Genomic DNA, 113208 nt, shown 5'->3' with positions numbered 1-113208 from the left:
AGCCAATCGACCTGCATCTTCAGCCGCCCAATCTCGCCATACAGCTTGTCTTCCGGGCTGCTTTCATCGACTGGCTTGGGACCACGCTTGGCATCAAACAAGGCTGCCGCGTTGTCCAGGATTTCCTTCTTCCATTGGCCAACCAGGACTGGATGTACGCCGTACTCCTGCGCGATCTCCGTCACCGTCTTCACCCCGCGCACCGCCTCAAGGCCCACCTTGCCCTTGAACTCCGCCGTGTGCACTCGCCGCTTTTTACCTTCACTCATTTGCTGTCATCCTTTCACGGACCACAGCTTAAACCATCGTCTCAAATTCGGGATCCACTATAGAACTCATGCGTGAGTTCATGCGTGACTTCGTCAAACGACAGCAGCAAGAAGCGGTCGAATATGATGTCCAATTTCGCCAAGCGGTACAAGCCGGCATCGATGAGGCAAATGCCGGCGATGTACTACTGGCGGAAGAAGTGGAAGCGGAAGCCGCCGTTTGGCGTGCGGACGTGCAGCGAAAATTTAGCGCCGGCTAGCTGTGAACCGGCATCACCGAGGAAGAGCGGCATTTACTCGTCAGTTGGATTAGTTCCGGCGCGCCCGTGACGGAAGCGGTGACATAATGCGGACTCTGCCCCCCCCCTTCGCAGCCGAGCTTTGGCTCCCATCCCGGCCGGGGCCGACGGTTGACACACGCACGGCAGAGGATAAACTAACGTAAGTCAATCTAGTCGAGGCACTTCATGCAGACCTTCAACATCCACGAAGCCAAGATACATCTTTCTCGCCTTGTTGAAGAAGCGGCCAAGGGCGAGTCATTCATCATCTCCAAGGCTGGAAAACCATTGGTGAAGGTAAGCGCATTGGACGCACCTGTCGTCGTGCAACCGCGCCGCCGCCTCGGCTTCCTCAATGGAGAAATCTCCGTCCCAGACGATTTCGATCGTATGGGAGACCAGGAAATCGAACGGCTATTCGGCGGGTGACAAGTGAAGTTGCTACTGGATACACATGTTCTACTGTGGACGGCAGGGCCAGCCAACAAGTTATCCGCTGTCGCCCGCGCTCTGCTGGATGATCCTCAAAACGAGCTACTATTCAGTCCGGCAAGCCTGTGGGAAATCGCCATCAAACATGGACTCGGCCGCAGCGACTTCCGCATAGACCCTCGCATCCTGCGTCGAGGACTGCTTGACAATGGGTATGATGAATTGCCGATTACTAGCGAGCATGCCGTTGCCATCGATGGCCTTCCGCCGATTCACAAAGACCCTTTTGATCGCATCCTCGTCGCGCAAGCAATTGTTGAGGGCATTACATTGATTACCGCTGACCCATTGCTAGCGCGGTATCCAGGCCCGATAAAAAGGGTCTAAGCTAAAATGAACAAGGAGCTACGCTGACGCCTCCATCAGCGCAATCCCGCATCCAGCAGCGGCGCCAAGCGCTCCATCGACAGATCGATCTGCCCGTGCAGCGCCTGCACCGCGGCCGTCCCCAGCGCCTGCTCCAGCGCGGCCTGCGCCTTGCGCCAGGCGGCGCGCGCGGCACGCAGCTTGTCGCCGCCGGCCGCGCTGATGGTGACGATGCGCTGGCGCGGATCGGCGCCCGGCTGCAACGTCACCCAGCCCGCCTCCAGCAAGGGCTTGAGGTTGCGGCTCAGCGTGGTCCGCTCGACGCCCAGCAGCGCCGCCAGGCGCGTCACCGGAAGCGCCTCGTGCTTCACGTGCATCAATAGCGAATACTGCGTGGTCTTCAAGCCAGCCACGGCCAGATGCTGGTCGTACAGCCGCGTCACCATGCGCGTCAACTTGCGCAGTTCGAAACAGGTGCAGCCGCGCCATGCGACCAAGGGGGAAGTGTCTAGTTTGCTCATCAAAATAGGTGTAGATACACGTTAATCACGAAATGCATTATAGTGTACCCACACCCATTTCCACACTATTTGAAGGACACGACCATCATGGACGCAACAAAGGACGCATCGAAGGAAGCAAGCACACTGGACACCTGGCACGCCGAGGCGGCTGCGATGCAGGCGCGCATGGGCGAGCCGGGCGTGGCCTCTCGAGAGCAATTGCGCGAACGCAGCGGCTTGGAATTCCTCGGCGGCATAGGCAGCGGCGAGCTGCCGCCGGCGCCCATCGCCAAGCTGCTGGGCTTTCTGCCGATCAGCGTCGAGCACGGCCGCGCCGTGTTCCAGGGCACTCCAGGGCAGGAACACTACAACCCCAGCGGCTCGGTGCATGGCGGCTACGCCGCCACGCTGCTCGACACGGCGGTCGGCTGCGCGATCCACACCACCCTGCCCGCCGGCAAGGGCTACACCACGCTGGAATTGAAGGTCAACTACATCCGTGGCATGAGCGACCAGACCGGGCCGGTGCGCGCCGAGGGCAAGGTGGTCAGCGTCGGCGGCCAGGTCGCCGTCGCCGAGGGCCGCATCACCGACGCCAACGGCAAGCTGTACGCCTTCGCCACCACCACCTGCCTGATCTTCCCGATCTAGCGCTCCAGCCTAGCTTTCCAGCTTCACCGAGGGCCGCGTGTTGATGAAGATTTACGCTCTGGCAATTCATCTGCAAGTCTCCACCCGCTTTGCTCAATTCGAGTCGCAAGGCTACAGAGATTTGGCAAGATGTGAATGCATACCAGATCGCTTGATCCCCCCGGCTCTCCCACCTACAATGAACTCGATAAAATTCACTTGGAGTGAGGCGAAACGAAAGCGCAATCTAAGCGACCATGGTCTCGATTTTGCGGACGTCGAACGGGTATTCGCTGGCTCTACATTTACTTTCCGAGATGATCGTTTCCCTTAAGCCGAGCAACGCATTATCACGCTCGGATTTTTGGCGGGCATTGTGGTTTCAATTGCACATACGGAGACAGAAGATGAAATCCACCCCATTTCATTCAGAAAAGCCACCCGACGGGAAGTTGACATCCTCGTCAAGTACATCCAAAACTGACTTCGTGCGACTGAAAAAAATGGTCGACGAAGAGATCAAGCTCACCGCCGAACATCCAGAAGCGGACCCTGGCCACATCGTCGGTGGCGTCGTTCGGCGCGGCGTATCCAAGCGCTGACCGGCTCGGCATGCCCCCCCTTATCAAACAGGTGCTGGGCGCAACCGCCGCAGTAACCGCCGCCCGACTTAATAGCGAGGCAATGTTGCGCTAGAATAGGATTTCGCCGCCGGCCCTGTGCGCCGCCGGCCTTTCCTGGTACTGGCACCCTATGCAAAAAATCGACTTCCCCGCCCTGTCGCAACTGGCCGCCGCTTCGGCCAAGGTGACGGCCAAATGCAGCTGCAGCACGGTCGCGCTGGCCGCCTGGCAGAAGCTGCCGACCTCGCTGGAGCTGGACCGCTTCGAGGAAGTCGGCACGCTGGTCGACGATCCCTACGACGAGCCGACCTTCGTCGAATACCACCCGCAGGGCACGCGCTACGACAGCGACAACGCGCCCATCGCGCCGCGCTACTATCCGTGCAACCGCAGCCAGGTGGCGCGCTGCCTCAACTGCGGCCGCCACTTCCTGCGCTACAACGAGGCCGGCGGCTACTTCACCGAATTGCGCATCCGCGCCCTGCGGCCCGAACTGCTGGTCGACGCCGCCCTGTAGCGCCGGACCCATGCGACCACCACGAGTGTCCACGTCCAAGCGAAGTGCCTTAGCTGCCCGGCATATCGGTTTCTTATTGCTGATGCCAGCGATATCAATATTCTTGTCCGGCTGCGCCTCGTCCAATCGGATCGATTTAAGATCAAGTAATCTGCATGAAACATTAAAAATTCTTGCAGAGCGACACCATGTTTGCGGTGTGGCGGTCGCAGTCATCAAGAACCGAAAGCTTGATTCCATTGAATCCGCGACCGGTTGTTCACCTGCCCCGACGCTGAATTCAGACAGCATTTTCCAAGCGGCTTCGCTTAGCAAGCCGGTCTTTGCCTATGCGGTTCTGCAGCTGGTAGCGCAAGGAAAATTGGAGCTTGACGTGCCGCTAGTGAAGTATTTACCGCAAGGCTACCGGCACCGATTCTATCCTTTGAAAGCGGAGCCTTCCGATCTGGTGACCGACCCTCGACTTCAGGCAATTACCGTCCGCATGGTTCTGAACCATACGTCAGGATTACCGAATTGGGCCTCCGGACCACTGAATTTCGACTCGACTCCGGGTACAAAATGGGAGTATTCAGGGGAAGGCTACGTACTGCTGCAACGGGCGGTGGAGGCCGTCACCAATCAGCCGCTGGACCAGTTCATGAGCTCGCAGGTATTCAAGCCCTTGACCATGAACCACAGTGGCTACGTGTGGAACGAAGGAATCGCGCAACACCTTCTGCCTGGGGCCAAAGCGAACGGAACGCCGAGGGCGGCAATGGATTTGAGAAGCCCGATTGCCGCTTTTTCCCTCTACACCAGCGCGGCGGATTATGGAAGATTTCTCGTCGAGGTGCTCAACGACGACGCGGTGATCAAGCAGATAAGCGGCTCACCCGTCACTGTTGATCCAAGCCTGGGCCTCAGTTGGGGATTGGGCTGGGGAATCGAGCGCGATCAAGATACTCGCTATATTTGGCAATGGGGCAATAACACTGGTTATCGTGCGTTCGTCATTGCCTCCATTCAAACGGGCGACGGCTTTGTGATGCTGACCAACAGTGAAAATGGATTGGAACTGGCGGAACCGATGACACAAAAAATCCTACCGGGCGAACACAAGCTTTTTCAGTCTTCCATACTGGGTACGGACATTGTGAATTTGCTATGCAACACATTGCACCTGTGCCTTTAGCTTACTCCCTGTTGCACAGCAAGCCCCTTGACATCCTCCCCGCCCTAAAGGACGGGGCTTGCCGCGCGCTTGGTCAACCCTTGCCAACGAAACACCCGCCCTATGCAGCCCATTGTCGTCACCAGCAAGCTCAACGTGCGTGCCGAAACACTCTGGGGCGAGCAGTCCATCGCCACCGTCAACTACGAGCTCGGCCCGTGGCTACGGATGACCGCGCCGCCCGCCTGGCGCCACCTGAAACTGCGCGACTTCGGCGGCGCCGGCCCCTACTTCAAGAGTTGGATATTGCTGCTCGGCCTGTTCCCCGTCGACCGCCACGCCTTCGGCACGCTGACGCTGGGCGGCGAGCGGCGCTTCGTCGAGGCCTCCTCGTCCTGGGTCAACCGGGCCTGGCGCCACGAACGCGCCGTCCGGGCCGTCGATGGCGGTTGCGAAGTGGTCGACACGGTCTGCATGCTGCCGCGCCTGCCCCTCGTCGGCGCCCTGCTGCGGCCGCTCTACCTGTTCGTCTTCCGCCACCGCCACGCCAGGCTGAAGCGGCGCCACGGCGCGCTGGACGACTAGCCGGCCAGCGCAGCGGCAGCGGCAGCGGCAGCGGCAGCGGCAGCGGCAGGCCAAGTGTTGCGCCCGGCCGCATATTCCGCGCAAAAATGATCTGCCGCACAAACGCGCGGTGACGTCGGCGCGGCGCACTCCTAGACTGGAACAAACAGCCCAGCCCGCCCATCGTGGCGGCGCCGGCCGTCCAGCCAAGCCGTCCACACCACCGGCGCCCAACAGGAGAAAGCCATGTCACTCGCACGGATCACGACCACCTTGCTGCTGAGCGCGCCGCTGTTGGCCTCTGCCACCAGCACCTTCGGTTCGCTGGCCAACTTCGATGTCGTCAACGACACGGGGCAAACCGCGCGCGGCTTCCAGATCGACCTCGAAGGAATAGACAAGAGCCAGATCATCGACGTGTTCGGCCTGAACCGCAACTTCGGCACCCCGTCGCCGGGCGACGTCGAACGCTACGGCATTCCGACCGTCACCGACCTGCTCAGCGGCGGCGCCGTGGTCGGCGCCAGAATCACCTACCAGGCCAGCTACGTCGGCGGCGCCTGGAGCACCGGCACCTCCTCGGGCACCTTCGCCACGCCGGGCGAGAGTTGCTGGAGCTTCGGCAACGTCAACTATCCGAACGTGCCCTGCGACCATTTCGGCGTGAGCACGCTGGGTTCGCCCACCCGCACCACCTACAGTTGGCTGGTGGAGGGTGGCGCGCCGGGCGAGTTGACGCCGACCAACGTGGCCATCCCGCCCGTGGTGTTCACGCCGCCGCCGGGCCAGGCGCAGGCGCCGGTGGTGGCGGTGATCGCCGCCCAACAGGTCAACCCCGTGGTCAAGCAGGACAACGCCTTCTGGGTCAAGATCGTCCAGACCAGCCTGCCCGACAACGTCGACCTGAACGAGTTGATGGGCGGCCACCATGCCTTCGAAAACCCCGCAGTGGCGGCCCTGCACGACAAGGCCGAGACGGAAATCGAATGGCAGGTGTTGCAGCCGGGCTTTGTCGACGAGGTCAGCAAGTCGATCGACCTGGCCGGCAATCCCGCGCTGGCGGTGCGTTTTGAATTCTACAAGTACAAGGGCCGTTTCGACGACGAGGGTTTGGTCGATCCGCTGTCTTCTCAAACGCCACACGGCAACACGCTCAACGAATGGGTCGGCGACTACGTGGGCGAACAGATCGGTGGCTTCAACGCGCTGCAGCCGGTACCCGAGCCGTCCAGCTACGCCATGCTGCTGGCCGGTGTGGCGCTGCTGAGCGGCTGGCGCCGGCGCCAACCGCGCTAACCCCTTGCGGCAAAACGAGCTTGGCGGTTCCGACAATCCGGCGCACAATCAGCTTACGGATTAATCGGGAGACAAGCATGACGAATATGCCACTGGCGGTCTGGACCGGCGCCGCGCTGCTGCTGTGCGCCAGCACACTAGTGCACGCCACGCCGCCGCCGCCGGGCGCCGTCGGCGAGCAGTTGCAGGTGGACAGCGGCGACGGCAAGGTGTTGGTGCGCATTACGCTGCATAACCACAGCGCCCGTCCGGTGTACGTGCAAAAGTCGCTGGCCAGCGCCACCGAGCTGACCGGCCGCCTGTTCGACATCGTCGACACCGCCAGTGGCAAGTCGGTCGACTACATCGGCATGATGATCAAGCGCGGCCCGCTGACGGCCAGGGACTACCTGGCACTGGCGCCGCACAGCGGCCTGAGCCACAGCATCGACATCAGCCACAGCTACGCCTTCGCCGCCGGCCCCCACCGCTACCGCCTGAGCCACGCCGGGGAATACCTGGCCGACCTGGCGGCGCTCGAGGCCGCCAGTCCCATCGCCCCCGCCAGCACCGAGTTCAACTACACCGCGCCGGCCGCGCGGGAATAGGAAAAGCCGGCTGGGCGAACCGAGCCGGCTTTTCCTTGCCACGCTAAGCGCCTACGGCAGCGACGGCGTGTTCTCGCCGAAGTACTCGTGCGAGTCGGCGTTGTCGACCGCCTTGCTCGGATTGCTGGTCGCCAGGCTGGCGGCGGCCGACTGGCCGTAGGCCCAGTCGTCGGTGCCGGCGACGACGGTGAAGTGGCTCATCTCATGCACCAGCGTGCCGCCCTTCGAGTCGGTGCCGCTGGTCGGCGCCGGCCAGAAGGCGTTGCAGACGTAGATCTTGTACGGCTGGCTCGGGTAGACGTAGGCGTAGGCGCTGTCGGTGCAACCGCAGTCGACCACCAGCGGCTTGTTGGCGAAGGCGTCCTTGATGGCCGTGAAGTGCGACTTGACGGTGGCGTAGCGGCTGGCGTTGTTGGCGCCGAACCACTTGGTGTAGCGCGTGCCGACGGTGCCGGCGTTCAGATAGCTGCTGCCGTTGGCGGCCATGCTCTTGGCGGCGGTCAGCGCCGAGGTGATCTGGCTCTGCCGCGAGGCGCTGCAATTGGCGAAGCTCAGGCTGCCGGCCAGTTGCTCGCGCATGGACTCCAGCAAGCGCGACGCCTGCGGCTCGGCGCCGCGCGGCAGCACACCCTCCACCCACAGGCTGGCCGTATCGGAATCGATCTCGCCGATCTCGCTGGCCGGGGCCACCTCGGCGTCGAGCGCGACACGGCCCCCGCTGCCGCCGGCCTCGTTGAACAGGTTGAGCGAGGCGGTGTGGTAGCGCACCGCGTAGTCGCCGGTGACGCTGAAGTCGTACAGCGCGCTCAGCTCGACGCGCTGGCTCAACGAGGCGCCGGCCGGCAGCATGTCGTATTCGCCCGGGCGCGGATTGCGGCGTTTGAAGTGCTTGCCCAGGTAGGCCACCTTGACGCCGTCGCGGGTCACGTCGAACAGCGGCTCGCTGATGTCGGCCGACGGCAAATGGTATTTCAGAATGTACTGCGGCTTGGACGAGGTGTTGGTGATGGTGACGTTGACGACCACGTCGTCGCTGGAACCAAGAGCACTCTTTTCCGGCGTAATGGTCGCCGTCACGCCATTCGACCCGGCCTGCGCGCCGAAACAGGCCGCGATGGCCACGACCGAAACGCCAAGCTTCAACATCTGCTGCACATTCATACTCGCCTCCGTGAAAGTGGTGGATGCCGCACCGTCACCGCGCACGTCCTGCAACTGTCCCGCCGCGCCGCGCGATACGACTTTTGGATTGATGGGTCGGGCGTGCGAACAATGCCATTTGCACAAGCGAACCCATTGAGCAATGGTTATCCAATCATGCAACCATGTAAAGAAAATACCTTGGCGAGTAAAAACTATTTATATTAATTGTTAACATTTCCCTACAAAATAATTTCCATTTACACCACGAAACTAGCAGGAAATAAGTGGCGAAATGCACGGAAAAGCCTAGCCACGCGGGGACGGCGGCGCCACCGCCCGGCCGGCAACGGCGTTTTACTGCACCACGACAACGCCACTGTCCTATCGGCAATACCGTTCTGCGCTCCGCCAGACAAGCCGGCTTCTTACCGGCCCTGGCCTTGACTTCGCCGACGGCCGCCGCTGTCATCAGCGTTTCACAATTGCCCTGTAACTTGCTACCCGCATGCAAGCCGCCGCCCGCGCGACGTCCGCGCCCGGCCAGACCGCCCACCAAGGCGCGCTCCGGCCCCGGCGGCCCTCCCCTCGATGCAAAAAAAATCCGCCGGCGGCATGGCGGATCGCCGCCGCTCGCTCGTCTAGATCGGTAGGCGGCATGGTCGGCCGGGCTGAAACGGCTGGGAGCGATTGCACACGACCAGCGAAAGAGTGAGAAACCTGTGCCAAAATATGACCTGGATGAGTGGTTCGTCAGCGCGGTGCTGCCGCTCGAACCGGCCCTGATGCGCTACCTGCGCCGCAACTGTCGCATCGCCAGCGAGGCGGCCGACCTGCGACAAGACATCTACGTGCGCGTCTACGAGGCCGCCGCGCGCGAGTTGCCGCGCTCTGCCAGCGCCTTCGTCTTCGCCACCGCGCGCCACCTGCTGATCGACCGGGCACGGCGCGAAAAGGTGGTGTCGATCGAGGCGGTGGCCGACATGGCGACGCTCGATTTCGCCGTCGACGAGCTCAGTCCCGAGCGCCATGTCAGCGCCCGCAGCGAGCTGCGCCAGCTAGAAGGGGCGCTGCAGGAGCTGCCGCCACGCTGCCGCGAGGTGGTGCAGCTAAGAAGAATCAACGGCCTGTCGCAGCGCGAGGTGGCGCAGGCGATGGGTATTACCGAGGACACCGTGGAGAAACAGCTATCGAAGGGGCTACGCGCCATCGCCACCGCGCTGCTGGGCGACGGCCTGGGCGCGCTCGCCGCCACACTGGGGAACAAATGCCGCAAGCGCCTGAAGTCCGCTTGAGCTCCCACGCCGAGATCGAGGCGCGCGCCGCCGACTGGATCGCGGCGCGCGACGGCGCGCGCTGGGACGCCGCCCAACAGGACGCGCTCGACACCTGGCTGGGCGCCGCCACCGCGCACCGCGTCGCCTACCTGCGCCTGGACGCCGTCTGGCGCGACACCGCGCGCCTGCGCGCCATGGCGCCACAGCCGCAAGCGCAAGCGCAACAGCAGCAGCTAGTGCCGCCGCCGGCCGTGCGGCCGCTGCGCCCGCCGAGCCAAGCCTGGCGCCTGGCCGCCGGCCTGCTGCTGGCGCTCGGCCTGGCCGGCGGCGCCGCCGTCTGGCGCGGCGCCGCGCCCGAGGTCAGCTACACGGTGGCGCACGGCGCGCGGCAGAACGTGCGCCTGGCCGACGGCTCGCAGCTGGTGCTCAACACCGACACGCGGCTGCGCAGCCGCGTCGACGCGCGCCAGCGCACCGTCTGGCTCGACCGTGGCGAAGCCTACTTCGACATCGCCCACGACCCGGCCCATCCCTTCGTGATCGAGGCCGGCACGCAGCGCATCACCGTGCTGGGCACCCGCTTCTCGGTGCGGCGCGACAAGGACCTGGTGCGCGTCGAGGTGGTCGGCGGCCGCGTCAAGGTCGAGACGGTGGGCGCGGCGCGGCCGCGCGACGGTGCCGCCACCGTGCTGGGACAAAACGAGCTGGTGGTGGCCGACGCCGAGCACGTGCTGGTCGGCCGCAAGAGCGCCGAGCAGATCGCCCGCGACCTGAGCTGGCGCCAGGGCCGCCTGGTGCTCGACCAGATGACGCTGGGCCAGGCCGCCGAGGCCTTCAACCGCTACAACCACAAGCGCCTGCGCATCGTCGACCAGGCCACGGCCGAGCTGCGCATCGGCGGCAGCTTCGAGGTCGGCAACGTCGAGGCCTTCGCCCGCCTGCTGCAGCAGGGCTTCGGCCTGACCGTGCGCGACGGGCACGACGAGATCCTGGTCTCGCGCTGAACTATTTTCCGCGCCGGCATGGCGGATCGGCTTGCGCCGCACGTCTTCATCCATAAGCAGCAATCAAGCTGCGGACGGAGTGGACATGAAATCATCAGGATGGGGTAGCAACACGGCACTGGCGCTGCTGTGCGGAATGAGCGTCAGCGTCGCGGCCCAGGCCCAGACGCAGGCCTACGACATCGCCGCCGGCGATCTGAAAACGGCGCTCGACAGCTTCGTCGCCCGCTCGGGCGTGCAGCTAATCTACAAACTCGACGACGTCGCCGGCCGGCGCAGCCACGGCGTCAAGGCGCAGCTGCCGGCCGAGGCGGCGCTCGCCGCGCTGCTCGGCGGCAGCGGCCTGCAACTGCGCCGCGAGGCCGGCAACGCCTTCGTCATTTTTCCCGTCGCCGCCCCGGCAGCAGCAGCAACAGCAGCAACGGCGGCCGACGACACCGCCCTGGCGACGGTGATGGTGACCGCGCAGAAGCGCCCGCAAACCCTGCTCGAGGTGCCCTCGGCGGTGCTCAGCATGAGCGGTGAACGGCTGCGCGAGCTGGGCGTCAACGACTTCGTCGCGCTGTCGCAGTACACCCCCGGCCTGGTGGCGTCGAACCAGCTGGTCGGCGGCCGCACCGTGCAGACCTTCACCATCCGTGGCATCGGCAACGACGACTTCCGCCCCAACGGCAGCCCGTCGGCGGCGGTGCACTTCGACGGCGTCTATATGGGCTCCTCGGCGCTGATCGGCGGCCAGATGTTCGACGTCGCCCGGGTCGAGGTGCTCAAAGGGCCGCAGGGCACCCTGTACGGCCGCAACACCACGGCCGGCGCCATCAACGTCATCTCGCGCAAGCCGGGCCGGGCCACCGAGGGCCAGGCCAGCCTGACCGTCGGCGACTACGGCAACGTGCGCAGCGAGGCGGCCGTCGGCACCCCGCTCGACGAGCACTGGTCGGTGCGCCTGGCCGGCGTCTACGACCGCAGCGACGGCTACCAGACCAACCTCGGCCCGGGCGCCTACGGCGGCGTCAGCGCCGCGCCGGCCATCGCCAAGAACGCCGCGCCGGCGGCCGACGCCAAGTCGGCCGCCAGCGCCTTCTCGGCGGCGCGCGCGCTGATCGCCTTCAAGCCGGTGGACGGCAGCAGCCTGCTGCTCAACCTGCACGGCTTCCACGAGTCGGGCGGCGCCCAGCTGCCGGAACGCACCCTGGCCTCGGGCAAGTTCGCCCCCAACGCGCCCTACACGGTCGACTCCAACATCACGCCGGCGCTGCGCAAGGACAGCCACGGCGCCTCGCTGACGCTGGACCAGGAGCTGCCCGGCGAGCTGCTGCTGTCGCTGCTGACCGGCTACGAGCACCTGCAGCAGAGCTACCGCTGGAACGACGGCCAGCCGATCCGCTACTTCGACATCGACTACGCCGACCGGGTCGACCAGCGCCTGCTCGAGGCGCGCCTGCGCAACCTCGACGGCGCCGAACGTGGCCTCGACTGGGTGCTCGGCGCGATGCTCTTCCACGACAGCGTCGACATGCGCAGCGCGCTCGACTCGTCGGACTACCTGCGCACCGTCTACGCCACCGACTACCGGCAAAGCCGCGACAGCCAGGCCCTGTTCGGCGACCTGAGCAAAACCATCGGCCAGTACTGGAGCGTCGGCCTGGGCCTGCGCTACACCACCGAGCGCAGCGGCTTCGCCGGCAGCTCGCTCGACCTGAACCCCTACGCCACCTCGCTCAACCGGCTGGCCTTCCCCAAGGTGCCGGTCCACTTCGACGAGCACTTCCGCGACGGCCGCTGGTCCGGCAAGGGCACGCTGAGCTACCGGGCCACCCCGGCCACCATGCTGTACGCCTCCTTCGGCCAGGGCTTCAAGGCCGGCGGCTTCGACGGCTCCACCATCACCTCGCGCGAGGAGGCGCTGCCGTTCCAATCGGAGACGGTGCGCGCCTACGAGGGCGGCGTCAAATACCTGCCCAACGGCCCGCTGCAGGTCGACGCCTCGCTGTTCTACTACGACTACCGCGACATGCAGGCCAGCAGCGTGCGCAACATCGCCAACGTGCCCACCGGCGTGCGCACCAACGTCGCCAAGGCCAGCATCGTCGGCGCCGAACTGAACGTGGTGGCCCGCCCCATGCGCGGCCTCGACCTGGTGCTCGGCCTGTCGACGCTGCGCAGCAGCATCGCCGACGTCGCCTCCGACGACCCGCTGGAACGCGCCCGCCGGCTGCGCAGCAAGCTGCCCAACACGCCCGCCTACACCGCCTCGGCGACCGTGCGCTACCAGCGTCCGGTCGGCGCCGGCACCGTGCTGGTGTCGAGCCTGAGCGGGCGCTGGATCGACAAGTACTACGGCGAGCTGGACAACTTCCAGGCGATCGGCGGCGACTTCGTCGGCGACGCCCGCCTCGAACTGCGCTTCGGCAGCCGCTGGTCGCTGGCCGGCTGGGTCAAGAACCTCACCGACAGCCGCCGCTACAGCGGCGTCGGCACCGTCACCGCCACCACCGCCCCGCTGCTGCGCGCCGCCCCGCGCACCGTCGGCCTGACCACCACTGCGAGCTTCTGACCATGCGCCACGATCGACGTCAATTCCTCGGTGCCGGCCTCGCGCTGGGCATCGCCACACCGGGCCGCGCCGCCGCGCCCGGCGCCACCCCGTTCCGCCACGGCGTCGCCAGCGGCGACCCGCACGCCGACGGCCTGCTGCTGTGGACCCGCGTCTCCGACGCGCCGCCCGGCCAGCCCGTCAACGGCCGCTGGCAGCTGGCCGCCAGCGCCGACTTCGCCAGTCCGCTGGCCGAGGGCGGCTTCAGCACCGACGCCGCGCGCGACTACACCGTCAAGGTCGAAGTCGACGGGCTGCGCCCCGGCACCGACTACTTCTACCGCTTCACGGCGCTGGGCCGGCATTCGCCGGTGGGCCGCGCGCGCACGCTGCCGCAGGGCGCGCTGGCCGAACTCAACATCGCGCTGTGCTGCTGCGCCGTCTACTTCCGCGGCTACTTCCACGCCTACGCCGAAATGGCCGCCATGGCCCGGCTCGACGTCGTGCTGTTCCTCGGCGACTACATCTACGAATACGGCCTGAAGAACCTGACGCGCGAACAGCTGGTGCACCTGCCCGACCCGGCGCACGACACCGTCACGCTGGACGACTACCGGCGCCGCTACGCGCAGACCCGCTCCGATCCGTCGCTGCAGGCGGCGCACGCGCGCGCGCCGTGGATCTGCATGTGGGACGACCACGAGCTGGCCAACGACGACTGGAGCGGCGGCGCGCAGAACCACGTGAGCGAGCGCGACGGCCCGTGGGAGGCGCGCAAGGCGGTCGCCGTGCAGGCCTACCTGGAGTGGATGCCGATCCGCGACCCGGCGCCGCAGCTGCGCCGCTACGACGTCGAACGCAGCTTCGCCTTCGGCCAGCTGGCCACCCTGATCCTGCCGGAGACCCGCCTCAAGGCGCGCGACCGGCAACTGAGCCTGACGCGCGACATCGAGTGGCGCCTGCTCGACGTCAGCGACCCGGCGCACCCCGTGCCGGTCAGCGATCCGGCCCTGCTGGCGCTGGCGCCGGCGGCGCTGCCGGCGCACATCAAGCGCGTGCCCGACGCCGCCGCGCTGCGCCGCAAGCTCGACGCGCCGCAGCGCCGCATGCTCGGCGAGGAGCAGATGCGCTGGGTCGAGGGCGAGATGCGCGGCTCGGTCAAGGCCGGCCGCCCCTGGGTGCTGTTCGCCAGCGAGACGGTGATGGCCAGCACCGTCTGTCCCGACCTGACGCCGTGGGTGCGCGCGCCCGGCCGCAAGACGCGGCCCAGCACCCTGCCCGGCCTGGCGGCGATGCTCAACGCCCTGTACGAACTGAGCCGCTTCAAGATGCCGATGGTCGGCCTCGATTCATGGGACGGCTACGGCGCCGAGCGCAAACGGCTCTACGAGATGATCGAACGCACCGGCGCGCGCACGGTGGTGCTGTCGGGCGACAGCCACATGGCCTGGGCCAACGAGCTGCACCACCAGCAGCGCCGCGTCGCCGTCGAGGTGTCGTCGAGCACCCTGACCGGCCCCACCTTCGCCGAGCTGATCCAGGTGGAGGACGTGCCCTTCGGCCGCCTGCTCGCCGAGCAGAGCCCCGACGTGCACTGGTGCGACGCACAGGCGATCGGCTTCATCCACGTCAGGATCACGCCGGCCGCCGTGCAGGCCAACTTCATCAACGTCGACGCGCCGGCCGCGCCACGGCCGGGCTGCAGCGTGGTCAAGCGCATCGAGGCGAAGGCCGAGAGCGGCGGCGTCGGCCCCTGGCGCGAATTGGGCGAGCCGGGCGAACCGGGCGAGCCAGTCCAGCCGGTCGCGCCGGCGCGCGGCTAGGCGCCGCAGCAACTGCCGCACGCCGGCCGGCGGCAGCGCCTCCGGCCGGGCGCCACCCGGGCGCCGGCCGCGCGAGCGGCACGGCGCCAGATCACCGCCGCCCCGTCCGCGCATGTCGCGGCCGGGGCGGCGCTATTCCTTCCTAAGCGCGCAGCAGCAGCGCCACCGCCTCGGCGGCGATCCCCTCTTCCCGCCCCAGATACCCCAGCTTCTCGTTGGTCTTGGCCTTGATGTTGACTTGGCCGGCGGCCACGCCCAGATCCTCGGCGACGTTGGCGCACATGGCGGCGATGTGCGGCGCCATCTTCGGCCGCTGCGCGATGATGGTGGCGTCGATGTTGCCGACCACGTAGCCGGTGGCCTGCACGCGGCGCGCCGCCTCGCGCAACAGGGTGCGCGAATCAGCGCCCTTGAACTGCGCGTCGGTGTCCGGGAAGTGCTTGCCGATGTCGCCCAGCGCGGCGGCGCCGAGGATGGCGTCGGTGATGGCGTGCAGCAGCACGTCGGCGTCGGAGTGGCCCAGCAGGCCGAGGTGGTGTGGAATGGTCACGCCGCCGATGATCAGCTTGCGGCCCTCCACCAGCGCGTGGCAGTCGTAGCCCTGGCCGATGCGGAACGGTAGTGCGGGAAGTGTGGCAGTCGTCATGGGGTCGTCTCGTACTCGGTTGTGTGGGTCATTGCGGCGCGGCCAGGTACATCTCGGCGATGCGGATGTCGGCCGGCAGCGTCACCTTCAGGTTGCGCGGATGGCCTTCCACCAGGCGCGGCGACAGGCCCAGCGCCTCGACGGCGCTGGCGTCGTCGGTGATGGCCTTGGCGTCGGTGGCGGCGCCCAGCGCGCGCGCCAGCAGCGCGTAGCTGAACATCTGCGGCGTCTGCGCCAGCCACAGGCCGTCGCGCGGCACGGTCGCCACGTTCGCCGCGCCCTCCCCGCCCGCGCCGGCCGCTGTGTAGCGCTTGACCGTGTCGACCACCGGCAGCGCCAGCAGGCCGCCGGCCGGATCGTCGGCCACGCCGGCGATCAGCTTGGCGATCAGCGCCGGCGTCAGGCCGGGCCGCGCCGCGTCGTGTACCAGCACCATGTCGTTCTCGCCGACCTGGCCTTGCAGCGCGCGCAGCGCGTTCAGCACCGAGTCCATGCGGGTGGCGCCGCCGCAGCGCAGCGCCGTCACGCCGGCCGGCGGCAGCACGGCGGCGATCTGGCCGTCCTCCGGGCTGACCACCACGTAGGTGTGGGCGATCAAGGGGCTGGCCAGGAAGGCGTCGAGGGCGTGCCGCAGCATCGGCTTGCCGCCCACCGTCAGATATTGTTTGGGGCCGTCGGCCGCCATGCGCGCACCGACGCCGGCCGCCGGAATCAGGGCGAAATAGCGTGGTGGCTGGCTAGTTTGTGTCATGTGCTTCTCGCTTCGGGTGTGAATTATTTGATGCGCCGTCCGCGCAGCACCATGTCCTGGACTTCGCCGTTGCATACCTTGCTCAGGCGCGCGTATTCCTCCGGCGTGTCGATCAACGCCTGGTCCGCCTCGACCTTCTGCATCTCGGCCTTGATGAAGGGCAGCCAGCCGCTGTCGATCTCGTGCTCCAGCGCCGACATCGCCGTGCCCGCCGGCGCGTACAGCGGCTTGGCCTCGAAGCGCTTGGCCAGCGCCTCGCGCACCACCAGCTCCACCTTGGGCAGATGGCCCATGTAGGCCTGCAGGTGGCGCAGCTCGTGGTTCAACACCTCCTGGTACATGCAGGTGCCCGGCTCGAACTCGCGGCCGACGTAGATCACCACCGGCACGTAGTACAGGCTGACCTTGATCTGCGGCGCGACGCACTCGTAGCCGCTGACCGGGTCCTGCAGGATCGGCCCGCTCAGGCCGATCTTCACCTTCGACTCGGTGCGGGTGATGCCCAGCACCACGCTGTTGCCGCGCGCCGAGCCCTTCATCACCGTCAGCGAGCGGTAGGACAGGTGGTTGTCGATGGTGTAGCCGTTCTGCTGCGCCGACAGGACCGAAACGGTCTTGCTGATCGAATCCTCGCAGCGGATCTGGAACGGCGTGCGCGCGCCGACTCCCGGCACGGCGGCGTTGGCTTGCGCCGCAGCGGCGGCCGGCGCGGCCATGGCATCGGCGCCGATGGCCAAGGCCAAGGTCCAGCCCAAGGCCAGGCTGCGCGCCAAGGCCAAAGCCAGGGCCGGCGCGCGCCGCCCGGCAGGCGTGACTGCGCCCGTCCGCGCCTGGGCGGAGTACGGCGCAGCCTGTGCCGGCCGGACGGACATGGATTATTCCAGTTTCCAGGCTCCCGACCGGAGCTTGTCCAGCCAGAAAATGCCGATGACGGTTTTGACGTCGGTGATTTTTCCCTCGCGCACCCACTGCAGCAGCTCGTCGATGGTCGCGGTGAAGGTTTCCAGGAACTCGCCCTCGTCCAGCCTGGCCTTGCCGGCCGATAGGCCGCGCGCCAGGTACAGCTCGAGGTGCTCGTCGGAATAGGCGATGGCGTTGTGGATGGTGCTGACGAACTGCCAGTCGGTGGCCGAGTAGCCGGTCTCCTCCTCCAGCTCGCGCTTGGCGCAGGCCAGCGGGTCCTCGCCCTGGTCGATTTTACCGGCCGGGAATTCGATGAAGACTTGATGCAGGGGATAGCGGTATTGGCGTTCCATCAGCACCGTGCCGTCGTCGAGCAGTGGCAGGATGACGACGGCGCCCGGGTGCAGGACGTACTCGCGGGCGGTGTGTTTGCCGTCTGGCAGCGCGATGGTGTCGCGCTGCACTTTGAGGAAATGGCCGTTGTAGACCAGTTCACCGTCGATACGGGTTTCTTTCAGATGCTTGTCCATGCACACTCCGTTGGGGAAGAACGATAGTGTATCAGCCGTGATGCTTGCGCAGGTAGCGGACAACAAATCCGGGGAAAGCCAAGACGATGAACAGGCAGCCGGTGATGGCGTAGAACTCCCAGGTCTGCGGGAAGGCGTTGCCGATGCGCGCCTCGAGGGCGAAGCCGGCCGCGCCGACGACCAGATACAGCACGAACATCTCCAACAGGCGGACGAACAGCGGCTTGCGCCGCCCCGCCACGCGCCGGTCGCCGGCGGCCGATTTGAACGGCAGCATGGCGAACAGGCGGTCGTTGACGAACGGCAGGTTGGCGGCCGCCATGGCAAGCGCGATCACCAACCAGCTAGACGAAGAAGCGTCCATCTCAGGAGTTCAAGGTCTTGCGCATCGCGTCCAGGCAGACGTTCAGCAGCGAGCCCGGCAGCATGCCCATCACCACCACGCCGATGGCGTTCAGGCTCAGGACGATGCTCATGTCGGTGTTGACGACGATCGGCGAGTTGTCGGTCGGCTCGTCGAACCACATCATCTTGACCACGCGCAGGTAGTAGAACGCGCCGATCAGCGAGAACATCACCGCGACCAGGGTCAGCCAGATCTGGCCGGTGCCCAGCACCGCGTTCAGCACGGAGAACTTGGCGGCGAAGCCCATCATCGGCGGCACGCCGGCCAGCGAGAACATCAGGATCGACATGACCACGGCGAACCATGGCGAACGCTTGCTCAGGCCCTTGAAGTCGGCCAGTTCTTCCGCCTCGAAACCGGCGCGGGCCAGCAGCATGATCACGCCGAAGCTGCCCAGCGTGGTCATGACGTAGGTGATGGCGTAGTACATCGCGGCGCTGTAGGCGCCGGCGGCACCGCTCGAATTGGTGCCGACCACGCCGGCCAGCAGGCCGAGCAGGACGAAGCCCATTTGTGCGATGGTCGAGTAGGCCAGCATGCGCTTGATGTTGGTCTGTGCGATCGCCGTCAGGTTGCCCACGGCCAGCGACATCACGGCCAGCACCATCAGCATCTGTTGCCAGTCGATTGCCAGCGGCAGCAGACCTTCCACCAGCAGGCGGATGCAGATGGCGAAGGTGGCCAGCTTGGGCGCGCCGCCCAGCAGCAGGGTCACCGCCGTTGGCGAACCTTGGTAGACGTCCGGCACCCACATGTGGAACGGCACGGCGCCCAGTTTGAAGGCCAGGCCGGCGACCAGGAAGACGATGCCGAACACCAGGATGGTCGGTTTGACGGTGCCGCTGGCGGCGGCCTTGGCGACCAGGGTCAGGTCCAGCGTGCCGGTGGCGCCGTACAGCATCGAGATGCCGTACAACAGGAAGCCGGAAGCCATCGCGCCCAGGATGAAGTACTTCATCGCCGCCTCGGTGGCCTTGACGTTGTCGCGGCGCAGGGCGACCAGCGCGTACAGCGCCAGCGACATCAGTTCCACGCCCAGGTAGATGGTGAGGAAGTTGTTAGCCGAGATCATCACCATCTGGCCCAGCATGGAGAACAGGGCCAGCACGTAGAACTCGCCGCCCAGGTTGTCCGACAACATGCCACGGTCGGTGGCGTAGGTGCGCGAGTAGACCAGGGTGATGGCCACGGCCAGGTAGGTGAACAACTTGAGCAGGTTCGACATCGGGTCCGAGACGAACATGTTCGAGAAGGTGTACACGGTGGTGCCGGCGTTGAAGTCGGCCAGGCTGAACCAGGCGCACACGCCCAAGGTCAGCAGCGACATTACGTACGTGATCGAACGCTTGCCCTCGGACAGGAACATATCGATCAGCAGGATCGCCGAGGCGGCGACCAGCAGAAAGACTTCTGCGTAGAGCGGGATCATGTTGGTGGTATTCATGTATGCGTTTCCGTTTTCTTCTTAAGGCAGCTTGGTCTGGGCGACGTGCGCGAGCAGGTCGGCGACCGAGGTTTGCATCGTGTCGGTGAACGGCGCCGGGTACAGACCCATGGCCAGCACCGCCAGCGCCAGAACGCCCAGCATCAGGAATTCGCGTGCGTTGATGTCCTTCAGTTCCGCCACATGGTGGTTGGCGACCTTGCCGAAGATGACGCGCTTGGCCATCCACAGCGAATAGGCGGCGCCGAAGATCAGCGCGGTGGCGGCCAGCATGCCGATCCAGAAGTTGAACTGGACGGCGCCGAGGATCACCATGAACTCGCCGACGAAGCCGGAGGTCGCTGGCAGGCCGCAGTTGGCCATCGAGAAGAAGATGAACAGGGCGGCGAACTTCGGCATGCGGTTGACCACGCCGCCGTAGTCGGCGATTTGACGCGAGTGGGCCTGGTCGTACAGCACGCCGATGCACAGGAACATGGCGGCGGAGATGAAGCCGTGCGAGATCATTTGCACGATGCCGCCCTGCACTGCCATCTCGTTGAAGACGAAGAAGCCCAGCGTGACGAAGCCCATGTGGGCGATCGACGAGTAGGCCACCAGTTTTTTCATGTCCTTCTGGACCAGCGCGACCAGACCGATGTAGATCACGGCGATCAGCGACAGGGCGATGATGAAGTTGGCCAGGTAGTGCGCCGCGTCAGGGGTGATCGGCAGCGAGAAACGCAGGAAGCCGTAGGCGCCCAGCTTCAGCATGATGGCGGCCAGCACGGCCGAGCCGCCGGTAGGCGCCTCGACGTGGACGTCGGGCAGCCAGGTGTGCACCGGGAACATCGGCACCTTGACGGCGAAGGCCATCAGGAAGGCCAGGAAGATGAAGATCTGCTCTTTCATCGTCAGCTTGAAGGCGTGCCATGCCAGGATGTCGAAGGTGCCCGAGACGTTGTACAGGTAGACCAGCGCAACCAGCGTCAGCAGCGAGCCGAAGAAGGTGTAGAGGAAGAACTTGAACGAGGCGTACACGCGGTTCTCGCCGCCCCACACGCCGATGATGATGAACATCGGGATCAGGGTCGCTTCGAAGAAGAAGTAGAACAGCAGGCCGTCCATGGCGGCGAACACGCCGATCATCAGACCGGACAGCACCAGGAAGGCGCCCATGTACTGCGCCACGCGCTTCTGGATCACCTGCCAGGCCGAGATCACCACGATGATGGTGATGAAGGCGGTCAGCGGAATGAACCACAGCGACAGGCCGTCGATGCCCAGCGAGTAGAGGATGTTGAAGCGGCCGATCCACGGCGTCTTCTCGACGAACTGCATGCCGTGGGCGGCGTTGTCGAAGTTGGTGATCAGCGGGATGGTGGTCAGGAAGCTGACCACCGCGCCGACCAGCGAGCCGACGCGCACCAGGCCGGCGTTGCTGTCCCGGCCCAGCACCAGCACCAGGAGCCCGAACAGGACCGGAACCCAGATCGCCAGGCTCAGGTAGGGAGGGAGTGTAGAAATTGACTGCATCATGGTTATCGTTATCTCTTTGCGTGTCAGCTAATTAGGCGTGCCAAAACGGCAGGAAGTAGACCAGGAACCCCAGAATGCCGAGGATCATGACGAACGCGTAGTGGTAGATATAGCCGGTCTGCGCGAGACGCGTCAGTGCCGAGAACCACGCCACTACCTTGGCGCTGCCGTTGACCACCAGACCGTCGATCAGGGTCTTGTCGCCGACATTCCACAGGCCGTTGCCGAGGGCGCGCGCGCCGCCGGCGAACACCAGCTCGTTGAACTTGTCGAGGTAGTACTTGTTGTCGAGCAGCGTGTGGACCGCGCGGAACTTGGCGTAGAACCAGGCCGGCACGCGTTGGTTGACCATGTAGCAGTAGTAGGCCGAAGCGACGCCGGCGAAGGCCAGGGCCAGCGGCAGCGAGGTCAGCGAGTGCAGCGCCATCGCCAGCGGACCGTGGTATTCCTCGGCCAGCTTTTCCACCGCCTGGTGGTGTTCGCTGACGAAGATCACGCCCTTGAAGAACTTGCCGAACAGCATAGGACCGATGGTCAGGTAGCCGATGACGACCGAAGGAATCGCCAGCATCACCAGCGGGAACCAGACGACGAACGGCGACTCGTGCGGCTTCTGGCCCGGGGCCAGGCCGTGGTGCTCTTCCTCGTGCTCGTCGTCGTGGCCATGGTCGTCGTGACCGTGGGCGTCGTGGCCGTGCGCATCCTTGGCGGCATGGGCGTCCTTGGCCGGCGCGTGGTGCGCGGCGTGGGCATCGTGGCCGTGGGCCTTGCCGAAGCGCTCTTCACCGTGGAACACCAGGAAGTACATGCGGAACGAGTAGAAGGCGGTGACGAACACACCGGCCAGCACGGCGAAGTTGGCGAAGCCGGCACCCCAGATGTGGGTTTCGGCGACCGCTTCGATGATGCTGTCCTTCGAGTAGAAGCCGGAGAAGAACGGCGTACCGATCAAAGCCAGCGAACCCAGCAGCGAGGTGATCCAGGTGATCGGCATGTATTTGCGCAGGCCGCCCATGTTGCGGATGTCCTGGTCGTGGTGCATGCCGATGATGACCGAACCGGCGCCAAGGAACAGCAGCGCTTTGAAGAAGGCGTGGGTCATCAGGTGGAACACGGCGATCGAGTAGGCCGACGAGCCCAGCGCGACGGTCATGTAGCCCAGTTGCGACAGGGTCGAGTAGGCGACCACGCGCTTGATGTCGTTTTGGATGATGCCGAGGAAGCCCATGAACAGCGCGGTGATCGAACCGATCACCAGCACGAAGGACAGCGCGGTGTCGGACAGTTCGAACAGCGGCGACATGCGGGTGACCATGAAGATACCGGCGGTAACCATCGTCGCGGCGTGGATCAGCGCGGAGATCGGGGTCGGACCTTCCATCGAGTCGGGCAGCCAGACGTGCAGCGGGAACTGGGCCGACTTACCCATCGCGCCGATGAACAGGCAGATACAGGCGACGGTCAGCAGCATCCAGTCGGTGCCCGGCAGGGTCAAGGTGGCCAGTTGCTCGCGCTTGGCGAACACTTCCTGGTAGTCCATCGAACCGGCGTAGGCCAGCAGCAGACCGATGCCCAGGATGAAGCCGAAGTCGCCGACGCGGTTGACCAGGAAGGCCTTCATGTTGGCGACGATCGCCGTCGGCCGGGTGTACCAGAAGCCGATCAGCAGATACGAGACCAGACCCACCGCTTCCCAGCCGAAGAACAGCTGCAGGAAGTTGTTGGCCATGACCAGCATCAGCATCGAGAAGGTGAACAGCGAGATGTAGGCGAAGAAGCGGTTGTAGCCTTCGTCGTCCTTCATGTAGCCGATGGTGTAGATGTGCACCATCAGCGAGACGAAGGTCACCACGCACATCATCATCGCCGACAAGGCGTCGATCTGGAAGCCGACCGACATCTTGAGGGTGCCGACCGTCATCCAGTTGTACAGGGTGCCGTTGAAGCTGGCGCCGTCGAGCACGTCCATCAGCGTCATCGCCGACAGAACGAAGGCGACCAGCACGCCGAGGATCGTCGCGGTGTGCGACGTCTTGCGACCGACCAGGTTGCCGAAGAACTTAGTGCCTAGCAAGCCCGCGATCGCAGCGCCGAGCAGCGGCGCCAGAGGGACGGCAAGTAGGAGGTTAGGGTTGAGAGTTTGCCCCGCCATGATGAACCTTAATCGTTATTATTCGAGGTTGAAACTTAGCCTTTGAGGCTGTCCAGGTCTTCCACATTGATGGTGTCCAGATTACGGAACATCACCACCAAGATCGCGAGGCCGATCGCCGATTCGGCGGCGGCCACGGTCAGGATAAAGAAGACGAAGATCTGCCCGGCCGCGTCGCCCAGGTAATGCGAGAACGCGATGAAATTCATGTTCACCGCCAACAGCATCAACTCGATGGCCATCAGCAGAACGATGATGTTCTTGCGGTTCAGGAAAATACCGACGATGGCGATGGCGAACAAAATGGCGCCAAGAACCAGGTAGTGAGCGAGCGATAAAGTCATGGTGCCTCCTTGTTTGCCGCGTCCGCGGCGGCCGCGGCGGCCAGGCCGGCGGCGTTGCGGGTCGATACCGCGTCGATCTTGACGATGCGCAGGCGGTCGTTGCGCTTGACCCGGACCGCGTCGGCCGGATCGAAATGCTTGGTGTCCTTGCGCTTGCGCAGCGTCAGCGCGACGGCGGCGATGATCGCCACCAGCAGCACGGCGGCGGCGATTTCAAACGCGTAGACGTATTGGGTGTAGATCAGCATGCCCAGTTCCTTGGTGCCGCCGATGTTGCCGGCGGCCGGGGCCTGCTGGTCGTAGGACAGGAAACCGCGCCACAGCACGGCGGCCATCTCGAGCACGATGACCACGCCGACGAAGCTGGCGACCGGCAAATAGCCCCAGAAGCCTTCGCGCATCTTGTCGGTGTTGATGTCCAACATCATGACGACGAACAGGAACAGCACCATGACGGCGCCGACATACACCAGGACCAGCACGATGGCGAGGAACTCGGCCATCAGCAGCATCCAGATTCCGGCCGCCGAGAAGAACGCCAGCACCAGGAACAGTGCGGCGTGGATCGGATTGCGGGCCGTGATAACGCGGGTCGCGGCCAACAGCATGACGGCGGCGAATGCGTAGAACAAAGCAGTTTTAAATTCCATAACAAACCCAAGAGACGTACAGATTAACGATCGTCGCCGCCGCAAACTTCGCGGCGGCGCCAGAGTGGCGATCAGCGGTAGGGAGCGTCCGCCGCGCGGTTGGCGGCGATGTCGTTTTCGTAACGGTCGCCCACTGCCAGCAGCATCTCTTTCGTGTAATACAGATCGCCGCGTTTCTCGCCGTGGTATTCCAGCACGTGGGTTTCGACGATCGAGTCGACCGGGCAGGATTCTTCGCAGAAGCCGCAGAAGATGCACTTGGTCAGATCGATGTCATAGCGGGTGGTACGGCGCGAACCGTCGTCGCGCTGTTCCGATTCGATCGTGATGGCCATCGCCGGGCACACCGCCTCGCACAGTTTGCAGGCGATGCAGCGCTCTTCCCCGTTGGGGTAGCGGCGCAGCGCGTGCAGACCGCGGAAGCGCGGCGATTGCGGCGTTTTCTCTTCCGGGTATTGCACCGTGATTTTGCGCGAGAACATGTACTTGCCCGTCAGCGCCATCCCTTTGATCAATTCGGTCAGCATGAAGCTGCCGAAGAAGTCTTTAATTCGTTCCATTGTCTTCTCTTCCTTACTTCCAGATATTCCAGGATGTCTGCATCCAACCGGCGACGATGACCAGGTACACCAGGGTCAAGGGAATGAACACTTTCCAGCCCAGACGCATGATCTGGTCGTAGCGGTAGCGTGGGAAGGTGCCGCGCACCCACACGAACAGCGAGACGATCAGGAAGGTCTTGGCGAACAGCCAGAAGAAGCCGCCGAAACCACCCCAGAATTCGAGGAACTTGAACGGTGCCGCCCAGCCGCCGAGGAACATGATCGAACCGAGCGCGCCGATCAGGATCATGTTGGCGTATTCGGCCAGCATGAACATGGCGTAGGCCATGCCCGAGTACTCGACCATGTGGCCGGCGACGATCTCGGACTCGCCCTCGACCACGTCGAAGGGATGGCGGTTGGCCTCGGCCAGGCCGGAGGTCAGGTAGACGACGAACAGCGGCAGCAGCGGCAGCCAGTTCCACGACAGGAAGTTGGCGCCGTGCTCGACGAAGAAGCCCTTCTCTTGGCCGGCGACGATGTCGATGAAGTTCAGCGAGCCGGACACCATCAGCACCACGACCAGCACGAAGCCCATCGGGATCTCGTAGGAGATCATCTGCGCCGAGGCGCGCATGGCGCCCATGAAGGAGTACTTCGAGTTGGAGGCCCAGCCGGCGATGATGATGCCGTAGACTTCCATCGAGGTGATCGCCAGCAACAGCAGCAGGCCGGCGTTGACGTTGGCCAACACCGCCTCGGGGCCGAAGGGCACCACCACCCAGGCGGCCAGCGCCGGCATGATGGTCATCACCGGACCGAGCACGAACAGGCCCGGGCTGGCCTTGGCCGGCATGATGATCTCTTTGAACAAGAGCTTGAGCGCGTCGGCGATCGGTTGCAGCAGACCCATCGGGCCGACCCGGTTGGGGCCGATACGGATCTGGATCGCGCCGATCAGCTTGCGCTCCCACAGGGTGGCGTAGGCGACCAGGCCCATCAGCGGCAGCAGCACGCAGACGATCTTGATCAAGGTCCAGATCAGCGGCCAGACCGGCGCCAGGAAACTGGTGGCGCCGAGGTTATTGATAACGGTGACGAATTCAGGCAGAGCCATTATTTACCCTCTCCTGCTTTTTCAACGTTGATGGAACCGAACATCGCGCCCAGCGCGGCGGTCGAGGCGTGGGCGGCGGCCACGCGCACGGCGTTGGCCGGCAGCTTGGCGTCGATCGCGGCGACCAGCACGGCGCTGCCGCCGCCCTGGCTCACTTTGACCTTGTCGCCGGCGACCACGCCGAGTTGCTGCGCCAGTTGGCTCGACAGCTGCGCTTGCGGCGCGGCCGCGTCGGCGGTCTTTTGCAGCGATTCGGCGCGGCGCACCAGGGCGTCGGCGAAGTAGATGGGCACGTCGGTGACGCGCTCCAGGCCGGCTGCGGCGACGTGCGCGGCGGCCACCGGGGCGGCCTTGGCGGCGTTGTTCAGGCGGGCCGACAGGTCGACCACGCCGGCGCCCAGCACTTCGTCACGCACCGCTTCCGAGGTCTCGTAGTCGAAGCCGTCGAGGCCGAGGATGTTGCCCAGCACGCGCAGCACTTTCCAGGCCGGGCGGGTTTCCAGCAGCGGACGCACGGTGCCGTTGAAGCTTTGTGCGCGGCCTTCGCAGTTGACGAAGGTGCCCGAGGTTTCGCTGAACGGCGACACCGGCAGCAGCACGTCGGCGTAGGCCATGCCGTGCTTGTAGGCCGACAGGACGACGACCATCTCGGCCTTGTCCAGCGCGGTCTTGGCTTGCTGCGGGTTGGCGGCGTCCAGTTCGGCTTCCACGTTGAGCAGCACGTAGGCTTGCTTAGGCGTGCTGAAGGCCGGCGCGGTGGCGCTGTTGGCCTTGGCCAGGTAGGCGCCGACGGTGTTGGCGGCCTCGGTCAGGTAGCCCAGCTTGGCGCCGGTTTGTTCGGCGATCCATTGCGCGGCGGCGTGCAGCGCGGCGGCCTGCGGGTGTTGCGTCGCCGCGTTGCCCAGCAGAACAGCTTTGTTTTCACCGGACAGCAGGCTGGCGGCGATCGCGTTGGCGGCGTCCGAAGCGCTGATCGCTTCAAAGCCGGCCGGCGCGGCAATCTCTTTCGCCTTGGCGACGGCCACCACCACTTCGGACAATGCGGCCAGCCAGTCGGACGGCGCGGCGATCATCTTGTTGGCGACGTTCATCAGCAGGTCGTCGTCGGCGGCGTGCAGGATCGACAGCTTGGCGCCGGCCTTGATGGCGGTGCGCAGGCGGGTCGCCAGCAATGGATGGTCCTTACGCAGGAAGGAGCCGATGACGAAGGCGCGGTTCAAGCGACCGAAGTCGTTGATCGACATGCCCAGCCACGGCGTCACGCCGGCGTCCAGCGACAGGTCGCTCTGGCGCAGACGCGTGTCGACGCTGTTCGAACCGAGGCCGCGCACCAGCTTTTGCAGCAGGTGCAGCTCTTCCAGGGTCGAATGCGGCGTCGCCAGCGCGGCGATGCCTTCGGCACCGTGTTCGTGCTTGATGTTCTTCAGGCCGTGCGCGACGTATTCCAGCGCGGTCTGCCAATCGACTTCCTTCCACTCGCCGCCCTGCTTCAGCATCGGCTGGGTCAGGCGGTCGGCGGCTTCCAGGCCTTCGTAGGAGAAACGGTCCTTGTCCGAGATCCAGCACTCGTTGACGTCGTCGTTTTCCAGCGGCAGTACGCGCTTGACCTTGCCGCCCTTGACCTGAACGATCAGGTTGGCGCCCAGGCCGTCGTGCGGGCTGACCGATTTGCGGCGCGACAGTTCCCACGAACGGGCGCTGTAGCGGAACGGCTTGGAGGTCAGCGCGCCGACCGGGCACAGGTCGATCATGTTGCCGGACATTTCAGAGTTGACCGTCTGGCCAACGAAGGAAACGATCTCGGAGTGTTCGCCGCGGCCGATCATGCCCAGCTCCATCACGCCGGCCACTTCCTGGCCGAAACGCACGCAGCGGGTGCACTGGATGCAGCGCGCCATCTCTTGCATCGAGACCAGCGGACCGGCTTCCTTCGGTTTGACAACGCGTTTTTCTTCCTCGTAACGGGAAGCGCTGTTGCCGTAACCGACGGCCAGATCCTGCAACTGGCATTCGCCGCCCTGATCGCAGATCGGGCAGTCGAGCGGGTGGTTAATGAGGAGGAATTCCATCACGCCACGTTGCGCCTGCACCGCCTTGTCGGAGGCGGAGCGCACGATCATGCCGGCGCTGACCGGGGTCGCGCAAGCGGGCAAAGGCTTGGGCGCCTTCTCCACTTCGACCAGGCACATGCGGCAGTTCGCTGCGATCGACAATTTCTTGTGATAGCAGAAGTGAGGGATGTAGGTTCCCAATTTGTTGGCGGCGTCCATCACCATGCTACCAGCAGGGACTTCGACTTTTTTGCCGTCTATTTCGATTTCAACCATGGTGATCGTTACCTGACGCAGCTTAGATGTAAGCGGGCACTAAGCAGTGCTTGTGCTCGACATGATATTCAAATTCTTCACGGAACTGCTTGATGAAGGCCCGGACCGGCATCGCCGCCGCATCGCCCAGCGCGCAGATGGTGCGGCCCTGGATGTTGTCGGCGATCGAGTTCAACATGTCCAGATCCGACGCGCGGCCCTGGCCGTTTTCAATACGGTGCACCATGCGGTACATCCAACCCGTGCCTTCGCGGCAAGGGGTGCACTGGCCGCACGACTCTTCGAAGTAGAAGTAGGACAGGCGCTCGAGCGCCTTGACCATGCAGCGCGTTTCGTCCATCACGATGACGGCGCCCGAACCGAGCATCGAACCGGCCTTGGCGATCGAGTCGTAGTCCAGGTCGGTGTTCATCATGATTTCGCCGCGGATCACCGGGGCGGACGAGCCGCCGGGGATGACCGCCTTGATCTTTTTGCCGCCGCGCATGCCGCCTGCCAGTTCCAGCAGTTTGGCGAACGGGGTGCCCAGCGGCACCTCGTAGTTGCCCGGCAGTTCGACGTCGCCGGAGATCGAGAAGATCTTCGAGCCGCCGTTGTTCGGCTTGCCCATCGCCAGGTATTTCTCCGGACCGATGTTCAAGACGAAAGGCACTGCCGCGAAGGTTTCCGTGTTGTTGATGGTGGTCGGTTTGCCGTACAGGCCGAACGAGGCGGGGAAAGGCGGCTTGAAGCGCGGCTGACCTTTTTTGCCTTCGAGCGACTCCAACAGCGCGGTCTCTTCGCCGCAGATGTAGGCGCCGTAGCCGTGGTGGGCGTGCAACTGGAAGCTGAACTCGCTGCCCATGATCTTGTCGCCCAGGAAGCCGGCGGCGCGCGCCTCTTCCAGCGCTTCCTCGAAGCGCAGGTATTCCTGGAAGATCTCGCCGTGGATGTAGTTGTAGCCCACGGTGATGCCCATCGCGTACGCGCCGATGGCCATGCCCTCGATCAGCGCATGCGGATTGTAACGAATGATGTCGCGGTCCTTGAAAGTACCCGGTTCGCCTTCATCTGTATTGCAGACGAGGTACTTCTGGCCGGGGAACTGGCGTGGCATGAAGCTCCACTTCAGGCCGGTCGGGAAGCCCGCGCCGCCACGGCCGCGCAAGGACGAGGCCTTGAGGTCGGCGATGATCTGTTCCGGCGTGATCTTTTCTTCGATGATGCGGCGCAGCGCGCTGTAGCCGCCACGGTTGACGTAGTCCTGCAGGTGCCAGTTCTTGCCGTCCAGACCCTTGAGGATCAGTGGATCGATGTGTCGATTGTGGAGTGACGTCATTTTACGGTTTTCCCACTAAGTTCCTCGACCAGGGTGTCGATCTTGTCGTTGGACATGAAGCTACACATGCGGTGGTTGTTCACCAACATCACCGGCGCGTCGCCGCAGGCGCCCATGCACTCGCCTTCCATCAGCGTGAACTCGCCGTCTTCCGTGGTGCCACGGTAGTCGATGCCCAGCTTGGCCTTCAGGTGCTGCGCGGCGCGCTCACCGCCGGACAGGGCGCAAGGCAGGTTGGTGCACACGGTGATCTTGTGCTTGCCGACCGGCTTGGTGTTGTACATATTGTAGAAGGTCGCCACTTCCTGCACGGCGATGGCCGGCATGCGGATGTAGTCGGCCAGTTCCTGCATGGTCTCGGTGGAGACCCAGCCCAGTTCTTCCTGGGCGTGGGCCAGCGCGGCCATCACGGCCGACTGCCGCTGGTCGGCCGGATACTTGGCCAACTCGCGGTCGATTTTTTTGTAGCACTGCTCTGATAACAACATATTTATGCCTCTAGGACTTATCTGTCGATTTCGCCGAAGACGATATCTTGTGTACCAATAATCGTGACCGCGTCGGCAATCATGTGGCCGCGCGCCATTTCGTCGAGCGCCTGCAGGTGCGGATAGCCCGGCGCGCGGATCTTCATGCGGTAGGGCTTGTTGGCGCCGTCCGACAGCAGATAGATGCCGAACTCGCCTTTCGGGTGCTCGACCGCGCTGTAAGCCTCGCCCGGCGGCACGTGGAAGCCCTCGGTGAACAGCTTGAAGTGGTGGATCAACGATTCCATGTTGGTCTTCATGTCGACGCGGCCCGGAGGCGCCACCTTGCGGTTGTCGGTCATGACCGGACCCGGATTGTTGCGCAGCCACTCGACGCACTGCTTCATGATGCGGTTCGACTGGCGCATCTCTTCGATACGCACCAGGTAGCGGTCGTAGCAATCGCCGTTGGTGCCGACCGGGATGTCGAAGTCGAGCAGGTCGTAGACCTCGTAGGGCTGGTGCTTGCGCAGATCCCATTCGACGCCCGAACCGCGCAGCATGGCGCCGGTGAAGCCCATCGCCAGCGCGTCCTCCGGTGCGACCACGCCGATGCCGACGGTACGCTGCTTCCAGATACGGTTGTCGGTCAGCAGCGTCTCGTATTCGTCGACATAGGTCGGGAAGCGGCGCGTGAAGTCCTCGATGAAGTCGAGCAGCGAGCCCTGGCGGTTCTCGTTCAGGCCGGCGATGGCCTTGGCGCTGCGGATGATCGACGGCTTGTGCTGCGGCATCGCGTCCGGCAGGTCGCGGTAGACGCCGCCCGGGCGGTAGTAGGCCGCGTGCATGCGCGCGCCCGACACCGCCTCGTAGCAATCCATCAGGTCTTCACGGTCGCGGAAGGCGTACAGGAAGGGGCCCATGGCGCCGACGTCGAGCGCGTGCGCGCCCAGCCACAGCAAGTGGTTCAGCAGACGGGTGATCTCGTCGAACATGACGCGGATGTACTGCGCGCGCAGCGGCACTTCCAGGTTCAGCAGCTTCTCGATGGCCAGCACGTAGGCGTGCTCGTTGCACATCATCGAGACGTAGTCGAGCCGGTCCATATACGGAACCGACTGCAGGTAGGTCTTCTGCTCGGCCAGCTTCTCGGTGCCGCGGTGCAGCAGGCCGATGTGCGGGTCGGCACGCTGGATGACTTCGCCGTCGAGCTCCAGCACCAGGCGCAACACGCCGTGGGCGGCCGGGTGCTGCGGACCAAAGTTCAGGGTGTAGTTTTTAATTTCGGCCATTATTTCGTCCCGTAATTTTCTTCGCGGATCACACGCGGCACGTTTTCACGCGGTTCGATCGTCACAGGCTGGTAGATCACGCGCTTCTGCTCGGGGTCGTAACGCATTTCGACATAGCCCGAGACCGGGAAGTCCTTGCGGAACGGGTGGCCGATGAAACCGTAATCGGTGAGGATGCGGCGCAGGTCGTTGTGGCCATCGAACAGGATGCCCATCACGTCGAACGCTTCGCGCTCGTACCAGTTGGCGGTGCGCCACAGGCTGATGACGGACGGCAGCAGCGGCATGTCGTCGTCGGCGGCGAACACGCGCACGCGCACGCGCCAGTTGTGCTTGACCGACAGCAGGTGCACCACGACGGCGAAGCGCAGGCCGTCCCAGGCACCCTCGCCGCCGAATTCGGAGTAGTCGACGCCGGCCAGGTCGATCAGCTGATCGAAGCCGAGGGCCGCGTCGTCGCGCAGCGTCTGCATGACGCCGTAATAGTCGGCGGCCTTGACCACCAGCGTGATTTCGCCCAGCGCGACGGTGGTGCTGACGCGCTCGCCCAGGGCCGTGGCCAGGGCGTTTTGCAGGACTTCTAAGTGTGTTGTCATATTCTGAAGCGATCCGGTTAGCGGGCGATCGTATTCGTACGCTTGATCTTGTTCTGCAACTGCATGATGCCGTACAGCAGCGCCTCAGCCGTCGGCGGGCAGCCCGGCACATAGACGTCGACCGGCACGATGCGGTCGCAACCGCGCACCACGGAATAGGAGTAGTGGTAGTAGCCGCCGCCGTTGGCGCAGGAACCCATGGAGATGACCCAACGTGGTTCCGGCATCTGGTCGTAGACCTTGCGCAGCGCGGGGGCCATTTTGTTGCACAGCGTGCCGGCCACGATCATCACGTCGGACTGACGCGGCGACGGGCGGAACACCACGCCAAAACGGTCCATATCATAGCGGGCAGCGCCCACATGCATCATTTCGACCGCACAGCAGGCCAGACCGAACGTCATCGGGAACATCGACCCGGTGCGCGCCCAGTTGATCAGCTTGTCGGCCGAGGTGGTGATGAAACCTTCGTTTAATACGCCTTCAATAGACATGGCTTATTCCCAATCAAGGGCACCTTTCTTCCAGATATACCAAAAACCGACCACGAATTCGGCGATAAACACCATCATCGTCACGAAGCCGGCCCAGCCCAGGTCGCGCATGGCGACGCCCCACGGGAAGAAGAATGCCGTTTCCAGATCGAACAAAATAAAGAGGATCGCGACCAGATAGTAGCGGACGTCGAACTTCATGCGCGCGTCTTCGAAAGCTTCGAAGCCACATTCATAGGGGGAGAGTTTGGCGGCATCTGGCTTGTTAGGTCCAAGCAGATGGCCCAGTACTTGGGGAAGGACACCGACGCCGATACCGACGAGGAGGAACAACAGGACGGGGAAGTAATTTTCGAGGTTCACGGTTGATGAGCTTAAGTTGAACGGTCGGTTAAAGGTCGCGCCACGGTGTTCTGCGGCGTACTTAACGCTTGACCCCAATCAATGAAAGCTTAGACCAGGATCAAACGACTATTATCCTCGTGAAAAAGCCAGCTTGGCATATGAGCCATGGCTCATGCGCCAATGCTGGCTTCTGATTTCTGGTGCCGACGACGAGACTCGAACTCGTACAGCTTGCGCCACTACCCCCTCAAGATAGCGTGTCTACCAATTTCACCACGTCGGCGGTAAGGCCGCTATTCTACTGTGTTTCTCCGCATTTGTTAATGCCATATTGCGTTAAAACAAGAAGAAAAGCGATAAATCTTTGATTCTTGTTATGCCCATTTGTTTTCGCAGGCTGAGGCGCCAAAACCATGGGCATTTCACTTCAACTACACGGCGGCGCCACCCTGCGACACCACCACTGCGGCCGCGTCAAACGCCTTGTGCGGGCGTCGCGCCGATCTGTTGGGGCGGTACCGACAACGCTGCCACGGACTGCTGGAAGCGTGCTTCATTCGCTGCATTTCTTACTGGCTGACCGGGTTAATTCGGCCAGCCGTTATTTTATTACATTTCTAAAGAGTCGGTACTACTTTACTAGCCGCAACAGCCGAATTATTTCGGAATCGATGCGGCGGCGCCACTCGCGGTCGGCGCGGCGGCGGCAGGAGCGGCCGCCGGGGCGGCGGCAGGCGCCGCAGCAGGCGTCGCGCTGGTCGGGATGGCGCCGGCGCCGGTGGCCGGCACAGGAGCGCTGACCTTGTCCATCACGCCGCCGGAAACACCGGTGTTGTGCTGGGTCGACAGGTAGGACAGCGCCAGCGTCGCGATGAAGAAGATCGCGGCGGCGATGCCGGTCGACTTCGACATGAAGTTCGACGAGCCGGTGGCGCCGAACAGGCTGCCGGAGGCGCCGGAACCGAAGGCGGCACCCATGTCGGCACCCTTACCGTGTTGCAGCAGCACCAGGCCGATGATGGCCAGGGCCGACAAGACTTGTACTACGATGACCAGATTGAACCAGGTACTCATGTTATTCCATTCTCAGTTTAAATTAGTTTTACGCGGCAGCGGAGATGATCGCGAGGAAATCCGCCGCTTTCAGCGCCGCCCCACCGATCAAGCCGCCATCGATATCGGCTTGCGCCATCAATTCTTTCGCATTGTCCGGCTTCATGCTGCCGCCGTACAGGATCTGCACACCGGCCGCCGCCAGCGGATTGACGCCGGCCAACTGGGCGCGCAGCACCTGGTGCACGTCCTGCGCCATTTGCGGCGTGGCCGTCTTGCCGGTGCCGATCGCCCAGACCGGCTCGTAGGCCAGCACCAGGCGCGCCACGTCGGCGGCGGGAATAGCCGCCAGCACGGCGCCGAGTTGTTCGCCAACAACAGCGTTGGTGCGCCCTGCTTCGCGCTCCTCCAGCGTTTCGCCGATGCAGACCACCGGCGTCAGGCCGGCGGCCAGCGCGGCCACGGTCTTCTGCGCCACCAACTCACTGCTTTCGCGGTGGTAGGCGCGGCGCTCGGAGTGGCCGACGATCACATAGCGGCAGCCGAAATCGACCAGCATGCCGGCCGCCACCTCGCCGGTGTAGGCGCCGCCGGCGTGGGCCGACAGGTCCTGCGCGCCCCAAGCGACGGCCGTGCCGGCCAGCTCCGCCTGGCACTGGGCCAGGTAGGGTGCCGGCGCACAAACGGCGCAATCGGCGCCGGTCGAGGTCAAACCTGCGGCGATACCCGACAATAAAGCCGAGTTGGCGGCGCGGTTGCCGTTCATTTTCCAATTGCCGATGACGAGTTTGCGTCGCATAGTAGCCTAAAATTCAATAACCCGCTATTTTAACGCGAGGCTGGAAGGCCGGTCAAACAAAGGCCGCGCCGATTGCGGCGCAAACGCCGCAATTCGATACATTTCCCACAAGTTTTCGCGGAAATCGTATCGAATTTTCCTTCAGGCCACGCCGTCAAATCACCTGCAGCATGATCTTGCCGACGTGGGTGCTGGCCTCCATCAGCGCGTGCGCCTGGGCCGCCTGCTCCAGCGGGAAGGTGCGGTAGATCACCGGCTTGATGCGGCCGGCCTCGAGCATCGGCCAGACGCGCTGGCGCAGCTGGGCGGCGATGGCGGCCTTGAAGGCCACCGGACGCGGTCGCAGGGTCGAGCCGGAGATGCTCAGGCGGCGGCGCAGCACCTGGCCCAGGTCGATGGTGGACTTGGCGCCGCCCAGCAGCGCGATGAGGCCGATGCGGCCGTCGTCGGCCAGGCAGGAGATTTCGCGCGGCAGATAGTCGCCGCCCACCATGTCGAGGATGACGTCGACGCCGCGCTCGCTGGTCAGCGCCTTGGCGACGGCGGCGAAGTCTTCGGTCTTGTAGTTGATGCCGCGTTCGGCGCCCAGCGCCTCGCAGGCGCGCGCCTTGTCGTCGCTGCCGGCGGTGGCGAAGACGCGGTGGCCCATGGCGGCGGCCAGCTGGATCGCCGTCACGCCGATGCCCGAGGTGCCGCCCTGCACCAGCAGGGTTTCGCCGGCGCTCAGGTGGGCGCGGTCGAACACATTGCTCCAGACGGTGAAATAGTTTTCCGGCAGCGAGGCCGCCTCCAGCACCGACCAGCCCTTGGGCACCGGCAGGCATTGCGGCACCGGCGCCACGCAGTATTCGGCATAGCCGCCGCCCTGCACCAGGGCGCAGACCAGGTCGCCTTTTTTGAAGGGGGAGCCGGCCAGGTCGCCGTCGACGATCTCGCCGGCCACCTCCAGGCCGGGCAGATCGGAGGCGCCCGGCGGCGGCGCGTAGCTGCCCTGGCGCTGGAACACGTCGGGACGGTTGATGCCGGCAGCGTGCACCTTGATCAGCAGCTCGCCGACCTTGACCACCGGCATGGGACGCTCGCACAGTTTGAGTACGTCGGCCGGGCCGGGCTGGGTGATTTCGATGGCGCGCATGGCTTGCCCTTGTCAGTTGAACGAAGGGCGATTGTACGATAGCTGGGCGGCGGCTGCAGCACCCCGCAACAGCCTGCCGCGCGGACACGCGGCGGCCGCGTGATAGGGGTCAGACCCCATGCGGGGTCTGCCCCCGGTGTGGCCTCGGGGTGGCCTCGGGGTGGCGGCCTGACAAGGCGCGGTAGTCCCCCCTACCCTCCCCCGCTGCGCGACTTGCCCGGCAGCGGCACGCCCGGCTTCCACGCGGCGGACAGCGACTGGCCCTCCTCGATCTGCTCCTGCGTCATGCTTTTGATCAGCATGGCGCGCTGCTCGGCGGCGTTGGACGAGCCGTTGGCCGCCGCCAAATTCCACAGCATGTAGGCGATCACGTTGTCCTGCGGCATGCCGCCGATGTGGTAGCGGTACATCAGCCCCAGCACCTGCTGGGCGTCCGCATGCCCCTGCTCGGCGGCCTTGCGGAACCACACCACGGCCTGCTTGTGGTCCTGGATCACCGCGTTGCCGGTGTAGTACATGGCGCCGACGACGTACTGCGCGTCGGCCTTGCCCTTCAGCGCGGCCTTGCGGTGCCAGGCCAGCGCCTGCTTGTAGTCCTGCGCCACGCCTCGGCCCATGTAGTACATCAGGCCCAGCAGGTGTTCCGCGTCGGCGTTGCCGGCCTTGGCCAGCGGCGCGATCTCGCGATAGGCCGCGCTGTAGTTCTTGTTGTTGTAGGCGGTCGCGCCTTCGGCGAAGCCGGCCATCGCGGCGGGCGCGGCGCCCAGGGCGAGACTGATCGCTAATATGAGTTTTTTCATGTCGCGTAAGAAATGGGTATTGGTATGACTGCGTTTTCATCCCGACTGCGGGACGCCATTTTTACTTCCAACTTACTTTGCCGAGGCCGTCGATGCTGACGCTGCGGTTGAGCGGCCTGCCGTAGACGGTGACGGAACCGAGCCCGGACAGGCTCAAGGTCGCGTTGGTCTTGGCGTTGACGATCGCATTGCCCAGGCCACTCAGGTCGAGGCTCACCGAGTCGACCTGGAACTGGTGCGCGTTCAAGCCGCCCAGACCGCCCAGGCTGGCCTTCAACAAGCGACTGCGCCCGCCGAGCGTGATATGACCGGCGCCGTGCAGGTCGAGTTCCACGCTGTCGTTCTCGCTGACCCACAAATTCATGCTGCCCACACCGCCCAGGCTGGCCTTCAGGTTCTTGTAGTCGACCGCCACCTTCATGCTGCCGGCGCCGTCCATCGTCAACTCCAACTCGTCGCCGCTGAAGCCGGCGATATCGGTCATGCCGACGCCCTCGGAGACCACCTCGCGCAGCGCCGGCAACACCAGCACGGCGCGCACGGCCGTGTTGTTGAACTTGAAGCCACGCATCTCCGACTCCAGGTGCAGCGTGTCGCCGGCCTGCGAGGTGGCCAGCTTGCCCATGTAGCGCCGCTCGGCGGTGATGGTCAGCGTCGGCACGGCGCCCTGGCGCAGTTTCAAATCGACCATGCCATCCAGTTTAATCCGCGTCACGCGGGCGTCAATGGGGCGGGTTTCGGTGACCGTGTCGTCGGCCTGGGCGCGGCCCAGCAGCGTACACAGGGCGGCGAACAGCAAGCCAAATGGGAGAAGTTTGTTCATGTCGGGTTCCTTCGGACGTCGTTCTTTTTAGCCAGCGGCAAGAAAGCCCGGCGCGTGCGCCGGGCTCTGCAAACAGCGAATGGTGCAGCACAGCGCGGCGCGGGACAAGGTTTCGTCCCGCGCCGTGCCGCGCGCCAGCGGTCGGTCGGCTTAGCCGAGCGACTTGGCTTGCCGCACGACGGCCAGGCGCGGTGCCGACACCACTTGCATCTTGGCGGGCGCAGTGGCGCCCGCGCCGACGAACTGGGCCGCCGGCATGGCGGCGCGCACCGGAACGTCGGTGGTGGTGTAGCTGGCCAGGCCCAGAACGACGGCGACGGCGACGAAGACCGATTCCATGTTTTTAGCGATGTTCATTTTTTTCTCCCCTTGGCGTTGACGGCGTGCCTGCTGGTGGGCGGCTGCCGCGTTGATGTGTTGCTTGATGTGTTGGTGTATGTGATCACTATAGCCAGGGCGGCGGCCGGGCCGGGGCGGATTGCGACGAACTGCACAATTTGCGGCCCAGACGACAAAATACGGCGCCAGAGGCGCGCGGCGGCGGCCCATCGCAACAATTGAATAGATTGGGCGGGACGATATGTTTATATAATCGACAGCCCGTTGCCATCCCATCGCCCGGCCCGTCCGGGGCATCCACCACCAGAGGAAATTACCGCACATGAAAAAAACGCTCGCGCTGATCTGCACCACGACAACCCTACTCAGCGGCTGCGGCGGCGGGGGCGGCGGCACGACGGCGGCGCCGCTGCCACCGCCGGTGGCGCTGCCGCTGGCGGCCTATGTGGGCGAATGGGCCGGCGAGTGCGCCGACCACCAGCGCGACGGCGTCCTCATCAAGGCGGTCGGCAACAGCGCGCTGAGTCTGACGGCGCGCACCGACTACTACGACAAGGCCGATTGCAGCGGCGCCATCATCGCCACGGAACGCTCCAGCGCCGACATCGCGATGACCTACGTGAGCAGTGTCGACAGCAGCGTCGCCCTCGGTCCCGGCGTGGCCGCCAAGACCATCAAGGTCGACCAGGTCAACGTGGTGGTGCCGACCTCCACCACCACGCTGAGCGGCAGCGCCGTCAGCACGGTGACGCAAAACGGCGTGCAGTTGCAGTGCGTGTCGTATAGCAACGGCGAGCGGGCCTGCGCCAACACCCAGGGCAGCCAGGTCGGCGGCAGCGGCCCCGGCGGCCTGTACGCCACCGACATGTACACGCTGATCTCCAGCGGCAGCGGCTACACCTTCGAGCAGCGCTTCAGCAAAAAGTAACCGGAAAGCTGGCGGCCAGCGGTTCTTCCGCCCCGACTAGGCCGAGGCGCCCGCCGCCAGCGGCGTGAAGGCGGCGCCGGGCAGCACGATGATGGCGCGGAAGCCGCCGTCCGGGTGGTTGTCGAGCAGCAGCTCGCCGCCGTGGGCCTGGACGATGCCGCGCGCGATGCCCAGCCCCAGCCCCATGCCGCTGCTGTTCTGCCGGCGGCCGTGTTCGAGCCGCACATACGGCTCGAACAAATTCTTGAACGCGCTCTCCGGCACGCCCGGGCCGTGGTCGCGGATTTCGATCTCGATGTTGCTGCCCTGCGGACGCACGGCGATCTCCACCTGCTTGCCGTAGTGCAGCGCGTTGTTGAGCAGGTTGCCGATGGCGCGCTTGAGCGCCAGCGGCTTGGCCGCCACGCTCAGGCCGGAGTCGGCGAAGGACACCTCGTGGCCGGCCAGCTGGGCGTCGCGCACCATGCGGCCGAGCAAGGCGTCGAGGCGGATCTCGGTCGGGTTCTCGTGGATGTCGCTGTCCTTCACCGTCTGCAGGGCGCCCTTGACCATCATGTCGAGCTCGTCCAGATCCTCGTGGAACTCGTTGCGCAGCTGGTCGTCGTCGAGCAGCTCGGCGCGCAGCTTGAGGCGCATGATCGGCGTGCGCAGGTCGTGCGAGATGGAGACGAACAGGCGCTCGCGGTCCTCGATGTAGCGCTGGATGCGTTCGCGCATGGCGCCGAAGGCGCGCGCCGTCTTGACGAACTCGCGGCTGCCGGTTTCCGGCAGGGCCGGCATGTGCTCGCCGTTGCCGAAGGCGGTGGCCGCCTCGGACAGCGCCGCCAGCGGCCGCGTGGTCCAGCGCACCACCAGGATCGACAGCACCAGCACGGCCGCCAGCGACAGCGCCTGCAGCAGCAGGCGGTCGCGCGTCAGCGGGTTGCCGCTGTCGAGGAAGTAGGGGTTGGGCATCAGCGTGGCCAGGTAGAGCCAGTGGCCGGGGTCCATCTCGGCCTGGATCAGCAGGATGGGCGCGGCGGTCGGCTTGGTCAGCACGATGTGCTGCACCCAGCTGTCGGGCAGGTCGTTGATGGTGGCGCCGTCGTCGCCGACGGCCAGCTTGTCCGGCCAGGCGAAGGCGATGCGCACGTTCGACACGTTGGGCAGGTCCTCCTTCAAGGTGGCGCGCACCTGCTTGAGGGCGATGTCGGCCAGCGCCTGCCGGCCGATCGGCACCACGTCGACCGGGGCGCGGTTGATGTTGACCAGGAAGCGGGTGCCGCCCATCTCGCGGAACTGCTGGATGATCAGCGGCCGGTAGTTGGGCGGCAGGCTGAGGAAGAAGCGCACCGCGCTGGCGGCGCTGTGGGCCAGGTGCTGCGAGGCGGTGCTGGCCTCGACCTCGGCCTCGGCGCGGCGCTGGGTGGCCCAGATGAAGTTGCCGGCCAGCTGGGTCAGCATGACGCCGGCCACCATCACCACCGACAGCCGCCCCAGCAGCGAGGACGGCAGCACCCGCGCCAGCCAGCGCCCCGGCCGCAGGCTAGACATTGCTGACGCTGACGTCGGCCGAGAACACGTAGCCGGCGCCGCGCACGGTCTTGATCAGCAGCGGCTTCTTGCCGGCGTCGTTCAGGCGCAGGCGCAGGCGCGAGATCTGCACGTCGAGGAAGCGGTCCATCGGGCCGGCGTCGCGGCCGCGGGTTTCCTCGCACAGCACGCTGCGGTCGAGGATGTCGCCGGCGTGCTCGACGAAGTAGCGCAGCAGCTGGAAGTCGAGCCCGGTGAGCGGCACCAGCTCGCCGGTCGGCCCGGTGACGGTGCGCTCGACCGTGTCGAGCGTGAAGCCGACGAAGCGGTAGAAGCGCGGCGCGGCGACGGCGACGTTGTCCATGCCGGTGCGGCGGTGGATCGCCTTGATGCGCGCCAGCAGCTCGCGCGGGCTGTAGGGCTTGGAGATGTAGTCGTCGGCGCCCAGCTCGAGGCCGACGATGCGGTCGGTCTCGTCGGAGCTGGCGGTGAGCATGATGATGGGCACGTTGGAACGGCGCCGCACCGTCTTGCAGAGGGCGAAGCCGTCGGTGTCGGGCAGCATGACGTCGAGGATCACCAGCGACAACTCGTCGGCGTAGCGGTTGAACTCGGCCAGGAAGGCCTCGCCGTTGTGCGCCAGGCCGACGTCGTACTGGTTTTTCTCCAGATAGGTCTTGAGCAGGGTCCGGGTCTTTTGGTCGTCGTCAACGATCAGGATTTTACGCATGGTTCCGTTCTGTTCTGTGGGGTCTTGCCTATTGGGTCTTGCTGAAGGTGCGCGCGATGGTGCCCAGGCGGCGCTGGGTGTCGGCCACCTTGACGTTGTCGTCGAGGAAGAACCGGTGCACCTCGGCCACCATGGCGTCGCGCACCAGCTCGTCGGTGGCCATGCGGTGCACCAGGCTGGGGATCTGCGCCTGGGGCCCGCTGGAGAACAGTTTAAACGAAGCGCGCGCGCAGCTGTCCATTTTCGCCAGTTGCGGGTTGCGCAGCACCGGGATCGAGCCCTTGATCTGGTTGTAGTCGTTCTGGATCGCCGGCGCCATGATGATGGCGGCCAGCCGCTCCTGCGCCGAGCGGTGCGACTCGCGCGTGGCCAGCATGCTCAGCGTGTCGATGTTGTACAGGTGGTAGGCGGCGGTGCCGGGCACGTAGGCGCAGCCGAAGCCCTCGTCGGTGGCCAGGCCGCGCGCGTTGAGCTCGCCCTTGGCCCAGTCGCCCATCACCAGCATGCCGGCCTCGCCGTCGGCCAGCTGGCGCGTGGTGTCGTCCCAGGTGCGCTCGGGCACCGGCTGGTTCATCCATTTCTTCAGGTAGCGCAGGCGGCCCAGCGCGGCCGTCAGGCGGGCGTCCTGGTAGGCGCCGGCGTCGCGCCGCTGGAACAGGGCGCGGTAGAAGTCGGCGCCCTCGGCCAGCACCAGCGTCTCGAACAGGGTGGCCACCTGCCACGGCTCGCTGCTCTGCGCCAGCGGCACCACGCCGGCCTGTTGCAGCACGCCGGCGGCGTGCTCGAACTCGGCCCAGGTGGACGGCGGCGCCAGCTTGTACTGGGTGAACAGCTTGCGGTTGTAGAACAGGGTGTTGATGCGGTGCACGCCGAGCGGCGCGGCGTAGACATGGCCGTCGGATTGGATCGCCGCCGCCACGGTGGGCAGCAGCAGCTTGTCCCACTTGCCGGCGGCGGCCACCACGTCGAGGTCGAGCAGCAGGTCGAGCCGGGCCCAGTCGCGGATGACGATGCCGTTGACCTGGGCCACCTCGGGGGCGTCCTTGGCCAGCATGCGGCTGCGCAGCACGATGCCGGCACCGACGCCCGACCCGTTGGGGATCATGCTGTCGCGCCAGCCGATGTTCTCCTCGTTGAGCTTGGCGGCGATCAGGTCGACCGCCTTGCGCTCGCTGGCCGACTTCCACCAGTGCAGCACTTGCAGCCCCTCGGCTTGGCCGGCGCCGCACGCGGCCAGGCAAGCCAGCGCCAGCAAGCGGCGCAGGAAATATCCCATGTCTCCTCACTCCTACGACGGCCGCCTCGTTGGGCTGGCCTGTTGTTGTTGTCGATGTCGGCGCCCGCTGTTGCTGCCACACGCGGCCGCGCCATACCGCCGAGACTATACATTATGTCATTCGCGGAACGTTGGTAAGCATGTAAACCATTTTGCAAGGAAGCGTGTGCTTTTGTTGCGAAATGTTGCAGGCTAGTAGCTCGCAAGCGACTCGGCGACCGGCCCCGCCACAGAGTGGGGACGGGGAAAAACGCGGCCGGTGGATTGTAAAGTTATGTAAGCGGTCCGCTCGTGTTGAAAGTGTCATTTCACAACAAAATCAAGCACTTAATGCTTTTAGCCACACTTTGCCGGCCCTCACTGGTATCACATTTGGTGCAATGTTACTGTCTGCTGGCCGTAGCAAATTACTACAAGAAACACCACCAGCAAGTGTGGCTAGCACGTCGGCAAGGACTTGAGACTACACGGGATCTTTAGCGTCGTGTCCGGGGCCGCACTCTTAAAACCAGAAGGAGACAATCGTAATGAATCGTACCGTCCTCAAAACCCTGCCCGCCGCACTGGCTCTGGCGCTCGCTTGCGGCGCCGCCTACGCCGGCGACCACGAAACCGAAGGCTTCCACGGCTATGTCCGCGCCGGCGCCGGTTCCAGCTCGGAAAAAGGCCCGCAAAGCTGCTTCGGCCTGGGCGGCATCACGATGTCCTACCGTTTGGGCAACGAGTGCGACAGCTTCACCGAATTCGGCTACACCAAGGAGTTCGCCAAGTCGGCCAACGGCGCCAGCTTCGTCGGCACCGTCTGGGTCGACGCCTACAAGAACAGCTCGGACTTCGGCGACGCCAAGACCAGCATCGCCAAGGCCTACGTCGAAGCGAAAAACCTGCCGTTCATGAACGGCGGCATCGTCTGGGCCGGTAAGCGCCACTACTACCGTCCCGACATCCACATGCTCGATCTGCAGTACATCAACATGAACGGCACCGGCGCCGGTGTCGACGGCCTGCCGCTGGGCGCCGGCAAGTTCAGCTACGCTATCTTCAAGGATAACGACCTGAACAACGTCAACACCGTCACCGGCAAGATCACCTCCGCTTCGGCGGTGCGCCAGAACCTGGTCTACGAAGGCCTGCCGGTCAACGAGAACGGCACCCTGGACGGCGCCTTGTCGATCATCACCGCCAGCAGCAAGGACGACGGCGACAAGACCCACAACGGCTGGCAGGTCTCGCTGTTCCACCGCCAGGCCAAGGTGTTCGGCGGCTCCAACACCGTCGGCGTGCAATACGGCGTCGGCCCCGGCACCGGCATCAACGGTCCTTGCTGCGCGCGTATCGGCCCTTCGGGCAGCACCCTGCTCGGCTCCGACTACACCCGCGTGCGCGTGTTCGACGACCTGGTGATCCAGCCTACCCGCCAGTTCAGCATGGAGTTCGTCGGCCTGTACCAGCGCGACAAGAACGACCGGGACGGCGCCCAGACCTGGACCACCGTCGGCGCCCGCCCGGTGTACGCCTTCGCGCAGAACTTCAAGCTGCAGGCCGAACTGGGCGTGACCCGTCTGAAAAAGGACACCAGCCCGGACACCATGCGCCTGACCAAGCTGACCATCGCCCCGACCATCACCGTCGGCGAGGACTACTGGTCGCGTCCCGAGCTGCGCCTGTTCGTCAGCTACGGCAAATGGAACGACGCCGCCACCAAGGCTGTGAACGCGTTCAACAACCAGGGTCCTGTGTACGGCAGCAACACCAGCGGCGCCTCGGCCGGCATCCAACTGGAAGCCTGGTGGTAATCCGCGGCTAAGACCCAATAGCTAGTCCCGCCGCCCGCCCCGCCGTATCCGCGCGGGGCGGCTGCCGGGTTCGCAGCATCCCCTTGTGCCACGCGCAAGGGGACATAGCAGCGCCGTACCACGGCGCTACAATCATCCAATCTAGGAAGACCGATACCATGAAATTGAAACCTTTCGTCCAAGCCGCCTTGGCGCTCGCCACCGTTGTCGCCGCCACCCCGGCCGTGCACGCCGCAGCCCAAGTTGAAGTGCTGCACTACTGGACCTCGGGCGGCGAAGCCAAGTCGATCGCCGAGCTGAAGAAAATGATGGAAGCCAAGGGCGTGGCGTGGAAGGACTTCGCCGTCGCCGGCGGCGCTGGCGAGAACGCCACCACCGCGCTGAAAGCCCGCGTCATCGCCGGCAGCGCGCCGACCGCCGCGCAGATCAAGGGCCCATCGATCCAGGAATGGGGTCAGGAAGGCGTGCTGGCCAACATCGACGCCGCCGCCACCGAAGGCAAGTGGGACAGCCTGCTGCCGTCCGTGGTATCGAACGTGATGAAGTACAAGGGCCACTACGTCGCCGTGCCGGTCAACGTGCACCGCGTCAACTGGCTGTGGGTCAACCCCGAGGTGCTGGCCAAGGCCGGCGCCAAGGCGCCGACCAATATGGACGAGTTCTTCGTCGCCGCCGAAAAAATCAAGAAGGCCGGCCTGATCGCCGTCGCCCACGGCGGCCAGCCATGGCAGGACACCACCGTGTTCGAGTCCGTCGTGCTGGGCACCGGCGGCGCCGCGTTCTACGACAAGGCCCTGGTCAAACTGGACCAGGCCGCGCTGACCGGCCCGCAAATGCTCAAGTCCTTCGAGACGTTGGCCAAGATCAAGACCTACATCGACAAGGACGCCGCCGGCCGCGACTGGAACCTGGCCACCGCCATGGTCATCAACGGCAAGGCCGGCATGCAGTTCATGGGCGACTGGGCCAAGGGCGAGTTCACCGCCGCCGGCAAGGTCGCCGGCAAGGACTTCCTGTGCCTGCCAGCACCTGGCACCGAGAAGGCCTTCACCTTCAACATCGACTCGCTGGCCATGTTCAAGGTCAAGAACGCCGACGAGCAAAAGGCCCAGCTGAGCCTGGCCAGCGCCGTCATGAGCCCCGAGTTCCAGGAAGTGTTCAACCTGAACAAGGGTTCGATCCCGGTCCGCGCCGGCGTTTCGCGCGCCAAGTTCGACGCCTGCGCCACCCGTTCGATGGACGACATGGCCGCCGCCAGCAAGGCCGGCGGTCTGGAGCCGAGCATGGCCCACGGCATGGCGATCGACTCGGCCAAGGCCGGCGCGATCCAGGACGTGGTCGCCAAGTTCATGAACTCGGCCATGACGCCGCAGGCCGCCGTGCAAGCGCTGGCCAAGGCCGCCAAAACCAAGTAAGCGAACAAATAGGTCAACAAGTAAGTCAACAAGTAAGCTGGTGATTGCGCAAACGCGCGACGCCAGCAAGTAGTAAAGCTGTCAAGGCGCGCCGACCCACCCGGGCCGGCGCGCGGCAGGAAAGGGCGCGCGTCGGCGATTTCGCGCGCGCCTTGTCCTTCTGCCCTAGTTCTGGAGAATCTGCATGTCCGCCACACCCGTTTCCACGGCCCGCCCGCTGCCTTCCGCAGCGGCGCGCGCCCCGGCCTCCGGCAGCCGCCTCGCTGCCCTGGCCGACACCTGGCTGCCGCGCCTGGTGCTCTCGCCCACCATCATCGCCTCGCTGGTCTTCGTCTACGGCTTCATCGGCCTGACCGCCTGGCTGTCGCTGACCGAATCGCGCATGATGCCGAACTTCGAGTTCGCCGGCTTCGGCCAGTACACCACCCTGTTCGAGATCGACCGCTGGTGGACCTCGGCCAGCAACCTGGGCATCTTCGGCGGCCTGTTCATCCTGGTCTGCCTGGTGATCGGCCTTTCCATGGCGATCCTGCTCGACCAGCGCATCCGCCACGAGGGCGCGCTGCGCGCCATCTACCTGTACCCGATGGCGCTGTCGTTCATCGTCACCGGCGCCGCCTGGAAGTGGATCCTCAACCCCGGCCTCGGGCTGGAGAAGATGGTGCACGACTGGGGCTTCCCCAACTTCAGCTTCGACTGGCTGGTCAACTCCGACATGGCGATCTACACCGTCGTCATCGCCGGCGTGTGGCAGTCCTCCGGCTTCGTCATGGCCCTGTTCCTGGCCGGCTTGCGCGGCGTCGACGACGCCATCATCAAGGCCGCCATGGTCGATGGCGCCAGCCTGCCGACGATTTACCGCCGCATCGTGATCCCCTCCCTGCGTCCGGTCTTTTTTAGCGTGTTACTCGTACTGGCCCACATCGCCATCAAGAGCTTCGACCTGGTGATGGCGCTGACCGCCGGCGGCCCCGGCAACTCGTCGGACGTGCCGGCCATCTTCATGTACCAGTTCTCCTTCACCCGTGGCCAGCTCGGCCTGGGCGCCGCCTCGGCGATGATGATGCTGGCCACCGTTCTGGCCGTCCTCGTGCCGCTGATGTATATGGAAACCAAAGGAGCCCGCAATGGACGCTAATATCAACGCCGAGGGCAGCCGCCTGACGCCGGGCCGCTTCGCCATCTACACCCTGCTGGTGCTGGTGGCCCTGTACTACCTGGCGCCGCTGTACGTGATGGTGACCACCTCGCTGAAGACGCTCGACCAGATCCGCGAGGGCAACCTGCTCGACTTCCCGCTGCAACCGACCACCGCCGCCTGGGGCAAGGCCTGGGCCACCGCCTGCACCGGCGTGCGCTGCGAGGGCCTGCAGCCCTACTTCTGGAACTCGGTGAAGATGGTGATCCCGGCGGTGCTGCTGTCGAGCCTGATCGGCTCGCTCAACGGCTATGTGCTGGCGCACTGGCGCTTCCGTGGTTCCAACGTGGTGTTCACCGCGCTGATGGTCGGTTGCTTCATCCCCTTCCAGGTGGTGATCCTGCCGATGGCGCGCCTGCTCGGCATGGCCGAGCTGGCCAACACCACCAGCGGCCTGGTGGTGGTCCACATCATCTACGGCGTGGCCTTCACCACCCTGTTCTTCCGCAACTACTACGTCTCGGTGCCGGAGGAGTTGGTCAACGCCGCCCGCATCGACGGCGCCGGCTTCTTCACCATCTACCGCCGCATCATCTTCCCGCTGTCGCTGCCCATCTTCATGGTCTGCTTCATCTGGCAGTTCACCCAGATCTGGAACGACTTCCTGTTCGGCGTGGTGTTCGGCGGCTCGGACGCGCAGCCGGTGACGGTGGCGCTCAACAACCTGGTCAACACCTCGACCGGGGTGACCGAGTACAACGTCAACATGGCCGCCGCGATCATCGCCGCGCTGCCGACCCTGGTGTTGTACATGGTGGCGGGCAAATACTTCGTGCGCGGCCTGACCGCCGGCGCCGTCAAGGGCTGATTCATAGGCCGGCCCGCCCAGGGTCAGACCCTAGGGTCTGACCCTCCCGCGCGCCGGCCGATCCATACCAAATTCATATCCAGTCCGGCCAGATGGCCGGCACTGTCAGGAGACATAGCATGGCAAGTTTAACTATTCGTAATGTGCGCAAGGTGTACCCGAACGGCGCGGAAATTCTGAAGGGCATCAACCTGGACATCGAGGACGGCCAGTTCATCATCCTGGTGGGCGGCTCGGGCTGCGGCAAGTCGACCCTGCTCAACATGATCGCCGGCCTGGAGACCATCTCCGAGGGCGAGATCATGATCGGCGACCGGGTCGTCAACAACATCCCGCCCAAGTCGCGCGACATCGCCATGGTGTTCCAGTCCTACGCCCTGTACCCGACCATGACGGTGCGCGAGAACATCTCCTTCGGCCTGGGCATCCGCAAGGTGCCCAAGGACGAGCAGGACAAGATCGTCAACCGGGTCGCCGAGACGCTGCAAATGACCCACCTGCTCGACCGCAAGCCGGCCATGCTGTCGGGCGGCCAGCGCCAGCGCGTCGCCATGGGCCGCGCCATCGCCCGCGACCCCTCGCTGTTCCTGTTCGACGAGCCGCTGTCGAACCTGGACGCCAAGCTGCGCGTCGAGATGCGCGCCGAAATCAAGCTGCTGCACCAGCGCCTCGGCGCCACCATCGTCTACGTCACCCACGACCAGATCGAGGCGATGACCCTGGGCGACCGCATCGCCGTGATGCGCGACGGCGTGGTGCAGCAGTACGGCAGCCCGCAGGACATCTACGACAAGCCGGACAACCTGTACGTGGCCGGATTCATCGGCTCGCCGTCGATGAACTTCCTTCGCGGCAAGCTCGTGCCGCAGGGCGACGGCGCCGCCTTCGCCCTGGAGCACGGCGGCGTGACCACCCTGCTGCCGGTGCCGGGCGACAACAGCGTGCTCAAGCAGCACCAGAACCGTGACATCATCCTCGGCATCCGCCCCGAGCACGTCACCGACGCCGAGAGCGCCCGCCGCGCCTCGGCCGAGGGCCGCTACCACCCGACCGAGGTCGACTGCGTGGTCGAGATGACCGAGCCGACCGGCCCGGACACCCTGGTGTTCGCCTGGTTCAACGGCATCCGCGCCACCTGCCGCACCCACCCGCGCGCCGGCGCCCTGCCCGGCCACGACGTCAAACTGGCCTTCGACCTGTCGAAGGCGGTGTTCTTCGATCCGGCCACGGAACAGCGCGTCGACCTGAGCGTGTAAGCCAATCCTTTTCCCCGCTCGCTTTCGGCCAGCCCGGCCACAGGCCGAGAGCGAGGGTCAGACCCTGAGGGTCTGACCCTGGATAGGCGCCGCTGCCCCAGTGGAGCGCCCCCCCCCCCCCCCCCCCCCCCCCCCCGATCCAGCCGCATTGCGGGTTGCCACATCCTCGCTTCCGCGCGCCTTCCGCCACACCCGCACATCATTTCACAACAAGAAGCCGGCGACAGTCCGGCACTATGGAGACAGAAAATGAAGCTCAACAACATCAAGATCGGCTATCGCCTGATGCTCGGCTTCGGCCTGATGCTGGTGCTGATGGCCGGCATCACCGCCGTCGGCACCCTGGCCACGCGGCAGACCCGCGACAACCTGACCCGCTCGGTCGAGCGCAGCAACGCCAAGTCGGCCCAGGTGGCGGCGATGCGACAAAACCTGTTCCGCCAGGGCCTGGCTGCGCGCAACATCGGCGCCACCACCGACCTCAACCAGATGCAAAAGGAGATGGCCAACATAGTCGCCGAGCAGAAGCGCTACCGCGACAACCTGGCCAAGCTGGAGGCGGTGCGCCTGAACCCCGAGGAGCAGGCCATCGTCGCCGAGATGCAGGGCTACGACAAGGCCAGCCTGCCCTTCATGAAGCAGGCCGAGGAGTACGTGGCCGGCTTCAACGCCGGCCAGGCGCTCAAGGTGCTGACCGGCCAGGTGGCGCCGCTGCAGGACAAGTGGCTGGCCGCCATCGACCGCATCGCCGGCCTGCAGAACCGCGAGATCCAGCACAGCCTGGACGAGTTCGACAGCGAGAGCCGGCGCGCCAACGGCGCGATGATGCTGATCTGCGCGCTGGCCATGTCGCTGGCGCTGCTGGTGGCCTGGCGCCTGAGCCGCAGCATCACCGCGCCGCTGCACGAGGCGCTGGGGCTGGCGCGCCGCGTCGCCGCCGGCGACCTGACGCTGAACATCGACTCGCCGTCCAACGACGAAACGGGCCAGCTGCTGGCCGCCCTGCACGAGATGAACGACAGCCTCGTCAAGACCGTCGGCGCGGTGCGCAACGGCACCGAGAGCATCACCGTCGCCTCGCGCGAGATCGCCAGCGGCAACGCCGACCTGTCCTCGCGCACCGAGGCGCAGGCCAGCGCGCTGGAGCAGACCGCCAGCTCGATGGAGGAGCTGACCGGCACCGTCAAGCAGAACGCCGAGCACGCCCAGCAGGCCACCCAGCTGGCCGCCACGGCGTCCAGCGTGGCCGCCGAGGGCGGCCAGATCGTCGCCGAGGTGGTCGGCACCATGGGTTCGATCAAGCAAAGCTCGTACAAGATCGTCGACATCATCGGCGTCATCGACGGCATCGCCTTCCAGACGAATATTCTGGCGCTCAACGCGGCGGTGGAGGCGGCGCGCGCCGGCGAGCAGGGCCGTGGCTTCGCTGTCGTCGCCGGCGAGGTGCGCAACCTGGCCCAGCGCAGCGCCAGCGCGGCCAAGGAGATCAAGGAGTTGATCGGCCACTCGGTCGAGCGGATCGACGCCGGCAGCCGGCTGGTCGACTCGGCCGGGCAGACCATGACGGCGATCGTCACGTCGGTGCGGCAGGTGGCCGACTTCATGCAGGACATCACCGCCGCCAGCCGCGAGCAAAGCGTCGGCATCGAGGAGGTCAACCGCGCCATCGGCCAGATGGACGAGATGACGCAGCAGAACGCGGCGCTGGTGGAACAGGCGGCGGCGGCAGCGGCAGCGGAGAGCATGCAGGAGCAGTCCCTGCTGCTGGCCCAAGCGGTCAGCATCTTCAAACTGGGCGACGGCCAGCCGGGCGCCGGCTTGGCGGCCGGACTGCCGCCGGGATTACCGATGGCGTCACCGGCGGCGCGCCGGGTGCCGCTGGCGCGCGCCAAGGCGCCGGCCAAGCCGGCGCGGCCGCGCCCTCCGCTGGCCTATGTCGACTAGGCGAGACCACAAGCGTCGAGTTCAGACCCGCCCCGGAGCGCCAAGCCAGGGTCAGACCCTAGGGTCTGACCCTCGGGTTACGTTGCGGCGGCCCACCGATGAATCAGCCGGCCCGCCCTCACTGCCTGCCGCCCTCCTCCGCCAGACGCTTCTGCAAAGCCGTCCGGCTCAGCTCGGCATACGCCTTGCAGGCGCCGCTCGACAGCAGCGGATTCTTGCCCGCCTCGCGCGCCGCCATCTTCTCCCACAGCTGGGCGGCGTTGGGGTGCACAGTGACCAGGATGTCGCAGGGCAGCGTCTCCATGGTCTTGAAGCTGCGCTCGAAGTCGCGCAACACCGCCGGATAGCTGCTGCTGGCGGAAAACTTGAACGGCGCGGCGGCGATCGGGTTGATGCTGTCGGCATAGACGATGTTGGCGCAACCCTGGCGGTCGCAGGCGCGCCAGCTCCAGCTCAGGCCGCCCGGCGTGTGGCCCGGCGTGAAGTGGGCGGTCAGCTTGTTGCCGCCCAGCGTGACCGTCTGGCCGTCGCGCACCGTGCGCACGCGGGCCAGCGGCGCCCACGGCGTGCTGTCGCTGGCCTGCGGGTCGGCGCGCTCGACTTTGCCGCGCCGCAGCGCCAGCGCCGCCAGCGGGCTGGCCAGCACCGTCGCCCCGCTCATGCGTTGCAGCTCGGCCAGGCCGCCGGCATGGTCGACGTGGGCGTGCGAGGTCAGGATCAGCTTGACGTCCTCGATGCGGAAGCCGAGCTGGCGCACGCTGGCGGCGATGCGCTGGGCCGACTCGGGCAGGCCGCCGTCGATCAGGATGTGGCCGGCCGGCGAGGTCACCAGCGCCGCGCTCAGCCCCTCCACGCCGACGTAGTAGCTGTTGCCGTACAGCGGGAACGGCTCCACCGCGTCGTTCCAGTCGCCCCAGCCGGCGGCGCGGGCCGGCGTGGTCGACAGGGCGGCGCAGCAAACGAGGGCGGCGGCGAGCAGTGCGCGTGTTGGGTTCGGCATGACAAATTGAGTGAGAAAACAAGTGAGGAAAGAAAACATCCCGCCTCTGCGGGCGGGATGGCGGCAGCACAGCCTACGCAAGCGGCGCACGCGTGTCAATTCTGTCTCAACCTCAGCGCCAGCGCAGCCCGAGGCGCAGGCGCTGGCGCCCCCACCCCAGGCGCAGCGACACTCAGAAGCTGCGGCTGACGTAGATGGCGGCGGTCGGCGCGGTCTTCTTGCGCGTCAGCGGGCTCTTGCTGGCGTCGCCGTTCAGCGAGCTGACGCCGGCCATGCCGGTCAGCGACCACTTGGCCTGGAAGGTGTGGGTCCAGCTGAGGCCGGCGTCGACGCCGTACAGACCGGACTTCGGCGTGAACTCGCGGTAGCCCGAGTTTTTCGACTGGGTGGCGTTGACGCCGTAGTAGGTCTTGGCGTACTTGCTGTCGGCGAAGTTGGCGCCCAGGCTCAGGCTGACGCTGTCGCTCGGCGTCTGGTACAGCTGGCCGGTGATGCCGATGCCGAAGCTGGCGCCGTTGTCGCGCTGCGAAACCGGCAACTCGGCGCGGGCGCTCACCTCGACGCGCTCGAAGATGGCGTAGCTCAAGCCGAAGTTTGCGGTGGCGCTGGTCTTGATGTCACCCATGCCCTTCAGATACTTGCTGCCGGTTTTGCCGGCGACGCCGCGCTCGTCGCTTTCGCTGCGGCTGCCGCGCACGCCCAGCGCCACGCTGTACTTGAGCGGACCGGCGCTGCCGCCGTAGCCCAGGCCGCGCATGGTGCTGGCGAACAGGCCGTTGGCCATGGCGTAGTCGAGCTGCAGCACCGGCGCGACCATGCGCTCGTCCGAGCCGGAGTAGCGCGATCCGACGGCCACGCCGCCGCCGACGGTGAAGACGTTCTCTTCGGCGGCAACGGTGCGGCTGGCCAACAAGGACAACAACAAGACGGGGACGGCTTTGATAACACTGCTATTCATGATGGTTTTCCATTCCAGGTTGAGAGGCGAGTGGCTAAGGATCGACTGCCCGCAGTATTCCCCAGTGGCATGAAGCCAATCTGATCGCTTGATGAAGAAAGCATGAAGACGCCGCGCCCCGCCTTCTTTAGCTGTTCTTCAGGAATTGGTGGTTAAATACCGGCCATGAAGATACTGCTGATAGAAGACGACCTGGACCTGGGCAACGGCGTGCGCATCGCCCTCAGCGACCAGGGCATGGACGTGGTCTGGGTGCGCCAGCTCGACGACGCCGAGCGCCACCTGGCGGCCGACACCTGCGACCTGATCCTGCTCGACCTGGGCCTGCCCGACGGCGACGGCCTGAGCCTGCTGACCCGCTTGCGGCGCGACAAGCACGACCTGCCGGTGCTGATCCTGAGCGCGCGCGACGCGCTGCAGGAGCGCCTGCGCGGCCTCGACTCCGGCGCCGACGACTACCTGGTCAAGCCCTTCGAGCTGGCCGAGCTGCTGTCGCGGGTGCGCGCGCTGGCGCGGCGCAGCTACGGCTTCGACGGCGAAACGCTGGAGCTGCGCGGCCTACAGTTGCACGCGCCGACCCGCCGCGTGCAGGTGCACGGCAAGCCGGTCGAGCTGACCGCCAGCGAATACCTGCTGCTGAAGATACTGCTGATGCGCGCCAACCGCGTGATCACCCGGCGCAGCCTGGAGGAACAGGCCCTGCCCGGCGCCCAGGCCAACGCCAGCAACACCCTCGACGTCCACATGGCCAACCTGCGGCGCAAGATCGGCGAGGGCTATGTGCGCACCGTGCGCGGCGTCGGCTACGTGATCGACCAGCACGGCCCGGCCACGGACGGCGCCCGATGATGCGCCACTGGTGGCGCAACATCGCCGCGCCGACGCTGGTGCGGCGCCTGATGGTGGCACAGATGCTGCTGCTGACGGCGCTGTGGACCTTGGCCACCGGCTTCGTCATCAACGAGAGCGGCAAGGACTTGAACCTGCTGTCGACCGAGCGCATCTTCGACGCCGTGCTGGCCGCCGCCGACGCCCTGGCCGACGCGCCGGAGCAGCGCCAGCACGTCATCAACATGATGGACCTGGCGGTGCGCGAGAACTACGGCACCGCCGACGACCCCATGCTCAGCCCCAGCATCGTGGTGCGGCAGCGCGGCCGCGAGATCTACCGCTCGCACGGCACGCCGAGCGAGCTGGGCACGCGCAAGCTGAACGTGGTCGAGACCTTCTACGCCGGCGACAAGCGCTGGCGCGCGCGCAGCAAGCAGTCGGCCAGCGGCACTGTGCTGACCATGCTGGCGCCGGCCGACGGCGTGCACATCTTCATCACCATCAACTCGCACGGCTACTACCTGCTGCCGCTGCTGATCAGCCTGCCCTTCCTGCTGCTGCCTACCTGGCTGTCGATCCGCCTGGCGCTGCGGCCGTGGAGCCAGGTGGCGCGCGAGGTGGCCGCGCGCGGCCCGCACAACCTGCGTCCGCTCAGCTACACGGCCAAGCACCGCGAGCTGGTCGGCATGGTCGACAACATCAACACGCTGATGCGCCAGGTCGACGACAGCGCCGTGCGCGAGCGCAGCTTCATCGCCGACGCCGCCCACGAGCTGCGCACGCCGCTGGCGGCGATGCAGGTCAACGTCGAGGCGCTGCACAGCCAGGCCAGTGACGAGCGCCAGCGCCAGCTGCTCAAGGGCATCCTCAGCAGCGGCGGCCGCGCCACCCGCCTGGTCAGCCAGCTGCTGATGCTGATGCGCAGCGACGCCAGCGCCGCCGGCGAGGCCGGCGCGCCGGTCGGCCTGGCCCAGCTGCTGCAGGACCGCATGGCGGCGCTGTCCGGCCTGGCCAGCGCGCGCCGGGTGGAGCTGGAGCTGCACGCCGACACCGAGCTGTACCTGCACGGCCAGCGCGAAAGCCTGATCTCGCTGGTCGACAACCTGGTCGACAACGCCATCAAGTACAGCCCGGCGGACGGCCTGGTGCAGGTGAGCCTGCGGCGCGAGGCCGGCCAGGCCGTGCTGGCGGTGAGCGACCAGGGGCCGGGCGTGGCGCCGGCGCTGCGCGAGCGGGTGCTCGACCGCTTCTTCCGCGACCCCAACCAGACGCAGAGCGGCAGCGGCCTGGGCCTGTCGATCGCCCAGGCGGTGGCGCGCCAGCACGGCGGCAGCATCGCCCTGCGCGACGCCGGCCAAGGCCCGGGCCACGGCCTGCTGGTCGAGGTGCGCCTGCCGCTGGCGGTTGGCTGAGGCCGGAACGAGGGTCAGACCCTAGGGTCTGACCCTGGCTGCCGCAGCGCCTGCCGGGTGAGCCTGGACGCAAAAAAACCGCCAGGGCTTGCGCGCTGGCGGTTTTTTGTTCAGCCGAAGCCGAGGGGATTACTGGGCTGCGGCTTCTTCAGCGGCGGCCTTCATCGACAGCTTCAGACGGCCGCGGTCGTCGGTTTCCAGAACCTTGACGCGCACTTGCTGGCCTTCTTTCAGGTAGTCGGCGACGGCGTTGACGCGCTCGTTGGCGATCTGCGAGATGTGCAGCAGGCCGTCCTTGCCCGGCATGACTTGGACGATGGCGCCGAAGTCCAGCAGTTTCAGCACGGTGCCTTCGTAGACCTTGCCCACTTCAACCGAGGCGGTCAGCTCTTCGATGCGACGCTTGGCTTCCTGGCCGGCGGCGGCGTCGACGGAGGCGATGGTGACCACGCCTTCGTCGCTGATGTCGATCTGGGTGCCGGTCTCTTCGGTCAGCGCGCGGATGACGGCGCCGCCCTTGCCGATCACGTCACGGATTTTTTCCGGATTGATCTTGATGGTGATCAGGCGCGGGGCGAAGTCGGACAGCTCGGTCTTCACGTGCGGCATGGCTTTTTGCATTTCGCCCAGGATGTGCTCGCGGCCTTCTTTGGCTTGCGCCAGCGCCACTTGCATGATTTCCTTGGTGATGCCCATGATCTTGATGTCCATCTGCAGCGCGGTGATACCGTTGCGGGTACCAGCGACCTTGAAGTCCATGTCGCCCAGGTGGTCTTCGTCGCCCAGGATGTCCGACAGCACGGCGAACTTGCCGCCTTCCTTGATCAGGCCCATGGCGATACCGGCCACGTGCTCTTTCATCGGCACGCCGGCGTCCATCAGTGCCAGGCAGCCGCCGCAGACGGAGGCCATCGACGAGGAGCCGTTCGACTCGGTGATTTCCGACACCAGGCGCACGGAGTAGCTGAACTCTTCCGGCGATGGCAGGGCGGCGATCAGGGCGCGCTTGGCCAGACGGCCGTGGCCGATTTCGCGGCGCTTAGGCGTGCCGACGCGGCCGGTTTCGCCGGTGGCGAACGGAGGCATGTTGTAGTGCAGCATGAACGAGTCGGTGAACTCGCCCATCAGCGCGTCGATCTTCTGGCTGTCGCGGGCGGTGCCCAGCGTGGCCACGACCAGCGCCTGGGTTTCGCCACGGGTGAACAGGGCCGAACCGTGGGTGCGCGGCAGCACCGAGGTGCGGATCGAAATCGGACGCACGGTGCGGGTGTCGCGGCCGTCGATGCGCGGCTCGCCGTCGAGGATCTGCGAACGGACGATCTTCGCTTCCATGTCGAACAGGATGTTGTTGACTTCGGCTGCGTCGACCGGTGCGGCGCCGGCGGCGGCCGCTTCGGCGCCCAGCTCGGCCAGCGTTTCGGAGGTGGCGGCCTTCAGCTTGGCGGTGCGCTCTTGCTTGTCTTTGGTCAGGTAGGCGTCACGGATCTTGGCGCCGCCGAAATGCTCGACGCGGCCGATCAGGACTTCGTTCTTGGCCGGTGGGGCCCATTCGACTTCCGGCTTGCCGCCGTCGCGCACCAGTTCGTGGATCGCGTCGATGACCGCTTTCATCTGGTCGTGGCCGAACACCACGGCGCCGAGCATGATTTCTTCGGACAGCTGCTTGGCTTCCGATTCGACCATCAGCACGGCCGTTTCGGTACCGGCGACAACCAGGTCCATTTCCGAGGTTTTCAGCTGGGCGACGGTCGGGTTCAGGATGTACTGGCCGTTGGCGTAGCCGACGCGGGCGGCGCCGATCGGGCCGTTGAACGGCACGCCGGAGATGCACAGGGCGGCGGAGGCGCCGATCATGGCGGCGATGTCCGGATCGATCTCAGGGTTGACCGACAGCACGTGAATGATGATCTGCACTTCATTCAGGTAGCCTTCCGGGAACAGCGGACGGATAGGACGGTCGATCAGACGCGAGGTCAGCGTTTCTTTTTCCGAAGGACGGCCTTCGCGCTTGAAGAAACCGCCCGGGATTTTACCGGCAGCATAGGTTTTTTCAACGTAGTCGACGGTCAGGGGGAAGAAATCCTGGCCTGGCTTGGCATCTTTGCGTGCCACAACGGTCGCCAGGACCACGGTGTCTTCAATCGACACGAGGACGGCGCCGGAAGCCTGGCGAGCGATCTCGCCGGTTTCCAGGGTGACCTGGTGTTGACCGTACTGGAAGGTTTTCGTAACTTTGTTAAACATGGGTAATCCCTTTCTAATTGCCGACAGATTTTCAGGGGCTGTCGTTCACCTCACCACAGGCGGCATGCTGCGGCGCCGCCTTTACTACGAAACTTGCTACAAAACTGGGAATCCATGTCTCCGGGCAAGAGCCCGTGCCATTTGGCATGTGTTCGGCCCAAATGACAAAATGCCCGCGTCAGCGAACTGGCGCAGGCATTTCTGTTTAAACCGGGTGACGCAAAAATTACTTACGCAGACCGAGTTTAGCGATCAGATCGCGATAACGGGTAGCGTCTTTGGCCTTCAGGTACGACAGCAGGCTCTTACGACGGTTAACCATCATAATCAGACCACGACGGGAGTGGTGATCTTTGCTGTGTGCTTTGAAGTGGCCGTTCAGTTCGTTGATGCGTGCGGTCAGCAGCGCAACTTGAACTTCTGGGGAGCCGGTGTCGTTTTGACCACGGGCGTTGTCCGCGATGATCGCGGCTTTGTTGATGTTTTCTACGGTCATGATTTTACCTTTAACATGCGGTGCCCGGAGTCTGAACCCTAGGCATCGTGAACTTCAAAAGAATTCCGGCCAAAAGACCAGACCCGCAAGTATATCGGAAAAAGCGGCGGCTGTATCCAGTGTTGGCTACAATTCTTATGAGTTCAATGCCAGAAAACGGAGGCGGACATGAAAAAGATGGTTGCAATAGCAATTTCTTCCCTGCTGCTGGGGGCCTGCGCCGGCCCGGGCGGCGCGCCGCCACCGCTAGGCGCCAGCGCCGCCGAGCTGCAAAGCCGGCTGGGCCGCCCCAGCGCCAGCTACCGCGAGGGCGACGCCACGCTGCTCGAATACGCCACCGGACCGAGCGGCCAGGCCACCTATATGGCCAGGCTGGACGCCGACGGCCGCCTGCTGTCCTACGAACAGGTGCTGAGCAGTGAGAAGTTCGCCGCCGTCAAGATTGGCCGCGACAACCGGGACAGCATCCTGCACACCTTCGGCCAGCCCTTCGCCCGCCAGCGCTACCCGTTCAACCACCTGGAGGCTTGGCTCTACCGCTACAAGGAACAGGGCGTGTGGAACTCGATCATGTATGTGCAGTTCAACCCCGACGGCAGCGTGAACAGCCTGCTGAACGGGCCGGACCCGGAGCGCGAGCCGCGCCGTTCCCACTAGTGGCGGCGCCGCACCTTGGCCGTGGAAGGAACATGGCGCTCCTGCTTGCGCTACAATAGCGGCCCGGCTTTCACTGTCAAAAAAGAAATGTTAACAACCATGAAATCCGGACCATTCGACACGCCATCCGGACCCAACCCTATGCCCACCGCCCCCGCCGCACCTTCCACCCCAACACTGCTGTCGCCGCGCCACTGGCTCGCCATCGTGCTCGGCTTCGCCGCGCTGGCGCTGGCGGTCATGGCCTGGCGCTGGGGCGGCACGGTCGAGGATTCGCTGGCCTACTTCAACACCGCGCGCTATCTGCGCGGCGACCTGCCCTTCAACGAACTACGCGCGCCCTTCCCCTACCGAATATTGGTGCCGGCCATCGCCGCCGCCCTGCCGGGCGAGCTGCACAAGGCCTTCGCCGCGCTGAACTGGCTGCTGATCAGCGGCGCCGCCGCTGTCATCGCGCTGACCGCCGCCCGCCTCGGCTTCAGCCGCGGCCGCGTGGTCGGCGCCGGCCTGCTGTTGATCGTTTCCGTGCCGACCTTCTGGTACGCTCCCTATCTGCTGGTCGACCCCGGTTCCATCTTCGCCCGCGCCGTGTTCGTCCTCGGCATCCTGACCGGCCAACCCTGGCTGGCCGCCGCCGCCGGTATCCTCGGCACCGCCGTACGCGAGGAAAACATCCTGCTGCTGGTCTGGCTGCTGGCCATGCGCCGCCTGCCCTTCGCCGCCGCGCTCGGCGCGCTGGCGCTGGCCGGCGGCTGGATCGTCGTGCTGCGCTGGTGGCTGCTGCCCGGCCTACCCAGCTACACCTGGACGCCCAGCCTGCAGACCCTGCTCGGCGCCCTCGGCGACGTCCGCTCGCTGGTCTCGCTGGCGACGGCGGCGGCGCTGGTGGTGCCGCTCGCCGTGCTCGGCCGGCGCCACGCCACCGCCGCGCTGCGCCCGCTCGACAGCCTGCTGTTGCTGATGATCCTGCCGCCGCTGTACGCCGCGCTGTCGGTGCGCATCGACGGGCGCATCATCTGGAGCCTGTACCCGATGCTGATCCCCTTCGCCCTGTGCGTCGGCCTGCCGCGCCGGATCGGCGCAGCCCGCCTCAGTTCTGCGGGTTGAGCCGCTCGATCTTCGAGTGCAGCTTGTTCAAGGCCGACAGGTAGGCCTTGGCCGAGGCGACGATGATGTCCGGGTCGGCGCCGACGCCGTTGACGATGCGCCCCGAATGCGACAGGCGCATCGTCACCTCGCCCTGCGACTGGGTGCCGGTGCTGATCGCGTTGACCGAGAACAGCACCAGCTCGGCGCCGCTGGCGGCCCGGCTCTCGATGGCGTTGACGGTGGCGTCGACCGGGCCGTCGCCGCTGCCCTCGCAGCGCACCTCGGCGCCGTCGATCGAGAACACCACCGTGGCGCGCGGCGTCTCGCCGGTCTCCGAGCGCTGCGCCAGCGAGACGAAGCGGTAGTATTCCTTGTCGTGGGCCTGCTGCTCGTCCGACACCAGGGCCATGATGTCCTCGTCGAAGATCTCCGTCTTGCGGTCGGCCAGCTCCTTGAAGCGGCCGAAGGCGGCGTTGACCTCGGCCTCGGAGTCGAGCTCGATGCCGAGCTCCTGCAGGCGCTGCTTGAAGGCGTTGCGGCCCGACAGCTTGCCCAGCACGATCTTGTTGGCGGTCCAGCCGACGTCCTCGGCGCGCATGATCTCGTAGGTCTCGCGCGCCTTCAAAATGCCGTCCTGGTGGATGCCGGAAGCGTGGGCGAAGGCGTTGGCGCCGACCACCGCCTTGTTCGGCTGCACGGCGAAGCCGGTGATCTGCGACACCATCTTCGAGGCGGCGACGATCTGCGTGGTGTCGATGCCGACCTCCAGCTGGTAGTAGGCGGCGCGGGTGCGCAGCGCCATCACCACCTCCTCCAGCGCGGTGTTGCCGGCGCGCTCGCCCAGGCCGTTGATGGTGCATTCGATCTGCCGCGCGCCGCCTATCATCACGCCGGCCAGCGAGTTGGCGACGGCCAGGCCGAGGTCGTTGTGGCAGTGCACCGACCAGATCGCCTTGTCGGAGTTGGGGATGCGCTCGCGCAGGCGGCGGATGGTCTCGCCGAAGATCTCCGGCACGGCGTAGCCGACGGTGTCGGGGAAGTTGATGGTGGTGGCGCCCTCGGCGATCACGCCCTCCAGCACGCGGCAGAGGAAGTCCTCGTCGGAGCGGCTGCCGTCCTCCGGGCTGAACTCGATGTCGTCGGTGAACTGGCGGGCGAAGCGCACCGCGTTCTTGGCCTGCTCGAGCACCTGCTCGGGCAGCATGCGCAGCTTCATCTCCATGTGCAGCGGCGAGGTGGCGATGAAGGTGTGGATGCGCTTGCGCTCGGCCGGCGCCAGCGCCTCGGCGGCGCGGGCGATGTCGCGGTCGTTGGCGCGCGACAGCGAGCAGATGGTCGACTCGCGCACCGCCCCGGCGATCGCCTTGATCGACTCGAAGTCGCCCTGCGAGGCGGCGGCGAAGCCGGCCTCGATGACGTCGACGCGCAGCCGCTCGAGCTGCTTGGCGATGCGCAGCTTCTCCTCCCGCGTCATGGAGGCGCCGGGTGATTGCTCGCCGTCGCGCAAGGTGGTGTCGAAGATGATCAGGCGGTTCGAAGGCGTATTCATGATTGCTCCATGGCTGTACACAAAAAAACTATCGAGGCCGCCCGCCGCGCCGGGCGCTGCGGCTTAGTGGCGCTCGCTCGGGTCGACCGGCTCGTGGTCGGTCTGGATGATGCTGACCGGCTTGCCCTTGGCCATGCGCCAGAAGTAGATCACGTAGCCGGACAGGCCGTAGGCGATGAAGATCGGGAACAGCACCTTGGGCGGGTCGATCGACACCAGGGCGAAGGCCAGCGCGATCAGGAACACCGCGATGAAGGGCACCGACTTGCGGAAGTTGACGTCCTTGAAGCTGTAGAAGGGCACGTTGGTGACCATGGTCAGGCCGGCGAACAGGGCGATGGCCCAGGACACCCAGGGCAGCTGGATGCCGGGCACCTGCAGGTCGTCCATCAACAGGATGAAGCCGGCGACCAGGGCCGCCGCCGCCGGGCTGGGCAGGCCCTGGAAGAAGCGCTTGTCGACCACCTCGATGTTGGTGTTGAAGCGGGCCAGGCGCAGCGCGCCGCCGGCGCAGTAGACGAAGGCGGCGATCCAGCCCAGCTTGCCCAGGCCGCGCAGCGACCACTCGTAGATCACCAGCGCCGGCGCGGCGCCGAAGGAGACCATGTCGGACAGGCTGTCGTACTGGGCGCCGAATTCGCTCTGGGTGTTGGTCAGGCGGGCGATGCGGCCGTCCAGGCCGTCGAGCACCATGGCGATGAAGATGGCCCAGGCGGCGTGTTCGAATTTTTGGTTCATCGCCATGACGATGGCGTAGAAGCCGCAGAACAGGGCGGCGGTGGTGAAGGCGTTGGGCAACAGGTAGATCCCGCGACGGCGCGGCTTGGCGCCACCCTCGGCCACCGGCTGGCGCGCAAACTTGCTAAAGCGCGAAGCCTTCGGCTTGGCTGCTGGTGCGGCGCCATTCTTGGCTCTGCGACGGGGAAAGTTTGCCATAGGGTTCCATTTCTAAGTACAACGGGCGTGTCGGTAACGGTGTTGATTGCGCCATCATTATAGAGGAGGAGGAAACAAAAAAGGGGGTTCGCGCGGCGGCCCGGCATTTCCTGCGGCGGCCGGGCGCGGCGCCGGCCAGACGGCCGGACAGGCGCTGCAAGCGGGCCCGCCCCGGCTTGGTCGGCAAGGGCGGGTGAAACGGAACTACTTGGACTTGAACTTGATTACTTGAACCTGCTTACTTGAACCTGCTTACTTGAACCTGCTTATTTGAACTTGACCTTGCCGACCACGTTCATTTGCAGCGTGGTCTCACCCGGCTCGAAGCTGGGCTCCTCGACCGGCGCGCTGTCCATCATCTTGGCCGAACGCATCATCATCGGCGCGGCGGCGCCGCCTTCGCGCTGGGCGTAGTTGCCCGAACCTTCGAAGTCGACCGTGTCGAGCACGGCGTCGCTGAGCTTGCGGCCCATGGCGTTGGCGATCGAGGCGATGCGTTCGTTCAGGTTCTTGTAGGTGGCGGCGATGCGCTGGTCGTCCAGCTTGCGCGTGGTTTCCGGCGTCAGGCCGAACTGGATGCCGTTCAGGGTCAGCACGCGCTGGGCGGCGGCGACGGTCTTCGGCAGGCCGGCCAAATTGGTGGTGGTCAGCTGCACGTACTGGCCGACGCGCCAGGCGGTCGGCAGGCGCGGCTTGGGCATCAGGCCGTTCGGCAGCGGCCGATCTTCCGGATACACGGCGTAGGTGTAGTAGCCCTGGGTCTTCAGGCTGGCTTGCGGGTCCTCTTTCTTGAGGATCTCAATGCCCTGCTTCATCTTTTGGTTGACGCGCGAGGCGGCGGCGGCCTTGTCCTTGTCGGTCTCTTCGATCGCCAGCGTGGCGATGGCCTGGTCGTTGGCGTGCTTGACTTCACCGAAGGCGGGCACCACCACCAGCGTACCGCTGGTGGGCAGCGTCTCGGCGGCGAAGGCGTGCTGGACGGACAGCGAGGCGCTCGCCAAGGCGGCGGCGACAACGAGGTTTTTCATGCGGGTCATAAACGTTCTCCATAGTTGAAAAAGCGAAAATGGGGCCGAAGCCCCATTGTGCGCGAAACCAGCAGAACTGGTGATTACAGCAACTTTACCCGAATCCGCCAGCCGAAACTGTAAGACATGGTGAGCGTTTGTAACATTTCGCAATTTCAAGCGTATGGCGCCGGGATGCCGCCAACCAACCAGGGTCAGACCCTAAGGGTCTGACCCTAAATTTGACGCCCGGCAATCCGTCGAGCGATTTAGTTCTTCGACTGGTCGACCATCTTGTTCTTGGCGATCCAAGGCATCATGGCGCGCAGCTTGGCGCCGACTTCTTCGATCTGGTGCTCGGAGGTCAGGCGGCGACGGGAAATCAGGGTCGGTGCGCCGGCCTTGTTTTCCAGGATGAAGGACTTGGCGTATTCGCCGGTCTGGATGTCCTTCAGGCACTGGCGCATCGCGTCCTTGGTGGCCGAGGTGACGACTTTAGGGCCGGTCACGTATTCGCCGTATTCGGCGTTGTTGGAGATCGAGTAGTTCATGTTGGCGATGCCGCCTTCATAGATCAGGTCGACGATCAGTTTCAGTTCGTGCAGGCACTCGAAGTAGGCCATTTCCGGAGCGTAGCCGGCTTCGGTCAGGGTTTCGAAACCGGCCTTGATCAGTTCGACGGCGCCGCCGCACAGAACCGCTTGCTCGCCGAACAGGTCGGTCTCGGTTTCTTCGCGGAAGTTGGTCTCAATGATGCCGGCGCGGCCGCCGCCGTTGGCCGAGGCGTAGGACAGGGCGATGTCGCGGGCCATGCCGGACTTGTCCTGATAGACGGCGATCAGGTGGGGCACGCCGCCGCCCTGGGTGTAGGTGGCGCGCACGGTGTGGCCTGGCGCTTTTGGAGCGATCATGATGACGTCGAGGTCGGCGCGCGGCACGACTTGGCCGTAGTGCACGTTGAAGCCGTGGGCGAAGGCCAGCACCGCGCCTTGCTTGGCGTGCGGGGCGACGTTTTCGTTGTAGACTTGGGCGATGTTCTCGTCCGGCAGCAGGATCATGATGATGTCGGCGGCCTTGACCGCGTCGTTCACTTCGGCAACCTTCAGACCGGCCTTCTCGACCTTGGTCCACGAGGCGCCGCCCTTGCGCAGGCCGACGGTGACGTTCACGCCGGAGTCGCTCAGGTTTTGCGCGTGGGCGTGGCCCTGCGAGCCGTAGCCGATGATGGCAACGTTTTTACCCTTGATCAAGGAGAGGTCGGCGTCTTTGTCGTAGAAAACTTTCATGATAATTCCTATGTATTTTGTAGTGTGTTGTTCAGGGGAGTCGTACCGGGCGGCGGGCGCCGCCCGGTACTCGGTCAAACTTTGAGGATGCGTTCGCCGCGTCCGATGCCGGAGCCGCCGGTACGTACCGTTTCCAGGATGGAGGCGCGGTCGATCGAGTCGATGAACGCGTCGAGCTTGCCCTTGTTGCCGGTCAGCTCGATCGTGTAGGTCTTCTCGGTCACGTCGATGATGCGGCCGCGGAAGATGTCGGCGGTGCGCTTCATCTCCTCGCGTTCCTTGCCCACGGCGCGCACCTTGATGAGCATCAGCTCGCGCTCGATGTGCGCACCCTCGGTCAGGTCGACCACCTTCACCACCTCGATCAGGCGGTTGAGGTGCTTGGTGATCTGCTCGATGATGTCGTCCGAGCCGCTGGTGACGATGGTCATGCGCGACAGGGTCGCATCTTCGGTCGGCGCCACGGTCAGCGTCTCGATGTTGTAGCCACGGGCCGAGAACAGGCCGACCACGCGCGACAGGGCGCCGGCTTCGTTTTCCAGCAATACAGAGATAATGTGTCGCATCTTATAAGTCCTCCGAACCCAACAGCATTTCAGAGAGCCCTTTGCCCGCCTTCACCATCGGCCATACGTTTTCCGATTGATCGGTAATGAAGTTCATGAAGACCAGACGGTCCTTCATGCCGAAGGCTTCGCGCACGGCGCCGTCGACGTCGCCCGGCTTCTCGATGCGCATGCCGACGTGGCCGTAGGCCTCTGCCAGCTTCTCGAAGTTCGGCAGCGAGTCCATGTAGGACTCGGAGTAGCGCGAACCGTAGTCGATCTGCTGCCACTGCCGCACCATGCCGAGGAAACGGTTGTTGAGCATGATGATCTTCGGCGTCAGGTGGTACTGCTTGCAGGTCGCCAGCTCCTGGATGCACATCTGGATCGAGCCCTCGCCGGTGATGCAGGCGACGGTGGCGTCCGGATTGGCCATCTGCACGCCCATGGCGTAGGGCAGGCCGACACCCATGGTGCCGAGGCCGCCGGAGTTGATCCAGCGCTTGGGTTTGTCGAAGGGGTAGTACTGCGCCGCCCACATCTGGTGCTGGCCGACGTCCGAGGTGATGAAGGCGTCGCCCTTGGTCACTTCGAAGACCTTCTGCACCACCGACTGCGGTTTGATGACCAGGTCGGAGGTCGGGTAGACCAGGCACTGCTTGCCGCGCCATTCGTTGATCTGTTTCCACCAGTCCTTGACGGCCGGCAGGTTCGGTTTCTGCTCCGCCGCGTCGAGCTGGGCCAGCATCTCGATCAGCACGTCCTTGACGTTGCCGACGATCGGGATGTCGACCTTGACCCGCTTGGAGATCGACGAGGGGTCGATGTCGACGTGGATGATCTTGCGCGGATTGGAGGCGAAGTGTTTCGGGTTGCCGATGACGCGGTCGTCGAAGCGGGCGCCGATGGCGATCAGGACGTCGCAGTGCTGCATCGCCATGTTCGCTTCATAGGTGCCGTGCATGCCGGGCATGCCGACGAAGTTCTCGCTCGAGGCGCGGTAGGCGCCCAGGCCCATCAGGGTGTTGGTGACCGGGAAGCCGAGCTTGTCGACCAGCTTGTTCAGCTCGGGCGCAGCGTTGGCCAGGATCACGCCGCCGCCGGTGTAGATCATCGGGCGTTCGGCTTGCAACAGCAGCTGCACGGCCTTGCGGATCTGGCCGGAGTGGCCCTTGTCGACCGGCTTGTAGGACCGCATCTCGATCTCTTTCGGATACGAGTAGGTGGTCTTGTGCATCGAGATATCCTTCGGGATATCCACCAGCACGGGGCCGGGACGGCCGGTGCGGGCGATAAAGAAGGCTTTCTTGATGGTTTCGGCCAGGTCCTTGACGTCCTTGACGAGGAAGTTGTGCTTGACCACGGGGCGGGTGATGCCGACCGTGTCGCATTCCTGGAAGGCGTCTTGGCCGATGGCGTGGCTCGGCACCTGGCCGGAGATCACCACCATCGGAATCGAGTCCATATAGGCGGTCGACAGGCCGGTGACGGCATTGGTCACGCCGGGGCCGGAGGTCACCAGGGCGACGCCGATTTTTTGCGAGCTGCGCGAATAGGCGTCGGCGGCGTGGATAGCGGCCTGCTCGTGGCGTACCAGTACGTGTTGGAATTTGTCTTGCTTGAAGATGGCGTCGTAGATATACAGTACGGCTCCGCCCGGATAGCCGAAGACGTGTTCAACGCCCTCCTCGGCCAGGCAGCGCACCAGTATTTCCGCGCCGGTGAATTGTCCTGCTGCTTCGGTATTCATAAAACATTCCTTTCAAGGTCCATTGGAGATTGATCGGATGCTCTTTCCTCACGAAGTATGCCTACAGCTACAGCTTGTCCTGCTTCCCTTTTTTATGCGTTCACGGCACTTCTTCCGCTACCCATAGATAGCGTGCAAAGCGTCGCTGGACGCAAACTCGTTTGGCCGGATTTTCTGTAGCGGTTGTGCGTACCTCTCGCGCTTGTGGCGCGGGTTAGAGCAAACTGCCTACATATGAAAGCGCGTCGTGTCGTGTGCGGCGTTGTGTGCCAGCGGCGACCAGACCATAGAGCTTCGGGGTGATCAAAGCGTCCCATACGGTACTACGCGGCACAGATTTGAGCAAGGACATTTATGAAAATCGGCGATTTGCGCCCCGCTTTGACGTAAAAAACATGCAGAAATGGCCAATTTTTGCTAGCATGCGCACAGTTCGCAAAACGCCGCAAGCTCGCATCCCTGGCGCCGTACGCCTCACTTAACCTGAGCCCTCCCGGCAGTACCCTCCCCACGACGCATGGCAACAGACAAAGAATTATCCGACTTTCTCGTAAACGTCGAGCGACGCGCCTTCAAGCAGGCCGTCTACGCAGTGCGCAAGGACGAATCGGCCCTGGACATCGTGCAGGACGCGATGATCAAGCTCGCCGAGAAATACGGCGACAAGCCGGCCGCCGAGCTGCCCATGCTGTTCCAGCGCATCCTGCAGACCACCATCCTCGATTATTTCCGCCGCGAAAAGGTGCGCAACACCTGGGTCAGCCTGTTCTCCGGCATGGGCGGCGCCAAGGAGGGCAGCGAGGACTTTGATATACTCGACTCCTACGAGGCGGAACAGGGTTCCGAGGCGTCCGAGTCGAGCGCCGACAAGGTCGAGCGGGCACAAACCTTGCAACTAATTGACGGCGAGGTGCAAAAACTGCCGGCGCGTCAACGGGAAGCCTTCCTCATGCGTTACTGGCAGGACATGGACGTGGCTGAAACAGCCGAAGCGATGGGATGTTCCGAGGGGAGCGTGAAGACACATTGCTCACGCGCAACACACACCCTCGCCGAATCGCTTAAAGCCAAAGGAATCAAATTATGAACACCGACGATCTGAACTTCGCCTACAAAGTGCGCCACGCGCTCAACGAGCAGCTCGACGAGCTGCCCGCCTCGACCACCGACCGCCTGGCGGCGGCCCGCAAGGCCGCCATGGCGCGCAAGAAGGCCGACGCGCCGGTGCGCGTGAGCGAGCGCGCGCTGGCCACCGGCGGCGGCGCCGGCTTCTTCGCGCAACCGCTCTCCTGGCTGGGCCGGATGGGCGTGGCCGTGCCGATGCTGGTGTTGGTGGCCGGCATGGTCGGCCTCTACCAGTACGAGGAGCAGGAGCGCGTCGCCGAGCTGGCCGAGGTGGACGCCGCCGTGTTGTCGGACGAGCTGCCGTTGTCGGCCTATATGGACCACGGTTTCAACGCCTACCTGACGAAAAGCGAGCAATAAACATGGCGCGTTTCAGCGGTCGGGCAAAACTGGGCGCGGGATTCGCCGCGCTCGCCGCGCTCGCGGTCGGCGGCGCTTCCTGGGTCAACGCGACACAACCGGCCCCGGCGCCCGCCCCGGCGGCGCCAGTGAGCACCCCCGCCGCCGCCGCCGGCCCAGCGCCGGCAACGACATCGGCGCCGGGCAAGCCCGTGGCCGGCGGCAAGCAGCACGCCGCCGTCGCCAAGCCGACGGAAAAAACCCAGTGGAAAAATCTTAACCCGGTGCAACAGCAAGCGCTGCTGCCGCTGGCGGCCGAGTGGAACGCGCTGGAGCCGCTGCGCAAACAGAAATGGCTGGAGATCGCCAACCGCTACACCTCGATGAAGCCGGACGAGCAGGCCCGCGTGCAGGAGCGCATGCGCGAGTGGATCAAACTGACGCCGGAAGAGCGCCGCGTGGTGCGGCAGAACTTCGCCGCCACGCAGAAGCTGGTGAACGGGCAGAAACTGGACATGGGGAAAAAGTCGGCCCACTGGGAGCAATACCAGCAGCTGCCCGAAGAACAAAAGAAAAAACTGGCGGCGGAAGCGGCGATGAAGAAGCAGGTCGCCAACGTGCCGACGCCGGCGCAGAACAAAATCAAGACCGTGGCGCCGATCAAGTCCGGCGCGACGATCCCGCCGGCCGGCGGCCAAGCTGCCCCGGCGACGCCGCCGGCGCCGGGCGCCAGCGCCACCCCCGCGACGCCGGCGCCGGGCGCCGCCACAGCGGCGCCAAGCGCCACCGCTCCGACAAGCGCCACCGCTCCGACAAGCGCCACGCCAGCGACTGCGGCAACGCCCGCCAGCGCCGTCCCCACCAGCACCCAGGCCACGCCGCCAACGCCAAGCAATGTCAAATAGTTCCGCGCCGGTCGCAACACCTACCCTTGCACGCCGCTTGATCTCGATGGTCTACGAGACCTTGCTCGGCTTCGCCGTGCTGTTCCTGCCCTTCCTTGCGCTGGAACTGGCCTTGCAGGGCAGCCACAGCAAGACCGCCGAGCACCTACGCCAGGCGCTGTTCTTCCTGGTGCTGGGCACCTACTTCATCCACCAGTGGAGCCGCGAGGGCCAGACCCTGGCCATGCGCACCTGGCGCATCAAGGTGGTGCTGGCCAAGGGCGGCCCGCTATCGCTGCAGGCCGCCACCGTGCGCTATCTGCTGAGCTGGATGTGGGTGCTGCCGGCGCTGCTGCTGGCCTACGCCCTCGACCTGCACAAGTGGCAGGCGCTGGGTGCGGTTGGCGTCGGCGTGCTGGTGTGGGCCGCCACCGCCCTGCTCGACCGCGACCGCCAGTTCCTGCACGACAAGCTGACCGGCACCCGCCTGGTGCAACTGCCCAAGCCGCCGAAGAAGAGCAAGACCGCTGCGGCGGCGTAGCTCCACCGACAAGCAAAAGGCCGCGATGCGATCGCGGCCTTTTTCATTGCGGCACGACTTGCGCCGCGCCCTCCCCCGCCTGGCTTAGAAGCGTTCGAATTCCTGCAGATAGCGCCACTCGCCCACCGGCAGGCTGGACATGGCGATGCGGCCGATGCGGATGCGCTTCATCGCCACCACGCTCAGGCCGACCATCTTGCACATGTGCTCGATCTGGCCCGGCAGCACGCCCTTCAGCGCGAAGCGCAGGCGGGTCTCGTTCTGCCAGCTGACCTTGATCGGCGGCAGCGGCTTGCCGTTGAACGGCAGGCCGTGGTTGAGCAAGGCCAGGCCGTTCTCGACGATGTTGCCGGCGACCTCGACGATGATCTCCTGCTCGACCCGCGCCGCCTCGTCGACCAGCTTGCGGGCGACGCGGAAGTCCTGGGTGAACACGACCAGGCCGCTGGCCGTGGTGGCGAGCGGATTGGTCAGCGTCAGGCCGCCCAGGTGGCGCTTGAGGAAGCGCTGCTGGCGGCAGGTGGCCGTGCGCGACTCCAGGCTCAGGCAGCTCAGCGCCGGCGCGCCGTCCTTGCCGATGTCGGCATTGAAGCCGGCCGGCTTGTGCAGCAGGATGGTGACCGGCAGGATCTCCAGCAAGGTCGCGTCCTTGGCGACGGCGATGGCCTGCTCCTCGCTGACGCGGGCGCCGGCCTCTTCCACGACGACGCCGTCCACGCTGACCCAGCCGCCCTCGATGTACTGCTCGGCTTCACGCCGCGAGCAAGGGAGCATTTCCGACACGCGCTTGGCGAGGCGGACGGTGGAATCTTTGGTGGAGTCTGTCATTGAGTCGAAAAGGAAAACGGAGGAAAGGCGGTATTGTACCCGCCGCCGCGCCACCGGGCGAAACCGGCGGGCGGATGAGGCACACAGTTAGTGGACGCCGGGGTCAGGAACGCCGGGGTCAGTGCCGACATTCGTACACGGACTCAGCAATATAGAGTTTCGCTGGCAAGACCAGCTGTTGAGCTCGTGTCTGAATGTCGGCACTGACCCCGCCTTGTGCTTGAGCTCGTGTCCGAATGTCGGCACTGACCCCGCCGGGGGGGGGCTTACTGGGCGACGGCGGCCTTGGCCAGCTGCTCGGTGAAGAAGCGGTTGCCCATCTCCTCCAGACCCAGCGTTTCCAGCACTTCCTGCAGGCGCTCGGTGGGGCGCTGGCGCGGCAGGTTCTTGTAGCTGGCGATGATCAGCTCGTTCTTCATCGAGTGTTCCCAGCCGACCAGCTCGGTCACGTTGACCTGGTAGCCGTGCGCCTCCAGTTGCAGGCAGCGCAACACGTTGGTGATCTGGCTGCCGAACTCGCGGGTGTGCAGCGGATGGCGCCACAGCTCGGTCAGCGCGCTCTTGCCCAGGGCCTTGGCCTTGTTCTTCTTCAGCACGGTGGCCACCTCGGCTTGGCAGCACGGCACCAGCACCATGAAGCGGGCCTTCTTCTTCAGCGCGAAGTGGATGGCGTCGTCGGTCGCCGTGTTGCAGGCGTGCAGGGCGGTGACGACGTCGATACGCTCGGGCAGCAGCTTCGACTCGGTCGACTCGGCCACCGACAGCGGCAGGAAGGACATGCCGGGGAAGTTGAACTTCTTGGCCAGCTCCTGCGACTTGGCGACCAGCTCTTCGCGCGTTTCGATGCCGTAGATGTGCGAGCCGTCGTTCAAGGCCTTGAAGAACAGGTCGTACAAAATGAAGCCGAGGTAGGACTTGCCGGCGCCGTGGTCGACCAGCGACACGCCGGCGCCGCCGTCGGCCTGCACTTCCCGCAACAGCGGTTCGATGAACTGGTACAGGTGGTAGACCTGCTTGAGCTTGCGGCGGCTGTCCTGGTTCATCTTGCCGTCGCGGGTCAGGATGTGCAGCTCTTGCAGCAGCGCGACCGATTGGCCTTCGCGGATCTCCGGCATCGCTGCCGCGCTGGTGGTGGTCGCGACTTCACCCTTGACGCCCTTGGCGGCCTTGGCCGCTGGCTCAGCGCGCTTCATCGATCCACGCCGCCTGGATGGCTTCCAATACCTTCTCGCCGCCACGGCTGTGGTCGTCGTCGAAGCCGTCCAACTCCACCACCCAGTTGTGCAGGTCGGTGAAGCGGATGGTGCCCGGATCGGTGTCCGGGAATTTGTCGTACAGGGCTTCCGCGATCGCGGAGATATCAGTCCATTTCATCGCTTGCTCCGGTCTCAGTGACCGCCCTCGCTGGCATGGTTGATCGTGTATTTCGGAATCTCGACGACCAGGTCGACGTCGGCGACGACCGACTGGCAGGACAGGCGCGACACGGCTTCCAGGCCCCAGGCCTTGTCGAGCAGGTCTTCCTCGGTCTCGCTGGCCTCGCTCAGCGAGCTGAAGCCCTCGCGCACCAGCACGTGGCAGGTGGTGCAGGCGCAGGACTTCTCGCAGGCGTGCTCGATGTTGATGTCGTTCTCCAACATGATGTCGCACAGCGTCTTGCCGGCTGGGGCGTCGACCACCGCGCCCTCGGGGCACAGTTTGGGATGGGGCAGGAATACGATTTGTGGCACTTGTGTTACCTCTGTGATGTTCTGAATTAAACGACCTGGGCCAGCGTCTTGCCGGCCAGCGCGCTGCGCACGCTGCGGTCCATGCGGCGCGAGGCGAAGTCCTCGGTGCCGTTGGCCAGCGCCTCGACGGCGGCCTTGACGCCGGCGTGGTCCAGCGTGCCGGCCACGGAGGCGGCGACGGCGTCGCGCACGCGCTGCATCAGCGCGTCCACGGCGGGGCGCTCGGCGGCGTCTAGCAAATTGCCGTCCTCGTCCAGCGCGGACTGGGTGGCCAGCAGGATGCGCTCGGCCTCGACCTGCTCCTCGCGCAGGGCGCGGGCGACCATGTCGACGTCGGCCGACTGGTAGGAGTCCTGCAGCATGCGGGCGACGTCGTCGTCGCCCAGGCCGTAGGACGGCTTGACGCTGATCGAGGCCTCGACGCCGGAGCGCAGCTCGCGCGCCGAGACCGACAGCAGGCCGTCGGCGTCGACCTGGTAGGTGATGCGGATGCGCGCGGCGCCGGCCACCATCGGCGGGATGCCGCGCAGCTCGAAGCGGGCCAGCGAGCGGCAGTCGCTCACCAACTCGCGCTCGCCCTGCAGCACGTGCACGGCCAGGGCGGTCTGGCCGTCCTTGAAGGTGGTGAACTCCTGGGCGCGGGCGCAGGGGATGGTCGAGTTGCGCGGGATGATCTTCTCGACCAGGCCGCCCATCGTCTCGATGCCCAGCGACAGCGGGATGACGTCGAGCAGCAGCCAGTCGTCGCCGGCGGCGCGGTTGCCGGCCAGCAGGTTGGCCTGGATCGCCGCGCCCAGCGCGACCACCTTGTCGGGGTCGATGTTGGCGTGCGGGATGGTGTGGAAGAACTCGCCGACGGCGCGCTGCACGTGCGGCATGCGCGTGGCGCCGCCGACCATGACCACGCCGTCGACGTCGTCGACGTCGACGCTGGCGTCGCGCAGGGCCTTCTTGATCGCGTTCATGGTCTTGCCTACCAGGTGCTTGGTGATCTCCTGGAAGGTCTGGGCGGTGATGCGCAGGTGGACCTCCTCGCCGGAGTTGAGCACGGCGTCGACGGTGACGTCGTCCTTGTTCGACAGCAGCTCCTTGGCCTCGCGCGCCTTGACCATCAGGATCGCGGTGTCCTCGTCGCACAGCGGGGCCAGCTTTTCCTGCTCGTGGATCCAGCAAAACAGGCGGTGGTCGAAGTCGTCGCCGCCCAGGGCCGAGTCGCCGCCGGTCGAGAGCACCTCGAAGACGCCCTTGCTCAGCTTGAGGATGGAGATGTCGAAGGTGCCGCCGCCCAGGTCGTAGACGGCGAAGATGCCCTCCGACGCGCTGTCGAGGCCGTAGGCGATGGCGGCGGCGGTCGGCTCGCTGAGCAGGCGCAGCACGTTGATGCCGGCCAGCTGGGCGGCGTCCTTGGTGGCCTGGCGCTGGGCGTCGTCGAAGTAGGCGGGCACGGTGATGACGGCGCCGACCAGGTCGTCGCCGAGCGAATCCTCGGCGCGCTGGCGCAGCGTGGCCAGGATCTGCGCCGAGATCTCGACCGGGCTCTTGATGCCGGCGATGGTCTTCAGTTGCACCATGCCGGGCGTGTCCTGGAAGTCGTAGGGCAGGTTCTCGGCGTAGGCGATGTCGTGCAGGCCGCGGCCCATGAAGCGCTTGACCGAGACGATGGTGTTCTTCGGATCGGTGGTCTGCGCGGCCTGGGCCTTGTAGCCGATGTTGGCGTGGCCGTTGGGCAGGTAGCGCACCACGGACGGCAGCAGCGGGCGGCCCTCCTCGTCGTTCAACACTTCGGGGATGCTGTTGCGCACGGTCGCCACCAGCGAATTGGTGGTGCCGAGGTCGATGCCCACGGCCAGCCGGTGCTGGTGCGGCGCGGTCGACATGCCTGGTTCGGAGATTTGCAGAAGTGCCATGTATATTTCGTGCCTTGCGGCTCAGATTGAATTAGGACGGATGGGGCGTCGAGGGCGATGGCGGCGGGCCGCCTCAGACATCCTCGAACAGCTGGAACACGCTATCGATTTCCTGTTGCATCTTGTCGAGGAACATCAGGGCGCGCACGCCCTGGGCGGCGCCGTGGAAGTCGCCGCCGTCGAGCTGCTGGGCGATGCCGAGCAGCTGCGCCTTGCGTTCCAGCCGCATGTCGCGGTCGAGCGCCTCGAGGGCGGCGGCGTCGCGGCCGGCGCGCGCCTCGGCCAGCGCCTCGCGCCACTCCATCTGCTGCATCAGGAAGGCCATCGGCATGGCCGTGTTCGACTCCGTCTGCAGGTCCACGCCGTTCAGCTCGCACAGGTACTGGGCGCGCTTCTGCGCGTGCTTGAGCGTCTGGTAGGCCTCGTTGGCGCGGGTCGCCCACTGCATGGCGACGCGCTTCTCGGCGTCGGTGGCGTTGACGAACTTGTCCGGATGGACGCGGCTCTGCACCTCGCGGTAGGCGGCGTCGAGGGCGGCGCCGTCGACGGCGTAGCGCTGCGGCAGGTTGAACAGGTCGAAGTGGTTTTGCATGGCTGGGGTCTATCGGGTCTGGCCGCGCGCTGTTGCGTCCGGCAGACGGCCACAGCGCGGCGGCGGTGACGCGCTCAAATGCGGAAGCTTTCGCCGCAACCGCACGCGTCCTTCAAATTGGGGTTGTTGAACTTGAAGCCCTCGTTGAGGCCTTCGCGCGCGAAGTCGAGTTCGGTGCCGTCCAGGTAGGGCAGGCTCTTCGGATCGACGAAGACCTTCACGCCGTGCGACTCGAAGACGCTGTCCTCGGCCGCCACCTCGTCCACATACTCGAGCTTGTACGCCAGGCCGGAACAGCCGGTGGTGCGCACGCCGAAGCGCAGGCCGACGCCCTTGCCGCGCCGCTCGATGTAGCGGGTGATGTGTTTCGCTGCTTTTTCGGTCAGTGTGATTGCCATTCGTTTCTCCGTCCCGGCCCCGCGCGCTCGCGCCGGGCCGGTGTAACACAATACGTTCGCCGCGCCTAAATGAGAGCTTAGGCGGCGACCGGGTGCTTGGTCTGGTAGTCCAGGACCGCCGCCTTGATGGCGTCTTCCGCCAGGATCGAGCAGTGGATCTTGACCGGCGGCAGCGCCAGTTCCTCGGCGATCTGGGTGTTCTTGATGGCCAGCGCCTGGTCCAGCGTCTTGCCCTTGACCCATTCGGTCACCAGCGAGCTCGAGGCGATGGCCGAACCGCAGCCGTAGGTCTTGAACTTGGCGTCCTCGATCAGGCCGTCGGCGCCGACCTTGATCTGCAGCTTCATCACGTCGCCGCAGGCCGGCGCGCCGACCATGCCGGTGCCGACGCTGTCGTCGCCCTTTTCGAAGGCGCCGACGTTGCGCGGGTTTTCGTAGTGGTCCAACACTTTTTCTGAGTAAGCCATTTTGATGCTCCTAGTATTCTGAATTCGATGAAAACGCGATGTGGCGACCGGCCCCGGCAGGGCTTAGTGCGCGGCCCACTGGATCGAGCTGATGTCGATCCCCTCTTTGAACATGTCCCACAGCGGCGACAGCTCGCGCAGCTTGGCGACTTTGGTCTTCATCAGCTCGACGGCGAAGTCGATGTCGGCCTCGGTGGTGAAGCGGCCGATGGTGAAGCGGATCGAGCTGTGCGCCAATTCGTCGCTGCGGCCCAGGGCGCGCAGCACGTAGGACGGCTCCAGGCTGGCCGAGGTGCAGGCCGAACCGGACGACACCGCCAGATCTTTCACCGCCATGATCAGCGACTCGCCCTCGACGTAGTTGAAGCTGACGTTCAGGTTGTGCGGCACGCGGTGCTCCATGTCGCCGTTGATATAGGTTTCCTCGATGCCCTGCAGGCCGCTGGCCAGGCGGTCGCGCAGCGCCTTGATGCGCACGATCTCGCTGTCCATCTCGACCTTGGCCAGGCGGAAGGCCTCGCCCATGCCGACGATCTGGTGGGTCGGCAGGGTGCCCGAGCGCAGGCCGCGCTCGTGGCCGCCGCCGTGCATTTGCGCTTCGATGCGCACGCGCGGCTTGCGGCAAACGTACAGCGCGCCGATGCCCTTCGGGCCGTAGGTCTTGTGGGCGGTGAAGGTCATCAGGTCGACCTTGCTCTTTTGCAGGTCGATGAGCACCTTGCCGGTGGCCTGGGCGGCGTCGCAGTGGAAGATGATGCCGCGCGAGCGGCACAGCGCGCCGATCTCGTCGATCGGCTGGATCACGCCGATCTCGTTGTTGACCAGCATCACGGAGATCAGGATGGTGTCCGGCCGGATGGCGGCGGTCAGCTGCTCGATGGTGATCAGGCCGTTGTCCTGCGGTTCCAGGTAGGTGGCCTCGAAGCCGACCCGCTCCAGTTCGCGCACGGTGTCGAGCACGGCCTTGTGCTCGGTCTTGACGGTGATGATGTGCTTGCCCTTGGTCTTGTAGAACTGGGCGGCGCCCTTGATCGCCAGGTTGTTGCTCTCGGTCGCGCCGGAGGTCCAGATGATCTCGCGCGGGTCGCAGTTGACCAGCGCGGCGACGTGGCCGCGCGCCTCTTCCACGGCCGCTTCCGCCGTCCAACCGTACATGTGGCTGCGCGAGGCCGGATTGCCGAACTGCTCGCGCAGATACGGAATCATCATGTCGGCAACGCGCGGATCGACCGGCGTCGTCGCCGAGTAATCCATGTAGATCGGGAAATGCGGGGCGGTGTGGAACTGAACCGGCGCGATGTTTTTTTCAGGGGCATTCATCTAGATAACTCCAATGCGTTTCAAGCAGCCTAATGTCCGATAATTAACCAAGCGCGGCGTGGTTGCGATGCAGCACCACCACGTTTTGTTCGGCGTTCTTTTGTTTCTGTTGGTCGACCAGATCCTGCAAGGACACCGAATCCAGGTAGTCGACCATTTTCTCGTTCAGCGTGGCCCACAGCTCGTGGGTCATGCAGCGCGCGCCGCTGGCGGCGTCGGCGCCGTGGCAGTTTTCCTTGCCGCCGCACTGGGTGGCGTCGAGCGGCTCGTCGACGGCGATGATGATGTCGGCCACCGTGACCTTGTCGGCCCGGCGCGCCAGGCTGTAGCCACCGCCCGGTCCGCGTATCGACTCGACGATCTCATGCCGGCGCAACTTGCCGAACAACTGCTCCAGGTACGACAGGGAGATGGCCTGACGCTGGCTGATGCCCGACAAGGTGACCGGGCCTTTGCCTTGGCGCAAAGCCAGATCGATCATCGCAGTCACAGCAAAACGGCCTTTGGTGGTCAGACGCATCACTACCTCGGTTCAACTCGGTTAAAATATCGTCTTGCAACTGACCAAAGCCTGATTAGTTGAACGATTTAGTCAAGTATACCAAACTTTGACGTATCGCGTCGGATGGCCCCACGCTTTGCCGGCCCATTTCCCCCGCCCTTCCCCGCCCCTTCCCCCTCACTCCACACGCAGCAGGCGCATCGGTCGGAACAGCGCATGCATGGACGCGTTGCCGATGAAACTCAGGTTGTAGGGATGCTCGGTGACGATCTGCGGAAACTTTTGCATTACCGGCAACTTATTCAGCTGCTCGGCGATCTTCCCCCATAGTACGAGCGTCGGCGTCGCCGCCGCCTGGCGGACCAGGCCGGCCATCACCGTCTCGAAGAAGGGCAGCCAGGCCTTGGCGTCCTTGACCGGCGCCACGTGGGCACGGAACACCAGCGAGGCGTTGAGCAGCAGGAACCCTTGGGCGGTCAACTTGTCCTGCAACTGGGCCAGGGTTTGGATGGCGGCGCCGGCGCGGGCGCGCTCGGCCACCCCGGCCAGGGCGGCGCCGGCGGTGTTGTCTGCCAACAACTGACCATCGGCAACCAGTAACATCTTCATAAAATTGCGCAGCGAGGTGGCCTTGTTGACCGGCTTGGACAGGCCGCCGCCCGGCTCGGCCGACCACAGGCTGCCGACGGCGCCGTCCATGAAGCAGACCCCGGTGGCGCTCTCGGCGCGCGGATACGGCCCCTCGCCCACCAGCACGTAGCGCACCTGCTGCAGCGGCAGGGCGAAGGCGGCGAACAGGCGTTGCTCGGTGGGCAGGTAGGCGTCGGCGGCCAAGTCGGCCAGATAGGCGGGGTCGGCCGCCTGCACCGCCTGCAGCCCCTCGCTCAGAATGGCTTGCCAGGAGACGTGGGCGCGCGCCAGCGCGGCGAGGATGGAGCTCGGGATGGTCATTGCGGAAATGGTCGGTGACGGCGGGAAAGGGCAAATTGTAGCGCAAGGGCGGCCGCGGCGAGGCGCCGCCGTCAGTGTGGCCGTCATACGACCTTCATATGGCCTTCATGCGGCTGTGATACATCTGTCACGCGGCGGCGCGCGCATTTTTCCGAATTGCCCGGCGCGGCACTTAAATGCGCCCCGCTTACCCGCGACCTCTTGCGTTTATTTCAACTATATAGCAAGATTATCAGGTCTTTCCCCGTCCCACTGCTCAGCCCTATCCTTTTCGAGGTAATACGTGGCAACTCCAGACATCTCCAAGCTCAAGATCGAACGGGCGCCGACGGCGCAGATTCCCGGCCAACGCTCGCGGCGGCGGCGCTGGGTCAAGCTGGCGGTCGGCGCGGTGGCGCTGGCGGTGCTGGCCACGGCGGCCGGACGCTTGCTGAACGGCAAGCCCAGCGTGGAGACGGTGACGGTGGCGCAGACCTATCCGGCGCAGAACTACACCTTGCTCAACGCCACCGGCTACGTGGTGGCGCAGCGCAAGGCGGCGCTGTCGTCGAAGGCCACCGGCCGGCTCGAATGGCTCGGCGTATTGGAAGGCAGCCGGGTCAAGAAGGACGAGGTCATCGCCCGCTTGGAGAACCGCGACGTCAGCGCCAGCCTGGGCCAGGCGCAGGCCAACATCAAGGTGGCCCAGGCCAACCTGGAACAGGGACAGGCCGAGCTGGCCGACGCCCAGGCCGCCTTCCAGCGCGCCGCCGACCTGCTCAAACAGAAATTCATCGCCGCCGCCACCTACGACGCGGCGCAGGCGCGGCTGAACAAGGCCAAGGCCAACATCAGCGGTTACCGCGCCGGCATCGCGGCGGCCCAGGCCAACGCCCAGGTGGCCCAGGTGGCGCTGGACCAGACGGTGATCCGCGCCCCCTTCGACGGCGTGATCCTGACCAAGAGCGCCAACGTGGGCGACAACATCACGCCGTTCTCGTCGGCCGCCGACAGCAAGGGCGCCGTCGTCACCATCGCCGACATGGACACGCTGGAGGTCGAGGCCGACGTCTCCGAGTCCAACCTGAGCAAGATCCGCGTCGACCAGCCGGCCGAGATCCAGCTCGACGCCTTCCCCGAGCTGCGCCTGGCCGGCGTGGTCTCGCGCATGGTGCCGACGGTGGACCGCAGCAAGGCCACCCTGCTGGTCAAGGTGCGCTTCGCCGAGCGCGACGCCCGTGTGCTGCCGGACATGAGCGCAAAGGTGGCCTTCCTGTCCAAGCCGGTGCCGGCCGAGGACAAGCAGGCCGTCAGCGCCGTGCAGCCGGGCGCCATCGTCACGCGCGAAGGCAAGCCGGCGGCCTTCGTGGTCGACGGCGACAAGCTCAAGCAGGTGGCGGTGAGCAGCGGGCGCAAGATCGGCGAGCTGGTCGAGGTCAAGGGTTTGAAGGCCGGCGACAAGGTGGTGCTGGCGCCCGACGCCAAGCTGCACGACGGCCAGTTGGTCGGCGTGGTGAAGAAATAGGCAGAGAGAACCCATGCAACCCTTGGTCCAGATCGAACACCTGGTGAAGTCCTACCGGCGCGGCGGGCAGATCGTGCCGGTGCTGACCGACATCAGCCTGACCATCCAGCCGGGCGACTTCACCGCGCTGATGGGCCCTTCCGGCTCGGGCAAGAGCACCCTGCTCAACCTGATCGCCGGCATCGACAAGCCCGACAGCGGCGTGCTGCGCGTGGCCGGCCTGGACATCGCCGGCATGGGCGAAAGCGAGCTGGCGCGCTGGCGCGCCACCAACATCGGCTTCATCTTCCAGTTCTACAACCTGATGCCGGTGCTGACGGCGTTCGAGAACGTCGAGCTGCCGCTGCTGCTGACCAAGCTGTCGCGGCGCGAACGGCGCGAGCGGGTCGAGCTGACGCTGGCCATGGTCAACCTGGCCGACCGCATGGACCACACGCCCAACGAGCTGTCCGGCGGCCAGCAGCAGCGCGTGGCGATCGCCCGCGCCATCGTCACCGACCCGACCCTGATCGTCGCCGACGAGCCCACCGGCGACCTGGACCGCCAGTCGGCCGGCGAGGTGCTGGCCCTGCTGAACCAGCTCAACCGCGAGCTCGGCAAGACCATCATCATGGTCACCCACGACGCCAACGCGGCGGCGCAGGCGCGCAGCATGGTGCACCTGGAAAAAGGCGAGCTGATGGCCGAACCGGCCGTGGCCGGCTAGCCCATGTACGCGCTGCGCCTGATCATCAAGAACGCCCTGCGCCACAAGCTGCGCACCATGCTGACGGTGCTCGGCCTGGTGGTGGCGACGCTCTCCTTCGGCCTGCTGCAAACGGTGGTCGACGCCTGGTACGCCGGCGCCGAGGGCGCCTCCAACACCACGCTCATCACGCGCAACAAGACCTCGCTGGTGTTCCCGCTGCCGCTGTCCTACCAGGCCAAGCTGCGCGGCGTGGACGGCGTGACCGGGGTCGGCTACGCCAACTGGTTCGGCGGCGTCTACCAGGACCCGAAGAACTTCTTCGCCCAGTTCGCCATCTCCGGCCAAAGCTATCTCGACATCTACCCCGACTACCTGCTGCCCGAGGCCGAGCGCGCCGCCTTCCTGCGCGACCGCAAGGGCGCCATCGTCGGCCGCAAACTGGCGCAGGAGTACGGCTTCAAGCTCGGCGACATCATCCCGATCAAGGGCACGATCTACCCGGGCAATTGGGAGTTCGTGGTGCGCGGCATCTACGACGGGCGGCAAACCGGCACCAACACGGCGACCATGTTCTTCCACTGGGACTACATCAACGAGAGCATCCTGAAGACGGCGCCACGGCGCGGCAACCAGATCGGCGTCTACGTGGTGCGCATCGCCCGCGCCGAGGACGCCGCCGCCGTCTCGGCGACCATCGACGCGCAGTTCCGCAACTCGCTGGCCGAGACCTTGACCGAGACCGAGAAGGCCTTCCAGCTCGGCTTCGTCTCGATGTCGGAGGCGATCGTGGTGGCGATCCGCGTGGTGTCCTTCGTGGTCATCCTGATCATCATGGCGGTGATGGCCAACACCATGGCGATGAGCGCGCGCGAGCGGCTCGGCGAGTACGCCACCTTGAAGGCGCTCGGCTTCGGCCCGGGCTTTTTGGCGCTGATGATCTTCGGCGAGTCGATGCTGCTGGCCCTGGCCGGCGCCGGCCTGGGCATCGCCCTGCTCTACCCGGTGGCGGCCGGCTTCGGCGCCAAGATGGGCACCATGTTCCCGGTGTTCGAGGTGGCGCCGCTGACGGTGCTGCAGCAGGTGCTGGCGGCGCTGGGCATCGGCGTGGTGGCGGCCATCGCGCCGACGCTGCGGGCGATCCGCGTCAACATCGTCGACGGCCTGCGCAGCATAGGATGAGCACACCAATGAACGAGGCGCCATGAGCATCCCCCTCTCCTACATCGCGCGCAACCTATGGGCGCGCCGCCTGACCACGGCGTTGACGGCCGGCGGCCTGGCGCTGGTGGTGTTCGTCTTCGCCGCCGTGCTGATGCTCGACGAGGGCCTGCGCAACACCCTGGTCACCACCGGCGAGTACGACAACGTGGTGCTGATCCGCCGCTCCGCCGAGACCGAGGTGCAGAGCGGCGTCGACCGCACCCAGGCCAACATCGTCGCCAGCCATGCGGCCATCGGCCTGGGCGCCGACGGCCAGCCGATGCTGTCGAAGGAGACGCTGGTGCTCATCTCGCTCAACAAGCGCGGCTCGGACAAGCCGTCCAACATCATCATCCGTGGCGTCGGCGCGCGCGCGCTGACGCTGCGGCCGCAGGTCAAGCTGACGGCGGGGCGCATGTTCCGCCCGGGCGCCTCGGAGATCGTTGCCGGCGCCAGCATCGCGCGGCGCTTCTCCGGCGCCGGCATCGGCGAGACGCTGCGCTTCGGCCAGCGCGAGTGGACCGTGGTCGGCCTGTTCGACGCCGGCAACAGCGGCTTCGATTCGGAGATCTGGGGCGACGCCGACCAGTTGATGCAGGCCTTCCGCCGCAACGCCTACTCGTCCGTCGTCCTGCGCCTGAGCGACAGCGGCCGCTTCGACGGCTTCAAGAAGGACATCGAGGGCGACCAGCGGCTGACCCTGGAGGCCAAGCGCGAGCAGACCTTCTACTCGGACCAGTCGCTCGCGCTGTCGACCTTCATCAGCATCCTCGGCCTGACCCTGTCGGTGATTTTTTCCATCGGCGCGATGATAGGGGCGACCATCACCATGTACGCCTCGGTGGCCAACCGGGTCGGCGAGATCGGCACCTTGCGCGCGCTGGGCTTCCAGCGCAGGAACATCCTCGCGGCGTTTTTGACGGAGGCTATGCTGCTGGCGGTGGTGGGCGGCGTGGTCGGCTTGGCCTTCGCCTCGTTGATGCAGTTCCTGTCGTTCTCGACGACGAACTTCCAGTCCTTCTCCGAACTGGCCTTCGGCTTCAAGCTGAACGCCGCGATCATTGTGAAGACGCTGCTGTTCTCGCTGGTGATGGGGATGGTGGGCGGCTTCCTGCCGGCGCTGCGGGCGGCGCGCATGCAGATCGTCGACGCGCTGCGCGCCGCCTGAGCCGGGCGACTCGCCAACAGCCGCGAGGCAGATGAAGCCCGGCGGCGGCGGCGGCGAAGCAGGGTCAGACCCTAGGGTCTGACCCTCTGGACCTGCAGTCCGCCTACTCGGCGTCCGGCTGTTGCGCCGGATGCGCCTGGACGAAGGCGGGCAGCGCGGCGCAGTTGGCGTGGATGCGCATGACGGTCGGATAGGCCGCCATGTCGATGTCGAAGCGCTGCGCGTTGAACACCTGCGGCACCAGGCAGCAGTCGGCCAGGCCGGGCGTGTCGCCGTGGCAGAAGCGGCCGGTGTGCGGATCGCGCGCCAGGTGCGCCTCCAACATCGCCATGCCCTCGCCGACCCAGTGCACGACCCACTGCAGCTTGACCTCCTCCGACAAACCGAGCGGCCCCTTCAAATACTTGAGCACGCGCAGGTTCGCCAGCGGATGGATGTCGCAGGCCACCGTCTGCGCCAGCGCGCGCACGCGGGCGCGGCCGAGCGCGTCGGCCGGCAGCAGCGGCGCCAGCGGCCGCGTCTCGTCGAGATACTCGATGATCGCCAGCGACTGGCTGAGCAGCGCGCCGTCGTCGTCCAGCGCCGGCAGCAGCGCGCTGGGGTTGACGGCGCGGTAGGCCTCGGCCAGCTGCTCGCCGCCATTGCGCAGCAGATGCACCGGCACCGCTTCGTAGTCCAGCCCCTTCAGGTTCAGCGCGATGCGCACCCGATAAGCGGCCGAGCTACGGAAGTAGGTGTACAGCTTCATCTCAGCGGCGCTCTTGGTAGTGCGCCACGGTCTGGTCGATGCTGCCGAAGATGCTGGCGCCTTGCTCGTCGCGCATTTCGATGCGCACGCTGTCGCCGAACTTGAGGAAGCCGGTGCTCGGCTTGCCGCCTTCGATGGTCTCGTACATGCGCACCTCGGCCAGGCAGCAGTAGCCGACGCCGCCGTTGTCGATGCTCGAGCCGTGCAGGTTGCCCTGCTTGTTCGACACCGTGCCGGAGCCGATGATGGTGCCGGCCGCCAGCTCGCGGGTGCGGGCGGCATGCGCCACCAGCTGGGCGAAGTTGAAGGTCATGTCCTCGCCAGCGTTCGGCTTACCGAAGGGCTTGCCGCTCAGTTCCACCAACAGCGGCAGGTGCAGCTTGGTGTCAGCCCAGTGGCCACCCAACTCGTCGGGCGTGACCGCCACCGGCGAGAAGGCGCTGGCCGCCTTAGACTGGAAGAAGCCGAAGCCCTTGGCCAGCTCGTTGGGGATCAGGTTGCGCAGCGAGACGTCGTTCACCAACATCACCAGGCGGATCGCCTTGGCGGCGTCGGCGTCCGAGACGCCCATGGCGACGTCGCCGGTGATGACGGCCACTTCCGCCTCCAGGTCGATGCCCCAGTCTTCCGACAGCGCGAAGATCGGGTCGCGCGGACCGATGAAGCTGTCCGAGCCGCCCTGGTACATCAGCGGGTCGGTGTAGAACGAGGCCGGCACCTCGGCGTTGCGGGCGCGGCGCACCAGCTCGACGTGGTTGATGTAGGCCGAGCCGTCGGCCCATTGGTAGGCGCGCGGCAGCGGCGAGTGGCACAGGCTCTGCTCGAAGGGTTGGGCCAACGCGGCGGTGCCGGCGTTGAGCGCGGCGTAGACCTGCTCCAGCTGAGGCGCGATGGCGTCCCAATTGTCCAGCGCCTGCTGCAGCGTGGCGGCGATCTGCGGCACGGCAACGTAGTTGTTCAGGTCGCGGCTGACGACCACCAGGGCGCCGTCGCGGCCGCCGTTTTTCAGGCTGGCGAGCTTCATGCCTTCACCTCCGCTTCCGGCGCGTGCATCCAGGCGGCGTGCTTGGGCGCCTTGCGCGTGCGCGACCACTCTTCCAACATCTCCCACTTGACCGAGTCGAGCTGCTGCATCATCTCCGGCGTGCCGATGTTGGCGGCCAGTTCGAGGCGGTGGCCGTTCGGGTCGAAGAAGTAGATCGACTTGAAGATGCCGTGGTAGACCGGGCCGAGCACCTCGATGCCGCCGGCGACCAGCTGCTCCTTGGCGGCCAACAGCTCTTCCATGCTGCCCACTTCCAGCGCCAGGTGCTGCACCCAGGCCGGGGTGTTGTGGTCGCGGTCCATCGGCGGCTGGGTCGGCAGCTCGAAGAAGGCCAGCACGTTGCCGTGGCCGGCGTCGAGGAAGACGTGCATGTACGGGTCCGGCGCCTTGGTCGACGGCACCTCGTTCTCGGCGATGGCCAGCACGAAGTTCATGTTCAGGTGTTTCACATACCAGTCGACGGTCTGCTTGGCGTCGATGCAGCGGTAGGCCACATGGTGGATTTGTTTGATTTTCATCGTTGTCTCCGGGGGTGAATTCGTTCGCTGCGGGTCGGCAGTGTGGCACTAGCGACGGGCGCGGCATCTATGCTGAGCATTAGATGCCAGTTTCAGATATCATACAAACAGTATTTTTACCTCCACTTATCAGAATTCCTTATGAATCCTAGCCTGCGTCAAATGCGCGCCCTGGTGGCGCTCGCCAAGACCGGCAGCTTCACGCTGGCCGCCGAAATTCTGCACGTGACGCAGTCGGCCCTGAGCGGGCAGATCAAGGAGCTCGAGCAGTTGCTCGGCGTGAAGGTGGTCGAGCGCACCACGCGCAAGGCGCAGCTGTCCGAGCTGGGCCGCGAGCTGTATCCGCTGTTCGACAAGATGCTGCAGGACTTGGACGGCGCCATGGCCGACATCGCCAACCGCAAGGCGCTGAAGAAGGGCATGGTGCGGGTGGCGGCGCCGCAGATGATGTCCTGCACCCTGCTGCCGGAGGTGATCGCCGCCTACCGGCTGGCCTATCCGGACGTGCAGGTCAAGCTGGTCGACTGTCCGGTGGAGAACGTCTCGGCGCGCGTGTTCAGCGGCGAGGTCGACTTCGGCATCGGCCCCGAGCGCGAGCCGACGGCCGAGATCGACGCCCAGGTGCTGTTCGAGATGCCCTTCGTGCTGGTGTTCCCGCCCGGCCACGCGCTGGAGCAGCGCGAGCGCGTCAGCTGGGCCGACGTCAACGACTTCCCCTTCATCGCGCTGCAGGGCCAGTTCACCGAGCGGCTGCTGCACGACATGCACGTGTCCTTCCGCGAGCTGTCGCTCAGCCCCTACAACGAGGTGACCTTCATGACCACCGCGCTGGCCATGGTCAGCGCCAAGCTGGGCATCACCGTCTGCCTGCCCTACGCCGAGCCGATGGTCAAGCTGTACGGCCTGCGGATGCGTCTGCTGCAAGACCCCGAGCTGACGCGCCGCTTCTTCGTCTACACCAAGAACGCCCGCGCGCTGTCGCCGGCGGCCGAGAGCTTCGTCGCCTTCCTGCACGAGTTCGTCGACACCCACGAGTGGAACGTGACGGTGACGCGCAACGCCTGAGCTGCCGGCCAGTCCCCCTGGCACTGCCGGACAATCCGCGCCGCGCCGCGTGCACGTCCGGGCCCACCCGGCCAGTGCTCGCCACTTTCCTCGCCGCAGTACGACGCCGCATAGAGGCGGCGCCGCAAGCATTATCGCAAATACGAATCACTATCATTGACATTCCCATCCGTGCAACTTAAGATTTGCAATCTATGCAATTCTCCCCGCGCGCTTGCCCGTCCCGCGTCGGCTCAACGCATTCAACACAACTTTACGCTAACGATCCATGGCCATTCTTCGTCCCGCACTGAAACCCCTCCCCCTGCTGCTGTCCGTTCTGCTTGTCCACTCCGCCGCCGGCGCCCAAACCACGCAAGAAATGGCGCAGATCACCGTCTCCGCCAGCAAGGACGGCGGCCAGGCGCTGATCGCCGGCGCCACCAAGACCGCCAGCACGCTGCTGGAGACGCCGCAGTCGATCAGCCTGGTCACGCAAGAGAGCCTGCGCAACCGCGCCGCCCTGAGCAGCAAGGACGCGCTCGACTACGTCAGCAGCGTGGTGGCCGGCCAGGGCGAGGGCCGCCGCGACGAGTTCTACATTCGCGGCTTCTATTCGCTGCGCGACACCAGCGTCGACGGCATGCGCGACGACAACCTATACTTCCGCGACCTGGCCACCACCGAGCAAATCGAGGTCGTCAAGGGCGCGGCGGCGGCACTGTACGGACGCGGCTCGGCCGGCGGCCTGATCAACCGCGTCAGCAAGAAACCGAAGGCCGGCCAGGCCAGCGAGATCTCGGCCACGCTGGGCTCGGACCGCGAACGCCGCGTCAGCGTCGACGTCGGCGGCGCCCTCAACGACCAGGTCAACGCCCGCCTGATCGGCGTCTACGACAGCGGCGACAGCTACCGCGACGTGGTCGAACACAGCCGCAAACTGATCGCCCCCTCGGCCGCCATCAGGCTCGGCGCCGACACCAGCCTGCTGCTGCAGGCCGAAATCCAGCGCGAGCAGCGCACGCCCGACCGTGGCGTGCCCTCGCTCAACGGGCGTCCGCTCGACGTGCCGGCCGGCACCTTCTACGGCGAGCGCTACGACTACACCGACACCGACAGCGAGATCGTCCGCGCCAGCCTGGACCACCGCATCAACCAGCAGCTCAAGCTCAACAACACGCTGCAGTACAGCCACACCGACCTGTCCGGCGTCAACACGCGCAACCGCCGCGTCAACGCCAACGGCACGCTGTCGCGCCAGATCACCTACTTCCCGCAGAACCAGCGCAATCTGATCAACCAAACCGAGCTGACCTACGCGCTGGCCAACCACACCATCCTGGCCGGCGTGGAACTGGCGCAGCAAAAACGCGACGTGCGCACCGGCCAGACGGCGATCGCCTTCCCTGTCGACCTGTACGCGCCGCAACACGTGCTGGCCGCGCCGGACTTCAACGGCCTGCCCTTGTCTCTGGACAACAGCTTCACCGCCAAAACAGCCGCCCTGTACCTGCAAGACCAGATCAGCCTGGGCGCGCAGTGGAAGGCGCTGTTGGGCGTGCGCTTCGACCGCTTCCGCCAGGAACAAATCAACCACCTCAAAAAGAACGAGCTGAGCGAACGCAGCGACAAGCTGGCCTCGCCCCGCGTCGGCCTGGTCTACCAAGCCGACGACACGCAATCGCTGTACCTGAACCTGAGCCGCTCGCACCAGCCGGCCGGCGGCGACCTGCTGTACACCTCCAGCACGCCGCTCAAGCAGGTCAAGCCGATGCAGACCGATCTGCAGGAGATCGGCTACAAGCGCGACTGGCTCAACAAACGCTTCTTCACCACCGTCGCCCTGTTCCGCATCGAGCAACGCAACCAGCTGACGCTGGACCCGAGCGATCCGGCCGGCCTTCGCCAGCTGCAAGTGGGCAAGCAGCGCAACCAGGGCGTCGAGCTGGAACTGCAGGGCGCGCTGTGGCAGGGCGGCCGCCTCAGCACCGCCTACACCTACAACGACGCGCGCATCGTCGCCTCGAACGACATCCCCAGCGGCAACCGCGCCGAGATGACCGCCCGCCACCGCGCCAGCCTGTGGTTGGACCAGTCGTTCTCGGATACCTACAGCGCCGGCCTTGGCGTGCTGGTCAACAGCGATCAGTTCGCCTTGTCCGACAACGCCGTGCGCCTGCCCGGCTACGCCCGCGTCGACGCGACGTTCAACTACCACCAGAAGGCCTACGACCTGCGCCTCAAGCTGAACAACCTCGGCAACGCGCATTTCTATGAATCGGCGATCAACAACGTGCAGATTCAACCGGGTGCGCCACGCAACGTCAGCCTGACGCTGAGCAGCCGCTTCTAAGCTGCTCAGGTTCACACTTCACACCTCGGCCACCAAGCCCAACGCGGGCGCGGTGGCCAACCATGGCTGGCGGCCGGCCGCCGCGCCCGTATAATTGCGCAACCGCAGCTATTCGCCGGCAGCCAGCCCATTTGCACACCATGTCCAAGCAATCCAAACGCAGCAACGCCGACACCATCGCCACCAACAAGCTGATGAACAATCTCGACGGCCAGCACAGCGTCTGGTTGTTCGGCTACGGCTCGCTGATCTACAAGGCCGACTTTCCCTACCTCGAACGGCGTCCGGCCAGCATCGCCGGCTGGACGCGCCGCTTCTGGCAAGGCTCGCACGACCATCGCGGCACGCCGGAGGCGCCGGGCCGCGTCGTCACCATCATCCCCGAGGCCGGTGCCATTTGCCACGGCATGGCCTACCTGGTCACGCCGCAAGTGTTCGAGCACCTCGACCACCGCGAAAAGAACGGCTACCTGCGCCTGAGCACCGCCATCCTGTTCGACGACGGCCGCAGCGTGCCGGGCCTGGTCTACATTGCCACCGAAGACAACACCGCCTTCCTCGGCGCCGCCTCCGAGCTGGAGATCGCGCGCCAGATCGCCCAATCCAGCGGCCCGAGCGGCCCCAACAGCGACTACCTGAACCACCTGGCCGCCGCCCTGCGCGAGCTGGGCAAGAGCGACCCGCACGTGTTCGCCATCGAACAGCATCTGGCCGAGCTGGCCAACCAGACCAAACCGGCCGAGCAAACCAAGCGGGACGCGTAAGCCCGCCCCACCGATTTTGTTGCGCTAGCCGCGCCCAAGGCGTGCCCGCCGTCGCGGCACGCCACCGGGCCACACATTTCCGGCCGCCTCTCGCCTCAGAACAAATCCATTTGTCCGGCCGAGCCCTCCTTTGCCTTTGAGCCCAGCGGCGGAATCACCAGCGGCCGCCGGAACAGCGAGGTGTCCAGCCCCTTGAAGCGGTCGCCGCGCCCCGTCATGCCGAGCCTGGCGACGGCGATCTGGAAACGCTGGCGTATCAACTCCGCCCACACGCCCTCGCCTTTCATGCGGGTGGAAAAATCGCTGTCGTAGTCCTTGCCGCCGCGCATTTCTCGCACGCGGTTCATGACACGCTGCGCCCGGTCCGGAAAATGCGCCTGCAGCCATTGCTGGAACAGGGGGTTGACCTCCCACGGCAAACGCAGCACCACGTAATGGGCGTGGACGGCGCCGGCGTCGCGCGCCGCCTCCAGCAGGTGCTCGATCTCCGGCTCGGTGACGAAGGGAATGATGGGCGAGATGCTGACGCTGACCGGAATGCCGGCGTCCGTCAGCGTGCGGATGGTGCGCAGGCGCCGCGCCGGGGCCGCCGCGCGCGGCTCCAGCGTGCGCGCGATGGACGGCTCCAACGTGGTCAGGGTGACGGCGGCGGCGGCCAGGCGCTTGGCGGCCATGGGCGCGAGGATGTCGATGTCGCGCTCGACCAGCGCCGACTTGGTGATCAGCCCGACCGGATGCTCGCACTCCTGCAACACCTCCAGGATGCGGCGGGTCAGGCGCAGCTCGCGCTCGCAGGGCTGGTAGGCGTCGGTGTTGACGCCCAGCGCGATCGACTCCGGCACGTACGAGGCCTTGCCCAGCTCGCGCCGCAGCAGTTCCGGCGCGTTGACCTTGGCGAAGATCTTGCTCTCGAAGTCCAGCCCCGGCGACAGCCCAAGATAGCTGTGGGTCGGCCGCGCGTAGCAGTAGATGCAACCGTGCTCGCACCCGCGATAGGGGTTGAGCGAGACGCCGAAGGGCAGATCCGGCGAGCTGTTGCGGCTGAGAATGGTCTTAGCCTGCTCCTCGGTGACCTGGGTTTTCCACGCGCGCGGCTCCTCCTCCTCGCGCGGCCAGCCGTCGTCGTACTCCTCCCGGGCCTGCTTGTCGAAGCGGCCCTGCAGGTTGGACACGGCGCCGCGCCCCTTGCTCGCCTTGAGCGGCCGTGGCGGCAGCATCACCTGCCCTTCTTGTTCTTCGTCATCCGGCATAGCCCACCCACCAATACTGTATATATGCACAGTATTCTATGCCGGGCGAATCGGCTTATCAAGCTCAACCATGAAAAAATATCATCGTCCCAGCGCACATCCAGCCCCGCGCCTTGCGCTGAGACACTGTGGCGGCCGCCCGCTTGCTGGTATCATGCCAACAAATCCGGGGATCGACGATCCCCGCGCCTCGCCCAGTGTTTTTCTGCGGCATGGCGGGCCCCGCGCCCCAGACCCACCCACACATTTTTCAGGATGCCGCCCATGAGCGTGGCGGCGCCCCGATATTGACTACTCGCGAGCACACTATGAACAATTCGAGCACACCGGCTCTGCCCTCGTTCTGGCGCAGAATCCCCCTGGCCTTCGGCGCCTTCTTCAGCACCCTGTCCGACGCCGAATACGCCGCGCGCATCGTGCGCCTGGCCGACGCGCCGCTGACACCCACGCCGGCCGCCGCGCCGGTCGCCGCCGCGCCAGCTCCAACGCCGGCACCGGCGCCCGCCCCGGCTCCGGCACCGGCACCGGCACCAGCACCGGCGCCACTGCGCGACACCGCGCCGGACGCCGCCCTGCAGTTGCTGACCCTGTTCCAGCGCGAGGCCCGCCTGATCGACTTCACCCAGGAGAACCTGAGCGCCTACTCGGACGCCGACATCGGCGCCGCCGCGCGCGTGGTCCACGAGGGTTGCAGCAAGGTGCTGCGCGAGCACTTCACCATCGAGGCGGTGCGCAGCGAGGCCGAAGGCAGCCGCATCGTGCTGGAGGAAGGCTTCGACGCCGGCGCCGTGCGCCTGACCGGCAACGTGGTCGGCAAGGCGCCGTTCCGTGGCGCCTTGAGCCATCGCGGCTGGCGCGCCTCCAGCGTGCGCCTGCCCAAGCTGGCCGACGCGCACGACGCATCGGTACTGGCCCCGGCGGAGGTGGAATTATGAGCGAGCCACGCTACGCCATCGGCATCGACCTTGGCACCACCCACAGCGCCCTGTCCTACGTCGACCTGCTCGCCAGCGACGGCGAGAAGACCGCGCACGACGTGCTGGCCATTCCCCAGCTGACCGCGCCCGGCACCGTCGAGGACCTGGCCCTGCTGCCGTCCTTCCTCTACCTGCCGCACGCCGAGGAACTGGCGCCCGGCGAACTGACCCTGCCCTGGCCGCAAAGCGAGGCGGAGCAAAGCGCCGTGGCCGGCGAGATGGCGCGCAGCCGTGGCGCCACCACGCCGATCCGCCTGGTCTCGAGCGCCAAGAGCTGGCTGTGCCACGCCGGCGTCGACCGCCGCGCCGCCATCCTGCCCAACGACGCGCCGGAGGAAGTGAGCCGCGTCTCGCCGCTGGCCGCCTCGACGCGCTATCTGGCGCACCTGCGCCAGGCCTGGGACAAGGCCCACCCCGAGGCGCCGTTCGCCGAGCAGGCCGTCACCGTGACCATTCCGGCGTCCTTCGATCCGGGCGCGCGCGAGCTGACCGCCGAGGCCGCCCGCGCCGCCGGCTACGAGACGCTGACCCTGCTGGAGGAGCCGCAGGCGGCGCTGTACAGCTGGATCCAGGGCAGCGACGGCCGCTGGCGCAAAGAGGTCAAGCCGGGCGACATCATCCTGGTGGTCGACGTCGGCGGCGGCACCAGCGACTTTTCGCTGATCGCCGTGCTGGAACGCGACGGCGTGCTGGAACCGCACCGCGTCGCCGTGGGCGACCACATCCTGCTGGGCGGCGACAATATGGACCTGGCGCTGGCCCACCTGGTGGCGCGCAAGGTCGCCGCCGGCGGCAACCAGCTCGACGCCTGGCAGATGCGCGCGCTGACCTACGGCTGCCGCTCGGCCAAGGAGGCCCTGCTGGCCGACGCCAGCGTCGACACCTGGCCCATCGTCGTGCCGAGCCGTGGCTCGAAGCTGATCGGCGGCTCGATCCGCACCGAACTGACCCGCGACGAGGTCAGCACCTTCATCCTCGACGGCTTCTTCCCCGCCGTCGACGCGGCGGCGCGGCCGGCCGTGCGCACCCGCGCCGGCCTGACCCAGCTCGGCCTGCCCTACGCGCAGGACGCCGGCATCACGCGCCACCTGGCCGCCTTCCTGGCGCGCCAGCTGGGCGCCACCGCCGAGCTGGAAGGCTTCGCCGGGCGCGCCGCGCCGGACGCCACCTTCCTGCATCCGACCGCCGTGCTGTTCAACGGCGGCGTGTTCAAGTCGGCGCTGCTGGCCGAGCGCGTGATGGGCACCATCAACGACTGGCTGTACCTGGAGGGCGCCGAGCCGGCGCGCATGCTGGGCGGCGCCGACCTCGACCTGGCGGTGGCGCGCGGCGCGGCCTACTACAGCTACGTGCGGCGCGGCAGCGGCGTGCGCATTCGCGGCGGCACGGCGCGCTCCTACTACGTCGCGGTGGAGTCGGCCATGCCGGCCATCCCCGGCATGGAGCCGCCGATCCAGGCGCTGTGCGTGGCGCCGTTCGGCATGGAGGAAGGCGGCGAGATGGAACTGCCGGCGCAGGAGTTCGGCCTGGTGGTCGGCGAGCCGGTGCACTTCCGCTTCTTCGGCTCCTCGGTGCGGCGGCAGGACCAGATCGGCGACCTGCTCGACTTCTGGCAGGCCGACGAGCTGATCGAACTCAACGAGATCCAGGCCACGCTGTCGCCGGAGGGCCGCCAGTCGGGCGACGTGGTGCAGGTCAAGCTGCACGCGCTGGCCACCGACTCCGGCACGCTGGAGCTGCTGGCGGTGGCCAAGGACGGCCAGCGCTGGAAGGTGGAGTTCGACGTGCGCGGCAGCGCCGCAGCGTAAGCATGGCGCACTACCTCGTCAGCATCGACCTGGGCACCACCAACACGGTGCTGGCCTACTCCGCGCCGGGCGCCAAGCCCGGCAAGGAGCAGATCAAACTGTTCGAGATCGAGCAGCTGGTGGCGCCCGGCGAGGTGGCGGCGGGTTCGCTGCTGCCGTCGCTGCGCTACCACCCGGCCGCCGGCGAGCTGGCGCCGGGCGAGCTACAACTGCCGTGGCATCAGGACGACGTGGCCGGCCTGGAACAGGTGGTCATCGGCCGTGCCGCGCGCAAGCTGGGCGGCCAGGTGCCGGGCCGGCTGGTGGCCAGTGCCAAGAGCTGGCTGTCGCATCCCAACGTCGACCGCATGGCGCCGATTCTGCCGTGGGGCGCCGAGGCCGAGGTGGCGCGCGTGTCGCCGGTGGCGGCCAGCGCCAGCTATCTGGCGCACCTGCGCGCGGCGTGGAACACCCGCTTCCCGCAGCAGCCGCTGGAACAACAGCAGATCGTGTTAACCATTCCCGCCTCCTTCGACGAGGGCGCCCGCGCGCTGACGCTGGAGGCGGCGCGGCTGGCCGGCCTGCCGGCGCTGCGCCTGCTGGAGGAGCCGCAGGCGGCCTTCTACGACTGGCTGTTCCGCCACCGCGCCAAACTGGCCGCCGAACTGGCGCAGACCCGCCTGGTGCTGGTGTGCGACGTCGGCGGCGGCACCACCGACTTCAGCCTGATCAAGGTCGAGCTGGTGGACGGCGAACCGCGCATCAGCCGCATCGGCGTCGGCAACCACCTGATCCTCGGTGGCGACAATATGGACCTGGCCTTGGCCCACTTGGTCGAGGCGCGGCTGGCGGCCGGCGATCCGCAGGGCGGCGCACGCTTATCGGCCAGCCGCCTGTCGCAGCTGACCGAGCGCTGCCGCGCCGCCAAGGAACAACTGCTGGCGGCCGACGCGCCGGACAAGGTCAACGTCACCCTGCTCGGCGCCGGCGCGCGCCTGATCGGCGCCAGCCGCTCGGCGGAACTGAGCCGCGACGAGGTCGAGCACCTTGTGGTGGACGGTTTCTTGCCGCAGGTGGACGTGTGGGAGCAGCCCAAACGGGGCCGTGGCGGCATCGTCGAGTTCGGCCTGCCCTACGCCGCCGACGCGGCCATCACGCGCCACCTGGCGGCCTTCCTGCAGCAGCACGCCGGCGCCGCGCGCGAGGCGCTGGGCCTGCCGCCCGGCGCCGCGCCGGTGATCCCGGACACGCTGCTGCTCAACGGCGGCGTGTTCCGCGCCAACGCGCTGGCCAAGCGCCTGGAGGCCGTGCTGGCTACCTGGCGCGGCCAGCCGCTGCGCGTGCTCCACAACGACAACCCGGACGTCGCCGTGGCCCGTGGCGGCGTCGCCTACGCGCTGGGCCAACTGGGCCGGGCGCCGACCATCGGCGGCGGTTCGGCGCGCAGCTACTTCCTGGTGCTCGACGAAGACGCGCACGGCGACCAGCCACGCCGCGCCATCTGCATCCTGCCGCGCGGCAGCGCCGAGGGCCGCGAGATCCTGTTGGCCGAGCGCAGCTTCGCGCTGCGTCTGGGCCGGCCGGTGCGCTTCTACCTGGTCTCCTCGACCAGCCAGGCCGGCGCCGAGCCGCAATTGGGCGAACTGGTCGACCTGAACCAGGGCGACTACCAGCGCCTGCCGACCATCGCCACCGTGCTGCGCGCCGACGGCGACAACACCCGCAAGGAGGTGCCGGTGCAGCTGGCCACGGCGCTCACCGAGGTCGGCACGCTGGAGGTGCATTGCGTCTCCACCGCCGAGGGCGGCGACAAGGCGCAGCGCTGGCTGCTGCAGTTCCAGCTGCGCGAGCACGGCGGCGACGCCGGCGCGGCCGGCCGGGGCGCCGGCGGCGGCCAAGCCGACGACGACAGCGAGCAGGCCAAGCTGCCGCCGCGCTTCGACGAGGCGTTGGAAAAAATCGACCGCATCTTCGGCGGCCGCGCCCAGCAGGTCGAGACGAAGGACGTGCGCCAGTTGCGCGTCCAGCTCGAGGGACTGCTCGGCAGCCGCGACCGCTGGGAAACGCCGATGCTGCGCCAGCTGTTCGACGCCCTGCTGCAACGCGCCAAGGGCCGGCGCCGCTCGGCCGAACACGAGCGCGTTTGGCTCAACCTGGCCGGCTACTGCCTGCGCCCCGGCTTCGGCTACGCCCTAGACGAGTGGCGCATCGAACAGCTGTGGGCCTTGTTCGCACCGGGCGCCCAGCACCCCAAGGACAGCCAGGTGTGCGCCGAGTGGTGGACGCTGTGGCGCCGCGTCTGCGGCGGCCTGGACGCGACGGCGCAACTGCGCCTGCTCGACGACTTCGCCTTCAACGTGCAGGCCGACCTGCAGGAGCGGGCGCGCCGCCCGGCCACGCTGATCGGCGGCAGCGAGGACGACATGCTGCGCCTGGGCGCCTCGCTCGAACGCATCCCCGGCAACTACAAGGCCGAGATCGGCGCGTGGATGCTGAACCAGCTGGAGCAGGCCGCCGGCCCCAAGGCGGACGCCGCTCAGGCCAAGTACCTGTGGGGCCTGGGCCGGGTCGGCGCGCGCCAGCCCTTCCACGGCAGCGCCCACGACGTGGCGCCGGTGGAAACGGTCGAGCAGTGGCTGGCCGCCATTCTGGCGCTGGACTGGAAGAAGGTGGAGCCGGCCGGCTTCGCGGCGGCCCACCTGGCGCGCATGACGGGCGACCGCTCGCGCGACATCAACCCGCAACTGCGCGCCGAGATCGTGCGGCGGCTGGGCGCGGCCGGCGCGCCGGCCAGTTGGTCGGCGATGGTCGGCGAGGTGGTGCAGCTCGACCAGCTGAGCGAAAAGCGCATGCTGGGCGAGGCGCTGCCGCCGGGGCTCAAGCTGATTTCATGAGCCGCCGAGCTTGATCGGCCGATCGGCCCGCACGCTGGCCGGGCCTTTGGCTGGCCGCTAGCTCGGCGTCGCCGGCGCCGCGCGCGGCGGCACATAGCCCTGCTGCTGCGCGACGAATCCGTCGAAGGCGGCGATCAGCGGATCGTAGCGGTGCGGCGCGCCCTCCAACTGGGCCAGCGCGTAGCAGCTCGCCTCCAAGGTCGACAACTGGTCCGGCAGATGCGCCTTGCGGATCAGGTAGTGCGACGGCGGCGTGTCGCGCAGCGGCAGGCGCGGCAGCTGCTGCAACAGCGGATTCAGATACAGCATTTTGCGGCTCTTGCGCCAAGTGCCGTCCAACACCACCAGACGCAGCCGCTGCGGCTCGCCCATCCACTGCGGCTCGAACGGCGGCGGCGCGGGGATGCCGAGCGAACGCTCGTCGGCCGTATCAGGGTAGAGCAGCACGGCGCGGCGGCCGTCGCCCTGCAGCAGCGCGCGCAGGGCCGCCGGATCGAAGGCCTCGCCCACCACCATCGCGCTGCGCTCGAGGCACAGGTTCAGCAGGCGCGCGCTGCCCTTGGCGTTGGCCACCTCCAGCGGATGCTGCAACAGCAGCACGTCGACTTGGTTCGGCAGCGTCGTCACCCAGTGGCAGATGCAGGTTGGCTGCGGCCGTTGGCAGCGCGCGCAAAGAACGCGGCGGGCGCGTGGCGGGTGGTTGGATTCGGCGGCATGGGACATAGGCCGCCATTGTACCGCCGGCCTCCCTGCCGGCCTATCGGGCTGCCGGCCTATCGGGCTGCCGGACTATTGGGCCACGGCGATCAGCTTGGTGGTGTCGAAGCCCAGCGCGGCGGCCTTGGCCAGCAGGCGCTGGCGCGTCGCCTCGTCCATCACAGGACTGCGCGACAGCAGCCAGAAGTAGGAACGGTCCGGCCCGGAGACCAGCGAATAGCGGTAGTTGTCCTGGTCCAGGTCGAACACGATGTAGGAGGCGTAGAACGGGCCGAAGAAGGACACCTTGAGGTGGCCCTGGTCCTTGGCGCCGACGAAGTAGGCCTTGCCGACGGCCTCCTTCCACTTGCCGTTGGCGGCGTCGTAGCCACGGTTGACCACCTTCAGGCCGCCGTCCTCGCGCAGGCTGTATTCGGCGCTGACCTTGCTCAGGCCCTTCTCGAAGGAGTGGTCCATGCGGGCGATTTCGAACCACTTGCCGAGATATTTATCGGCGTTGAAATTGCCGACCGGGTCAATGCCGTCCGGCTTGCCCACGCACCCGCTGAACATCAACACAGCCAGTAACGGCAGCAGCCACTTCTTCATCGTCGCATCCTCGCGTGACGCGGCAAGGCGCCGCAGAATGCATTGTGCCACGCCGGCGGCGAAGACGTAGGCGCTGGCCTCACTCGGCGGCGGGCGGGGCGCCGAGCAGCTCGTCGAACTGGGCGACGGCGGCGGGGTCCTTGAGCACCGCGCGCAACCACAGGTGCAGCGGCAGCTCGCCCCAGTTGGCGGCCTTGTCGGCAAGATAGGCGACCGGGCTATGCGGCTCGGTGCGGCGGAAGAAGTCGGCCACCTGGCGCAGCTGCGCCAGCGCCTGGGCGCGGCTGTGCAGCGGCCCGTCGAACCGTCCGGGGGCCGGCGCCCCGCCCTCGCCTGCCGTCGGTGCGGCGCCATGGACCGCGTCGGCCCTGGCGACCAGCGGCGCGATCGCGTGCAGCGCGCCGCGCAGGGCTTCGCGCGCCACGCTGAAGCCGGGGCCGTCGGCGCCAAGACGCTGGTCCAACACGCGCTCCAGCTGCTCCAGCATGGCCATGCAAAACTCGGCGTCGGCCAACAGCTTGTCGTTGAAGTCGGGCGAATTGCGGCGGCGCTCCGCCTCCAGCTCGGCCAGGGTCAGCTCGACGCTGGCTGGGGCGGCGACGCCCCACGGCTGGCTGGAACCGGCCTCGCCGCCGGCCGAGCGCTGGCGCGCCCGTTCGAAATCGGCCAGGCCGAAGGGCTGGCCCTCGGTCAGCGGCATCTCGCGCACCAGCTGCGGCGTGCGCGACAACAGCCAGCACAGGTTGCCGATGCGCTGCTCGTACTCGCCGTCGTCGGCGGCCGGATGCAGACCGTCCCAGTATTGTTCGCACAGCCCGGCCAGCAGCGCGAAGCCGTCGCCCAGGCCACGGAAGTGGTGGGTCTTGGCGCGCGCCTCGGCCAGCCAGACCGCCAGCCGCAGGTCCTTGCTCTTGGCGGCGATCAGCTTGGCGCAGCGGCTGGCAACCAGTGGCCAGTCGGCCTCCTTCAACGCCACCACCCACTCGCCCTGGTCCAGGCTGGGGTCGTCGTGCTGGCGCGCCCTGGCGATGTCGTCGACCTCGCTGCTGAAGGAGATGTCGTCGCCGCAGGCGTTGGCGACGCTGATGGGAACAAGCAGTTGGGCGATATTGAACATGACGATCCTCCGTGATAGTGAACTAGTGCCGCGCTACTCGATGGCGTAGGTGAACTGGTCCTTGTCGTCCACTCCAACGCGTATCCTGCGGGTCGGCGCGGCGTCGACCATGCGCGCCAGCAGCGCCTCGGCCAGCTGCGGCAGCAGGCTGCCGTTGAGGATGTGGTCGACGTTGCGGGCGCCGGAGTCGACCTCGGTGCAGCGCGCCAGCACCGCCTCCACCAGCGCCTCGTCGTAGCTGAACTCGGCCTGGTGGTTGGCCTGGATGCGCTGGCCGATGCGCTCGAGCTTGAGGGCGATGATCTGCGCCAGCACCGCGTCGACTATCGGGTAGTAGGGCACCACCTTCAGGCGGCCGAGGAAGGCCGGCTTGAAGTGCTTCATCAACTGCGGCCGCAACAGCTGCTCGAGCTCCTCGGCCGACGGCAGCTCGGCCTCCGGCTTGTTCAGGCAGGCCTGCATCAGCGCCGCCGAGCCGGCGTTGGAGGTGGCGATGATGATGGTGTTGCGGAAGTCCACCTCGCGGCCCTCGGCGTCCTCCAGCACGCCCTTGTCGAACACCTGGAAGAACAGCTCGGTCACGTCGGGGTGGGCCTTCTCGATCTCGTCGAGCAGCACCACGCTGTAGGGGTTGCGCCGCACCGCCTCGGTCAGCACGCCGCCCTCGCCGTAGCCGACGTAGCCGGGCGGCGAGCCCTTTAGGCCGGACACGCTGTGCGCCTCCTGGTACTCGCTCATGTTGATGGTGACCATCTTGCGCTCGCCGCCGTACAGCAGGTCGGCCAGCGCCAGCGCCGTCTCGGTCTTGCCGACGCCGGACGGGCCGACGAAGAGGAACACGCCCTTCGGCTTGTCCGGGTCGTCCAGGTTGGCGCGCGAGGTGCGCACCCGCTGCGCCACCGCCTCGATGGCGTGCGGCTGGCCCAGCACGCGCTGGCGCAGCGCCTCCTGCAGCTTGAGCACGCCGCGTATCTCGTCGCGCACCATCTTCCCCAGCGGGATGCCGGTCCAGGCGGAGACGATGGCGGCGACCACGTGGCCGTCCACCTCCAGCGGCAGCATCGGCGCGTCGCCCTGCAGCTGCACCAGCTCCTCGCGCAGCGCGCGCGCCGCCTGCGCCTCGCCGTCCTGCTGCAGCTGGGCGATCTCGGCGGCGATGGCCTTCTCGTGCTCCCAGCGCTCGGCGTGCAGGCCGTGCTCGCACCGGCATTCGTCGCGCGCCTGGCGCAGCTGCGGCAGGCGCCCGTGCTGCGTATGGTGCGTATGGTGCGCTTGGTAGGCGCCGTGCGCGTCGTGCGCGCCGTGGCCGGCCAGGTCGGCGCCGAGCTCGGCCTCCTCACGCTCCAGCGCGGCGATCTCGGCGTCCAGCTGCGCCAGCTTGGCGGCGGCCGCCTCCAGCTGGGCCGGCGCCGCGCTCTGCCCCAGCGCCACCTTGGCGCAGGCCGTGTCGAGCACGCTGACCGCCTTGTCCGGCAGTTGCCGTCCGCTGATGTAGCGCTGCGACAGGCGCACCGCCTCGGTCACCGCCTCGTCGCGCACGCGGATCTTGAAGTGGCGCTCCATCAGCGGCACCATGGCGCGCAGCATGGCGCAGGCCACCTGCGCCGACGGCTCCTCCACCTTGACCACCTGGAAGCGCCGCGCCAGCGCCGCGTCCTTCTCGAAGTACTTCTTGTACTCGCTCCAGGTGGTGGCGGCGATGGTGCGCAGCTCGCCGCGCGCCAGCGCCGGCTTGAGCAGGTTGGCGGCGTCGTTCTGGCCGGCCTGGCCGCCGGCGCCTATCATCGTGTGCGCCTCGTCGATGAACAGGACGATGGCGTGCGGGCTTTTCTTCACCTCGTCGATGACCTGCTTGAGGCGGCTCTCGAACTCGCCCTTGACGCTGGCGCCGGCCTGCAGCATGCCCATGTCGAGCGTGTGGATCTGCACGCCCTGCAGCACCGGCGGCACTGCGCCGGCGGCGATGCGCAGCGCCAGCCCCTCGACCACGGCGGTCTTGCCGACGCCGGCCTCGCCGGTCAGGATGGGGTTGTTCTGGCGCCGCCGCATCAGGATGTCGATGGCCTGGCGGATCTCCGCCTCGCGGCCGATGACCGGATCGAGCCGGCCCTCCAGCGCCAGCCGGCTCAAGTTGCTGGTGAACTGGTCCAGCGCCGGCGTGCGGCTGGCGCCCGGGACGAGCATCTCGCCGACCGCCTCGGCGTCCGGCGCGGCGGCCACCTTCTCCTCCTGCGAGCCGTGGGCGAACTTGTCGAGGTGGTGCTTGAGCTGGTCGAGCGGGAACTTGCCGAACAGGCGGGAGCCGCGCTGCGCCAGCTGGGCCAGGTCCGGCTCGGTCAGCAGCGCCAGCAGCAGGTGGCCGCTGCGGATGTTGTCCGGCTGCGGCGTGGCCAGCGAGGCGATCAACCAGGCGTGCTCGAACAAGGTCGGCAGGTGTTTGGAGAACACCGGCGTGCGGCTGCTGCCGGTCTTGAAGCCGGCCACCTCGCGGCGCAGGTCTGCCTCCAGCGCGCCGGGGCTGATGTCGCACTTGCGGGCGATCTGCACGAAGTCGCAGTGCTCCTGCTCGAGCAGGGCGAGGAAGAGGTGTTCGATGTCGACCTCGTACTGCCCCAGGCCGACGCAGATGCTGGCGGCGCGCGTGGCGGCCAGCCGGGTGGTGTCGTTCAGCTTGCCGATCAGGGTTTTCAGATTGATGCTCATGCTGGTGCTCCGCCTGCGCTAGGGTTGGTCGGATGGCGCGGCCGCTGGCGGGCCGCGCGACGGCAGCGCGGCGCCGGGGCGCCGGCTTGCGCTCTTTCACAACAGGGATGTGGCGGGGACCGCGCGGCGCGGGCGGTGCGGCCGGACCGGCCGCGCCGCCGTCCCGCAGCTGCTCAGATCACGCGGTTGCTGGACAAGTCCCAGCCGCCGGAGGTGTTGCCGCCGGCGCCGCCGGTGATTTTTTGCTGGGTGTACTTCCAGCGCACCTTGGAGAATTTGAAGCCGACCTGCTCGGTCAGGATGTCGCCCTCGTCGACGCTGGGGGAGACCTCGCCGATCAGCACGTTCTCGATCTCGATCTCGAAGTACTTGACCCGCTCGCCCATGGCGTCGGCGCGCATGAACTCGAACTTGGCCTTGGGGATGGTGCGGCCGGCGGCGCAGGTCTGCAGCAGGATCGGCGAGGACAGGTCGGCCAGCTTGGCGATGACGATGTCGCGGTGCTCGCAGCGCTCGGCGGTGTGGCCGCCGCCGGTCGAGGCGGTGGCCGACTTGGGCTGCTCCACGCCCCAGCTGACCGATTTGCATTCGATCCAGTCCTTGTGGCGGTCGTCGGCCGACTCGCCCTTGATGCCGTCGATGAACAGGTAGACGTCGATTGCCATTGCGTGCTCCTCATGTTGGGTTCGATGGGACTTCAGGTGTTGGTCGTCTTCGGCAGCTCCGCGACCAGTCGGAGGGAAACGGACAGCTCGTCGAGCTGGAAGTGCGGCCGCAGGAAGGACACGGCGCGGTACACGCCGGGCCGGCCGGCCACCTCGTGCACCTGCACCGAGGCCTCGCGCAGCGGGAACTGGGCCTTCTGCTCCTGGCTGGCGTTGTCGTCCAACAGCACGTACTTCATCAGCCAGCGGTTGAGGAAATCCTCGACGTTGGCGGCGGCGGTGAAGCTGCCCACCTTGTCGCGCATCATCGCCTTCATGTAGTGGGCGATGCGCGAGACGGCGAAGATGTACTGCAGCTGCGACGACAGCACGGCGTTGGCGTTGGCCGCGTCGGTGTTGTACTTCTTGGCCTTCTGCGCCGACTGCGCGCCGAAGAAGGCGGCGTAGGCGGTGTTCTTGCAGTGCACCAGCGAGATGAAACCGAGGTCGCTGAGCTCCTTCTCGCGGCGGTCGGTGATGGCCACCTCGGTCGGGCACTTCAGCGCCACCTCGCCCTCGTCGGTCTTGAAGGTGTGGGTGGGCAGGTCGTCGACCAGGCCGCCGCCCTCCACGCCGCGGATCGCCGCGCACCAGCCGTAGTCGTCGAAGGCCTTGGTCAGCTTGGCGCCGAAGGCGTAGGCGGCGTTGCACCACAGGTATTTGTGGTGGTCGCTGCCGTCCACCTCCTCGACGAAGTTGAAGCCCTCGACGGTGGTGCCGTCGACCGGATTGAACGGCAGGCGGCCGAGGAAGCGCGGCAGCGTCAGGCCGACGTAGCGCGCGTCCTCGGACTCGCGGAAGGCCTTCCACTTGGTGTACTCGACGGTGTCGAACACCTTCGACAGGTCGCGCGGCTTGCCCAGGTCGCCGTAGCTCTCCAGGCCGAACAGCTCGGGCGCGGCGGCGCTGACGAAGGGCGCGTGCGCGGCCGCCGCCACGTGCGACATCTGCTCGACGAAATAGATGTCCTCGGGCTGGCGCGAGATCTCGAAGTCGCCCAGCAGCGCCGCGTAGGGCGCGCCGCCGAAGGTGCCGAACTCCTCCTCGTAGACCTTCTTGAACATGCTGCTCTGGTCGAATTCCAGCGCGCTCTGGAAGTCCTTCACCAGCTCGCGCTTGGTGGCGTTGAGCATGCGGATCTTCAGGCCCGGGCCGGTGGCCGAGTTGCGCACCAGGTAGTGCAGGCCGGTCCAGCTCTGCTCGAGCTTCTGGAAGGCCGGCGCGTGCATGATGGCGCTCAGTTGGCTCGAGATCAGGCCGTCCAACTCGGCGACGCGCGCGTCCAGCGTCGCCGACAGGTTGTGCGACACCACCACCGTGCCCTGCAGCACCTGGCTGACCAGCTCGGAGATGAGGTCCTTGGCGCGCGCGTGCTCGACGCTGGACTTGGCGATCTTGCTTTGCTCGACGATCTGGTCGAGCAGGTTGGCCGGCGCCGCTTCCGCCGTGGCGGCGGCCGCCGCGGCCTGCGCTGGGTTCAATTGGGCGGACATGTCATTCCTCCTGCGCCGGCGGGTTGGATTTCAGCTGGGCCAGCTGCTCGGTGTTGTTGAGCACGTCGGTGAGGATGTCCTCCAGCTTGTCGTTGCCGGCCAGCTTGTTGCGCAGGTCGGCCAGCTTGGTGCGCGCCTCGAGCAGCTTGGACAGCGGCGCCACCTGGCGCACCACCGACTCGGGGCGGAAGTCGTCCATGGCGCGGAAGTGCAGGTCGACGGCGAACTCGCCGCCCTCCCCGCTGAGCTGGTTGGGCACCAGGAAGCGCGCCGCCGGCGCCACGCCGCCCAGCACCTCGTCGAAGTTGTCGCTGTCGATGTTGACGAACTTGCGCTCCTTCAGGCGCTTCTGCTCCACGTCCGGGTTGGCGCCGAAGTCGCCCACCACGCCGACCACGAAGGGCAGCTCCTTGTTCTCCATCGCGTCGCCGATCTCCACGTCATAGGTCATCTGCACCCGTGGCGGACGCACCTTGGTCAGGCGCTTTTGCACACTGTCTCCGTTTGCCATAGCTACTCCATCAAGAAAGGACGGGGAAGGCGCTCACTTGAGGGCGCCGAAGGGATCGCTGCTGTTGGACTGGTTGGAGGGCTTGGCCGAATGCGCCGGCGCCGGCGCGGCGCCGGCCGGCCGCTTCGCCGGCGCGGCGGCGCGGCGCGGCGCGGCGGCCGACGGCACCAGCACGTCCTCGCCCAGGCTCGAGCGCAGCAGCTTGGCCAGGTCCTGCGCCTCCGAGCGCAGCGAGCCGTTCAGGTTGTTCTGCTGGCTCAGGTCGGCCAGCGCCTTGGTCGACAGGCGCAGGCCGCTGACGGCGACGATGCTGTTGCCCAGCTTGTCGTTGGGATCGCGCTGCAGCGCCTCGAGCGCGTGCATGATGGCCTCGCCGTAGCTGGCGCGGTCGAACTTGAGCTGGGCCAGGTGCAGCCACGGCGTCTTGTCGGCGGGATAGGTGGTGGCGGCGCTTTTCAGAATGCTCTGCGCGCGCTCGCCCTGGCCGGCGGCGACGGCGTTGTCGGCGTCGGCCAGGGCGCGCTCCAGCGTCGAGGCGGACAGCTTGTCGCTGCGGGTCTGCTCGCCGTCCGTCGCGCAGGCGGACAGCAGCAGCGCGCAGGCGAGGCAGGGGAGGATGGCGGATGGCTTCATTGTGGGCTGCTCCTTGGTCTACATGGATGGTTCGAGCTCGGACGGCTGGAGGCCATTATTGGAGCAAGCCCGGCGGCGCCGGTTGCGCTGTCTCAAGGGACGAGGCCGCTACCCCGCGGACGTTGCCTATCATCAACACTTGCAAGCCGGTAGACAGCGGCCATCGGCGCCCGGCTTGAGGCGGAGCAAGGCCGGCCCCGCCGCGCCGGCTTTTAATGCAGGGATCGCCTGGAGAAAACATGAAGCGCGCCCTCCCCCCCCTGATCGTCGCGGCCGGCCTGTCGGCCCTGGCCGGTTGCGCCGCCGCCGGCGGCACGCTGGCCAGCGCCGCGCTGGAGATGGTCGGCATCCGCCGCCCGCCCGAGCTGCCCGAGGCGCAGAAGCCGCCGCGCAAGGTGGCCATCCGCCTGCACGCCGGCGCCAACCTGAACGCCGACGCCGACGGCCGTCCGCTGGCCCTGGTGGCGCGCATCTACAAGCTGCGCCAGGGCGCCGCCTTCGAGCGCGTCGCCTACCAGGGCTTCCTCAACGCCCACACCGAGCGCGAGCTGCTGGGCAACGACCTGCTCGAGGTCAAGGAGGTGCTGCTGATCCCCGGCCAGCGCTACGAGGTGGTTGAGCAGGTCACGCGCGAGGCCCAGGTGATCGGCCTGGTGGCGCTGTTCCGCGCCCCGGCCGAGCAGCGCTGGCGCCTGGCCTTCGCCGCCAGCGAGGCCGAACAGTCCGGCATCACCGTCGGCATGCACGCCTGCGCGCTGAGCATGGGCGCCGGCGCGCCGGCGCTGGCCGGCGCCGCCGGCAAGCCGCTGGCGGCGGTGCGCTGCCGCTGAGCGAAAGTTCATTCCAAGGAGGGAGCATGAGCAATCCGTTGAAAGTATTGTGGGGCGCCGCCGATTACTTGCGTGCTCAACAATTCCAGCAGCAGGACCTGTACCACGAGTCGCGCCTGCGCCAGACCGCCCACGCGCTAAACCCGTTCCTGTGGGGCGTGCAGCGGGTGGAGTGGAATCTGGACTCGCTCGCGGCCAACAAGCTGGAGGCGACGGCGCTGTCGGCGTTTTTCCGCAGCGGCGACTTCGCCGACGCGCCGAACAGCGAGCCCTTGCCGCCGCCGATCGATCTGGCCGCCCTGCCCTCGGAGGTGCAGGAGATCACCTACCACGCCGCCCTGCCGATGCTCAACATCGACGGCGACAACGTCGCCGTGGCGGGCCAGCAGCACGGCGGCGCGCGCTTCAGCCAAGTGGGACGGGCCACCTCGGACTTGTTCACCGAGGGCGAGGTCGAGCAGATCCGCTACCTGAGGAAAACCATGCGCTTGGTGTCCGACCGCGAGCCGCTCGGCGCCTACGACAGCTTTCCGATCATCAAGCTGCGCCGCACGGTGACGGGCGGCTTCGAGCTGGACCCGAGCTTCGTCCCGCCCAGCGTGGCGGTGCACAGCGCGCCCCAGTTGGCAGCGCAGCTGAAACAATTGATGGAAGCGCTGCAAGCCAAGGTCAACGCGCTGCTGGGAAACATGCGCGAACCGAGCCGCAATGTGATCGAATTCCGCTCCGGCGACGTCTCCTCGTTCTGGCTGTTGCACACCGCCAGCACCGCCGCCGCCACCTTGACGCACTACATGCACCACCCGGAGCTGCATCCCGAGCGCCTGTTCGAAGCGCTGCTGGGGTTGGCGGGCGCCCTGATGACCTACTCCAAGAGCTACACGCTGAGCGACCTGCCCAAGTACCAGCACAACGATCTCGGCCGCTGCTTTGGACAGCTGGACACGATCATCCGCGAGCTGCTCACCACGGTGATCTCCACCAAATGCTTTTCCATCGCGCTGGAGGAAACCAAGCCCTACTACTACGGCGGCAGGCTCGACTCCGGCAAGATCGACCACGCCACCACGCTCTACCTGGCCGTCAGCGCCGCGTTGCCCGCGCTCGAGCTGGTCGATACGGTGCCCCGACACATCAAGTTGGGCGGACCGGACGACCTCGAAAGATGCGTGTTGTCGTCCCTGTCGGGCATCAAGCTGGTGCACGCGGCGCGCGTGCCGGCCGCCATCCCCGTGCAGCCGGACACCTACTACTTCGCGCTCGACAACAAGAGCGTGCTCTATGAACAGATGTTGAAGGCACAGGCGATCTCGCTCTATATTCCGGACGGCATCGACGACCTACAAATCGAACTGATCGCGGTGACCGCATGACTTCCCATACCGAACGGCGCACCAACCCCACCTTGCTGGGCGGCCAGCGCCGGCAGACCCGCGACACGCGCCTGGACAGCGGCCATCCGCCAACGCTGGTCGACCTGATGCACGAAGGCTTCTACGCGCTGTTCCTGGTGCTGAACGGCGCCACCGCGCTCTCCGACTCTGAAGGCGATGGCGATGGCGATGGAGACGCCGAGGCAGACGCCGCCACCAGCAGCAAGGCGCTTGCCGCCGACGGCGCAGCCAGCGTCGCCGAGCGGGCCGCCAAGCCCGGTTCAGCAATACGAGTCGGGGCGCGCAAGTCGCGCAAGCGCAGCCCCTTCGTACACAATATCGTCTCCTTCCTGGCCGACTTCGACCGCGAGGCGCGCAAGCTACAGATTCCCGGCGAGGATATCGACGCCGCCAAATTCGCCTTCTGTGCGACCTTCGACGAGTTCATGCTGAACTCCAGCGTCAGCCTGCGCGAGGCGTGCGAGAGCCAGCCACTGCAATTGAAAGTGTTCCGCGATCAACATGCCGGCGAATACTTCTTCGAACAGCTGGAGACGCTGCGCAGCAAGGGCGGCATGCGCCTGCAGGCGCTGGAGGTATTCCACATGTGCCTGTTGCTGGGATTCCACGGCCGCTTTACGGAAGACACCATCGACAAGCTCGCCTACATCACCGCCCGCGTGGGCGACGAGATCGTCCACATCAAGGGCAAGAGTCGCGGCTTCGCGCCGCAGGCCGAGCGGCCCGACCAGATCGTCAACAAGCTGCGCAGCGACTTGCCGCTGTGGGCCTTGTCGGCGGTGTTCGCATTGATTGGATTGGGCGCCTACGCCGGCCTGGAGTCCTCGCTGAGGCACTCGACGCAGGACAGCCTGGCGGGGTATACGGACCTGGTCAAGCTGGCGCCGCCGCCGGCGAATGTGACGATTACCTTGCCTTGATTGCGATTCTCGATGGGATTTGTTATAGAGCGACAATGTCGTCTACGGGACGAATTCCGTTCGCCGTCCCGGTAGTTGTTCTAATTGAAACCAGTGGCCCAGTCACACACCTCAAACGAGGCGCTGCTGCCCTGCCTAATTCATGCCAAGAACTAGCTTCCGCAACTGCAACGCCGCATGAATTATTGGACCACCGAACCTATCCGACGCTACATCACGACTCGCGCCCCCTCCAAATGAAATACCAGTTTCAGAGAGGAAATTGATCAATATATTCCCCGGGGGCGGCGGGCCTGGAACATCAGTAGGATGTGACGTAGTCTGCAAAATGGCACGATCTGCCGCATCACGCAATTGTCGGTAGACAGACTCCGCATGCCCGGAAATAGCGAACTCTAATAGGTTGTTATCTTTGCCACTAAACCAGCCCCCTTGTAGATCCGAATAAACCGCGAGCGCGTCGACCCCGGAATTTGTGCCAAACTCTATCACAATTCCATTATATTTCTTATCGCTTGCACCGGGAATCTTGCAGTTCTCTTTTCTAAATAAGTATAATAATTGAATTTTTTCTTGTGCATTTTCAGTCGCATTGAATGCAGCGCTCAATCGTTCGCAAATAGTATTTCCGGCGACACCGTCATTCAGTGAGGATTCTTCCAGCATAAAATCCTCGAGACTGGATCTACAGAGGAGACGTTCACGTAAATTTATTTTGACGATATTTTTTTTCATTTCATTCTCAAGAAACATTTTCAATAATTGAATTTTTTTCACTTATAGAAACAAAATACTAATTTGTTAATTCTATTTACGTAGCATAAGACACTCTATTTAGCATCGTATCTTTTGGCAACCGTTACAACTTATTGTTGAAAATTCTGACATTTCATCATTAATTCAAAAATCACTTAATTCCACGATCACTATATTTTATAGTTTTGTCAATCTCTACTTGAAACCAAAGATGAGCAATGTTAAATATTTCACTTCTTCAAAGTCGATACGGAAAATTGAAATCACAACTGCCATATAATATTACTCAATCTATATCTTAAACATAACTCTATAATTTACCGTAATTTTTATTCAAAAATAGCGCTGCATCAGATCTCAATATTCGATCACTATGTAGCAATCGAAGTTTTTGATGTTTTCAATAACTACTATCTTCCCCCATTTATGGCGAAATCCGACTTCTGGAAGAAATACAATATTTGGCGCTATATTCTCAATTTTTGATAGCAGTTTTAAAAAAAAACGTTTCATCGCACCGAGAGGATCTTGCCCCGACTCAATACCAGCACTGCCTATACCACTACAACCACAACTATCATCTAATCTTAATTCTATTTTCTTAATTATTGAGTCTTGAAATACAATGGAAATAGAAAATATTAATCCAAATATTACAAGCGGAGTCTCAATGTGGCAGAAAGACATCCTCTTCCTTCTTAAAAAATCTGATAATTCAATGGAATCAATTAATAGCACATCCTTCTCAGTCATGCCTTTCCAAAAAATAGCATTGCCGCCCTCAAAAATTCCTCCTGTATCTATATCTATATTCATGCTTACCTCAATAAAATAATGTTTCCCGGCGTAAGTCCATTTTTCTGATTCTCTGGTATGAAAAACTGATGGCCACCGCCTGAGCCATATTGCCCATTTCCAGCTGTTATGCCAGTTGCAACACAAATATCGCGATTTACAATAAATTTCCTAACCTGATTTCTTGGGGCGTATGCGCCCGGAACCGTTAACGAACTCTTGACTTGTAGGAGGGCTGTAATTTTATCTGTCTTCCAATTCGCTGAGGCCAGTGATTTTCCATTTGTGAAATACGATGGTGTGGTCAGTTGCTTGGCATGCGTAAGTGCATAGAAAACAGTTCCTTTTTTTACGACTTTATTTTTGTATTTATCTATTCCTGGATAATCACCTTCGCCTTGCCATGCCCTTGCCTCAGCAGATGGATTGATGCCGTCACATGGATCGCATGCTGAGTTCCTATTGCACTTATTTCTTAATCCTAAAGGATCAATCCAGCCTGTGGGGTTCAGCGCATAAGAATAGCCGTTCACGCCCCCGAGCAACCCGATTGGATCTTGGGTAAGGTAGCGCCCTGCTTCCGGGTCATAGTACCGATAGCGGTTGTAGTGCAGCCCCGTTTCGGCATCCGCATACTGCCCTTGGAATCGCAGCTGTTGCTCGATCCCATGATTTTTCTCCTCGAAAACCCTGCCCCAGGCCTTGTACTTCGCGCTCCAGACCGTACGGCCTTGCGCGTCGAACATCTCGCGCGGCGTGCCCAGGTGGTCGCAGCTGTACAAATCGATGCGGTCCCGTGGCGCCGCGTCGTTGGCGGCCGCTTCGAGCTGTCGCCGGGCGGCCAGGTGCAGCTCCTCGGCGGCGGCCTCCGCCGTTGCCGTCGCCGCCTGTTTCTCCTTGTCGCCGTTGACGCTCGGCAGATGCCACGAGGCGATGCGCGCTAGATGGAAGGCCGCGCTCCCGCCGGCGCCGGGTGCAAGGGCCTCGGCCCGCGCCGCGTCCTCGTCCAGGGCGAAGCCGCCGGCCGACGCGATCCGTGCCAGCGGCACGAAGCTGTCCGGTTCGTACAAGTATGTGACCGTGTCGTCTTGCCGTAGTTCCTGCACCATCGCATCGCCGTCCCAGACGAACAGCGCCACGTGGTGGGTGGTTTTGGCGGCCGGTTCGGTGTCGCGCTCCTGCTTATCGCTCCAACGCTCCTCGGTCACCCGCTTGGCGATGCGGCGCGAGAAGGCGTCATAAATATACTGCGCGCTATGCCGCGAGTGGTAGCCGGTTTTGACCGCGCGGGTCAGCCTGTTCTCGGCGTCGTAGCTCAGTTCAAGCTCTGTCGCCCCATAGATGCTCCCGGCTTGGCCGAAGCTCTTCCTGACCGTATTGCCCTGCCCGTCGTACTCGTAGCTGGTGTCCCGATATCGCTTGAGCAGGTTGTGGGTGACGGGCGCCATCGGCGCAGGCGGCGGCTGCTGTTGCCAGGCGGAAGTCTGCCGCTCCCATGCGCTGCGCTCCGGCCCCGGATCGAGCAGGTTGCCGGCCGGATCGAAGGCGAAGACCTCGTCCAGGTCGCGCTGTCCCGCCGAGAGCAGTTGCCCCAGCGGATCGTAGGTGTAGGTGAAGGTGCCCAGGGTCTCGTCGCGGCTGTGCCAGCCGTGGCGCATCTGCGTCAGGTTGCCGGCGCGGTCGTACTCGAAGCGGCGTTCGCGCAGGGCGTACACGTCGGAGGCCACGGGACCCATGCGCAGCGTCATTTCGACCAGCCTCGACTGGGGATCGTAGCCGCGGCGGCCGTCCATCCGCTGCTTGCCGGTGCCCAGTTTCCGTCGCTTCTCCCGGTGCAGCCGGTCGCGCTCCACATCGATGACGGAGGTGCCCTGCCACAGCACGCCGTGCCAGTGGCCCGACCCGTAGCGCTGCGTGTCGACTTGGCGGCCGTTGGGCAGCACGGTTTGGACCCGGTTGCCGAGTTCGTCGTAGACGTGCGTCGTGGCGAACACGTGGTCGGCGACGCGCTCGGCGGCGGCCCCCACGTCGACGGCCACCGTGTCGGCGACCGGTGTCGAATAGTAGGCGCCGCGCTCCTCCAGCAGTTGCCCCAGCGCGTCGTAGCGGTAGCGCTGTTCGGCGTGCGGCGCCGTCACGGCGACCAGCCGGCCCAGCGCGTCGTAGGCGTAGCGCACCGGGCCGTCGGCGGTGACCTTCACCAGCAGCTGGCCGAGGCCGTCGCGCAGCAGCTCGGTGCGCTGGCCGGCGCTGTCGGCCGCCGACAGTTGGCCGGCGCGGTCGTAGGTGTAGCTGGTGGTCTTGCCGTCGAAGCCGGTCTCGGCCGTCAGCCAGCCCTCCTCGTGGTAGGCGAAGCGGTAGCTGTCGCCGTTGGCGTTGACCAGCTCGACCAGTTGCAACGCCAGGTCGTAGCCGTAGCGCAGCGTTCCGCCCAGGGCGTCGACGCGCTCGACGGGCATGCCGTGGCCGTTGTAGGCGTAGCGCGTGCGGGCGCCGTTGGCGTCGGTGTGGGCGAGCAGCTTGCCTTCGATGTCGTAGGCGAAGTGTTCCTGCGTGCCGTCCTCGCGGGTCAGCGTTTGCAGCCGGCCCAGCCGGTCGTACTGGTAGCCCACCTCGTTGCCTAGCGCGTCGGTGACGGCGCCCAGGCGGTTGTTGGCGTCGTAGTTGTAGCGGGTCTCGTAGCCGGAGCAGTCGGTGTGGCTGGACAGGCGCCCGGCGCGGTCATAGCTGAAAGTCTTGCTGCCACCCTTGGCGTCGGTCAGTTGGGCCAGCCGGCCGCGCTGGTCGTAGCTGTAGCGGGTGGTGTGCCCCAGCGCGTCGGTGGTCGACAGCAGGCGGCCCTGCGCGTCGTAGCTGTGCCGGGTGGTGTTGCCCAGCGCGTCGACGACGGCGACGGGCTGGTTGCCGGCGTCGTAGTCTATTGTGCTGCGGTCGCCGCGCGCGTCGGTCACCGTGGTGACGTTGCCGGCGGCGTCGTAGGCGTAGCGCGAGGTGTTGCCGGCGCCGTCGACCTCGGCCAGCAGCATGCCGTCGCGGTCCCATTCGCGCCGGCCGAGCGACTTGGCGGCGCCGGTGGCGGCGTTGACGCGGCGCACCTCGGTGGCCAGCCAGTTGGCGTCGAAGCGGTAGTCGAGGACGCCGCCGTTGGCCTCGACGACGCGGCTGGTGTCGGCGTCGAGGTAGGCGATCTGGACCTGGTCGCGGCCGTCGGCGGTGGTGGTGGCGACGGCGCGCGCGCGGTGGCTGTTGTCCAAGGTGATCGGGAACTGCTCCAGCAGGCTTGGCTCGTCGAGCGGGTTGCCGCTCCAGCGTTCCAGCAGGGCTTGTTGGCTGGTCCAGCGCAGGCCGTGGGCGAAGCCGGAGTAGCTTGTGTAGCGGGTCAGCAGGTGGTGGCGGTACTCGTAGTGCCGGCTGGCCCCGGTCACGTCGGTCTGGCGCGCCAGGTTGTGCCGTTGGGGCGGCGTTGTCGCGGTTGCGGTTGCCGTTGCCGTTGCGGTCGCTGCCGCGCCGGCCGGGGTGTCGCCGTCCTCGACCTCGTAGTGGTACCGGACGTGGCGGATGCGCGTGCCGTCGGCGCGCACCTCCTCGACCCGGCCGATGCGCGGCGGCCGCGCCCGCTCGGCCTCCACGGCCTTCGCCGACGCGGGCTGGCGGCCCGGCATCGCCGCGCGCATGGCCTCGACGACGTGGCCGTCGTCGACGCGCACGCGCAGCAGCACGGTGCCCGGTTCGGCGTCGGCGATGTGCTCGACGCTGAAGCCGCGCCCGTCGCGGCCGGCGCTGCGGCGCAGCAGGTAGCGCTCGACCGGCAGCGGCGCGGAAGCGGGCCGCATCGCGTTGACGCCCTGGTAGCCGTGCGGCAGCCAGCCGTCGGCGCCGCGCGCGAAGGTGTCGACGCTGCCGTCGCGCCAGGTGAGGGTGAACTCGGTGGCGCTGGCGCGGGCCACGACGAAGCCTTCCTTGCGGTTGTCGTGCGGCTGGCCGATGGCGACGGCCGGCAGGCGCAGCGCACGGCCGGCCTCGTCGTGGTAGACGACGCCGGCGGCGCAGACGGACAGGCTGGTGGTGAACGGCGTCGACCAGCGCGCGCCCAGCAGGCCCCAGTCCT

Annotated in this window: 109 protein-coding genes and 1 tRNA gene (1 of these 110 cut by a window edge); 42 read left to right on the top strand and 68 right to left on the bottom strand. The window is 65.9% G+C overall.

Translation table 11 applies throughout. The annotated features are described in order from the left end of the window. Positions 1-269: transposase (locus tag BM252_RS20835; RefSeq protein WP_139236437.1), on the bottom strand; the 269-nt coding region annotated here is incomplete at its 3' end. An 80-nt stretch (positions 270-349) separates the two neighbouring features. Between BM252_RS20835 and BM252_RS20830 the strand changes: the two genes are divergently transcribed. The 3 genes from BM252_RS20830 to BM252_RS20820 all read left to right on the top strand — a co-directional run bounded on the left by BM252_RS20830 (position 350) and on the right by BM252_RS20820 (position 1369). Further along, positions 350-529, top strand: coding sequence for a hypothetical protein (locus BM252_RS20830; protein ID WP_174900603.1), 180 nt, complete (start codon positions 350-352; stop codon positions 527-529). Between the two features lie 207 nt (positions 530-736). Beyond that, positions 737-979, top strand: a complete 243-nt coding sequence (locus BM252_RS20825) for a type II toxin-antitoxin system Phd/YefM family antitoxin (RefSeq protein WP_093389590.1) — start codon at positions 737-739, stop codon at positions 977-979. Positions 980-982: 3 nt separating this feature from the next. Next, a complete protein-coding gene (locus BM252_RS20820) occupies positions 983-1369 on the top strand; it encodes a type II toxin-antitoxin system VapC family toxin (protein ID WP_093389589.1) in 387 nt (128 codons plus the stop codon). A gap of 35 nt (positions 1370-1404) precedes the next feature. On the opposite strand, the gene BM252_RS20815 is transcribed toward BM252_RS20820, so the two are convergent. Next, complete coding sequence (locus BM252_RS20815) at positions 1405-1869, bottom strand: MarR family winged helix-turn-helix transcriptional regulator (protein WP_245774361.1); 465 nt, start codon at positions 1867-1869, stop codon at positions 1405-1407. 87 nt (positions 1870-1956) lie between these two features. On the opposite strand from BM252_RS20815, the gene BM252_RS20810 reads away from it, so the two are divergent. From BM252_RS20810 to BM252_RS20780, 7 genes are all read left to right on the top strand, one after another. Continuing rightward, the gene (locus tag BM252_RS20810) at positions 1957-2502 is read left to right on the top strand and encodes a PaaI family thioesterase (RefSeq protein WP_093389602.1); all 546 of its coding nucleotides are present in this window, start codon (positions 1957-1959) and stop codon (positions 2500-2502) included. 386 nt (positions 2503-2888) lie between these two features. Next, the gene (locus BM252_RS31780) at positions 2889-3083 is read left to right on the top strand and encodes a hypothetical protein (RefSeq protein WP_174900598.1); all 195 of its coding nucleotides are present in this window, start codon (positions 2889-2891) and stop codon (positions 3081-3083) included. A 151-nt stretch (positions 3084-3234) separates the two neighbouring features. Beyond that, positions 3235-3621 (top strand): hypothetical protein, encoded by a 387-nt coding sequence (locus tag BM252_RS20800; protein WP_093389588.1) that lies wholly within the window; start codon positions 3235-3237, stop codon positions 3619-3621. Positions 3622-3646: 25 nt separating this feature from the next. After that, positions 3647-4795 carry a serine hydrolase domain-containing protein gene (locus BM252_RS20795; protein WP_217429937.1) on the top strand — a complete coding sequence of 383 codons (1149 nt, stop codon included), beginning with the start codon at positions 3647-3649 and terminating at the stop codon, positions 4793-4795. Between the two features lie 102 nt (positions 4796-4897). Then, positions 4898-5359: an SRPBCC family protein gene (locus BM252_RS20790; protein WP_093389586.1), complete on the top strand. Its 462-nt coding sequence runs from the start codon at positions 4898-4900 to the stop codon at positions 5357-5359. A gap of 225 nt (positions 5360-5584) precedes the next feature. Continuing rightward, positions 5585-6634: a PEP-CTERM sorting domain-containing protein gene (locus BM252_RS20785; RefSeq protein ID WP_093389585.1), complete on the top strand. Its 1050-nt coding sequence runs from the start codon at positions 5585-5587 to the stop codon at positions 6632-6634. A gap of 77 nt (positions 6635-6711) precedes the next feature. Then, positions 6712-7221 (top strand): hypothetical protein, encoded by a 510-nt coding sequence (locus tag BM252_RS20780; RefSeq protein WP_139236645.1) that lies wholly within the window; start codon positions 6712-6714, stop codon positions 7219-7221. Positions 7222-7272: 51 nt separating this feature from the next. Here the strand turns inward: BM252_RS20780 and BM252_RS20775 are convergent, their stop codons facing one another. Next, positions 7273-8298 (bottom strand): M35 family metalloendopeptidase, encoded by a 1026-nt coding sequence (locus tag BM252_RS20775; protein ID WP_245774360.1) that lies wholly within the window; start codon positions 8296-8298, stop codon positions 7273-7275. A gap of 785 nt (positions 8299-9083) precedes the next feature. Here BM252_RS20775 and BM252_RS20770 point away from each other — a divergent pair. The 4 genes from BM252_RS20770 to BM252_RS20755 all read left to right on the top strand — a co-directional run bounded on the left by BM252_RS20770 (position 9084) and on the right by BM252_RS20755 (position 15001). Further along, complete coding sequence (locus BM252_RS20770) at positions 9084-9656, top strand: RNA polymerase sigma factor (RefSeq protein WP_245774359.1); 573 nt, start codon at positions 9084-9086, stop codon at positions 9654-9656. Further along, positions 9653-10642 carry a FecR family protein gene (locus tag BM252_RS20765; RefSeq protein ID WP_139236643.1) on the top strand — a complete coding sequence of 330 codons (990 nt, stop codon included), beginning with the start codon at positions 9653-9655 and terminating at the stop codon, positions 10640-10642. Before BM252_RS20770 ends, BM252_RS20765 begins: the two co-directional genes overlap by 4 nt. 85 nt (positions 10643-10727) lie before the next feature. Then, positions 10728-13199, top strand: a complete 2472-nt coding sequence (locus tag BM252_RS20760) for a TonB-dependent receptor (protein ID WP_093389581.1) — start codon at positions 10728-10730, stop codon at positions 13197-13199. A gap of 2 nt (positions 13200-13201) precedes the next feature. Continuing rightward, on the top strand, positions 13202-15001 hold the full coding sequence (locus BM252_RS20755) for an alkaline phosphatase D family protein (RefSeq protein ID WP_093389580.1): 1800 nt from the start codon (positions 13202-13204) through the stop codon (positions 14999-15001). 142 nt (positions 15002-15143) lie between these two features. On the opposite strand, the gene ispF is transcribed toward BM252_RS20755, so the two are convergent. From ispF to BM252_RS20625, 26 genes are all read right to left on the bottom strand, one after another. After that, positions 15144-15647 carry a 2-C-methyl-D-erythritol 2,4-cyclodiphosphate synthase gene (ispF, locus tag BM252_RS20750; protein WP_093389579.1) on the bottom strand — a complete coding sequence of 168 codons (504 nt, stop codon included), beginning with the start codon at positions 15645-15647 and terminating at the stop codon, positions 15144-15146. 28 nt (positions 15648-15675) lie between these two features. Next, complete coding sequence (gene ispD, locus BM252_RS20745; protein ID WP_093389578.1) at positions 15676-16398, bottom strand: 2-C-methyl-D-erythritol 4-phosphate cytidylyltransferase; 723 nt, start codon at positions 16396-16398, stop codon at positions 15676-15678. A 23-nt stretch (positions 16399-16421) separates the two neighbouring features. Beyond that, positions 16422-17270, bottom strand: coding sequence for a hypothetical protein (locus BM252_RS20740; RefSeq protein ID WP_342742535.1), 849 nt, complete (start codon positions 17268-17270; stop codon positions 16422-16424). A gap of 3 nt (positions 17271-17273) precedes the next feature. After that, positions 17274-17831 (bottom strand): NUDIX domain-containing protein, encoded by a 558-nt coding sequence (locus BM252_RS20735; RefSeq protein ID WP_093389577.1) that lies wholly within the window; start codon positions 17829-17831, stop codon positions 17274-17276. A 31-nt stretch (positions 17832-17862) separates the two neighbouring features. Further along, positions 17863-18195 (bottom strand): DUF2818 family protein, encoded by a 333-nt coding sequence (locus tag BM252_RS20730; RefSeq protein WP_093389576.1) that lies wholly within the window; start codon positions 18193-18195, stop codon positions 17863-17865. Between the two features lies 1 nt (position 18196). Further along, entirely contained in the window at positions 18197-19681 is a 1485-nt protein-coding gene (gene nuoN, locus BM252_RS20725) for an NADH-quinone oxidoreductase subunit NuoN (protein ID WP_093389575.1), read from the bottom strand. A 21-nt stretch (positions 19682-19702) separates the two neighbouring features. After that, entirely contained in the window at positions 19703-21199 is a 1497-nt protein-coding gene (locus BM252_RS20720) for an NADH-quinone oxidoreductase subunit M (protein ID WP_093389574.1), read from the bottom strand. Between the two features lie 31 nt (positions 21200-21230). Further along, on the bottom strand, positions 21231-23351 hold the full coding sequence (gene nuoL, locus BM252_RS20715) for an NADH-quinone oxidoreductase subunit L (protein WP_093389573.1): 2121 nt from the start codon (positions 23349-23351) through the stop codon (positions 21231-21233). Positions 23352-23386: 35 nt separating this feature from the next. After that, a complete protein-coding gene (nuoK, locus tag BM252_RS20710; RefSeq protein ID WP_093389572.1) occupies positions 23387-23695 on the bottom strand; it encodes an NADH-quinone oxidoreductase subunit NuoK in 309 nt (102 codons plus the stop codon). Further along, entirely contained in the window at positions 23692-24345 is a 654-nt protein-coding gene (locus tag BM252_RS20705) for an NADH-quinone oxidoreductase subunit J (protein WP_093389571.1), read from the bottom strand. Before BM252_RS20705 ends, nuoK begins: the two co-directional genes overlap by 4 nt. Positions 24346-24416: 71 nt before the next feature. Then, positions 24417-24905: an NADH-quinone oxidoreductase subunit NuoI gene (nuoI, locus tag BM252_RS20700; protein WP_093389570.1), complete on the bottom strand. Its 489-nt coding sequence runs from the start codon at positions 24903-24905 to the stop codon at positions 24417-24419. Positions 24906-24918: 13 nt separating this feature from the next. Beyond that, complete coding sequence (nuoH, locus tag BM252_RS20695; protein ID WP_093389569.1) at positions 24919-26004, bottom strand: NADH-quinone oxidoreductase subunit NuoH; 1086 nt, start codon at positions 26002-26004, stop codon at positions 24919-24921. Beyond that, positions 26004-28331 carry an NADH-quinone oxidoreductase subunit NuoG gene (gene nuoG, locus BM252_RS20690; protein WP_093389568.1) on the bottom strand — a complete coding sequence of 776 codons (2328 nt, stop codon included), beginning with the start codon at positions 28329-28331 and terminating at the stop codon, positions 26004-26006. The genes nuoH and nuoG overlap by 1 nt, the downstream gene beginning before the upstream one ends. A 22-nt stretch (positions 28332-28353) precedes the next feature. Further along, positions 28354-29649 (bottom strand): NADH-quinone oxidoreductase subunit NuoF, encoded by a 1296-nt coding sequence (gene nuoF, locus BM252_RS20685; protein ID WP_093389567.1) that lies wholly within the window; start codon positions 29647-29649, stop codon positions 28354-28356. Further along, on the bottom strand, positions 29646-30137 hold the full coding sequence (nuoE, locus tag BM252_RS20680) for an NADH-quinone oxidoreductase subunit NuoE (protein ID WP_093389566.1): 492 nt from the start codon (positions 30135-30137) through the stop codon (positions 29646-29648). Before nuoE ends, nuoF begins: the two co-directional genes overlap by 4 nt. Positions 30138-30154: 17 nt before the next feature. Continuing rightward, complete coding sequence (locus BM252_RS20675; RefSeq protein WP_093389565.1) at positions 30155-31408, bottom strand: NADH-quinone oxidoreductase subunit D; 1254 nt, start codon at positions 31406-31408, stop codon at positions 30155-30157. Further along, entirely contained in the window at positions 31408-32004 is a 597-nt protein-coding gene (locus BM252_RS20670) for an NADH-quinone oxidoreductase subunit C (protein WP_093389564.1), read from the bottom strand. The genes BM252_RS20675 and BM252_RS20670 overlap by 1 nt, the downstream gene beginning before the upstream one ends. Positions 32005-32021: 17 nt before the next feature. Next, a complete protein-coding gene (locus tag BM252_RS20665) occupies positions 32022-32498 on the bottom strand; it encodes a NuoB/complex I 20 kDa subunit family protein (RefSeq protein ID WP_093389563.1) in 477 nt (158 codons plus the stop codon). Between the two features lie 3 nt (positions 32499-32501). After that, on the bottom strand, positions 32502-32861 hold the full coding sequence (locus tag BM252_RS20660) for an NADH-quinone oxidoreductase subunit A (protein ID WP_093389562.1): 360 nt from the start codon (positions 32859-32861) through the stop codon (positions 32502-32504). A 180-nt stretch (positions 32862-33041) separates the two neighbouring features. After that, positions 33042-33126 (bottom strand) — tRNA-Leu (locus tag BM252_RS20655). A gap of 374 nt (positions 33127-33500) precedes the next feature. After that, positions 33501-33917, bottom strand: coding sequence for a preprotein translocase subunit SecG (gene secG / locus BM252_RS20650; RefSeq protein ID WP_093389561.1), 417 nt, complete (start codon positions 33915-33917; stop codon positions 33501-33503). Positions 33918-33945: 28 nt separating this feature from the next. Further along, positions 33946-34695: a triose-phosphate isomerase gene (gene tpiA / locus BM252_RS20645; protein WP_093389560.1), complete on the bottom strand. Its 750-nt coding sequence runs from the start codon at positions 34693-34695 to the stop codon at positions 33946-33948. A 154-nt stretch (positions 34696-34849) separates the two neighbouring features. Then, positions 34850-35830 (bottom strand): NAD(P)H-quinone oxidoreductase, encoded by a 981-nt coding sequence (locus BM252_RS20640; RefSeq protein WP_093389559.1) that lies wholly within the window; start codon positions 35828-35830, stop codon positions 34850-34852. A gap of 191 nt (positions 35831-36021) precedes the next feature. After that, entirely contained in the window at positions 36022-36630 is a 609-nt protein-coding gene (locus BM252_RS20635; RefSeq protein ID WP_093389558.1) for a tetratricopeptide repeat protein, read from the bottom strand. A gap of 61 nt (positions 36631-36691) precedes the next feature. Then, entirely contained in the window at positions 36692-37453 is a 762-nt protein-coding gene (locus BM252_RS20630; protein WP_093389557.1) for a GIN domain-containing protein, read from the bottom strand. A 150-nt stretch (positions 37454-37603) separates the two neighbouring features. Beyond that, positions 37604-37810 carry a hypothetical protein gene (locus BM252_RS20625; RefSeq protein WP_093389556.1) on the bottom strand — a complete coding sequence of 69 codons (207 nt, stop codon included), beginning with the start codon at positions 37808-37810 and terminating at the stop codon, positions 37604-37606. A gap of 304 nt (positions 37811-38114) precedes the next feature. On the opposite strand from BM252_RS20625, the gene BM252_RS20620 reads away from it, so the two are divergent. Beyond that, entirely contained in the window at positions 38115-38720 is a 606-nt protein-coding gene (locus BM252_RS20620) for a hypothetical protein (RefSeq protein ID WP_093389555.1), read from the top strand. A gap of 36 nt (positions 38721-38756) precedes the next feature. Here BM252_RS20620 and BM252_RS20615 read toward each other — a convergent pair whose 3' ends face one another. The 3 genes from BM252_RS20615 to BM252_RS20605 are packed head-to-tail and all read right to left on the bottom strand — an operon-like array spanning position 38757 to position 42238. After that, a complete protein-coding gene (locus BM252_RS20615; RefSeq protein WP_093389554.1) occupies positions 38757-40253 on the bottom strand; it encodes an ATP-binding protein in 1497 nt (498 codons plus the stop codon). Next, complete coding sequence (locus BM252_RS20610) at positions 40246-40962, bottom strand: response regulator (protein ID WP_093389553.1); 717 nt, start codon at positions 40960-40962, stop codon at positions 40246-40248. The genes BM252_RS20615 and BM252_RS20610 overlap by 8 nt, the downstream gene beginning before the upstream one ends. A 28-nt stretch (positions 40963-40990) precedes the next feature. Continuing rightward, on the bottom strand, positions 40991-42238 hold the full coding sequence (locus BM252_RS20605; RefSeq protein ID WP_093389552.1) for an ABC transporter substrate-binding protein: 1248 nt from the start codon (positions 42236-42238) through the stop codon (positions 40991-40993). 527 nt (positions 42239-42765) lie between these two features. Between BM252_RS20605 and BM252_RS20600 the strand changes: the two genes are divergently transcribed. The 6 genes from BM252_RS20600 (at position 42766) to BM252_RS32025 (ending at position 50655) form a co-directional block, all read left to right on the top strand. Continuing rightward, positions 42766-44034 carry a maltoporin gene (locus BM252_RS20600; protein WP_093389551.1) on the top strand — a complete coding sequence of 423 codons (1269 nt, stop codon included), beginning with the start codon at positions 42766-42768 and terminating at the stop codon, positions 44032-44034. 158 nt (positions 44035-44192) lie between these two features. Further along, positions 44193-45449: an ABC transporter substrate-binding protein gene (locus BM252_RS20595; RefSeq protein WP_093389550.1), complete on the top strand. Its 1257-nt coding sequence runs from the start codon at positions 44193-44195 to the stop codon at positions 45447-45449. 184 nt (positions 45450-45633) lie between these two features. Beyond that, on the top strand, positions 45634-46587 hold the full coding sequence (locus tag BM252_RS20590) for a carbohydrate ABC transporter permease (RefSeq protein ID WP_093389549.1): 954 nt from the start codon (positions 45634-45636) through the stop codon (positions 46585-46587). Continuing rightward, positions 46577-47455 (top strand): carbohydrate ABC transporter permease, encoded by an 879-nt coding sequence (locus tag BM252_RS20585; RefSeq protein ID WP_093389548.1) that lies wholly within the window; start codon positions 46577-46579, stop codon positions 47453-47455. Before BM252_RS20590 ends, BM252_RS20585 begins: the two co-directional genes overlap by 11 nt. Positions 47456-47574: 119 nt before the next feature. Beyond that, complete coding sequence (locus BM252_RS20580; RefSeq protein WP_093389547.1) at positions 47575-48711, top strand: ABC transporter ATP-binding protein; 1137 nt, start codon at positions 47575-47577, stop codon at positions 48709-48711. Positions 48712-48960: 249 nt separating this feature from the next. Next, the gene (locus tag BM252_RS32025) at positions 48961-50655 is read left to right on the top strand and encodes a methyl-accepting chemotaxis protein (protein WP_093389546.1); all 1695 of its coding nucleotides are present in this window, start codon (positions 48961-48963) and stop codon (positions 50653-50655) included. Positions 50656-50773: 118 nt separating this feature from the next. Here BM252_RS32025 and bla read toward each other — a convergent pair whose 3' ends face one another. Both bla and BM252_RS20565 read right to left on the bottom strand, forming a co-directional pair. After that, positions 50774-51655 carry a subclass B3 metallo-beta-lactamase gene (gene bla / locus BM252_RS20570; protein WP_093389545.1) on the bottom strand — a complete coding sequence of 294 codons (882 nt, stop codon included), beginning with the start codon at positions 51653-51655 and terminating at the stop codon, positions 50774-50776. A 172-nt stretch (positions 51656-51827) separates the two neighbouring features. Continuing rightward, on the bottom strand, positions 51828-52613 hold the full coding sequence (locus tag BM252_RS20565) for a MipA/OmpV family protein (RefSeq protein ID WP_093389544.1): 786 nt from the start codon (positions 52611-52613) through the stop codon (positions 51828-51830). Positions 52614-52778: 165 nt separating this feature from the next. Between BM252_RS20565 and BM252_RS20560 the strand changes: the two genes are divergently transcribed. Beyond that, positions 52779-53462 (top strand): response regulator, encoded by a 684-nt coding sequence (locus BM252_RS20560; protein ID WP_093389543.1) that lies wholly within the window; start codon positions 52779-52781, stop codon positions 53460-53462. Then, positions 53459-54856, top strand: a complete 1398-nt coding sequence (locus BM252_RS20555) for a sensor histidine kinase (RefSeq protein WP_093389542.1) — start codon at positions 53459-53461, stop codon at positions 54854-54856. The genes BM252_RS20560 and BM252_RS20555 overlap by 4 nt, the downstream gene beginning before the upstream one ends. 129 nt (positions 54857-54985) lie before the next feature. Here BM252_RS20555 and pnp read toward each other — a convergent pair whose 3' ends face one another. Both pnp and rpsO read right to left on the bottom strand, forming a co-directional pair. After that, positions 54986-57100, bottom strand: a complete 2115-nt coding sequence (pnp, locus tag BM252_RS20550; protein WP_093389541.1) for a polyribonucleotide nucleotidyltransferase — start codon at positions 57098-57100, stop codon at positions 54986-54988. A gap of 226 nt (positions 57101-57326) precedes the next feature. After that, entirely contained in the window at positions 57327-57596 is a 270-nt protein-coding gene (gene rpsO, locus BM252_RS20545; RefSeq protein ID WP_010399743.1) for a 30S ribosomal protein S15, read from the bottom strand. A 168-nt stretch (positions 57597-57764) separates the two neighbouring features. Between rpsO and BM252_RS20540 the strand changes: the two genes are divergently transcribed. Both BM252_RS20540 and BM252_RS20535 read left to right on the top strand, forming a co-directional pair. After that, a complete protein-coding gene (locus BM252_RS20540) occupies positions 57765-58253 on the top strand; it encodes a hypothetical protein (protein WP_093389540.1) in 489 nt (162 codons plus the stop codon). Between the two features lie 141 nt (positions 58254-58394). Further along, a complete protein-coding gene (locus BM252_RS20535) occupies positions 58395-59360 on the top strand; it encodes a hypothetical protein (protein ID WP_093389539.1) in 966 nt (321 codons plus the stop codon). Here BM252_RS20535 and BM252_RS20530 read toward each other — a convergent pair. The 6 genes from BM252_RS20530 to BM252_RS20505 all read right to left on the bottom strand — a co-directional run bounded on the left by BM252_RS20530 (position 59344) and on the right by BM252_RS20505 (position 66415). Further along, entirely contained in the window at positions 59344-60891 is a 1548-nt protein-coding gene (locus BM252_RS20530; protein WP_093389538.1) for a 2-isopropylmalate synthase, read from the bottom strand. The two genes, BM252_RS20535 and BM252_RS20530, sit on opposite strands and share 17 nt — an antisense overlap. 63 nt (positions 60892-60954) lie before the next feature. After that, positions 60955-61827, bottom strand: a complete 873-nt coding sequence (pssA, locus tag BM252_RS20525; RefSeq protein ID WP_093389537.1) for a CDP-diacylglycerol--serine O-phosphatidyltransferase — start codon at positions 61825-61827, stop codon at positions 60955-60957. A 266-nt stretch (positions 61828-62093) separates the two neighbouring features. Next, a complete protein-coding gene (locus BM252_RS20520) occupies positions 62094-62864 on the bottom strand; it encodes an SIMPL domain-containing protein (RefSeq protein WP_093389536.1) in 771 nt (256 codons plus the stop codon). 239 nt (positions 62865-63103) lie between these two features. Continuing rightward, a complete protein-coding gene (gene ilvC, locus BM252_RS20515; RefSeq protein ID WP_093389535.1) occupies positions 63104-64120 on the bottom strand; it encodes a ketol-acid reductoisomerase in 1017 nt (338 codons plus the stop codon). 74 nt (positions 64121-64194) lie between these two features. Then, the gene (gene ilvN, locus BM252_RS20510) at positions 64195-64686 is read right to left on the bottom strand and encodes an acetolactate synthase small subunit (protein ID WP_093389534.1); all 492 of its coding nucleotides are present in this window, start codon (positions 64684-64686) and stop codon (positions 64195-64197) included. Position 64687: 1 nt separating this feature from the next. Further along, positions 64688-66415 (bottom strand): acetolactate synthase 3 catalytic subunit, encoded by a 1728-nt coding sequence (locus BM252_RS20505; protein ID WP_093389533.1) that lies wholly within the window; start codon positions 66413-66415, stop codon positions 64688-64690. Positions 66416-66932: 517 nt separating this feature from the next. Here BM252_RS20505 and BM252_RS20500 point away from each other — a divergent pair. The 4 genes from BM252_RS20500 to BM252_RS20485 all read left to right on the top strand — a co-directional run bounded on the left by BM252_RS20500 (position 66933) and on the right by BM252_RS20485 (position 69304). Next, positions 66933-67502 (top strand): RNA polymerase sigma factor, encoded by a 570-nt coding sequence (locus tag BM252_RS20500; RefSeq protein ID WP_093389532.1) that lies wholly within the window; start codon positions 66933-66935, stop codon positions 67500-67502. After that, positions 67499-67900 carry a DUF3619 family protein gene (locus BM252_RS20495; RefSeq protein ID WP_093389531.1) on the top strand — a complete coding sequence of 134 codons (402 nt, stop codon included), beginning with the start codon at positions 67499-67501 and terminating at the stop codon, positions 67898-67900. The genes BM252_RS20500 and BM252_RS20495 overlap by 4 nt, the downstream gene beginning before the upstream one ends. Positions 67901-68028: 128 nt before the next feature. Continuing rightward, on the top strand, positions 68029-68784 hold the full coding sequence (locus BM252_RS20490) for a DUF3106 domain-containing protein (RefSeq protein WP_245774358.1): 756 nt from the start codon (positions 68029-68031) through the stop codon (positions 68782-68784). Then, positions 68774-69304: an RDD family protein gene (locus BM252_RS20485; RefSeq protein WP_093389529.1), complete on the top strand. Its 531-nt coding sequence runs from the start codon at positions 68774-68776 to the stop codon at positions 69302-69304. The genes BM252_RS20490 and BM252_RS20485 overlap by 11 nt, the downstream gene beginning before the upstream one ends. 84 nt (positions 69305-69388) lie before the next feature. Here the strand turns inward: BM252_RS20485 and BM252_RS20480 are convergent, their stop codons facing one another. The 11 genes from BM252_RS20480 to BM252_RS20430 all read right to left on the bottom strand — a co-directional run bounded on the left by BM252_RS20480 (position 69389) and on the right by BM252_RS20430 (position 77999). Then, complete coding sequence (locus BM252_RS20480; protein WP_093389528.1) at positions 69389-70132, bottom strand: rRNA pseudouridine synthase; 744 nt, start codon at positions 70130-70132, stop codon at positions 69389-69391. Between the two features lie 266 nt (positions 70133-70398). Continuing rightward, on the bottom strand, positions 70399-71325 hold the full coding sequence (locus BM252_RS20475) for a class I SAM-dependent methyltransferase (protein ID WP_425442352.1): 927 nt from the start codon (positions 71323-71325) through the stop codon (positions 70399-70401). Continuing rightward, positions 71312-71506, bottom strand: coding sequence for a Fe-S cluster assembly protein IscX (gene iscX, locus BM252_RS20470; protein ID WP_093389527.1), 195 nt, complete (start codon positions 71504-71506; stop codon positions 71312-71314). Before iscX ends, BM252_RS20475 begins: the two co-directional genes overlap by 14 nt. Before the next feature lie 14 nt (positions 71507-71520). Then, positions 71521-71862 carry an ISC system 2Fe-2S type ferredoxin gene (fdx, locus tag BM252_RS20465; RefSeq protein WP_093389526.1) on the bottom strand — a complete coding sequence of 114 codons (342 nt, stop codon included), beginning with the start codon at positions 71860-71862 and terminating at the stop codon, positions 71521-71523. 26 nt (positions 71863-71888) lie between these two features. Beyond that, entirely contained in the window at positions 71889-73769 is a 1881-nt protein-coding gene (hscA, locus tag BM252_RS20460) for a Fe-S protein assembly chaperone HscA (RefSeq protein WP_093389525.1), read from the bottom strand. Between the two features lie 73 nt (positions 73770-73842). Next, a complete protein-coding gene (gene hscB / locus BM252_RS20455; protein ID WP_093389524.1) occupies positions 73843-74361 on the bottom strand; it encodes a Fe-S protein assembly co-chaperone HscB in 519 nt (172 codons plus the stop codon). A gap of 74 nt (positions 74362-74435) precedes the next feature. After that, positions 74436-74759: an iron-sulfur cluster assembly protein IscA gene (iscA, locus tag BM252_RS20450; protein ID WP_093389523.1), complete on the bottom strand. Its 324-nt coding sequence runs from the start codon at positions 74757-74759 to the stop codon at positions 74436-74438. Positions 74760-74836: 77 nt separating this feature from the next. After that, positions 74837-75226, bottom strand: a complete 390-nt coding sequence (gene iscU, locus BM252_RS20445) for a Fe-S cluster assembly scaffold IscU (RefSeq protein ID WP_020702063.1) — start codon at positions 75224-75226, stop codon at positions 74837-74839. Positions 75227-75289: 63 nt separating this feature from the next. Beyond that, the gene (locus BM252_RS20440; RefSeq protein ID WP_093389522.1) at positions 75290-76546 is read right to left on the bottom strand and encodes an IscS subfamily cysteine desulfurase; all 1257 of its coding nucleotides are present in this window, start codon (positions 76544-76546) and stop codon (positions 75290-75292) included. A gap of 43 nt (positions 76547-76589) precedes the next feature. Further along, positions 76590-77066: a Fe-S cluster assembly transcriptional regulator IscR gene (gene iscR, locus BM252_RS20435; RefSeq protein WP_093389521.1), complete on the bottom strand. Its 477-nt coding sequence runs from the start codon at positions 77064-77066 to the stop codon at positions 76590-76592. Between the two features lie 159 nt (positions 77067-77225). Then, on the bottom strand, positions 77226-77999 hold the full coding sequence (locus BM252_RS20430) for a uracil-DNA glycosylase family protein (RefSeq protein ID WP_093389520.1): 774 nt from the start codon (positions 77997-77999) through the stop codon (positions 77226-77228). 283 nt (positions 78000-78282) lie between these two features. Here BM252_RS20430 and BM252_RS20425 point away from each other — a divergent pair, with 283 nt between their 5' ends. Genes BM252_RS20425 through BM252_RS20410 form a run of 4 tightly spaced genes read left to right on the top strand, consistent with a single transcriptional unit; the run spans position 78283 to position 82559 of the window. Continuing rightward, the gene (locus tag BM252_RS20425) at positions 78283-79503 is read left to right on the top strand and encodes an efflux RND transporter periplasmic adaptor subunit (protein ID WP_093389519.1); all 1221 of its coding nucleotides are present in this window, start codon (positions 78283-78285) and stop codon (positions 79501-79503) included. Positions 79504-79516: 13 nt separating this feature from the next. Next, complete coding sequence (locus tag BM252_RS20420) at positions 79517-80209, top strand: ABC transporter ATP-binding protein (RefSeq protein ID WP_093389518.1); 693 nt, start codon at positions 79517-79519, stop codon at positions 80207-80209. A gap of 3 nt (positions 80210-80212) precedes the next feature. Further along, complete coding sequence (locus tag BM252_RS20415; protein ID WP_093389517.1) at positions 80213-81370, top strand: ABC transporter permease; 1158 nt, start codon at positions 80213-80215, stop codon at positions 81368-81370. 22 nt (positions 81371-81392) lie between these two features. Further along, the gene (locus tag BM252_RS20410) at positions 81393-82559 is read left to right on the top strand and encodes an ABC transporter permease (protein WP_093389516.1); all 1167 of its coding nucleotides are present in this window, start codon (positions 81393-81395) and stop codon (positions 82557-82559) included. Positions 82560-82662: 103 nt separating this feature from the next. Here BM252_RS20410 and maiA read toward each other — a convergent pair whose 3' ends face one another. Genes maiA through BM252_RS20395 form a run of 3 tightly spaced genes read right to left on the bottom strand, consistent with a single transcriptional unit; the run spans position 82663 to position 84870 of the window. Further along, entirely contained in the window at positions 82663-83307 is a 645-nt protein-coding gene (gene maiA, locus BM252_RS20405) for a maleylacetoacetate isomerase (protein WP_093389515.1), read from the bottom strand. A gap of 1 nt (position 83308) precedes the next feature. After that, positions 83309-84331, bottom strand: coding sequence for a fumarylacetoacetate hydrolase family protein (locus BM252_RS20400; RefSeq protein ID WP_093389514.1), 1023 nt, complete (start codon positions 84329-84331; stop codon positions 83309-83311). Continuing rightward, positions 84328-84870, bottom strand: coding sequence for a VOC family protein (locus BM252_RS20395; protein ID WP_093389513.1), 543 nt, complete (start codon positions 84868-84870; stop codon positions 84328-84330). The genes BM252_RS20400 and BM252_RS20395 overlap by 4 nt, the downstream gene beginning before the upstream one ends. A gap of 141 nt (positions 84871-85011) precedes the next feature. On the opposite strand from BM252_RS20395, the gene BM252_RS20390 reads away from it, so the two are divergent. The 3 genes from BM252_RS20390 (at position 85012) to BM252_RS20380 (ending at position 89031) form a co-directional block, all read left to right on the top strand. Next, the gene (locus tag BM252_RS20390) at positions 85012-85935 is read left to right on the top strand and encodes a LysR family transcriptional regulator (RefSeq protein ID WP_093389512.1); all 924 of its coding nucleotides are present in this window, start codon (positions 85012-85014) and stop codon (positions 85933-85935) included. Positions 85936-86296: 361 nt separating this feature from the next. Further along, positions 86297-88267, top strand: a complete 1971-nt coding sequence (locus BM252_RS20385) for a TonB-dependent receptor (RefSeq protein WP_245774357.1) — start codon at positions 86297-86299, stop codon at positions 88265-88267. Between the two features lie 140 nt (positions 88268-88407). After that, positions 88408-89031: a gamma-glutamylcyclotransferase gene (locus BM252_RS20380; RefSeq protein WP_093389510.1), complete on the top strand. Its 624-nt coding sequence runs from the start codon at positions 88408-88410 to the stop codon at positions 89029-89031. A 95-nt stretch (positions 89032-89126) separates the two neighbouring features. Here the strand turns inward: BM252_RS20380 and BM252_RS20375 are convergent, their stop codons facing one another. Next, positions 89127-90281, bottom strand: a complete 1155-nt coding sequence (locus BM252_RS20375; protein ID WP_425442351.1) for a PA0069 family radical SAM protein — start codon at positions 90279-90281, stop codon at positions 89127-89129. A 308-nt stretch (positions 90282-90589) separates the two neighbouring features. Here BM252_RS20375 and BM252_RS20370 point away from each other — a divergent pair, with 308 nt between their 5' ends. Genes BM252_RS20370 through BM252_RS20360 form a run of 3 tightly spaced genes read left to right on the top strand, consistent with a single transcriptional unit; the run spans position 90590 to position 95939 of the window. Further along, positions 90590-91216, top strand: a complete 627-nt coding sequence (locus BM252_RS20370) for a DUF2760 domain-containing protein (RefSeq protein ID WP_093389508.1) — start codon at positions 90590-90592, stop codon at positions 91214-91216. Next, entirely contained in the window at positions 91213-93066 is a 1854-nt protein-coding gene (locus BM252_RS20365; RefSeq protein WP_093389507.1) for an Hsp70 family protein, read from the top strand. Before BM252_RS20370 ends, BM252_RS20365 begins: the two co-directional genes overlap by 4 nt. A gap of 2 nt (positions 93067-93068) precedes the next feature. Further along, complete coding sequence (locus BM252_RS20360; RefSeq protein ID WP_093389506.1) at positions 93069-95939, top strand: Hsp70 family protein; 2871 nt, start codon at positions 93069-93071, stop codon at positions 95937-95939. Between the two features lie 57 nt (positions 95940-95996). Here BM252_RS20360 and BM252_RS20355 read toward each other — a convergent pair whose 3' ends face one another. The 8 genes from BM252_RS20355 to BM252_RS20320 all read right to left on the bottom strand — a co-directional run bounded on the left by BM252_RS20355 (position 95997) and on the right by BM252_RS20320 (position 104405). Beyond that, positions 95997-96662, bottom strand: coding sequence for a tRNA-uridine aminocarboxypropyltransferase (locus BM252_RS20355; RefSeq protein ID WP_093389505.1), 666 nt, complete (start codon positions 96660-96662; stop codon positions 95997-95999). 66 nt (positions 96663-96728) lie between these two features. Continuing rightward, entirely contained in the window at positions 96729-97244 is a 516-nt protein-coding gene (locus tag BM252_RS20350; RefSeq protein ID WP_093389504.1) for a lipocalin family protein, read from the bottom strand. A gap of 79 nt (positions 97245-97323) precedes the next feature. After that, a complete protein-coding gene (gene tssA, locus BM252_RS20345; protein ID WP_093389503.1) occupies positions 97324-98361 on the bottom strand; it encodes a type VI secretion system protein TssA in 1038 nt (345 codons plus the stop codon). A 33-nt stretch (positions 98362-98394) separates the two neighbouring features. Next, entirely contained in the window at positions 98395-101064 is a 2670-nt protein-coding gene (gene tssH / locus BM252_RS20340) for a type VI secretion system ATPase TssH (RefSeq protein ID WP_093389502.1), read from the bottom strand. 173 nt (positions 101065-101237) lie between these two features. Further along, positions 101238-101729: an Hcp family type VI secretion system effector gene (locus BM252_RS20335; RefSeq protein WP_093389501.1), complete on the bottom strand. Its 492-nt coding sequence runs from the start codon at positions 101727-101729 to the stop codon at positions 101238-101240. A 32-nt stretch (positions 101730-101761) separates the two neighbouring features. After that, positions 101762-103261 carry a type VI secretion system contractile sheath large subunit gene (tssC, locus tag BM252_RS20330; protein WP_093389500.1) on the bottom strand — a complete coding sequence of 500 codons (1500 nt, stop codon included), beginning with the start codon at positions 103259-103261 and terminating at the stop codon, positions 101762-101764. 1 nt (position 103262) lies between these two features. Beyond that, positions 103263-103772, bottom strand: coding sequence for a type VI secretion system contractile sheath small subunit (tssB, locus tag BM252_RS20325; protein ID WP_093389499.1), 510 nt, complete (start codon positions 103770-103772; stop codon positions 103263-103265). 33 nt (positions 103773-103805) lie between these two features. Then, positions 103806-104405: a tetratricopeptide repeat protein gene (locus BM252_RS20320; protein ID WP_093389498.1), complete on the bottom strand. Its 600-nt coding sequence runs from the start codon at positions 104403-104405 to the stop codon at positions 103806-103808. Positions 104406-104644: 239 nt separating this feature from the next. Between BM252_RS20320 and tssJ the strand changes: the two genes are divergently transcribed. The 3 genes from tssJ to BM252_RS20305 are packed head-to-tail and all read left to right on the top strand — an operon-like array spanning position 104645 to position 107549. Next, entirely contained in the window at positions 104645-105235 is a 591-nt protein-coding gene (gene tssJ, locus BM252_RS20315; RefSeq protein ID WP_093389497.1) for a type VI secretion system lipoprotein TssJ, read from the top strand. 26 nt (positions 105236-105261) lie between these two features. Next, positions 105262-106608: a type VI secretion system baseplate subunit TssK gene (gene tssK, locus BM252_RS20310; protein WP_093389496.1), complete on the top strand. Its 1347-nt coding sequence runs from the start codon at positions 105262-105264 to the stop codon at positions 106606-106608. Continuing rightward, entirely contained in the window at positions 106605-107549 is a 945-nt protein-coding gene (locus tag BM252_RS20305) for a DotU family type IV/VI secretion system protein (protein WP_245774356.1), read from the top strand. Before tssK ends, BM252_RS20305 begins: the two co-directional genes overlap by 4 nt. 135 nt (positions 107550-107684) lie before the next feature. On the opposite strand, the gene BM252_RS30350 is transcribed toward BM252_RS20305, so the two are convergent. The 3 genes from BM252_RS30350 to BM252_RS20300 all read right to left on the bottom strand — a co-directional run. Then, positions 107685-108326 carry a hypothetical protein gene (locus BM252_RS30350; RefSeq protein ID WP_174900602.1) on the bottom strand — a complete coding sequence of 214 codons (642 nt, stop codon included), beginning with the start codon at positions 108324-108326 and terminating at the stop codon, positions 107685-107687. 336 nt (positions 108327-108662) lie between these two features. Then, on the bottom strand, positions 108663-109121 hold the full coding sequence (locus BM252_RS30345; RefSeq protein WP_139236639.1) for a hypothetical protein: 459 nt from the start codon (positions 109119-109121) through the stop codon (positions 108663-108665). A gap of 2 nt (positions 109122-109123) precedes the next feature. Next, positions 109124-113208: the 3' portion of an RHS repeat-associated core domain-containing protein gene (locus tag BM252_RS20300; RefSeq protein WP_093389495.1), read on the bottom strand. It continues 1162 nt past the right edge of the window; only the last 4085 of its 5247 coding nucleotides appear in the window; its start codon lies beyond the right edge, outside the window; the stop codon is at positions 109124-109126.

Source organism: Rugamonas rubra (genome assembly GCF_900114705.1).
Lineage (GTDB): Bacteria > Pseudomonadota > Gammaproteobacteria > Burkholderiales > Burkholderiaceae_D > Rugamonas > Rugamonas rubra.
The sequence above is the reverse complement of the archived record's forward strand: the minus strand, read 5'-3'. Positions and strand labels throughout refer to the sequence as shown.

What these genes read in the sequence shown, in the direction of transcription:
- nuoH (WP_093389569.1), bottom strand. Translation starts at nt 26,004, where the DNA reads ATGGCTCTGCCTGAATTCGTCACCGTTATCAATAACCTCGGCGCCACC.
- BM252_RS20615 (WP_093389554.1), bottom strand. Translation starts at nt 40,253, where the DNA reads ATGTCTAGCCTGCGGCCGGGGCGCTGGCTGGCGCGGGTGCTGCCGTCC.
- nuoF (WP_093389567.1), bottom strand. Translation starts at nt 29,649, where the DNA reads ATGACGTCACTCCACAATCGACACATCGATCCACTGATCCTCAAGGGT.
- BM252_RS20600 (WP_093389551.1), top strand. Translation starts at nt 42,766, where the DNA reads ATGAATCGTACCGTCCTCAAAACCCTGCCCGCCGCACTGGCTCTGGCG.
- BM252_RS20735 (WP_093389577.1), bottom strand. Translation starts at nt 17,831, where the DNA reads ATGGACAAGCATCTGAAAGAAACCCGTATCGACGGTGAACTGGTCTAC.
- BM252_RS20635 (WP_093389558.1), bottom strand. Translation starts at nt 36,630, where the DNA reads ATGAAAAAACTCATATTAGCGATCAGTCTCGCCCTGGGCGCCGCGCCC.
- tssB (WP_093389499.1), bottom strand. Translation starts at nt 103,772, where the DNA reads ATGGCAAACGGAGACAGTGTGCAAAAGCGCCTGACCAAGGTGCGTCCG.
- BM252_RS20420 (WP_093389518.1), top strand. Translation starts at nt 79,517, where the DNA reads ATGCAACCCTTGGTCCAGATCGAACACCTGGTGAAGTCCTACCGGCGC.
- tssH (WP_093389502.1), bottom strand. Translation starts at nt 101,064, where the DNA reads ATGAGCATCAATCTGAAAACCCTGATCGGCAAGCTGAACGACACCACC.
- BM252_RS20485 (WP_093389529.1), top strand. Translation starts at nt 68,774, where the DNA reads ATGTCAAATAGTTCCGCGCCGGTCGCAACACCTACCCTTGCACGCCGC.
- BM252_RS20390 (WP_093389512.1), top strand. Translation starts at nt 85,012, where the DNA reads ATGAATCCTAGCCTGCGTCAAATGCGCGCCCTGGTGGCGCTCGCCAAG.
- BM252_RS20540 (WP_093389540.1), top strand. Translation starts at nt 57,765, where the DNA reads ATGAAAAAGATGGTTGCAATAGCAATTTCTTCCCTGCTGCTGGGGGCC.
- BM252_RS20560 (WP_093389543.1), top strand. Translation starts at nt 52,779, where the DNA reads ATGAAGATACTGCTGATAGAAGACGACCTGGACCTGGGCAACGGCGTG.
- nuoG (WP_093389568.1), bottom strand. Translation starts at nt 28,331, where the DNA reads ATGGTTGAAATCGAAATAGACGGCAAAAAAGTCGAAGTCCCTGCTGGT.
- BM252_RS32025 (WP_093389546.1), top strand. Translation starts at nt 48,961, where the DNA reads ATGAAGCTCAACAACATCAAGATCGGCTATCGCCTGATGCTCGGCTTC.
- nuoI (WP_093389570.1), bottom strand. Translation starts at nt 24,905, where the DNA reads ATGGAACGAATTAAAGACTTCTTCGGCAGCTTCATGCTGACCGAATTG.
- BM252_RS20360 (WP_093389506.1), top strand. Translation starts at nt 93,069, where the DNA reads ATGGCGCACTACCTCGTCAGCATCGACCTGGGCACCACCAACACGGTG.
- BM252_RS20320 (WP_093389498.1), bottom strand. Translation starts at nt 104,405, where the DNA reads ATGAAGCCATCCGCCATCCTCCCCTGCCTCGCCTGCGCGCTGCTGCTG.
- BM252_RS20825 (WP_093389590.1), top strand. Translation starts at nt 737, where the DNA reads ATGCAGACCTTCAACATCCACGAAGCCAAGATACATCTTTCTCGCCTT.
- BM252_RS20730 (WP_093389576.1), bottom strand. Translation starts at nt 18,195, where the DNA reads ATGGACGCTTCTTCGTCTAGCTGGTTGGTGATCGCGCTTGCCATGGCG.
- BM252_RS20565 (WP_093389544.1), bottom strand. Translation starts at nt 52,613, where the DNA reads ATGAATAGCAGTGTTATCAAAGCCGTCCCCGTCTTGTTGTTGTCCTTG.
- tssJ (WP_093389497.1), top strand. Translation starts at nt 104,645, where the DNA reads ATGAAGCGCGCCCTCCCCCCCCTGATCGTCGCGGCCGGCCTGTCGGCC.
- BM252_RS20590 (WP_093389549.1), top strand. Translation starts at nt 45,634, where the DNA reads ATGTCCGCCACACCCGTTTCCACGGCCCGCCCGCTGCCTTCCGCAGCG.
- nuoK (WP_093389572.1), bottom strand. Translation starts at nt 23,695, where the DNA reads ATGACTTTATCGCTCGCTCACTACCTGGTTCTTGGCGCCATTTTGTTC.
- BM252_RS20400 (WP_093389514.1), bottom strand. Translation starts at nt 84,331, where the DNA reads ATGAAGCTCGCCAGCCTGAAAAACGGCGGCCGCGACGGCGCCCTGGTG.
- BM252_RS20625 (WP_093389556.1), bottom strand. Translation starts at nt 37,810, where the DNA reads ATGAACATCGCTAAAAACATGGAATCGGTCTTCGTCGCCGTCGCCGTC.
- rpsO (WP_010399743.1), bottom strand. Translation starts at nt 57,596, where the DNA reads ATGACCGTAGAAAACATCAACAAAGCCGCGATCATCGCGGACAACGCC.
- ilvC (WP_093389535.1), bottom strand. Translation starts at nt 64,120, where the DNA reads ATGAAAGTTTTCTACGACAAAGACGCCGACCTCTCCTTGATCAAGGGT.
- BM252_RS20610 (WP_093389553.1), bottom strand. Translation starts at nt 40,962, where the DNA reads ATGCGTAAAATCCTGATCGTTGACGACGACCAAAAGACCCGGACCCTG.
- BM252_RS20790 (WP_093389586.1), top strand. Translation starts at nt 4,898, where the DNA reads ATGCAGCCCATTGTCGTCACCAGCAAGCTCAACGTGCGTGCCGAAACA.
- secG (WP_093389561.1), bottom strand. Translation starts at nt 33,917, where the DNA reads ATGAGTACCTGGTTCAATCTGGTCATCGTAGTACAAGTCTTGTCGGCC.
- BM252_RS20640 (WP_093389559.1), bottom strand. Translation starts at nt 35,830, where the DNA reads ATGCGCGCCATCGAAATCACCCAGCCCGGCCCGGCCGACGTACTCAAA.
- BM252_RS20830 (WP_174900603.1), top strand. Translation starts at nt 350, where the DNA reads ATGCGTGACTTCGTCAAACGACAGCAGCAAGAAGCGGTCGAATATGAT.
- BM252_RS20380 (WP_093389510.1), top strand. Translation starts at nt 88,408, where the DNA reads ATGTCCAAGCAATCCAAACGCAGCAACGCCGACACCATCGCCACCAAC.
- BM252_RS20505 (WP_093389533.1), bottom strand. Translation starts at nt 66,415, where the DNA reads ATGAATACCGAAGCAGCAGGACAATTCACCGGCGCGGAAATACTGGTG.
- tssK (WP_093389496.1), top strand. Translation starts at nt 105,262, where the DNA reads ATGAGCAATCCGTTGAAAGTATTGTGGGGCGCCGCCGATTACTTGCGT.
- BM252_RS20500 (WP_093389532.1), top strand. Translation starts at nt 66,933, where the DNA reads ATGGCAACAGACAAAGAATTATCCGACTTTCTCGTAAACGTCGAGCGA.
- BM252_RS20495 (WP_093389531.1), top strand. Translation starts at nt 67,499, where the DNA reads ATGAACACCGACGATCTGAACTTCGCCTACAAAGTGCGCCACGCGCTC.
- BM252_RS20440 (WP_093389522.1), bottom strand. Translation starts at nt 76,546, where the DNA reads ATGAATGCCCCTGAAAAAAACATCGCGCCGGTTCAGTTCCACACCGCC.
- BM252_RS20580 (WP_093389547.1), top strand. Translation starts at nt 47,575, where the DNA reads ATGGCAAGTTTAACTATTCGTAATGTGCGCAAGGTGTACCCGAACGGC.
- BM252_RS20480 (WP_093389528.1), bottom strand. Translation starts at nt 70,132, where the DNA reads ATGACAGACTCCACCAAAGATTCCACCGTCCGCCTCGCCAAGCGCGTG.
- iscX (WP_093389527.1), bottom strand. Translation starts at nt 71,506, where the DNA reads ATGAAATGGACTGATATCTCCGCGATCGCGGAAGCCCTGTACGACAAA.
- BM252_RS20785 (WP_093389585.1), top strand. Translation starts at nt 5,585, where the DNA reads ATGTCACTCGCACGGATCACGACCACCTTGCTGCTGAGCGCGCCGCTG.
- BM252_RS20605 (WP_093389552.1), bottom strand. Translation starts at nt 42,238, where the DNA reads ATGGGATATTTCCTGCGCCGCTTGCTGGCGCTGGCTTGCCTGGCCGCG.
- BM252_RS20800 (WP_093389588.1), top strand. Translation starts at nt 3,235, where the DNA reads ATGCAAAAAATCGACTTCCCCGCCCTGTCGCAACTGGCCGCCGCTTCG.
- BM252_RS20670 (WP_093389564.1), bottom strand. Translation starts at nt 32,004, where the DNA reads ATGACAACACACTTAGAAGTCCTGCAAAACGCCCTGGCCACGGCCCTG.
- nuoE (WP_093389566.1), bottom strand. Translation starts at nt 30,137, where the DNA reads ATGTTGTTATCAGAGCAGTGCTACAAAAAAATCGACCGCGAGTTGGCC.
- BM252_RS20760 (WP_093389581.1), top strand. Translation starts at nt 10,728, where the DNA reads ATGAAATCATCAGGATGGGGTAGCAACACGGCACTGGCGCTGCTGTGC.
- bla (WP_093389545.1), bottom strand. Translation starts at nt 51,655, where the DNA reads ATGCCGAACCCAACACGCGCACTGCTCGCCGCCGCCCTCGTTTGCTGC.
- BM252_RS20385 (WP_245774357.1), top strand. Translation starts at nt 86,297, where the DNA reads ATGGCGCAGATCACCGTCTCCGCCAGCAAGGACGGCGGCCAGGCGCTG.
- BM252_RS20705 (WP_093389571.1), bottom strand. Translation starts at nt 24,345, where the DNA reads ATGGAATTTAAAACTGCTTTGTTCTACGCATTCGCCGCCGTCATGCTG.
- BM252_RS20740 (WP_342742535.1), bottom strand. Translation starts at nt 17,270, where the DNA reads ATGTCCGTCCGGCCGGCACAGGCTGCGCCGTACTCCGCCCAGGCGCGG.
- BM252_RS20585 (WP_093389548.1), top strand. Translation starts at nt 46,577, where the DNA reads ATGGACGCTAATATCAACGCCGAGGGCAGCCGCCTGACGCCGGGCCGC.
- BM252_RS20395 (WP_093389513.1), bottom strand. Translation starts at nt 84,870, where the DNA reads ATGAAAATCAAACAAATCCACCATGTGGCCTACCGCTGCATCGACGCC.
- BM252_RS20520 (WP_093389536.1), bottom strand. Translation starts at nt 62,864, where the DNA reads ATGACCCGCATGAAAAACCTCGTTGTCGCCGCCGCCTTGGCGAGCGCC.
- BM252_RS31780 (WP_174900598.1), top strand. Translation starts at nt 2,889, where the DNA reads ATGAAATCCACCCCATTTCATTCAGAAAAGCCACCCGACGGGAAGTTG.
- tpiA (WP_093389560.1), bottom strand. Translation starts at nt 34,695, where the DNA reads ATGCGACGCAAACTCGTCATCGGCAATTGGAAAATGAACGGCAACCGC.
- BM252_RS20370 (WP_093389508.1), top strand. Translation starts at nt 90,590, where the DNA reads ATGAACAATTCGAGCACACCGGCTCTGCCCTCGTTCTGGCGCAGAATC.
- hscB (WP_093389524.1), bottom strand. Translation starts at nt 74,361, where the DNA reads ATGCAAAACCACTTCGACCTGTTCAACCTGCCGCAGCGCTACGCCGTC.
- BM252_RS20335 (WP_093389501.1), bottom strand. Translation starts at nt 101,729, where the DNA reads ATGGCAATCGACGTCTACCTGTTCATCGACGGCATCAAGGGCGAGTCG.
- tssC (WP_093389500.1), bottom strand. Translation starts at nt 103,261, where the DNA reads ATGTCCGCCCAATTGAACCCAGCGCAGGCCGCGGCGGCCGCCGCCACG.
- BM252_RS20555 (WP_093389542.1), top strand. Translation starts at nt 53,459, where the DNA reads ATGATGCGCCACTGGTGGCGCAACATCGCCGCGCCGACGCTGGTGCGG.
- BM252_RS20355 (WP_093389505.1), bottom strand. Translation starts at nt 96,662, where the DNA reads ATGTCCCATGCCGCCGAATCCAACCACCCGCCACGCGCCCGCCGCGTT.
- BM252_RS20675 (WP_093389565.1), bottom strand. Translation starts at nt 31,408, where the DNA reads ATGGCCGAAATTAAAAACTACACCCTGAACTTTGGTCCGCAGCACCCG.
- BM252_RS20475 (WP_425442352.1), bottom strand. Translation starts at nt 71,325, where the DNA reads ATGAAGCGCGCTGAGCCAGCGGCCAAGGCCGCCAAGGGCGTCAAGGGT.
- iscU (WP_020702063.1), bottom strand. Translation starts at nt 75,226, where the DNA reads ATGGCTTACTCAGAAAAAGTGTTGGACCACTACGAAAACCCGCGCAAC.
- BM252_RS20665 (WP_093389563.1), bottom strand. Translation starts at nt 32,498, where the DNA reads ATGTCTATTGAAGGCGTATTAAACGAAGGTTTCATCACCACCTCGGCC.
- hscA (WP_093389525.1), bottom strand. Translation starts at nt 73,769, where the DNA reads ATGGCACTTCTGCAAATCTCCGAACCAGGCATGTCGACCGCGCCGCAC.
- BM252_RS20815 (WP_245774361.1), bottom strand. Translation starts at nt 1,869, where the DNA reads ATGAGCAAACTAGACACTTCCCCCTTGGTCGCATGGCGCGGCTGCACC.
- BM252_RS20350 (WP_093389504.1), bottom strand. Translation starts at nt 97,244, where the DNA reads ATGAAGAAGTGGCTGCTGCCGTTACTGGCTGTGTTGATGTTCAGCGGG.
- pssA (WP_093389537.1), bottom strand. Translation starts at nt 61,827, where the DNA reads ATGGCAAACTTTCCCCGTCGCAGAGCCAAGAATGGCGCCGCACCAGCA.
- BM252_RS20535 (WP_093389539.1), top strand. Translation starts at nt 58,395, where the DNA reads ATGCCCACCGCCCCCGCCGCACCTTCCACCCCAACACTGCTGTCGCCG.
- ispF (WP_093389579.1), bottom strand. Translation starts at nt 15,647, where the DNA reads ATGACGACTGCCACACTTCCCGCACTACCGTTCCGCATCGGCCAGGGC.
- BM252_RS30345 (WP_139236639.1), bottom strand. Translation starts at nt 109,121, where the DNA reads ATGAATATAGATATAGATACAGGAGGAATTTTTGAGGGCGGCAATGCT.
- nuoL (WP_093389573.1), bottom strand. Translation starts at nt 23,351, where the DNA reads ATGGCGGGGCAAACTCTCAACCCTAACCTCCTACTTGCCGTCCCTCTG.
- BM252_RS20810 (WP_093389602.1), top strand. Translation starts at nt 1,957, where the DNA reads ATGGACGCAACAAAGGACGCATCGAAGGAAGCAAGCACACTGGACACC.
- iscR (WP_093389521.1), bottom strand. Translation starts at nt 77,066, where the DNA reads ATGCGTCTGACCACCAAAGGCCGTTTTGCTGTGACTGCGATGATCGAT.
- BM252_RS20365 (WP_093389507.1), top strand. Translation starts at nt 91,213, where the DNA reads ATGAGCGAGCCACGCTACGCCATCGGCATCGACCTTGGCACCACCCAC.
- BM252_RS20305 (WP_245774356.1), top strand. Translation starts at nt 106,605, where the DNA reads ATGACTTCCCATACCGAACGGCGCACCAACCCCACCTTGCTGGGCGGC.
- nuoN (WP_093389575.1), bottom strand. Translation starts at nt 19,681, where the DNA reads ATGAATACCACCAACATGATCCCGCTCTACGCAGAAGTCTTTCTGCTG.
- pnp (WP_093389541.1), bottom strand. Translation starts at nt 57,100, where the DNA reads ATGTTTAACAAAGTTACGAAAACCTTCCAGTACGGTCAACACCAGGTC.
- BM252_RS20755 (WP_093389580.1), top strand. Translation starts at nt 13,202, where the DNA reads ATGCGCCACGATCGACGTCAATTCCTCGGTGCCGGCCTCGCGCTGGGC.
- BM252_RS20780 (WP_139236645.1), top strand. Translation starts at nt 6,712, where the DNA reads ATGACGAATATGCCACTGGCGGTCTGGACCGGCGCCGCGCTGCTGCTG.
- BM252_RS20410 (WP_093389516.1), top strand. Translation starts at nt 81,393, where the DNA reads ATGAGCATCCCCCTCTCCTACATCGCGCGCAACCTATGGGCGCGCCGC.
- BM252_RS20630 (WP_093389557.1), bottom strand. Translation starts at nt 37,453, where the DNA reads ATGAACAAACTTCTCCCATTTGGCTTGCTGTTCGCCGCCCTGTGTACG.
- BM252_RS20595 (WP_093389550.1), top strand. Translation starts at nt 44,193, where the DNA reads ATGAAATTGAAACCTTTCGTCCAAGCCGCCTTGGCGCTCGCCACCGTT.
- ispD (WP_093389578.1), bottom strand. Translation starts at nt 16,398, where the DNA reads ATGACACAAACTAGCCAGCCACCACGCTATTTCGCCCTGATTCCGGCG.
- BM252_RS20720 (WP_093389574.1), bottom strand. Translation starts at nt 21,199, where the DNA reads ATGATGCAGTCAATTTCTACACTCCCTCCCTACCTGAGCCTGGCGATC.
- tssA (WP_093389503.1), bottom strand. Translation starts at nt 98,361, where the DNA reads ATGTTCAATATCGCCCAACTGCTTGTTCCCATCAGCGTCGCCAACGCC.
- BM252_RS20375 (WP_425442351.1), bottom strand. Translation starts at nt 90,281, where the DNA reads ATGCCGGATGACGAAGAACAAGAAGGGCAGGTGATGCTGCCGCCACGG.
- BM252_RS20430 (WP_093389520.1), bottom strand. Translation starts at nt 77,999, where the DNA reads ATGACCATCCCGAGCTCCATCCTCGCCGCGCTGGCGCGCGCCCACGTC.
- BM252_RS20415 (WP_093389517.1), top strand. Translation starts at nt 80,213, where the DNA reads ATGTACGCGCTGCGCCTGATCATCAAGAACGCCCTGCGCCACAAGCTG.
- iscA (WP_093389523.1), bottom strand. Translation starts at nt 74,759, where the DNA reads ATGGCAATCACACTGACCGAAAAAGCAGCGAAACACATCACCCGCTAC.
- ilvN (WP_093389534.1), bottom strand. Translation starts at nt 64,686, where the DNA reads ATGCGACACATTATCTCTGTATTGCTGGAAAACGAAGCCGGCGCCCTG.
- BM252_RS20530 (WP_093389538.1), bottom strand. Translation starts at nt 60,891, where the DNA reads ATGAATACGCCTTCGAACCGCCTGATCATCTTCGACACCACCTTGCGC.
- maiA (WP_093389515.1), bottom strand. Translation starts at nt 83,307, where the DNA reads ATGAAGCTGTACACCTACTTCCGTAGCTCGGCCGCTTATCGGGTGCGC.
- BM252_RS20620 (WP_093389555.1), top strand. Translation starts at nt 38,115, where the DNA reads ATGAAAAAAACGCTCGCGCTGATCTGCACCACGACAACCCTACTCAGC.